This is a genomic window from Gammaproteobacteria bacterium, from assembly GCA_040183005.1.
Lineage (GTDB): Bacteria > Pseudomonadota > Gammaproteobacteria.
The window spans coordinates 230,685-346,027 of sequence record JAMPIW010000007.1 but is presented as its reverse complement, the minus strand read 5'-3'; the positions used below and the strand labels follow the sequence as shown (position 1 = coordinate 346,027).

Annotated in this window: 97 protein-coding genes, 1 tRNA gene and 4 pseudogenes (2 of these 102 cut by a window edge); 44 read left to right on the top strand and 58 right to left on the bottom strand. The window is 55.8% G+C overall.

Features of this window, described 5'->3' with window-relative positions:
• Positions 1-9, top strand: a protein-coding gene (locus M3A44_07505) for an IS3 family transposase (protein MEQ6341492.1) (it extends 1,553 nt beyond the left edge of the window). Within the gene, positions 1-9 belong to an annotated coding region that runs on past the window's edge; the region does not span the whole gene.
• Positions 10-262: 253 nt separating this feature from the next.
• Here M3A44_07505 and M3A44_07500 read toward each other — a convergent pair.
• Complete coding sequence (locus M3A44_07500; GenBank protein MEQ6341491.1) at positions 263-697, bottom strand: Hsp20/alpha crystallin family protein; 435 nt, start codon at positions 695-697, stop codon at positions 263-265.
• Positions 698-853: 156 nt separating this feature from the next.
• On the opposite strand from M3A44_07500, the gene M3A44_07495 reads away from it, so the two are divergent.
• On the top strand, positions 854-1,906 hold the full coding sequence (locus M3A44_07495) for a hydroxyacid dehydrogenase (GenBank protein MEQ6341490.1): 1,053 nt from the start codon (positions 854-856) through the stop codon (positions 1,904-1,906).
• Here the strand turns inward: M3A44_07495 and rlmD are convergent.
• From rlmD to cysM, 3 genes are all read right to left on the bottom strand, one after another.
• Positions 1,892-3,214 (bottom strand): 23S rRNA (uracil(1939)-C(5))-methyltransferase RlmD, encoded by a 1,323-nt coding sequence (gene rlmD, locus M3A44_07490; protein MEQ6341489.1) that lies wholly within the window; start codon positions 3,212-3,214, stop codon positions 1,892-1,894. The genes M3A44_07495 and rlmD overlap by 15 nt on opposite strands.
• 225 nt (positions 3,215-3,439) lie before the next feature.
• Positions 3,440-4,213, bottom strand: a complete 774-nt coding sequence (locus tag M3A44_07485) for a 3'-5' exonuclease (GenBank protein MEQ6341488.1) — start codon at positions 4,211-4,213, stop codon at positions 3,440-3,442.
• The gene (cysM, locus tag M3A44_07480; protein ID MEQ6341487.1) at positions 4,210-5,100 is read right to left on the bottom strand and encodes a cysteine synthase CysM; all 891 of its coding nucleotides are present in this window, start codon (positions 5,098-5,100) and stop codon (positions 4,210-4,212) included. Before cysM ends, M3A44_07485 begins: the two co-directional genes overlap by 4 nt.
• A gap of 382 nt (positions 5,101-5,482) precedes the next feature.
• Between cysM and M3A44_07475 the strand changes: the two genes are divergently transcribed.
• Genes M3A44_07475 through M3A44_07465 form a run of 3 tightly spaced genes read left to right on the top strand, consistent with a single transcriptional unit; the run spans position 5,483 to position 11,314 of the window.
• On the top strand, positions 5,483-7,477 hold the full coding sequence (locus tag M3A44_07475) for a TonB-dependent receptor (GenBank protein MEQ6341486.1): 1,995 nt from the start codon (positions 5,483-5,485) through the stop codon (positions 7,475-7,477).
• A 40-nt stretch (positions 7,478-7,517) separates the two neighbouring features.
• Positions 7,518-8,513, top strand: coding sequence for a hypothetical protein (locus M3A44_07470; protein ID MEQ6341485.1), 996 nt, complete (start codon positions 7,518-7,520; stop codon positions 8,511-8,513).
• On the top strand, positions 8,510-11,314 hold the full coding sequence (locus M3A44_07465) for an ATP-binding protein (GenBank protein MEQ6341484.1): 2,805 nt from the start codon (positions 8,510-8,512) through the stop codon (positions 11,312-11,314). The genes M3A44_07470 and M3A44_07465 overlap by 4 nt, the downstream gene beginning before the upstream one ends.
• Here the strand turns inward: M3A44_07465 and M3A44_07460 are convergent.
• From M3A44_07460 to M3A44_07385, 16 genes and pseudogenes are all read right to left on the bottom strand, one after another.
• A complete protein-coding gene (locus M3A44_07460; protein ID MEQ6341483.1) occupies positions 11,295-13,175 on the bottom strand; it encodes a polysaccharide biosynthesis protein in 1,881 nt (626 codons plus the stop codon). The genes M3A44_07465 and M3A44_07460 overlap by 20 nt on opposite strands.
• Positions 13,176-13,299: 124 nt before the next feature.
• Positions 13,300-14,253 carry a 2-hydroxyacid dehydrogenase gene (locus M3A44_07455; GenBank protein ID MEQ6341482.1) on the bottom strand — a complete coding sequence of 318 codons (954 nt, stop codon included), beginning with the start codon at positions 14,251-14,253 and terminating at the stop codon, positions 13,300-13,302.
• Positions 14,247-15,305 carry a tRNA epoxyqueuosine(34) reductase QueG gene (gene queG, locus M3A44_07450; protein MEQ6341481.1) on the bottom strand — a complete coding sequence of 353 codons (1,059 nt, stop codon included), beginning with the start codon at positions 15,303-15,305 and terminating at the stop codon, positions 14,247-14,249. Before queG ends, M3A44_07455 begins: the two co-directional genes overlap by 7 nt.
• An 18-nt stretch (positions 15,306-15,323) precedes the next feature.
• Entirely contained in the window at positions 15,324-16,367 is a 1,044-nt protein-coding gene (nagZ, locus tag M3A44_07445) for a beta-N-acetylhexosaminidase (GenBank protein ID MEQ6341480.1), read from the bottom strand.
• Between the two features lie 25 nt (positions 16,368-16,392).
• The gene (locus M3A44_07440; GenBank protein MEQ6341479.1) at positions 16,393-18,279 is read right to left on the bottom strand and encodes an Ig-like domain-containing protein; all 1,887 of its coding nucleotides are present in this window, start codon (positions 18,277-18,279) and stop codon (positions 16,393-16,395) included.
• Positions 18,280-18,487: 208 nt separating this feature from the next.
• On the bottom strand, positions 18,488-19,492 hold the full coding sequence (mltG, locus tag M3A44_07435) for an endolytic transglycosylase MltG (protein ID MEQ6341478.1): 1,005 nt from the start codon (positions 19,490-19,492) through the stop codon (positions 18,488-18,490).
• A 64-nt stretch (positions 19,493-19,556) separates the two neighbouring features.
• Positions 19,557-20,441, bottom strand: a complete 885-nt coding sequence (gene pabC / locus M3A44_07430; GenBank protein ID MEQ6341477.1) for an aminodeoxychorismate lyase — start codon at positions 20,439-20,441, stop codon at positions 19,557-19,559.
• Positions 20,441-21,904 (bottom strand): aminodeoxychorismate synthase component I, encoded by a 1,464-nt coding sequence (locus M3A44_07425; GenBank protein ID MEQ6341476.1) that lies wholly within the window; start codon positions 21,902-21,904, stop codon positions 20,441-20,443. The genes pabC and M3A44_07425 overlap by 1 nt, the downstream gene beginning before the upstream one ends.
• A gap of 74 nt (positions 21,905-21,978) precedes the next feature.
• Positions 21,979-23,185: pseudogene (fabF, locus tag M3A44_07420) on the bottom strand (beta-ketoacyl-ACP synthase II).
• Between the two features lie 158 nt (positions 23,186-23,343).
• Positions 23,344-23,583 carry an acyl carrier protein gene (gene acpP, locus M3A44_07415; protein ID MEQ6341475.1) on the bottom strand — a complete coding sequence of 80 codons (240 nt, stop codon included), beginning with the start codon at positions 23,581-23,583 and terminating at the stop codon, positions 23,344-23,346.
• 111 nt (positions 23,584-23,694) lie between these two features.
• Positions 23,695-24,438 carry a 3-oxoacyl-ACP reductase FabG gene (gene fabG, locus M3A44_07410; GenBank protein ID MEQ6341474.1) on the bottom strand — a complete coding sequence of 248 codons (744 nt, stop codon included), beginning with the start codon at positions 24,436-24,438 and terminating at the stop codon, positions 23,695-23,697.
• A gap of 97 nt (positions 24,439-24,535) precedes the next feature.
• The gene (gene fabD, locus M3A44_07405; protein MEQ6341473.1) at positions 24,536-25,495 is read right to left on the bottom strand and encodes an ACP S-malonyltransferase; all 960 of its coding nucleotides are present in this window, start codon (positions 25,493-25,495) and stop codon (positions 24,536-24,538) included.
• 70 nt (positions 25,496-25,565) lie between these two features.
• Positions 25,566-26,534, bottom strand: coding sequence for a ketoacyl-ACP synthase III (locus M3A44_07400; GenBank protein MEQ6341472.1), 969 nt, complete (start codon positions 26,532-26,534; stop codon positions 25,566-25,568).
• Positions 26,531-27,526, bottom strand: coding sequence for a phosphate acyltransferase PlsX (gene plsX, locus M3A44_07395; protein MEQ6341471.1), 996 nt, complete (start codon positions 27,524-27,526; stop codon positions 26,531-26,533). The genes M3A44_07400 and plsX overlap by 4 nt, the downstream gene beginning before the upstream one ends.
• A gap of 30 nt (positions 27,527-27,556) precedes the next feature.
• Entirely contained in the window at positions 27,557-27,736 is a 180-nt protein-coding gene (gene rpmF, locus M3A44_07390; GenBank protein MEQ6341470.1) for a 50S ribosomal protein L32, read from the bottom strand.
• A 64-nt stretch (positions 27,737-27,800) separates the two neighbouring features.
• Positions 27,801-28,319 carry a YceD family protein gene (locus M3A44_07385; GenBank protein ID MEQ6341469.1) on the bottom strand — a complete coding sequence of 173 codons (519 nt, stop codon included), beginning with the start codon at positions 28,317-28,319 and terminating at the stop codon, positions 27,801-27,803.
• 186 nt (positions 28,320-28,505) lie between these two features.
• On the opposite strand from M3A44_07385, the gene M3A44_07380 reads away from it, so the two are divergent.
• The 4 genes and pseudogenes from M3A44_07380 to mtgA all read left to right on the top strand — a co-directional run bounded on the left by M3A44_07380 (position 28,506) and on the right by mtgA (position 33,212).
• On the top strand, positions 28,506-29,939 hold the full coding sequence (locus tag M3A44_07380; protein MEQ6341468.1) for an acetyl-CoA carboxylase biotin carboxylase subunit: 1,434 nt from the start codon (positions 28,506-28,508) through the stop codon (positions 29,937-29,939).
• A gap of 20 nt (positions 29,940-29,959) precedes the next feature.
• Positions 29,960-31,777 carry a sodium-extruding oxaloacetate decarboxylase subunit alpha gene (gene oadA / locus M3A44_07375; protein MEQ6341467.1) on the top strand — a complete coding sequence of 606 codons (1,818 nt, stop codon included), beginning with the start codon at positions 29,960-29,962 and terminating at the stop codon, positions 31,775-31,777.
• Positions 31,764-32,375, top strand: a complete 612-nt coding sequence (locus M3A44_07370; GenBank protein ID MEQ6341466.1) for a Maf family nucleotide pyrophosphatase — start codon at positions 31,764-31,766, stop codon at positions 32,373-32,375. The genes oadA and M3A44_07370 overlap by 14 nt, the downstream gene beginning before the upstream one ends.
• Positions 32,376-32,537: 162 nt before the next feature.
• Positions 32,538-33,212: pseudogene (mtgA, locus tag M3A44_07365) on the top strand (monofunctional biosynthetic peptidoglycan transglycosylase).
• A 284-nt stretch (positions 33,213-33,496) separates the two neighbouring features.
• Here the strand turns inward: mtgA and M3A44_07360 are convergent.
• The 9 genes and pseudogenes from M3A44_07360 to M3A44_07320 all read right to left on the bottom strand — a co-directional run bounded on the left by M3A44_07360 (position 33,497) and on the right by M3A44_07320 (position 43,203).
• Complete coding sequence (locus tag M3A44_07360; protein MEQ6341465.1) at positions 33,497-36,727, bottom strand: hypothetical protein; 3,231 nt, start codon at positions 36,725-36,727, stop codon at positions 33,497-33,499.
• A 93-nt stretch (positions 36,728-36,820) separates the two neighbouring features.
• A pseudogene (locus M3A44_07355) lies at positions 36,821-36,955 on the bottom strand (IS1595 family transposase).
• A 104-nt stretch (positions 36,956-37,059) separates the two neighbouring features.
• A complete protein-coding gene (locus M3A44_07350; protein MEQ6341464.1) occupies positions 37,060-38,832 on the bottom strand; it encodes a hypothetical protein in 1,773 nt (590 codons plus the stop codon).
• Positions 38,833-38,882: 50 nt separating this feature from the next.
• Positions 38,883-40,049 carry a class I SAM-dependent methyltransferase gene (locus tag M3A44_07345; protein ID MEQ6341463.1) on the bottom strand — a complete coding sequence of 389 codons (1,167 nt, stop codon included), beginning with the start codon at positions 40,047-40,049 and terminating at the stop codon, positions 38,883-38,885.
• A 116-nt stretch (positions 40,050-40,165) separates the two neighbouring features.
• Positions 40,166-40,453: a hypothetical protein gene (locus tag M3A44_07340; protein MEQ6341462.1), complete on the bottom strand. Its 288-nt coding sequence runs from the start codon at positions 40,451-40,453 to the stop codon at positions 40,166-40,168.
• A gap of 35 nt (positions 40,454-40,488) precedes the next feature.
• Positions 40,489-40,899: a BON domain-containing protein gene (locus M3A44_07335; GenBank protein ID MEQ6341461.1), complete on the bottom strand. Its 411-nt coding sequence runs from the start codon at positions 40,897-40,899 to the stop codon at positions 40,489-40,491.
• 179 nt (positions 40,900-41,078) lie between these two features.
• Positions 41,079-41,228 carry a lmo0937 family membrane protein gene (locus M3A44_07330; protein MEQ6341460.1) on the bottom strand — a complete coding sequence of 50 codons (150 nt, stop codon included), beginning with the start codon at positions 41,226-41,228 and terminating at the stop codon, positions 41,079-41,081.
• Positions 41,229-41,471: 243 nt separating this feature from the next.
• Positions 41,472-41,783 carry a BON domain-containing protein gene (locus M3A44_07325; protein MEQ6341459.1) on the bottom strand — a complete coding sequence of 104 codons (312 nt, stop codon included), beginning with the start codon at positions 41,781-41,783 and terminating at the stop codon, positions 41,472-41,474.
• A gap of 358 nt (positions 41,784-42,141) precedes the next feature.
• The gene (locus tag M3A44_07320) at positions 42,142-43,203 is read right to left on the bottom strand and encodes a PA0069 family radical SAM protein (protein MEQ6341458.1); all 1,062 of its coding nucleotides are present in this window, start codon (positions 43,201-43,203) and stop codon (positions 42,142-42,144) included.
• Between the two features lie 138 nt (positions 43,204-43,341).
• On the opposite strand from M3A44_07320, the gene M3A44_07315 reads away from it, so the two are divergent.
• Complete coding sequence (locus tag M3A44_07315) at positions 43,342-44,082, top strand: class I SAM-dependent methyltransferase (protein MEQ6341457.1); 741 nt, start codon at positions 43,342-43,344, stop codon at positions 44,080-44,082.
• A gap of 59 nt (positions 44,083-44,141) precedes the next feature.
• Here M3A44_07315 and M3A44_07310 read toward each other — a convergent pair whose 3' ends face one another.
• Positions 44,142-44,993: a MipA/OmpV family protein gene (locus M3A44_07310; protein ID MEQ6341456.1), complete on the bottom strand. Its 852-nt coding sequence runs from the start codon at positions 44,991-44,993 to the stop codon at positions 44,142-44,144.
• A gap of 126 nt (positions 44,994-45,119) precedes the next feature.
• On the opposite strand from M3A44_07310, the gene M3A44_07305 reads away from it, so the two are divergent.
• Positions 45,120-45,464: a histidine triad nucleotide-binding protein gene (locus M3A44_07305; GenBank protein MEQ6341455.1), complete on the top strand. Its 345-nt coding sequence runs from the start codon at positions 45,120-45,122 to the stop codon at positions 45,462-45,464.
• Positions 45,465-45,508: 44 nt separating this feature from the next.
• Here the strand turns inward: M3A44_07305 and M3A44_07300 are convergent, their stop codons facing one another.
• A complete protein-coding gene (locus tag M3A44_07300) occupies positions 45,509-45,871 on the bottom strand; it encodes a hypothetical protein (GenBank protein ID MEQ6341454.1) in 363 nt (120 codons plus the stop codon).
• Positions 45,872-46,018: 147 nt separating this feature from the next.
• Here M3A44_07300 and M3A44_07295 point away from each other — a divergent pair, with 147 nt between their 5' ends.
• The 3 genes from M3A44_07295 (at position 46,019) to M3A44_07285 (ending at position 48,113) form a co-directional block, all read left to right on the top strand.
• Positions 46,019-46,183 carry a hypothetical protein gene (locus M3A44_07295; protein MEQ6341453.1) on the top strand — a complete coding sequence of 55 codons (165 nt, stop codon included), beginning with the start codon at positions 46,019-46,021 and terminating at the stop codon, positions 46,181-46,183.
• A 625-nt stretch (positions 46,184-46,808) separates the two neighbouring features.
• Positions 46,809-47,429, top strand: a complete 621-nt coding sequence (locus M3A44_07290) for a calcium-binding protein (GenBank protein ID MEQ6341452.1) — start codon at positions 46,809-46,811, stop codon at positions 47,427-47,429.
• A gap of 18 nt (positions 47,430-47,447) precedes the next feature.
• Positions 47,448-48,113, top strand: coding sequence for a hypothetical protein (locus M3A44_07285; protein ID MEQ6341451.1), 666 nt, complete (start codon positions 47,448-47,450; stop codon positions 48,111-48,113).
• An 84-nt stretch (positions 48,114-48,197) separates the two neighbouring features.
• Here the strand turns inward: M3A44_07285 and argC are convergent, their stop codons facing one another.
• The 8 genes from argC to glgC form a co-directional block, all read right to left on the bottom strand.
• On the bottom strand, positions 48,198-49,226 hold the full coding sequence (argC, locus tag M3A44_07280; protein MEQ6341450.1) for an N-acetyl-gamma-glutamyl-phosphate reductase: 1,029 nt from the start codon (positions 49,224-49,226) through the stop codon (positions 48,198-48,200).
• A 299-nt stretch (positions 49,227-49,525) separates the two neighbouring features.
• Positions 49,526-49,616: transfer RNA gene (locus M3A44_07275), tRNA-Ser, on the bottom strand.
• Positions 49,617-49,764: 148 nt separating this feature from the next.
• On the bottom strand, positions 49,765-50,112 hold the full coding sequence (locus M3A44_07270; GenBank protein MEQ6341449.1) for a hypothetical protein: 348 nt from the start codon (positions 50,110-50,112) through the stop codon (positions 49,765-49,767).
• A 1-nt stretch (position 50,113) separates the two neighbouring features.
• Positions 50,114-50,530: a hypothetical protein gene (locus M3A44_07265; protein MEQ6341448.1), complete on the bottom strand. Its 417-nt coding sequence runs from the start codon at positions 50,528-50,530 to the stop codon at positions 50,114-50,116.
• Between the two features lie 15 nt (positions 50,531-50,545).
• Positions 50,546-50,827: a hypothetical protein gene (locus M3A44_07260; GenBank protein ID MEQ6341447.1), complete on the bottom strand. Its 282-nt coding sequence runs from the start codon at positions 50,825-50,827 to the stop codon at positions 50,546-50,548.
• Between the two features lie 157 nt (positions 50,828-50,984).
• Positions 50,985-52,454 (bottom strand): 4-alpha-glucanotransferase, encoded by a 1,470-nt coding sequence (malQ, locus tag M3A44_07255; GenBank protein MEQ6341446.1) that lies wholly within the window; start codon positions 52,452-52,454, stop codon positions 50,985-50,987.
• The gene (locus tag M3A44_07250; protein MEQ6341445.1) at positions 52,454-54,178 is read right to left on the bottom strand and encodes a glycoside hydrolase family 57 protein; all 1,725 of its coding nucleotides are present in this window, start codon (positions 54,176-54,178) and stop codon (positions 52,454-52,456) included. Before M3A44_07250 ends, malQ begins: the two co-directional genes overlap by 1 nt.
• Positions 54,168-55,451, bottom strand: coding sequence for a glucose-1-phosphate adenylyltransferase (gene glgC / locus M3A44_07245; protein ID MEQ6341444.1), 1,284 nt, complete (start codon positions 55,449-55,451; stop codon positions 54,168-54,170). Before glgC ends, M3A44_07250 begins: the two co-directional genes overlap by 11 nt.
• A gap of 251 nt (positions 55,452-55,702) precedes the next feature.
• On the opposite strand from glgC, the gene glgB reads away from it, so the two are divergent.
• Together glgB and tsaB are read left to right on the top strand one after the other, a co-directional pair.
• The gene (gene glgB, locus M3A44_07240) at positions 55,703-57,901 is read left to right on the top strand and encodes a 1,4-alpha-glucan branching protein GlgB (GenBank protein MEQ6341443.1); all 2,199 of its coding nucleotides are present in this window, start codon (positions 55,703-55,705) and stop codon (positions 57,899-57,901) included.
• Between the two features lie 525 nt (positions 57,902-58,426).
• Positions 58,427-59,182, top strand: coding sequence for a tRNA (adenosine(37)-N6)-threonylcarbamoyltransferase complex dimerization subunit type 1 TsaB (gene tsaB / locus M3A44_07235; protein ID MEQ6341442.1), 756 nt, complete (start codon positions 58,427-58,429; stop codon positions 59,180-59,182).
• Between the two features lie 65 nt (positions 59,183-59,247).
• On the opposite strand, the gene rimI is transcribed toward tsaB, so the two are convergent.
• The 10 genes from rimI to M3A44_07185 form a co-directional block, all read right to left on the bottom strand.
• Positions 59,248-59,670 carry a ribosomal protein S18-alanine N-acetyltransferase gene (gene rimI / locus M3A44_07230; GenBank protein ID MEQ6341441.1) on the bottom strand — a complete coding sequence of 141 codons (423 nt, stop codon included), beginning with the start codon at positions 59,668-59,670 and terminating at the stop codon, positions 59,248-59,250.
• A gap of 50 nt (positions 59,671-59,720) precedes the next feature.
• The gene (locus M3A44_07225; GenBank protein ID MEQ6341440.1) at positions 59,721-60,440 is read right to left on the bottom strand and encodes a uracil-DNA glycosylase; all 720 of its coding nucleotides are present in this window, start codon (positions 60,438-60,440) and stop codon (positions 59,721-59,723) included.
• A gap of 37 nt (positions 60,441-60,477) precedes the next feature.
• On the bottom strand, positions 60,478-62,013 hold the full coding sequence (locus M3A44_07220; protein MEQ6341439.1) for a 2-isopropylmalate synthase: 1,536 nt from the start codon (positions 62,011-62,013) through the stop codon (positions 60,478-60,480).
• A 313-nt stretch (positions 62,014-62,326) separates the two neighbouring features.
• Positions 62,327-63,100: a CDP-diacylglycerol--serine O-phosphatidyltransferase gene (gene pssA, locus M3A44_07215; protein ID MEQ6341438.1), complete on the bottom strand. Its 774-nt coding sequence runs from the start codon at positions 63,098-63,100 to the stop codon at positions 62,327-62,329.
• A gap of 64 nt (positions 63,101-63,164) precedes the next feature.
• Positions 63,165-64,181, bottom strand: coding sequence for a ketol-acid reductoisomerase (ilvC, locus tag M3A44_07210; protein MEQ6341437.1), 1,017 nt, complete (start codon positions 64,179-64,181; stop codon positions 63,165-63,167).
• A 67-nt stretch (positions 64,182-64,248) separates the two neighbouring features.
• The gene (gene ilvN, locus M3A44_07205) at positions 64,249-64,740 is read right to left on the bottom strand and encodes an acetolactate synthase small subunit (GenBank protein MEQ6341436.1); all 492 of its coding nucleotides are present in this window, start codon (positions 64,738-64,740) and stop codon (positions 64,249-64,251) included.
• 2 nt (positions 64,741-64,742) lie between these two features.
• Positions 64,743-66,455, bottom strand: coding sequence for an acetolactate synthase 3 large subunit (locus tag M3A44_07200; protein ID MEQ6341435.1), 1,713 nt, complete (start codon positions 66,453-66,455; stop codon positions 64,743-64,745).
• 161 nt (positions 66,456-66,616) lie between these two features.
• Positions 66,617-67,390 (bottom strand): dienelactone hydrolase family protein, encoded by a 774-nt coding sequence (locus tag M3A44_07195; protein MEQ6341434.1) that lies wholly within the window; start codon positions 67,388-67,390, stop codon positions 66,617-66,619.
• Positions 67,391-67,569: 179 nt separating this feature from the next.
• A complete protein-coding gene (locus M3A44_07190) occupies positions 67,570-69,717 on the bottom strand; it encodes an FAD-dependent oxidoreductase (protein ID MEQ6341433.1) in 2,148 nt (715 codons plus the stop codon).
• Positions 69,718-69,975: 258 nt separating this feature from the next.
• A complete protein-coding gene (locus M3A44_07185) occupies positions 69,976-70,446 on the bottom strand; it encodes a YbaK/EbsC family protein (protein ID MEQ6341432.1) in 471 nt (156 codons plus the stop codon).
• A 331-nt stretch (positions 70,447-70,777) separates the two neighbouring features.
• Here M3A44_07185 and arsS point away from each other — a divergent pair, with 331 nt between their 5' ends.
• From arsS to M3A44_07170, 3 genes are read left to right on the top strand one after another with little or no spacing between them, the layout of a single operon-like run.
• Positions 70,778-71,743, top strand: coding sequence for an arsenosugar biosynthesis radical SAM protein ArsS (gene arsS / locus M3A44_07180; protein MEQ6341431.1), 966 nt, complete (start codon positions 70,778-70,780; stop codon positions 71,741-71,743).
• 2 nt (positions 71,744-71,745) lie between these two features.
• A complete protein-coding gene (locus M3A44_07175) occupies positions 71,746-72,426 on the top strand; it encodes a TIGR04283 family arsenosugar biosynthesis glycosyltransferase (protein MEQ6341430.1) in 681 nt (226 codons plus the stop codon).
• Positions 72,427-73,047 (top strand): TIGR04282 family arsenosugar biosynthesis glycosyltransferase, encoded by a 621-nt coding sequence (locus M3A44_07170; GenBank protein MEQ6341429.1) that lies wholly within the window; start codon positions 72,427-72,429, stop codon positions 73,045-73,047.
• 36 nt (positions 73,048-73,083) lie between these two features.
• Here M3A44_07170 and zipA read toward each other — a convergent pair whose 3' ends face one another.
• Positions 73,084-73,884 (bottom strand): cell division protein ZipA, encoded by an 801-nt coding sequence (zipA, locus tag M3A44_07165; protein ID MEQ6341428.1) that lies wholly within the window; start codon positions 73,882-73,884, stop codon positions 73,084-73,086.
• Positions 73,885-73,916: 32 nt separating this feature from the next.
• A complete protein-coding gene (gene smc / locus M3A44_07160; GenBank protein MEQ6341427.1) occupies positions 73,917-77,429 on the bottom strand; it encodes a chromosome segregation protein SMC in 3,513 nt (1,170 codons plus the stop codon).
• A gap of 97 nt (positions 77,430-77,526) precedes the next feature.
• Here smc and M3A44_07155 point away from each other — a divergent pair, with 97 nt between their 5' ends.
• Positions 77,527-78,108, top strand: a complete 582-nt coding sequence (locus M3A44_07155; protein ID MEQ6341426.1) for a mechanosensitive ion channel family protein — start codon at positions 77,527-77,529, stop codon at positions 78,106-78,108.
• Between the two features lie 19 nt (positions 78,109-78,127).
• On the opposite strand, the gene M3A44_07150 is transcribed toward M3A44_07155, so the two are convergent.
• The gene (locus M3A44_07150) at positions 78,128-80,833 is read right to left on the bottom strand and encodes a PD-(D/E)XK nuclease family protein (protein MEQ6341425.1); all 2,706 of its coding nucleotides are present in this window, start codon (positions 80,831-80,833) and stop codon (positions 78,128-78,130) included.
• Between the two features lie 157 nt (positions 80,834-80,990).
• Between M3A44_07150 and nhaD the strand changes: the two genes are divergently transcribed.
• The 3 genes and pseudogenes from nhaD to M3A44_07135 all read left to right on the top strand — a co-directional run bounded on the left by nhaD (position 80,991) and on the right by M3A44_07135 (position 85,056).
• Positions 80,991-82,454 carry a sodium:proton antiporter NhaD gene (gene nhaD / locus M3A44_07145; protein MEQ6341424.1) on the top strand — a complete coding sequence of 488 codons (1,464 nt, stop codon included), beginning with the start codon at positions 80,991-80,993 and terminating at the stop codon, positions 82,452-82,454.
• A 374-nt stretch (positions 82,455-82,828) separates the two neighbouring features.
• A pseudogene (locus M3A44_07140) lies at positions 82,829-84,850 on the top strand (EAL domain-containing protein).
• Between the two features lie 89 nt (positions 84,851-84,939).
• On the top strand, positions 84,940-85,056 hold the full coding sequence (locus M3A44_07135) for a hypothetical protein (GenBank protein MEQ6341423.1): 117 nt from the start codon (positions 84,940-84,942) through the stop codon (positions 85,054-85,056).
• A 137-nt stretch (positions 85,057-85,193) separates the two neighbouring features.
• Here M3A44_07135 and parC read toward each other — a convergent pair whose 3' ends face one another.
• The 3 genes from parC to M3A44_07120 all read right to left on the bottom strand — a co-directional run bounded on the left by parC (position 85,194) and on the right by M3A44_07120 (position 90,561).
• Complete coding sequence (parC, locus tag M3A44_07130; protein MEQ6341422.1) at positions 85,194-87,443, bottom strand: DNA topoisomerase IV subunit A; 2,250 nt, start codon at positions 87,441-87,443, stop codon at positions 85,194-85,196.
• 230 nt (positions 87,444-87,673) lie between these two features.
• Positions 87,674-89,563, bottom strand: coding sequence for a DNA topoisomerase IV subunit B (gene parE, locus M3A44_07125; protein MEQ6341421.1), 1,890 nt, complete (start codon positions 89,561-89,563; stop codon positions 87,674-87,676).
• Between the two features lie 107 nt (positions 89,564-89,670).
• Positions 89,671-90,561 (bottom strand): pentapeptide repeat-containing protein, encoded by an 891-nt coding sequence (locus M3A44_07120; GenBank protein MEQ6341420.1) that lies wholly within the window; start codon positions 90,559-90,561, stop codon positions 89,671-89,673.
• A 130-nt stretch (positions 90,562-90,691) separates the two neighbouring features.
• Here M3A44_07120 and M3A44_07115 point away from each other — a divergent pair, with 130 nt between their 5' ends.
• The 3 genes from M3A44_07115 to M3A44_07105 all read left to right on the top strand — a co-directional run bounded on the left by M3A44_07115 (position 90,692) and on the right by M3A44_07105 (position 94,212).
• On the top strand, positions 90,692-91,885 hold the full coding sequence (locus M3A44_07115; protein MEQ6341419.1) for a flagellar hook-length control protein FliK: 1,194 nt from the start codon (positions 90,692-90,694) through the stop codon (positions 91,883-91,885).
• Positions 91,882-92,187 (top strand): EscU/YscU/HrcU family type III secretion system export apparatus switch protein, encoded by a 306-nt coding sequence (locus M3A44_07110; protein MEQ6341418.1) that lies wholly within the window; start codon positions 91,882-91,884, stop codon positions 92,185-92,187. Before M3A44_07115 ends, M3A44_07110 begins: the two co-directional genes overlap by 4 nt.
• Positions 92,188-92,352: 165 nt before the next feature.
• Positions 92,353-94,212: an EAL domain-containing protein gene (locus M3A44_07105; GenBank protein MEQ6341417.1), complete on the top strand. Its 1,860-nt coding sequence runs from the start codon at positions 92,353-92,355 to the stop codon at positions 94,210-94,212.
• A 23-nt stretch (positions 94,213-94,235) separates the two neighbouring features.
• On the opposite strand, the gene M3A44_07100 is transcribed toward M3A44_07105, so the two are convergent.
• A complete protein-coding gene (locus tag M3A44_07100) occupies positions 94,236-94,973 on the bottom strand; it encodes a hypothetical protein (GenBank protein MEQ6341416.1) in 738 nt (245 codons plus the stop codon).
• Between the two features lie 46 nt (positions 94,974-95,019).
• Entirely contained in the window at positions 95,020-95,943 is a 924-nt protein-coding gene (locus M3A44_07095; protein ID MEQ6341415.1) for a hypothetical protein, read from the bottom strand.
• 284 nt (positions 95,944-96,227) lie between these two features.
• On the opposite strand from M3A44_07095, the gene M3A44_07090 reads away from it, so the two are divergent.
• The 6 genes from M3A44_07090 to M3A44_07065 all read left to right on the top strand — a co-directional run bounded on the left by M3A44_07090 (position 96,228) and on the right by M3A44_07065 (position 102,614).
• Complete coding sequence (locus M3A44_07090) at positions 96,228-96,386, top strand: hypothetical protein (GenBank protein MEQ6341414.1); 159 nt, start codon at positions 96,228-96,230, stop codon at positions 96,384-96,386.
• Positions 96,387-96,476: 90 nt separating this feature from the next.
• On the top strand, positions 96,477-97,475 hold the full coding sequence (locus M3A44_07085) for a hypothetical protein (GenBank protein MEQ6341413.1): 999 nt from the start codon (positions 96,477-96,479) through the stop codon (positions 97,473-97,475).
• 318 nt (positions 97,476-97,793) lie between these two features.
• Positions 97,794-100,268, top strand: coding sequence for an FG-GAP-like repeat-containing protein (locus M3A44_07080; protein MEQ6341412.1), 2,475 nt, complete (start codon positions 97,794-97,796; stop codon positions 100,266-100,268).
• 271 nt (positions 100,269-100,539) lie between these two features.
• Entirely contained in the window at positions 100,540-101,229 is a 690-nt protein-coding gene (locus tag M3A44_07075) for a cytochrome c3 family protein (GenBank protein ID MEQ6341411.1), read from the top strand.
• Positions 101,210-102,085 (top strand): DUF3365 domain-containing protein, encoded by an 876-nt coding sequence (locus tag M3A44_07070; protein ID MEQ6341410.1) that lies wholly within the window; start codon positions 101,210-101,212, stop codon positions 102,083-102,085. Before M3A44_07075 ends, M3A44_07070 begins: the two co-directional genes overlap by 20 nt.
• Positions 102,078-102,614 carry a hypothetical protein gene (locus M3A44_07065; protein MEQ6341409.1) on the top strand — a complete coding sequence of 179 codons (537 nt, stop codon included), beginning with the start codon at positions 102,078-102,080 and terminating at the stop codon, positions 102,612-102,614. The genes M3A44_07070 and M3A44_07065 overlap by 8 nt, the downstream gene beginning before the upstream one ends.
• 54 nt (positions 102,615-102,668) lie before the next feature.
• Here M3A44_07065 and M3A44_07060 read toward each other — a convergent pair whose 3' ends face one another.
• Positions 102,669-104,060, bottom strand: a complete 1,392-nt coding sequence (locus M3A44_07060; protein ID MEQ6341408.1) for an amino acid permease — start codon at positions 104,058-104,060, stop codon at positions 102,669-102,671.
• 244 nt (positions 104,061-104,304) lie between these two features.
• Between M3A44_07060 and ubiG the strand changes: the two genes are divergently transcribed.
• The 12 genes from ubiG to hpnE all read left to right on the top strand — a co-directional run.
• On the top strand, positions 104,305-105,018 hold the full coding sequence (ubiG, locus tag M3A44_07055; GenBank protein MEQ6341407.1) for a bifunctional 2-polyprenyl-6-hydroxyphenol methylase/3-demethylubiquinol 3-O-methyltransferase UbiG: 714 nt from the start codon (positions 104,305-104,307) through the stop codon (positions 105,016-105,018).
• A 69-nt stretch (positions 105,019-105,087) separates the two neighbouring features.
• Positions 105,088-105,693, top strand: a complete 606-nt coding sequence (locus M3A44_07050; protein ID MEQ6341406.1) for an HAD-IA family hydrolase — start codon at positions 105,088-105,090, stop codon at positions 105,691-105,693.
• 189 nt (positions 105,694-105,882) lie between these two features.
• A complete protein-coding gene (locus M3A44_07045) occupies positions 105,883-107,172 on the top strand; it encodes a DNA recombination protein RmuC (protein MEQ6341405.1) in 1,290 nt (429 codons plus the stop codon).
• A 97-nt stretch (positions 107,173-107,269) separates the two neighbouring features.
• Entirely contained in the window at positions 107,270-107,731 is a 462-nt protein-coding gene (locus M3A44_07040) for a transcriptional repressor (protein ID MEQ6341404.1), read from the top strand.
• Positions 107,732-107,816: 85 nt separating this feature from the next.
• Positions 107,817-108,551, top strand: a complete 735-nt coding sequence (locus tag M3A44_07035; protein MEQ6341403.1) for a ZIP family metal transporter — start codon at positions 107,817-107,819, stop codon at positions 108,549-108,551.
• Positions 108,552-108,993: 442 nt separating this feature from the next.
• Complete coding sequence (locus M3A44_07030) at positions 108,994-109,965, top strand: GTP-binding protein (protein MEQ6341402.1); 972 nt, start codon at positions 108,994-108,996, stop codon at positions 109,963-109,965.
• Positions 109,966-110,023: 58 nt separating this feature from the next.
• Positions 110,024-111,271, top strand: coding sequence for a zinc metallochaperone GTPase ZigA (zigA, locus tag M3A44_07025; GenBank protein ID MEQ6341401.1), 1,248 nt, complete (start codon positions 110,024-110,026; stop codon positions 111,269-111,271).
• A gap of 262 nt (positions 111,272-111,533) precedes the next feature.
• Positions 111,534-112,601 (top strand): GTP-binding protein, encoded by a 1,068-nt coding sequence (locus M3A44_07020; protein MEQ6341400.1) that lies wholly within the window; start codon positions 111,534-111,536, stop codon positions 112,599-112,601.
• Between the two features lie 108 nt (positions 112,602-112,709).
• Positions 112,710-112,829 (top strand): membrane protein insertion efficiency factor YidD, encoded by a 120-nt coding sequence (locus M3A44_07015; protein MEQ6341399.1) that lies wholly within the window; start codon positions 112,710-112,712, stop codon positions 112,827-112,829.
• A gap of 105 nt (positions 112,830-112,934) precedes the next feature.
• Positions 112,935-113,792: a squalene synthase HpnC gene (gene hpnC, locus M3A44_07010; GenBank protein ID MEQ6341398.1), complete on the top strand. Its 858-nt coding sequence runs from the start codon at positions 112,935-112,937 to the stop codon at positions 113,790-113,792.
• Positions 113,793-113,859: 67 nt separating this feature from the next.
• Entirely contained in the window at positions 113,860-114,738 is an 879-nt protein-coding gene (hpnD, locus tag M3A44_07005) for a presqualene diphosphate synthase HpnD (protein MEQ6341397.1), read from the top strand.
• Positions 114,738-115,343, top strand: partial view of a hydroxysqualene dehydroxylase HpnE gene (gene hpnE, locus M3A44_07000; GenBank protein ID MEQ6341396.1) — the 5' end (the start) only. Its footprint extends 714 nt past the window's final position; only the first 606 of its 1,320 coding nucleotides appear in the window; the start codon lies at positions 114,738-114,740; the stop codon falls past the right edge of the window. Before hpnD ends, hpnE begins: the two co-directional genes overlap by 1 nt.

The following is a 115,343-nucleotide window of genomic DNA, read 5'->3' as shown; positions in this document are numbered from 1 at the left end:
GCAGCATAAATTCAAGCATTCAGGCGACAACTAGCTTGACAACTACCGCTTCGCGCTGGCTTAAGCGCTTCTCTGTCCAGCCTTTATACGCCTCTTCAAATCGCATCTTACGTAGTTCCTGCATGAATTCTGCCCGGTTCATAGTCTGCCCCCCCGTGGAAGGCCACTATAAAACCGAACAGATCATGTGCTACAACTCAGGACAGTTTACTTACTCGCTACATATTGCAACTAAACCAGTTGCAATACCGCCACAGCACCCTTACTTTATCGCAAGCTTCTTGGCTGCGGTCACCGCCTTTTTCGGCAGCGTCAGCGTCAACACGCCGTCAGCATATTTTGCCTGGCTTTCGGTCTCATCCACTTCCTGCGCCAGCGTAAAGCTGCGGTACATGCTGCCATAATAGCGTTCGCTACGCAGCACCTTCTCGCCTTCCTTTTCTTCCTTCTCTTTTTTCACTTCGGCGCTGATGGCAACCTGGTTGCCATTGATCGTTACATTAATATCCTCTTTGTTCACGCCTGGCATCTCGGCACGCACGGTGTAGGCCTTGTCATTCTCGGAAATGTCAAGTGTGACCGTCGGCTTGCCCAGCATTTCATGGCGCAACGGCCTGACAAAATCCCGCATCAACTCCTCAAGCCTGTTGTCAAAGGCACTGATATCAAAGGGATTAAATCTCACAAGATTGGTCATGACATATCTCCTTTTCCTTAAGTGGGAACTACGAAACCAATATATATCCAGTCAACTCAAAAAACATTGATCTAGATCAAGGAAAATGTGGTTATTTCCACTCATACTGCGCAGTGTAGACGGTTAGTAAAATGCTTTTAACGGATGCGAATCTATATGGTTGCCGATATCACCTTTTATGATGTCTCGGAAGATCAGCACCCGCTGCTGCGCAAGGCGCTTCATAATTATCCGTTTTGGGACGCCCGGCTGGTGGAGGAACCGCTGAGTCTGAAAAATACTGCGCTTGCGGAAAAGAGCGCAGCGATCTCAATCTTCACTGACAGCCCGATTACCATGGATATATGCGAACGGCTTCCAGCGTTGCGCCTCGTGGCAACACGTTCTTCTGGTTTCGATCATATCGATCTGGCAGCGGCAGCGCAGCACCGGGTAACCGTGTGCAATGTGCCGCACTACGGTGAAATCGCAAAAGCGGAATATGCCTTCGGCCTGCTCATCGCCTTGATGCGGCGCCTGACGCCCACGTTGAAGCGATGTTCCAATGGCAACTTTTCTCGCATCGGCCTCACGGGGCAGAATTTGCACGGCAAGACATTGGGGATAATCGGCACTGGCCCGGTCGGGGCGCGGGTGGTGCGCTTCGCCCACGCCTTCGGCATGCGCATCCTGGCCTGGGATCCCCAGCCCAATGAACAATTCAGCCAGGATTATGGTGTGGTTTATCTGGACCTTGACACCTTGTTGCCACAGGTGGATGCCCTCAGTCTGCACCTGCCTTATACCGGCACCCTGCATCACCTGCTCGATGAAACGCGGCTGCGATCACTGAAGGCGGGGGCGGTGCTGGTCAACACCGCGCGCGGCGGACTGATCGACAGCCGGGCATTGGCGCGACTGCAGGCGGAGGGACACTTTGGCGGTCTGGCACTGGATCGCTTCGAGGGAGAAATGGTGTGGCTCCATGCCCAGGCCCCCCTGCCGCGTGACCTGGCATCAACGCAACTTGAGCAGGCACTGCACAGTTTTCAGTTACAGTTGGGTGAAAATATTATCCTGACGCCCCACAATGCCTTCAACACCGTCGAGACGTTAGACCGCAGCCTATCAACAACGATTGAAAATATAGGCGGATTCTTTGCCGGACAACCACAGAATGTCGTGGAGCTTGCGGATCAAGAGCCTATTCGTGAATCACCGCTCGAATAATGCGATTGATTCTACATGCGTGGTATGCGGGAACATGTCCATGACGCCTGCGCTGACCATGCGGTAGCCGTGATTATGCACCAGCTCGGCGGCATCACGCGCCAGGGTGGCGGGATTGCATGAGACATACACCAGGCGCGAGGCGCCAAACGCAGGCAGGTGTTTTACGGCCTCAAAGGCACCTGTGCGGGGCGGATCGAGCAGTATCTTGTCAAAACCGGGGCCGACCCACGAATAGTCCACGGTAAGATTCAAATCAGCGGCATGGAATTCAACATTGGCGATGCCGTTGCGTTGCGCATTGTCGCGCGCACGCTGCACCAACGCCTCGCTCCCCTCCACACCCACCACGCTACCCGCGCGCCGCGCCAGTGGCAGTGTAAAATTGCCCAAGCCACAAAACAGATCGAGTATCCGCTCGCCGGGCTGTGGGTCCAACAGCTCCAGCGCACGATTAATCATCGGGCGGTTGAGCTCGGCATTCACCTGTGTAAAATCGGTGGGCAGGAAGAACAACTCGAGATCGTAATCCGGCAGGCGATAGCTAAGCGTGGCAGACTCCGGCCATAGCAGTTTCGCTGTCTCCGGTCCGCCCGGTTGCAGATAGATCTGAAAACCGTGACGCTCGCCAAACCCACGCAGCCTGTTTTGATCATCGCCATCAAGATCGGCAAGCGTGCGAAACACCAAGGCGGCTTGGTGGTCGCCTACTGCAATCTCAATCTGTGGTATGCGGTCACGTGCGTCCATGCCATTGAGCAAAGCCCGCAGTTCCACAATGCGCTCACCCACGGAGGGATCAAGCACATCGCAGCGCGTCAGGTCTGCGAGCAGGTTGCTGCGTTTTTCGCAGAAGCCCACCAGCATCGCCGGTTTTTTCATCACATATTTCGCGCTCAGACGCGCCTTGCGCCGATATCCCCAGTGCAGCCCGGTGAGCGGGGGCAGCAGGGATTCAGGGGCCACCTTGCCGATGTGCGCGAGGCTGTCGAGCAGCACCTGCTGCTTAGCCAAAATCTGCGCCTCGACCGCCATGTGCTGCAGGCTGCAGCCGCCGCATACATTGAAATGCGGGCAGCGTGGTTCGACACGGTGCGGGGAGGCTTTGAGTATCTGCACCGCTTGGCCTTCGTCATAACGCCTGTGGCGGGCGACATAGGTAAACATCACCTCCTCGCCCGGCAACGCCCCTTCGATAAACACCGCCTTGCCGCCGATATGAGCCACGCCACGGGCGTCCTGAGTAAGAGATTCAACATCGGCCCGCACCGGTTCGACCGGCATTTTTTTGAGATTACGTCTTGTCATGCTTGAGAGTTTATCCTGAAAACGGCTATTCACCGCTGAGTGCGCAGAGAACGCAGGGTAAAAACAAGGCCTTGGCAAGGTGTTCCGAGTCACCCGCCGGGTGGGTGTGCTAGTTATGCTAACTCTCTGAGTTTCGCGGTTCCTGTGCATCCCTGCACCCACCGCATTTGGGCGTCCTGCCTGGCATTTGCGTCCTCTGCGTTCTCTGCGGTTCAATCGTTTTTTTTATTGCTGCCACGCCTGTAGAAATTCACCAAGGTGGATCTTGTTCTCTTTGATCAACGCATCGCGCAGGCGCTGGCATTCGCTGGCATAGGCCTCAGCAGTAAGGCGCCCCCTGATCAACTCAAATCGCAAATAGACGAGATAGGTATTGAGCACATCCGTCTCGCAATAGTTGCGGATGCCAATAATATCGCCGCGCTGGTAGCTATCCCACACCTGCGCACCGTGCATGCCCATCTTACCGGGAAAGCCCAACAGGGTGGCGATGTCGTCCAGTGGTGCGGTGGCGCGCGCCTGAAAACCCGACAGCACATCCATCAGGTCGGTATGCCGGTCATGATAGCGGTTCAGGTAATTGTTCCAGCGAAACTCGCGATTATCATCGCCGGTATCCCAGTAACGCGGCGCGGCGATGCCGTGCAGCAAGGCGCGATAGTGCAACACGGGGAGATCAAATCCTCCGCCATTCCATGTCACCAGGGTAGGGGTGAATCTGTCGATGCCGTCGTAGAAGCGCTGGATCAACTCCTGCTCCGGGGCCTCCGGCTCACCCAGCGACCACACCTTGACTGTATCGCGGGTGCGCAACACTGCGGAGATTGCAACGATCTTTTGCAGGTGCAGGCGGAGAAAATCCGAACCGCCGGTCTCCTGGCGGCGCAGGTGATACATCACTTCGGCAACATCTTTGTCGCTCAAGCCCTCCAGCGCATGCAGCCGCCGGCCTGCCTCGACATCGGGCACCGTTTCAATATCGAAGACAAATACGTTCATTCAGGAAATACCCCAGTAGACAGATAGCGGTCACCCCGGTCGCAGGCAATGCTGACGATAACGGCGTTCTCCACTTCTTGTGACAGACGCAGCGCCGCATACAGCGCGCCGCCGGAGGAAATGCCGGCAAAAATCCCCTCGCGTGCCGCGAGCAGCCGCGTAGTTTCCTCCGCCTCCATCTGCCCCACTTCCATGACGCGATCCACCCGTGAGGCGTCATAAATCTTCGGCAGGTATTCCTTGGGCCAGCGGCGGATGCCCGGGATATTGGCACCTTCTTCTGGGTGTACGCCAACAATCTGGATAGCGGGGTTTTGTTCCTTGAGATAGCGCGATACGCCCATGATGGTACCGGTGGTGCCCATGGCGCTGACAAAATGGGTGATCTTGCCGCCGGTGTCGCGCCAGATCTCCGGGCCGGTCCCCTCGTAGTGGGCGCAGGGATTGTCAGGATTGGAAAACTGATCGAGCCGCTTACCCTGCCCTGCCTGCTCCATATGCACAGCCAGATCACGGGCCGCCTCCATGCCCCCTTCTCGCGGAACAAGCACCAGCTCCGCACCGAAGGCCTTCATCACCGCGCGACGCTCCACGCTCATGTGTTCGGGCATGATCAGCACCATACGATAACCCTTGATGGCGGCGGCCATCGCCAGGGCGATCCCGGTATTGCCGCTGGTGGCCTCGATCAAGGTATCGCCAGGCGCAATCTCACCGCGCGCCTCGGCATGACGTATCATGCTCAGGGCTGCCCGGTCTTTCACCGAACCGGCGGGATTGTTACCCTCCAGCTTCACCAGAACGGTGTTGCTGGTCGCGCCGGGCAGACGCTTTAACCTGACCAGCGGGGTGTTGCCGACAAATGTTTCAAGTGTTGAGAAGTTCATAATCCTAGAAACGGCAGTTGGACGGGGTGGAGTGTGCGGTTTTCGGGGTGCAGGGCAAGGCGCAACGACGCGAAATGGTTGTTCCATTCCAAGGAGTTGCAACGCTGCTATGCGCACTGAAAACCGTGCAATCCGCCCCGTAGCGGGCTCACCAAACAGGTGCATTCGCAGGGCATGATAAAGCCTAATTCAAAACATATTGCTAAGCGTCCAAAGAAGCGGTCAACTGCCGTTTCTAGGATACGGCTAATTTTATCTCAATTTTTGCAGACAAACGCCCTTTTCTTTAGAATAAAGCCGATAGTTATTCTCTTACAGCGTACCTGGCTATCCCCCGACTGACACCCCCCGAAAAATACATTCTAATCTCGGAATCCCTTCTATGTATAAAAACAGCCACGCCCTGAAAGTGGCAGTACTGACGTGTTTGGAAATCATGCTATTAATGGCAGACAAGACACATGCGGAAAATACCAAGGACGCCGGCACAAAATGGCTCGCGGACGAGGATTTTCTTGGGAAAATGCCTGTCATACTCTCTGCCTCACGCCTCTCTCAACCCCCGGTTGAAGCGCCCGCCGCAACCACGGTCATTGATCGGGACATGATCAGCGCCTCGGGAGCGCGCGAGCTGGCCGACCTCTTCAGGCTGGTGCCGGGCTTTCAGGTAGGGTATGCGAGCGGCCACTGGCAAACCGTGACCTACCATGGCCTGGCGGATACCTATGCAAAACGCCTGCAAGTCCTGGTTGACGGACGTTCGGTGTACACCCCGGCCTTCGGCGGCGTGCAATGGAGTGACCTGCCGCTCGCACTGGACGACATCGAGCGCATCGAGGTGATACGCGGCCCGAACATGGCGAGTTATGGCGCCAACGCCTTTCAGGGTGTTATCAATATCATCACACGCCACGCATCACAGGATGCAGGCACACGCATCAAGGCGATAGGTGGCTCCAAAGGCGTGGCGGAGGGCTTTTTGCGCCATGGCGGCACAAGCGGCAACCTCGACTACCGGCTTACCCTGGGCCATCGCCAGGATGAGGGCTTTGATAACCGCAATGACAGTAAACGTGTTTCTCTGGCCACACTGCGCGCCGATTACCGTCCCAATACGAATGACACTGTCATGTTTCAATTCGGACTCAACACCGGCCCGCGCGGTATGGGCGAGCCGCCGACACAGGACAACCCCACGCCCACCAATAACGAACACACAAGAACCGTAAACAGCCGCTATGAACAGCTCCGCTGGCAACGCAGCATGAATGCCAACCAGGAAATCAGCATTCAATTCTTTCACAATTACCACAAGGCCAGTGAGGCATGGCTCACCCCACCACTGAAAGTCATCGGCGGCGCGCAACTCCCCATGAACGAGGACGTGACAGCGGAGCGTTATGACCTGGAACTGCAACACAACCTGAGTCCCTTTGAAAACTGGCGTTTCGTATGGGGCGCGAGCACCCGCGTCGACCAGGTCACTTCACCCACGTTTCTGGGCACGACACAAACACTTAACCATAGGCTGCATCGCTTGTTTGCCTCCAGTGAGTGGCGTATCACCCCGGCATGGCTTTTGAACATGGGTGCAATGCTGGAAAATAACGATATCACCAACACGGATATTGCACCACGTGTAGCGGTGAACTACCTGATCAACGAACACCATTCGTTACGCGCCAGTGTTTCAAAAGCGCTACGCACGCCAGTGATATACGAAGACCGCGCCGACTATAAGGCAACCTTCGGGCCGTTACGAAACCACCTTTATCTTGGCAGTAAAAATCTGATGCCGGAAACCATCGTCTCGCGCGAACTGGGCTATATCGGCAATTTCCCAGCGGCGAACCTCTCATTGGATATCAAGATTTTTCAGGACGAAATAAAGAGCCTTATCAGTGCGGGCCAAACCTCTTATGCCGCCGACAATGTTGACGGAAAGACCCGGCAATTCCTGAATGGCGACAACGCCACCATCCGTGGCGCGGAAACCCAGATAAAATACGCTCCCCACAAAAGCACACAAGTGATATTGAGTTATGCCTATACCGACATCAACAGCAGCAACTACTGGATTCGCTATTCGACGACAGCCCCCACCAATTCGCTCAGCCTGCTGGCTATGCAAAACTTGCCGAGCAATTTACGGGGCAGCCTTGGGTATTATCAAACCGACAAGGTCTATTACATAGGCATGGTTACAGCGGAGAGTGCCGGCGCAATGAAACGACTCGACCTGCGTCTTGCCCGCCCGTTCCATCGTGGTGAAATTGCAGTGGTCGCTCAAAATGTCCTGGATGGCTATCAGGAATACCGATACCAGAATATCTTCGACTCGCGCTGGTATGCAACACTGACACTGGACCTGCAATGATCACCGCGCTTGAGTGTGATCGTGAAATGAAGCAAGAGAAATGTCTCGTTTCGTGATCAATTGTGTTTTTGGAAAAATGCACTTGCTGCTTGGCCTTCTCCTGCTCATCATGTCGCCGGCCATTATTGCCAGCGCGGCGAATATTACAATAATCGCCAATCCGCAAGATGATTCCCACGCAGAATTGATAGAGAGCATGAAAGCCGCGCTTGCGCGATACTCTGACAACGGATTCAATATCAATATCGTTCCTCTGGCATCGCTGGATAACAACAACGTTCGAGAGCGGGACTTTTTGGATACTGATCTTGTCGTCACACTGGGCACGACAGCCGCACAGCAAGTTGGACAACTGAATATCCCGGCGATCTCCAAAACACCGTTGCTTCACGCCCTCATCCCAAAAATAAATTTTGATGGCGTCACTCAGCAGCGGCGGTCGGAAGCTAATCCTGTGCGCGATTTGTCCGCTATCTATCTTGATCAGCCGCTACCGCGACAGATCAATCTGTTACGCCTGGCACTTCCGCAATGCAAACGGCTTGGGGTAGTGCTGGGTACGGCTTCACAAACACTTCTTCCAGACATGGAAAACGCCGCAGAAAAGGAAGGTTTACGCATCTACAGCCGCATTGCAAAAAATGACAGTTCGCTGATAGCAACACTCAACGATGTACTAGCAGAAAGCGACATGATACTGGCTATCCCTGACCCATTGATATTCAATCGTTACACGGTGCAGAATCTGTTATTGACAACCTATCGCCAGAAAATTCCCGTCATCGGGTTTTCGCAGGCCTATGTCCGGGCAGGAGCGCTTATGGCGGTCTATTCCACACCCGCACAGATCGGACAACAAGTCGCGGAAGTGCTGCGCCTGGCCGCCACCAGAAACTGGAAACTACCGGCGCCACAGTATCCGCGTTATTACACCATCACGATCAACCGTCAGGTGGCACGCTCTCTTGAATTGCGCCTACCCAACGAGAACGAACTCCAGCTTCGGTTACAACAAACAGATAAACCATCCTTATGAAGCACTGGAGCATCAAAAGGAAAATCCTGCTTCTGGCGCTGCTGCCCGCCACGGTTATCGCCCTGCTGATCACCGCCTACTTTACCAGCATGCGCATCGCAGACCTTGAGCAGACATTGCTGAATCGCGGCAATGCCATAACAACACATATAACCCAGTCTAGCGAATACGCAGTTTTCTCCGGCAACCATGGCATTCTGCATGGCCTGGTGGATGCTGCGCTCAAGGAGCCCGATGTCGTCTCGGCCGTTATCACCGACACCCAGGGTGTGTCACTTGTCAAATCAGGCGCGTCCCCGGCACTTGCGGGTTTGCCAATAAAGACGGGATCAAACATCTTCACAACACTCTCAGCGGATAAACAATTCCTGGTGTTCCGTTCGCCGATCCTTCTCACCGGCATCGCCATCGATGACTACGCAGACACAACAAGAAGCGCGCAACACCGGCTACTTGGGCATGTCACCATCGCGCTGTCACGGGCAAGCACCGTGGTAAGACAAAAACAGGCACTTGTCACCGCGCTGCTTATGATTCTTGCAGGATTGATAGTGAGCGCATTAATCGCGCTACGCATGGCGCGAGGTGTTACCCAACCGATCTTGAATGTAATCCAGGCGATGAAACGACTGGAACAGGGTGATCTTGAAATTCATGTCGCACCCACATCCGGTGATGAATTGCGCGCCCTTGAAATAGGCATTAATTCAACGACCTCCGCACTTAAAGCCGCTCAAGAGGGCCTGCAAGGGAAAATAGCCCAAGCCACAATGGATTTGCGCAAAACACTGGACATGATGGAGCTGCAAAACGCAGAACTGGATAGCGCACGTCACAATGCACTTGAAGCAAGTAAGGTGAAATCAGAATTCCTTGCCAATATGAGTCACGAGATTCACACCCCGATGAACGCAATTGCCGGATTCACGAGCCTTATCCTAAAAACAAAACTGGATGATGAACAGCGTGACTACATCGAAACTATCCGCAAATCCTCTGAAAATCTCCTTGCCATCATCAATGACATTCTTGATTTGTCGAAAATCGAGTCAGGTAAACTGGTACTGAAAAATGTCGCGTGTGATCTGCGCGAATGCCTCGATGAAGTGCTGGCCTTGCTCGCGCCCATCGCCCATGAGAAAAACTTGGAATTGGTGCCGCTTGTCTATTCCGATGTGCCATCTCATCTTGGTGGTGACCCTCTAAGAGTAAAACAGCTCATCACCAACCTGGTGGACAATGCCATCAAGTTCACCCATACGGGCAGCATAGTGGTCCGCGTTATGCTAGATGATGAAGAAGATGCCGAGCAGACCGCGCTGCGCATCAGCGTCACCGATACCGGTATCGGCATTGCTTCAAAGGATCAGCGACGGCTGTTCTCGACCTTCACCCAGATAGACACCTCGGACACACGCAAATATGGTGGGACAGGGCTTGGGCTTACCATCTGTAAAAAACTGGTCGAACAGATGGGTGGCAAAATCGGACTGGAAAGCGAGCCCGGCAAGGGATCAACCTTCTGGTTCACCTTGCACGGAAAAAACCTCGCCACCCCACACCATGCCCAGCCCGCCGCCACTCCGCTAGCAGGTTATACGGTCTTGCTGTATGAGCCACATCCTCTGGCACGGCTGGCGGCCTATCACACCCTCACAGGATGGGGTATGTCAGTTATGGAGGCCGAGGACCCATCAGCCCTAAATCCGATGTTGCACGATGCCGTCGTCCAGCGTATCCACTGCCCGATGGTGATGATTGGCACCTCGCAACATGATCTCGAATCAGACACGCTTTATGCAACAGTCAAGGCGATCAAGGCCGATTATGACTGCAAGGTCGCCGTACTTATGAGCGACAACAGACAAGAGACTGTGAGCCGCATCTCTGCCAGCGGCGCGGATGCCTGCCTGGTCAAGCCGTGCCGGCAAAAGGATCTCTATCGGGTGCTATGCCGGTTCGCTGCCACCAGTAACGCACCTGCCGAAGAAGATGCTTTCTCCTTGCCAACATCGCCAACTTCTGCGGCTGCCATGCAGCGGTTTGCGGGCCTGCGGATATTGGTGGCGGATGACAACCCAATCAACCGCAAATTCATGACCACATTGTTACGGCAACAAGGCGCCAAAACAACCGAGGCCGAAGACGGCCAGCACGCCATCAATGCTGCAGCCACACAGTGCTTCGACGTCATTCTAATGGATATTCATATGCCTGTGATGAACGGCATGGAGGCATCCTCCCGTATCCGGGCGCGGGAATCGGGGGGGCAACGCGTACCCATCATCGCCCTCACCGCCGATGCCCTCATCGCAGAACGCAACGACATTGGCGCCGCAGGGATGGACGATTTGCTGATCAAGCCGGTTCAGGAAGAACAGTTGTGGCGCATGATTGAAAAGTGGGTACACCGCACGGCACCGGAAACGGCACCCGCCACGAACATGAGTCAGGCGAGCAATGCTACGGTGTTCGATGAGACATTAGGGTTACATGTGGCGGGAGGCAATGCCGCGCTTGCCGCAGACCTGCTGGCCATGCTGCTGGATGATTTGCCCGGACAACGAAGCAGGCTAGATGACGCCTATGCCAGCGGGAATATGGGGGAGCTCCTGGAACATACTCATAGACTACATGGATCGGCATGCCAGTGCGGGGTGCCCGCATTGCGGGCCGCCGTAGCGCGGCTTGAAAGAGCGATAAAAACAGAAGCGGGGCTAGTGTCCGCTTCTGCTGTCCGGGCACATGTGGAATCGGTCAAGAAGGAAATCGAGCGTTTGCTTACCTTTTGCCGCGCTTGAGCTCAACCACATTGGATGGCTGCACCACAGGGAGTGCGGGCGACTCGCCCATTTCAGGCACAAGTTGCTTTAGCAAAGGCATGAATTGCGCCTCGTCATAGTCCTTGCTAGCCCGCTCCATCGCGTCGACGGTCTCATTTAAATAGCGCCAATCGACTTCGCGGCTTTGCGCGAGCATGATTTTGTCATGCCCGGTTTCGGTGAGCCCCTCCTGCGCATAAAACAATTCCTCGTACAGCTTTTCGCCCGGCCGCAACCCGGTATACACAACCTGCACATCCTCGCCGGGGATCTTGCCAGACAGGCGGATCATCTGCTCGGCAAGATAGCCGATCTTGACCGGCTCACCCATGTCCAGCACAAAAATCTCCCCGCCCTGCCCTATCACGCCCGCCTGCATAATGAGCTGACAGGCCTCGGGGATAGTCATGAAATAACGGGTGATCTCAGGATGGGTGACGGTGACCGGACCACCTGCCGCGATCTGCTTTTGGAACAGCGGCACAACACTGCCCGCCGAACCCAACACATTGCCAAATCGCACAGTGATAAAACGTGTGCTCGAACGCCGGTCCAGCATCTGGCAGAAAATCTCGGCGACCCGCTTGCTGGCGCCCATCACATTGGTGGGATTGACCGCCTTGTCAGTGGAAATCATCACGAAATTGGCACAACCGTATTTATCCGCCGCCAGCGCCAGTGTCTTGGTGCCGAGCACATTGTTGCGCACACCCTCGCGTGCCTGGCTCTGCAACATGGGGACATGCTTATAGGCGGCGGCGTGGAAGATCATTTCGGGGTGGTGCTTGCTCAGTACATATTCGACGGCGACCTTATCGCAGACATCGCCCAGGCAGGCATGCAGCACCAGATTCGGATACTCGCGGCGCAATTCCATTTCGATGCTGTAAAGATTGAACTCGCCACGCTCAAACAGCACCAACGAGGCCGGCCCCAGGCGTGCGATCTGCCGGCACAGTTCGGAACCGATAGAACCTCCCGCGCCGCTTATCAGGACGGTCTTGCCCGCCAGTCCGTCACTGATCGACTGCCAATCCAGCGATACCGGCTCACGGCCCAGCAGATCATCGATAGCCACCTCGCGCAAATCACGCACGCTTACCATGCCGGACACCAGATCCTGCATACGCGGCAGGATTCTGAATACCACGCCGGCCTGCTCGCACAGCTCGACCACGCGCCGCACCTGGGCACTGTTCGCCGAGGGGATGGCGATCACCACCACATCCACGCCCATATCATCGACGACCCGCGCCACCTGATCGAGAGTACCAAACACCGGCATGCCATGCACCTTGGCGCCCTTGAGCTGCGGATTATCATCCAGAAAGCCGACGGGCACGCATTCATTGTCCCGCCGCATATCGCGTGCCAGCATCTCGCCCGCCCGGCCTGCCCCCAGAATCAACACCCGCTTGCACTCGCGGGTGGAACTCAGGTTAAGGCCGCGGTCTTTCCAAACACGATAGATCAGGCGCGGCGCACCCAGCAGGAACACAAGAAACAGGGGATAGAGGGCCAGCGTGGTGCGCGGCACGCCATCAAGGCGGTTAAACAGAAACAGCGCAAGGCTGACCGCCAAGCCGCCTATCACAGCAGCGCGCAGGATATTCCAAAGATCCGGGACACTGGCGAAACGCCATAGCCCACGGTACAGCCCGGTCCACCACAACACCAGGCCCTGGGCGGCAACAACCACCGCCAGCATCTCCATGAAGGCGGTGCCCTCCATGGCCTGAAAAGAAAAGCTGTGCCTGACAAGATAGGCTGAACTCCATGCCAGCAAGACCATACACAGGTCATGCACAACAATGGCGATGCGACGATTCACAACTTTCATCTGGCACTTCCTTTAGCGTCTTTCCACTTCTCCAACCAGTGGCGGAACAACCATCAAAAACCTACGTTCACCATAATACCAACCCGTTTACAGGAAGCAAGGATTTCCTATAAACAGCAATGTGTTATACAACCCTGTTGCGCTCAATACCCGAGAAAAATGCTCTGATATTTTCAGCTGTTTCGTTAACCAGGCGCTGACGCGATTCACGGCTCGCCCAGGCGATATGCGGTGTAACAATCAGGTTCGGCACGTCGTCCGTCAACAACGGATTGCCATGCACCGGCGGTTCCTCGCGCAGCACATCCACCCCTGCCCCGCCGAGTCTACCGTTATGCAGGGCCTCTGCCAGCGCTTCCTCGTCCACGATGCCGCCACGCGCGGTGTTTATGAGCAGGGCATCGGGTTTCATCAGAGCCAATTCCTGCACGCCGATCAGACCGCGCGTTTCGGGCGCGAGCGGACAGTGCAGACTAAGCACATCGAGTTGAGGCAGCATCTCATGCAGGGGCATCCGTCCTGGCGCTGCGGGGGAGCCTGCGCGTTGCGCTACCAGCACCGTCATCCCAAATGCCTCGGCAACCCGCGCCACCGCCTGCCCCAGCTCGCCGTAACCGATAATGCCCAGCGTCTTTCCGGCGATCTCGCGGATCGGATAATCCAGCAGACAAAACTGCGCGCTCGCCTGCCAGCGGCCTTCACGCAGTGCCCTTTGATAATCCGGCAGACGAATGGAAAGCGCCAGAATCAAAGCGAAGACATGCTGCACCACGGAGGGCGTGGCATAGCCACGCACGTTACACACGGCAATGCCGCGACGCTTGGCCGCCTCCAGATCCACGTGGTTGGTGCCTGTGGCGGCGATACAGATCAGGCGCAACTGTTGCGCGTTTCGCAATGCTGCTTCATCAAGCCGGACCTTGTTGCTGATCACCGCCGTAGCATCCACGATTCGCCCAGCCACCTCTGCGTCATGAGTAGACTCATATGAGCGCCAATCAGGCAGAGCACGCTCAAGCGCGCCAAGATCCAGATCTCCGCAATCCATCGCACCACGATCAAGTAGGAGGGTCAACATAAAATCACATGCTGCGCCAGCGCCCATTGCACATGCTCGCGCACCAATGCAGAAGCGTGATTGGCCTGCGCCTGAAGGGCGGCGATTATGGAGGGGGTGGCAGGCGCGTTGCCGAGCGCCACGGCGATGTTGCGCAACCAGCATTCGTATCCGATGCGGCGTATCGCCGAGCCTTCTGTGCGCTGCAAAAATTCCTCTTCGCTCCAGGCGAACAATTCTACTAGCTGCGGCGTATCCAGACCGGCTCGGGGCGAGAAATCATTCTCGCCAGTGGGCCGGGCAAAGCGGTTCCACGGACAAAAAAGCTGACAATCGTCACATCCATATATCCTGTTCCCGATCAATGGCCGGAACTCAACAGGAATCGGGCCACGCAGCTCAATGGTGAGATAAGAAATACAGCGGCGCGCGTCGAGTTGATAGGGGCCAATGATGGCCTGCGTCGGGCACACGTCGATACAGGCCCGGCATGTGCCGCAGTGATTATGCGCTGGAGTATCCACCGGCAGTGGCAGGTCGGTATATAGCTCACCGAGAAAAAACCACGAGCCCGCATTTTGATTAATCAGGTTAGTGTGTTTACCAATCCATCCCAACCCGGCCTTTTGTGCGAGGGCCTTTTCAAGAACCGGCGCGCTGTCCGCGAAGGCGCGGTAGTTGAATGGCCCCGCTATCTCGCTAATACGCTGCGCAAGTTTTTGCAGGCGGCTGCGCAACACGTTGTGATAATCGCGGCCCAAGGCATAACGCGAAATGTAGCCAAGGCTTGCATCTGCCAAGACAGATTCAGGATCGGCACCCAAGGGCGGCAGATAATCCATGCGTGCCGAGATAATGCGCAATGTGCCCGGCTGCAACGCCTCGGGCCGGCTACGCTTGCTGCCATGGCGTGCCATATATTCCATCTCACCGTGATGGCCCGCATCCAGCCAATTCATAAGATGGACTTCGGCCTCATCCAGCTGGGTGTCGGCAATGCCGACCTGCTGAAAACCCAGATCCCGACCCCATCGTTTGATGTCGGCGGCAAGTTCGGTGAGATCGGTTGACACGCTATAGCCGTTGCAGGATCACAGCAAATCCAGCGTCTTCGGCTGTATGCCCTCTTCCATCGCCATCACCGCCTGCTTCCAGGCAGGATCGCTACGCAGTTGCGTGCGGCTAACGGGGTTACGTCCGTGCATGCGCACGAGGCGAAAGTGGGACGCCGGATCATCATGGCTACGCATTCCATCCAGCAGTTTCGCCATGGCGGTGAAATCATTACACGCCAGCACCATGTCACACCCGGCATCCAGTGCCGCATGGGCACGATCCACGATATCTCCGGCGACACTTGCGCCCTCCATCTCCAGGTCGTCACTGAAGATCACACCCTGAAAACCCAGGCGTTTGCGCAACACGTCCTGCATCCAGAAACGTGAAAAACCCGCGGGCTCGGGGGCAACGTTCGGGTAAATGATATGCGCGGGCATGATCGCCGCCAGGCCATAATGAATCATGCGCTCGAAGGGCACGATATCGTCGAGATAGATGTCGTTGTAACTACGCTCATCCACCGCGATATCGACATGCGAATCCGGCGCCACTGCGCCATGGCCGGGAAAGTGCTTGCCCGTCGCCGCCATGCCAGCGCGGTTCATGCCGGACATATAGGCATGGGCGAGATCGGCGACAATTTCAGGGCTGCGGTGAAAGGCGCGATCACCGATCACCCCGCTCACCCCATGATCCAGATCCAACACCGGCGCAAAACTGAAATCCACCCCCACCGCACGCAACTCCACCGCCATCAGCCAGCCTATGGTCTCTGTCAACCCTTTGGCACGCCTGGGATCATGTTCATAAATCATACCCACATCGCGCATTGGCGGCAGTCGCGTAAAACCATTACGAAAGCGCTGCACCCGTCCCCCTTCGTGATCCACCGCCACCAACAGGTGCGGCGCGCGCAACGCATGAATCTCCGCAACCAGCGCCTCAACCTGCACAGGATCTGCGTAATTACGGGTGAATAAAATAACGCCGCCAACCAGCGGATGCTGGAGCATCTCGCGTTCTTCGGGGGTCAGCGCAAGCCCGGACACGCCGAGCATTAAAGGGCCTAACGACATGATCAAAAGAACTCCAGTTAATATTTTAATATGCCAAATTTATTTCGTAAGCGGAAAACAGCACATCGTCGCCAGTGAACCAAACCCCATCGCCACCCGCGCCCTTATAGCGCGTCGTTTTAACGGGATTACCTTGCGCATCGTAAATGGTCTCAATGTAACCAAGCACTTCGTCATCAACAGTATGTTTAATCCCATCCGCACCGGCATTTTTGTATCCGACAGACCGGGTAATGTTTCCTTTGCTATCCGTAATATCCGATGAGTGAGTACATAGAACAGTCCGGTCTTCATTGCAAATCGAATCTATTTCATAATTGAAACCAGAAGGATACGCTGGCACATCATCACGGGTAAACCAGATGCCATCAGGACCAGGGTTAAAGTACATTTTGGGGATACGAATGTCTGCGCCCCCGGCATCTTTCAGGTATGAGGTATAACCAAACACCTTGTCATCCTGAGTCAACCACAAACCATCAGCACCAGCATCATAATAGCCAACCGTACGGAGTATATTGCCGTGCGCATCGAAGGTTTTTGCTGTGTACTCGTATGCAGTATCGTCAGCAGTTACCCAAACACCATCCTTCCCAGCGCCATTGAAATCAATTTTAAGAATCCTGTTACCATAACTGTCATAAGCATTGAAAGTGTACCATCCCACCCCGTCATCTGCGGTAAACCATACACTATCAGCCCCCGGATTCAGATAATTTGTGGTTCTCGTCGGCTTGCCAGCACTGTCATAGACAGTGAAAGTGTACCCCCTCACCCCATCATCTGCGGTAAACCATACACTATCAGTCCCCGGACCCCCATAACTTGTGACTCTCGTCAACTTGCCACCACTATCATAGATATAGGAAATATATCCCGTGATTGTGTCGTCACTGATCTGAGCTACACCATCAATCCCCGCGCGATAATAGATCTGTTTTATCTGGTTATTTTTGGCATCAAAAATAAAGGAAGTATGGTCATAAACCTCATCATCCGGGGTAAACAATTTGCCATCAAGGCCACGAGAGCCCTTGTAATTTATTTCTCGAATGATGTTACCGTTCGCGTCGTAGACATACGCCTTATAGGGTGATACTTCGTCATCATCAGTAAACCATGCACTATCCGCCCCGGCCTGCGTATGGAAGGTCTCTCTGGTGCGATTGCCCCATGCATCGTAGCCATACGATGCATGCCACATATCAGCATAGACGCCGTCACTGCCGACACTTCCATCAACCGCACGAATTAACTTGCCATTGGCATCGTAAAAAACCTTATAGTCCGATCCTTTTTTGTCATCAGGAGTAAACCACAGATTATCTGGACCTGGATCAAAATATGACAGCCTTTCAGAGAGGTTATTATTTTCGTCAAAATGACGGACTTGATAACCATCCACCCCATCATCGGCGGTCCACGAAATACCATCAGGTCCATTGTTAGCATAGTCAACCTGACGGGTGAGATTTCCCTGCCCGTCCCATGTGTTCGAATAATGACTTCCTGCCACATCATCGGCGGTAAACCAGGCACCATCCGGCCCAGGACCTCTATAATCAGCCCACCGAATCAATCGACCATCAATGTCATAAGTAGCCATCCCGTAGCTACTCACCAAACCGTCCCTATAGAAAACAGACTTGGCCCCGCTCATTTTGTATGTACTAAACGTTAGCGCGGTCTTCTGCATTTCATTCCCCGCCTTATCCTTCACGCCCGCGCATGTAAGTTGATAGGTGGCATCAAACGAAAGGGGTTTGCTCGGCCTGATAGTGACGGTGTGAGTACGGTCATCAATGCTCACCCTGGCACCCACTATGCCGTCGATATTGAACGTCGATGTTGTCACTGTTGCTGGATCAAGTGGCTCGGAAAAAACAATCTTTATATCCGTGGTAACGCTCACTTTAACCGCCTTGTCCGCTGGGTTCGCGGATACGATCCTAGGCGGGGTGGTGTCAGGCTCATTCCCGCCACCACATGCGCCAAGCCAAAACACCACAAAAAACACCACCCACGACCGGCAAAAACGAATGTGATCCCGCACAGCAATACCCCATTTTATTAGTTATTCAACGAAACCAGGCGGTCCGGCTTCGTTGCCATTGAAATGTTCAGTGCAACTGATACTTCCTCACCGCATTATTATGCTCTTGCAGTGTTTCCGAAAAATAGTGCCGGCCATCGCCTCGCGCCACAAAATACAAGGCCTTGCCTGGCGCCGGATGCACTGCCGCTTGCAGGGCATCACCACCGGGCATGGCTATCGGCGTGGGCGGCAGGCCACGGCGCAGATAGGTATTGTACGGGGTATCCGCCGTAAGGTCATGCTTGCGCAGGTTACCGTCAAACGCATCACCCAGACCGTAAATAATGGTGGGATCGGTGGCCAGCGGCATGCCGATCTTCAGGCGGCGGATGAATACGCCCGCGATCATAGGGCGCTCGGCAGGTGCGGCGGTTTCTTTCTCGACGATGGAGGCCATGATCAGCGCCTCATAAGGCGTCTTATAGGGCAGGTCCGGGCTACGCTTTTGCCAGGCTTCCTCCAGGCGTTGGCCCATCAAACGGTAGGCGCGCTGTAAAAATGCCACATCAGTGAAATTGCCGGAAAACTGGTAAGTATCCGGGTAAAAACGCCCTTCCGGGTGTTGGTCCGGCCAGCCCAGCTTGGCCATGATCTGCTGATCCGTCAGGCCAGACAGGGTGTGTATCAACTTCGGATGGCTGTTGACGGCGGCCATCACCTGACGGAAGTTCCAGCCTTCAACGACAGTAAGCGCATATCCCACCACCTTACCCGTCACGAGATTGTCCAGCAACTCCACGGGCGTCATCACGGAGGTCAACCGGTATTCGCCCGCTTTGATGCTGTGCTCCTTGCCCTGCCAGCGCGCCAGCCATACGAGGTAGGTTGGGTGATCAATCATGCCGCGCCGCGCAAGATCTCTTGCAACCTCCTTCAAACCGGCGCCAGGCATGACGGTATAAGAGACGTTCTTTTCCGGAATGTGCAACGGAGTTTCGACGAATTGCGTCATATCCATGTACAGCCAGCCGAAGGCAAAGCTGCCGAACAGTATGAGGAAGCCGGTAAGTTTGAACAGAGTGTTTCGCATGGTGGTCAGGTTTAGGCAAAAAAATCAGCGCCAAAGCACCAATAGTATTCGATGACAAGTATCTTTATTTCTGCAACTCCCGCTCTCTGATCATCGCAGCAATATAGCCTGTTATCGGACGATGCGCCGGAAAATCAATCCCCGCGCAGTGCCTCACTGGCCACACGCCAATCAGGCTGTTGCATAGAAACGCCTCATCGGAGGACTTTACATCATCAAGTGTGATTTGTGTGATGTCGACCGGAATACCTGCGTCTCGCGCGCCATCAAGGATACATCCGCGCATCACGCCCGCCACGCCGCATCGCTTCAGGTCCGGGGTCAGCAGACGTCCATTGCGCACAATAAAGAAATTGCTCATCGTGCCTTCGATGACATGACCTTCGCCATCCAGCATCAGCCCTTCCGGGATCGCCGAATCATCCCATTCACTGCGCGCCAGTACCTGCTCCAGGCGATTGAGATGCTTAATGCCTGCTAGCGCGGTATTGCTGCCCATGCGGATTGAGCATAGCCGCACGGGCACCCCCTCAATCCAAAACGCCGAGGGATATTCCGGCCACGCATAAAGCGCAACCAGCCGGGTAGGTTGTACCGCGCCGGGTCGCTCCCGACCTCCTGTCTCTTGCGACACTAGCACATCCCTGTGCGTCGAAGGTGGCGCACGATACCCTCGGCCACCGCTGCCACGGGTGATGATGATTTTGAGCACACCTTCGGCGACACCATCGCACAACTGCAATGACTCGCGCAGGAGCTGTGCGGCATCTATCGGGGCAATGCCAAGTCGCTCACAGCCAAGCAAAAGGCGCTGCATGTGCCTGTCCCATAGCGCAGGCGCACCATCACGTACGGCAATGGTCTCAAACAGACCATCACCGTAATGCAGGCCACGGTCATTGGCGTCGATGCTCGTGCCCGGCACACCATTCACCAGCATCCCCATCATTAACCTTCCTCCTTTGCAGCAGGAGGGCCAAGCGGAAACTCCACGCCCAGCGCCAATAACAACCCACGTGCCTTGGCGCGAGTTTCCTCCAGTTCGGCCTCCGGCATGGAGTCGGCCACGATACCTGCACCGACGCGGAGCTGCACGTGGTTGTCTTCCACCCACATGGTACGAATCAGGATATTCAGATCCAAACTCCCATCATGATTGAGATAGCCCATCGAGCCGGTATAGGGTCCGCGCGCCGCTTGCTCAAGCTCGGCAATGATTTCCATGCAGCGCACCTTGGGGCAACCGGTGATGGTGCCGCCGGGGAATACTGCGCGGATCACCTGCCCCGGCGTTACATCGGTGCGCTTGGTGCCGCGCACATTGGAAACGATGTGGTGCACATGGGCATAGGACTCCAAACCCATCAACTCATCCACTTCCACGCTGCCGGGCACACACACACGCCCCAGATCGTTGCGCTCCAAGTCGATCAGCATCACATGTTCGGCACGCTCCTTGGGGTGGGCAAGCAAGGTCTGCGACAACGCACGATCTTCATCGCCGATACCGCGTGGCCGGGTGCCTGCGATGGGGCGGGTCTCGACAACATCGTCGCGCACCCGCACCAAACGCTCCGGCGAGGAGCTTAGTATCGCGCTGCCATTGTATGTCACCAGTCCAGCGAATGGCGCCGGGTTATGCCACCGGAGATTCCGGTAAAGTTGCGCACAGGTAATACCTTCCGTCAGCACACCGGAATAGGCACGCGACAAATTAACCTGGAACACATCACCATCGACAATGTAGTCTTTAATGCGCCGCACCGCGTTCAGATACCGCTCCGGCTCGTCCTCCCGCACGTCCGTTTGTATATGGGACAGATCGTCATCCGCACCTATCGTTACAGCGTCCAGATCGCGCATCATCTCATCCAGTAATAACGCATGAGAATCCTCAGCCACGAGAAAGGTCTGTTTCAGCGAGTGGTCCCTGATAACAGCCGCAGGAATACGTGTAGCGAACGCGATGGGCAGGGATGAGGTAAGCCTGGACAAATCAAGGGACAGATCAAGACAGGGCTCAACCTGTCCGGCAAGTTCATAACCAAGATAGACAAACCACCCGCCTGAAAACGGCAGGTTCGATTCAGCATCCGTGGTGGGTATACGTTCTCTTGCCCACCAGGCATCGAGGTTATCCAGAAAATCCAGCCCATTGACAAGCAGGCCGTCACCGTTGAGAGTGTGAAAAGCGGTCAGCGGCCGCTCCCGGCATCGTACCTCCCGCGACACTTGTGCATCCATGCACAGCGCGAGTGACTGCCCCGGAAAGGCAAACAGGATGTCATAACGGGCATGCGGGGTACCGTGAGCAACGCTCTCCAGCAGGAAGGGATAACGTTGCGGATGGGCCAGGTGTAACCCTAGCAGATCTTGATAGATGTCGAGCTGGCGTATCAGTTTTGCAGTCAACCCAGGGCAAAGAAGTAATATTTAACTACAACGATAGCCAGGAGAGCGAAACACTCTCCTGGCAATCAACACACTCAGCGCAGCTTGCTCACTACCAACGTCGCGTTGGTTCCGCCAAACCCAAACGAGTTGGACAGCACATTGTCAATCTTCATCTGTCGCGCCGTATTGGGCACATAATCCAGATCGCATTCGGGATCCGGCGTAATAATATTGATCGTGGGCGGGGCAACCTGATCGCGTATCGCAAGCACACTGAAAATCGCCTCGATGCCACCCGCTGCGCCCAGCAAATGGCCAGTCATAGACTTGGTGGAACTCACAGCCAGACGGTAGGCATGTTCACCGAAGGCTGCCTTGAGCGCCTGGGTTTCAATCTTGTCACCCGCAGGGGTGGACGTGCCGTGGGCATTGATATAGCTGATATCATCAAAATTGAGGCGCGCATCGCGCAGTGCGTTGACCATGCAGCGCCGCGCCCCGTCACCACCCTCGGAAGGGAGGGTCATGTGATAGGCATCGCCGCTCATGCCGAAGCCAGTCAGTTCCGCATAAATTGTGGCGCCGCGTTTCTTGGCGAATTCGTATTCTTCCAGCACCACCACGCCCGCACCATCGCTGAGCACAAAGCCATCGCGGTCTTTATCCCAGGGACGGCTGGCGGTCTGGGGGTCATCGTTGCGGGTGGACAATGCCCGCGCCGCAGAAAACCCGCCCAGCCCGCTGGGGGACGTCGCCATCTCCGCGCCGCCCGCCACCATCACGTCGGCATCACCATACATGATGATACGCGCCGCCTCGCCGATATTGTGCGCCCCCGTAGAACAGGCGGACACCAGCGCAATATTCGGCCCCTTCATGCCATACATTATCGATACATTACCAGAGATCATGTTGATGATATTGCTGGGGACGAAGAACGGCGAAATCTTGCGTGGACCGCCATCCAGGAAGTTTTGGTATCCCTTCTCAATGCCCGGCAGACCACCGATGCCAGAGCCTATCGCAACCCCGATGCGCTCAGCATTCTCTTCAGTAACCTCCAGGCCGGCATCCGCAATCGCCTCTTTTGCCGCCGCGACGCCGTAGTGGATGAAAGGGTCCATTTTTTTTTACATCTTTCGGAAGGACATAATTCGTAGGATCAAAATTCCATACGGAGCCGCCAAAACGCGTCGGGAAATCCGAGACATTAAAATGGGTAATCGGGCCAATACCGCTCTTGCCCGCCAGGATATTGTCCCAGGATTCCTTGACCGTCAGGCCTACAGGTCCAACCATGCCAAGCCCGGTTATGACGACACGTCTTTTTGCACTCACGTTTGCTCTATCCCTTCAAGTTACATCAGAAATACGGCGGGGCATAAACAAAAGGCCGCCACCACAACTGTGGTATGCGGCCCCCATCCGGTAGTCTTCTTATTTAATTTGGCGAGTATTCAGTGGCTCAGATGGGTATTGACGTAATCAATAGCCTGCTGAACAGTAGTGATCTTTTCTGCTTCTTCATCGGGTATTTCGCACTCGAATTCTTCCTCAAGCGCCATGACCAGCTCCACAGTGTCAAGCGAATCAGCGCCAAGATCATCCACGAATGAAGACGTATTGCTCACCTCTTCATCCTTCACCCCTAATTGTTCTACAACGATCTTCTTGACGCGTTCTTCGACAGTGCTCATGACAGGTAAATCCTCCAGGTATGTAAATAGCAGATTAACTGCAAACGGTATTTTATTGAAAAAGTACTACAGATGCTAGTTGTTTAGCTGTAAACCGTGCGCTACTGCGCATCAATTCATGTACATCCCGCCATTGACATGCAAAGTCTCACCGGTAATGTAGGAAGCCGAGGGCGATGCCAGAAAAGCCACCGCCGCCGCGATATCCTCGACACGGCCCAGACGAGTCAGCGGAATTTGCTGCAATAGTGCCATTTTCTGCTCCTCGGGCAAGGCGCGCGTCATATCGGTATCGATAAAGCCGGGGGCTACGACGTTGACGGTGATATTGCGTGCCGCCGCCTCGCGCGCCAAGGCCTTGCTAAAGCCAATGATCCCCGCCTTGGCAGCGGCATAGTTGGTCTGGCCAGCATTGCCGGTGCATCCCACCACTGAGGCAATACTGATGATGCGCCCCTTACGTGCCTTCATCATGGCCCGCAAACAGGCCTTGGAAAGACGGAAAACAGACGTGAGATTTGTGTTAATGATGCTATCCCATTCATCGTCCTTCATACGAATCAGCAAGTTATCGCGCGTGACGCCAGCATTATTGACCAATATCCCCGGCGCACCGAAATCTTTCTCGATCTTTTCCAGCGCGGCGTCAATAGATACCTGATTAGTGACGTCCAACACCAATCCGACACCCTTTAACTCGTTATCGACTAGATACTTAGAAATCTTTTCTGCGGCTTCCGGTGAGGTTGCTGTACCGATCACCACAGCACCCTGGCGCCCGAGCTCCAGTGCTATCGCGCGCCCAATCCCGCGGCTCGCGCCGGTCACGAGAGCAATCTCGTTATTCAAAGACATTTGACCCCCACCTACCAAAACAGTTTACAACGTTACCCGGCAAGGTTTATGCCAGTATCGGCTGCTGGCGACACTCGTGCATCCATGCACTTCGGCGCTATGCCGGGAGCGGCCAAGCCTGAAGCGCCTCATCCAGGGTGACCGGATCGAACACCGGCAGCGCCGTCATGTCACGTTCAATACGCTTGTTAAGCCCGGCAAGCACTTTGCCGGGGCCACATTCTACCAAACTTTTCACCCCCGCGTTTGCCATGGCGCGAATAGTTTCCACCCAGCGCACCGGGTTGTACAACTGCCTGACCAGCGCATCGCGGATTTTATCCGCCTCGACACAAACAGCCACATCGGCATTGTTAATGACGGGTATTTCGGGTGTTTTCAATGCAACCGTTTGCAACAGTACGGCGAGGCGATCGGCGGCGGGCTTCATCAACAGGCAGTGCGATGGCACACTCACCGGCAGCATAAGAGCGCGCTTGGCACCGGCCTGCTTGGCCAGCTCGACGGCACGCGCCACCGCCGCCGCCGTCCCTGCCACCACCACCTGACCGGGGGAATTGAAATTCACCGCCGCCACCACCTCAGCCAATGACGCGCCGGGGGCGACCGCCGCCTCCGCACATACCTGGATCACCTGCGCATCCTCAAGGCCGAGAATCGCCGCCATCGCACCCTCGCCTGCGGGCACGGCCTCCTGCATGTAGCGCCCACGCTCCGCAACGAGACGCACAGCGTCGTTAAAATCCAGCGCGCCAGCGCATACCAGCGCCGTGTACTCACCCAGGCTATGCCCGGCCATCATCATAGGCCTGGCGCCCTGCCGGGTCTGCCAGACGCGCCATACTGCAACCCCCGCAGCAAGCATGACGGGCTGGGTCTTATGGGTCTGATTCAGCTCCGTTTCCGGGCCGGACTGAACCAGATCCCACAGATCATAACCCAGGACCTCCGAGACCTGACCAAAGGTCTGGCGCACCTCTGGATAGGCAGCGGCCAGTTCCGCGAGCATCCCCACGGATTGCGAACCTTGACCGGGAAAGACAAAAGCAAGCGACATCGGCGTATCCTGGAAAAAACTTGATATTATTGACGTTACTTTTTGGCTTTCAATAGAATATTAGGAGGCATTAATACTTAATTAATGCCGATCCCCAAGTAAACCCCGCACCAAAGGCCTCCAGCAATAGCGTATCGCCACGCTGGATGCGGCCATCCCGTACTGCGACATCCAGCGCCAGCGGCACCGAGGCCGCCGAGGTGTTGCCGTGTTCGCCTACGGTGACAACCACCCGCTCCATGGGCATTTTCAGCTTTTTGGCGGTGGCCTCGATGATGCGAATATTCGCCTGGTGCGGCACCAGCCAATCGACATCGGACTTTTCGAGCTGATTAGCCGCCAGCGTCTCATCAACAATACGCCCCAGGGTATTCACGGCGACTTTGAAAACCTCATTACCCTGCATCTTAACGTAAGTACTGCCCTGTTGAATGTTTTCAAAGCCTTGCGAGATGCCGTAGGGGATGGTCAGCAGGTTTTCATAGATGCCATCGGAATGTAAATGCGTTGACAGGATGCCCGGCGTATCGCTGGCGCCAAGCACTACCGCGCCAGCGCCATCACCGAACAGCACGCAGGTGCCGCGGTCGGTCCAGTCAACGACGCGCGACATGGTTTCCGCGCCCACCACCAGGACATTGCGCGCACTACCGGAACGGATAAACTTGTCCGCAATATCCAAGGCATAGATGAAGCCGGTGCAGGCGGCCTGAAGATCAAAGGCCGCCGGGCCGTGAATATTCAAACGCCGCTGGAGCAGACAGGCAGTGCTGGGAAACACTCGGTCCGGGGTGGTGGTTGCCACCACAATGAGATCGATATCGGAGGCCTGGATGCCCGCCGCTTCGATGGCGCGCCGCGCAGCGACTTCGCTCATGTCGCAAGTGGTCTCACCGGGGGCTGCGATGTGACGCTTGCGGATGCCGGTACGCTCCACGATCCACTGATCCGTGGTGTCGACCATCTTTTCAATATCGGCGTTGGTCAACACCTTCTCAGGCAGGTAACCACCGGTGCCGATGATGCGCGAATATTTCAACTTGCATGCCTCTCTGTCAGGAAGGTTTCCAGTTGTTTTCTGATGCGTTGCGGCACGTCCTTTTTGACCTCGGTCACCGCCTCCTTGATGGCGTTGGCGAACGAAAATGCATCTGCACTGCCGTGACTTTTGATGACGATCCCCTGCAATCCCACCAGGCTTGCGCCGTTATACTGGCGGGGATCGATCTTGGCGCGAAACGCCTTCAATACCGGCATCGCCACCAATGCCACCGATCGGGTAAAAATCGAGCGCTTGAATTCCTGCTTCATGTAGTGGCTGATCATTTTCGCCACGCCTTCGCTGGTTTTCAGCGCGACATTCCCAATAAAACCATCACACACCACGACGTCGACGCTGCCTTTATAGATGTCATCGCCCTCGACGAAACCCACATAATGGATGTCGCTGGCGGCGAGCATGCGCGCGGCCTCCTTGACCGTCTCGTTGCCCTTGATCTCTTCCTCGCCGATATTGAGCAGGCCGACCCGCGGTCGCTCGATGTTATCAACCGCGCTGGTCAACACTGACCCCATTACGGCGAACTGGAATAAATGCTCGGCGGTCGAATCCACGTTCGCGCCCAGATCGAGCATATGGGTGTGCCCCGTCATTGTTGGCAAGGCGGAGATGATGGCGGGCCGGTCGATGCCAGGCAAGGTTTTCAACACATAACGGGCGGTGGCCATCAATGCGCCCGTGTTGCCAGCGCTGACACAGGCCTGGGCGCGGCCAGCCTTGACCAGATCAATGGCGACACGCATTGATGAATCCTTCTTCCCACGCAATGCCTGGGAAGGCGACTCATGCATTTCTACACATTGAGAGGCGTGTTGGAGCTGCAACCTGTCACTGATCTGCGCATGATGCACCAGCAGTTCCTTGGCAAGGATATCCTGATCGCCCACGAGAATCAGCGTGAGATCAGGCTGCTCGGCAAGCACACTCAGGGCGGCGGGTACAACCACATGGGGGCCATGATCGCCCCCCATGGCATCCAGCGCGAGAGTAAGACCCAAGTCTTACTCGCCCTTGGTGTTGAGAATCTTGCGGCCGCGGTAATAACCGTCCGGGCTGATGTGATGGCGCAGATGGGTTTCACCCGTGGTGGGCTCAACCGACAGAGTGGCCGAGGTCAGCGCGTCATGGGATCTGCGCATGCCACGCTTGGAGGGGGTTTTACGATTCTGCTGTACGGCCATTTTTCATACTCCTGCTATATTTAAAGCGTTTATAAATTATCCAAGCAACCAGCTATGGTCGCTGTTACGTCTTCTTCAGCTGAGCCAGCACTGCAAACGGGTTTTTCTTGCCTTCCTGGGCTGGCTCCTCTTGTACTTCAACAACACGCTCTTGCCACGCCGGGCACTGCTGCTCGGGGTGCATCGGTGCCACCGGCAAGACCAGCAGCAATTCGTCCTCGACCATCTCCTTTAGAGAAACAGGCACCACGCCCACAACCAACGGTTCATAGGCGCTTGGCAAAGTCTCGGCTTCCTGCATCGAAACCACCACACCCAATGCCACATTCGCCTCCAGTGGTAGCTTCATTGGCTGTAGGCATCGCTGGCAAATAACATCCAACTGTGTGCGCAGGGATCCGTGAACGCAACGAATCCCCTCCAGATCCACATCGAACACCAGCTCGAAATCCACCGCACCTTGCGTCGAACACAATGAAGGCGCAAGCCGCACCATGCCTGACACAGCTACTTGCCCCTGCAACACCGCTCGGGCATCAGCAAGGCGTATAGGATCTATATATTCGGGCGGCTGACTGGGCATAAGCCGGGCATTTTACAATCTGCAGGCACCTCCTGTCAAAAATGCCTGACAAATCCAACTCTTCCATTTTAGATTGCTCGTTGCGGCCTTGACTGCAACGATTGATTCCCGTAGAACTCGACAATTAAAGAAAGACAGGCGCAGGCCGATTCTCTGATAACACAACCAACCCGCGAGGGCAGCCGCTTGATCAAGAAAGTTTTGATCGCCAACCGTGGCGAAATCGCCGTGCGCATTGTGCGTGCATGCGCGGAGATGGGCATCAAATCGGCAGCGATCTATACCGATGCCGACCGCCATGCCCTGCACGTCAAGAAGGCCGACGAAGCCTATAACATCGGCCCCGAGTCGGTCGCTGGCTACTTGAATGCCCACCGCATCACCAATCTGGCAGTGGCCACCGGCTGCGATGCACTGCATCCTGGCTATGGTTTTTTGTCGGAAAACCCCGAACTGGCCGAGATTTGCGCACGCCGCAACATCCGCTTCATCGGCCCCTCCGCCGACGTAATTCGCCACATGGGCGATAAAATCGCCGCACGCCAGGCAATGATTGCCGCAGGCATTCCGGTCATACCGGGCAGCGAAGGCAATCTTAGCGGTATTGACGAGGCGTTGGCACGTGCCGCTGAGTTCGGCTACCCGGTAATGCTCAAGGCCACCTCGGGGGGCGGGGGGCGCGGCATCCGGCGCTGCGAAAACGCCGAGGATCTGAGGAAAAATTATGATCGCGTGATCTCCGAGGCCACCAAGGCGTTCGGCAGCGCGGAGATCTTTCTGGAAAAGTGTATCGTCAATCCGCGCCACATTGAAATGCAGGTGCTGGGCGACCACCACGGCAATGTAATTCACCTGTTCGAGCGCGACTGCTCGATCCAGCGCCGCCACCAGAAATTGATTGAGATTGCACCGTCGCCACAACTTACCGATCAGCAACGCGCATTTTTGGGTGACCTTGCCGTGCGCGCCGCGCAAGCCGTCGGCTACCAGAATGCCGGAACCGTGGAATTTCTGCTGGATGCCGAGGGAAATTTCTATTTCATGGAAATGAATACCCGCTTGCAGGTGGAGCACACGGTCACGGAACAGATCACCGGCATCGATATTGTGCGCGAACAGATCCGCATCGCGGCGGGACTTCGCCTGCGCTACCGGCAGGATGAGGTGCAGCGCCGCGGTTACGCCATGGAATTCCGCATCAATGCGGAAGACCCAAAAAACGGCTTCCTGCCCAGTTTCGGGCGTATTACCCGCTATTTTGCGCCCGGCGGCCCTGGTGTGCGCACCGATGGCGCGATATACACCGGCTATGACATACCGCCCTACTATGATTCACTGTGTGTGAAGCTGACCGTGTGGGCGCTAACCTGGGATGAGGTGCTGGACCGCGCCAATCGCGCCCTGCAGGACATCGGCGTGTACGGCATCAAGACCACCATCCCTTATCATCTGGAAATCATTCGCTCGCCAGAGTTCCAGAATGCTACATTTGATACCAGTTTCGTGGAAAACCATCCCGAACTGATAAACTATTCCGTGCGTCGCCCGCCGCGCGAATTGGCCGCCGTGATTGCCGCTGCCATATACGCGCACATGGCTACGGCCAACGCCCACTCTTAACCCAGCAACGAGTGCCTGACATGTCCCGCGTCTACATCACCGACACCATATTGCGCGATGCACACCAATCGCTGATTGCCACTCGGATGCGCACCGAGGATATGCTGCCGATCTGCGCCAAGCTGGATCAGGTGGGTTTCTGGTCTCTGGAGGTCTGGGGAGGTGCAACGTTTGATGCCTGCCTGCGATTTCTCAAGGAAGATCCATGGGAGCGCCTGAAAAAGCTCAGGACGGCGCTGCCCAACACGCGACTGCAAATGCTGTTGCGCGGACAAAATCTACTCGGTTACCGCCATTATTCCGATGATGTGGTGCGCGCCTTCGTGCAGCGTGCCGCCGCCGATGGCATCGACGTATTCCGTATTTTCGATGCGCTCAACGACACCCGTAATCTGCGCGTATCCATCGAGTCCGTTAAGGCTGCGGGCAAGCACGCTCAAGGTACGATGTGCTATACCACCAGCCCCATGCACAGCATCCCCAAATTCGTTGAGATGGCGCGCGAGCTGCAAGCAATGGGCTGCGACAGCATTGCCATCAAGGATATGGCCGGGTTGCTCACACCGATGGTCACCGCGGAATTGGTGCGTCACCTGGTCAACGCGGTTAAAATCCCGGTTCATTTACATTCCCATGCCACCTCTGGCCTGGCAAGCATGTGTCAGTTAAAGGCTGTTGAAAACGGCTGCCGCCACATCGACACTGCAATTTCCAGCTTCTCCGGTGGCACCAGCCATCCGCCCACCGAGAGCATGGTCGCTGCGCTCCGCGGCACACAATACGACACTGGCCTCAATCTCGAACTGCTGCAAGAAATCGGTTTTTATTTCTACGATGTGCGCAAAAAATACCAACGCTTCGAGAGCGAGTACACGGGCATCGATACGCGTGTTCAAGTCAACCAGATTCCCGGCGGCATGATCTCCAATCTCGCCAACCAGTTGCGCGAACAGGGGGCATTGGACCGCATGAATGAGGTGCTGGCGGAAATCCCGCAGGTACGCGAAGACCTGGGATTCCCTCCCCTGGTCACACCCACGTCGCAAATCGTAGGCACGCAAGCACTGCTCAATGTATTGGCGGGCGCACGTTACAAGACCATCACCAATGAGGTAAAATTTTATTTGCAAGGGCGATACGGCAAGACGCCGGGGACAGTAAACACCATCGTGCGCCAACAGGCTATCGGCAATGAAGAAGCCATTGATTGCCGTCCTGCGGACCTGCTCAAGGATGAGATGGAAACACTGCGTAACGACATCGGCGTTCTTGCAACGTCCGAAGAAGACGTATTGAGCTACGCCATGTTCCCTGAAATCGCCCGCACATTTCTCGAACAGCGCGCCACGGGCACGCTCGTGCCCGAACCGCTTGAGATAGCACACGAAGGCGCCGCCATACGTGGCGCAACACCTGTGGAATTCAACGTCACCCTGCATGGCGAGAGCTATCACATCCACGTAACAGGCAGCGGCCACCAGGAGAGCAACCGGCGGCCCTTCTATGTCTCTGTGGACGGTTTGCCCGAAGAGATTATTGTTGAAACGTTGCAGGAACTCACCCCTGCATCCGAGCCTACGAAACAAGCCACAGGCAAAGGCAGCAGGCGGCCGCGAGCCCAGGCACCAGGCCATGTCACCACCTCCATGCCGGGTACGATTGTCGAAGTCCTGGTGAAACTGGGAGACACCGTGAAGGCGGGCGACCCGGTACTGGTGACCGAAGCCATGAAGATGGAAACTGAAGTGCAGGCACCGATTGCCGGAAAGGTAATCTCCGTGAATGTGCGCAAAGGCGATAACGTTAACCCCGACGAGGCACTGATTGAAATCGGCTGATCATAACAATGGGCACAAGCGGCAGCAGTTAATTCTGGCCTCATCCTCCCCTTTTAGAAAAGAGTTGCTGCATCGGCTGGGCTTGCCATTCAACGCCATCCCACCGCAAGCCGATGAAACACCGCTGCCCGGCGAATCACCGGAAAGTCTTGTGGCACGGCTCGCCGGCGCGAAGGCACACGCGATCGCGCAACAACACACCGATGCGCTGATCATCGGCTCCGATCAGGTGGCGGTGCTGGATGGCGAAACTCTGGGGAAACCGGGCAATCATGACAATGCGGTAAAGCAACTCGCCAACGCCTCCGGTAAACGCGTGGAATTTCTAACCGGATTGTGCCTGCTCAATAGCGCCACCCGACGCATGCAGGTGGATGTCATCCCCTTCGCCGTTGTGTTTCGTGTGCTGAGCGCGGCGCAGATCGAAAATTATCTGCGGCACGAGCAGCCGTATAATTGCGCGGGCTCATTCAAATCGGAAGGCCTGGGAATCGCGCTTTTCGACAAGCTGGAAGGCGAAGACCCTACCGCACTCATCGGCCTACCATTGATCAGCCTGGTGCGGATGCTGGAGCACGAGGGTGTAAGAGTTATTTAAGCCCAGGTTGTCCCACGGCGAAATAGAGCTACACCGCCGTTCGTGGTGAGCTTGTCGAACCATGAACGGCCCTTCGACAGGCCCAGGGCGAACGGTTTTGGAGCGTGGGACAATCGGGTTAAGATTTTACGTTTAGACGCAAACGCGCAAAGATAATATTCAATGAAGTTTCTTACAAAATGGCTCTGGCGCGGCTTTATCCTCGCCCTGCTCGCAGCACTGCTTTACCAAGGCTGGATCTACTGGCAAGTAACACGCCTCGACACCCACACCCCTGAAGATACCGCGCTAATGCGCGGGCGTCTGGCGGAAATGGAAGCGGAATCAAAGCCGGCCCACATCGACTATCGCTGGGTGCCGATGCCGCGCATCTCACGCTATCTGCAACGTGCCATCATCGCCTCGGAAGACGCCACCTTTTACAGTCACGAAGGCTTCGACTGGGAAGGCATCAAGGTCGCCGCGGAAAAGAACATAAAACAGGGCAAGGTCGTCGCGGGCGGCAGCACCATCACCCAGCAGCTCGCCAAAAACCTGTTCCTCTCCACCCAGCGCACCCCGTGGCGCAAAGGGGAAGAGGCCATCATCACAGTGATGCTGGAAAAAAGCCTGAGCAAACAGCGCATCTTCGAGATCTACCTGAACGTGATCGAATGGGGTAACGGCATATTCGGCGCAGAGGCCGCAGCCCACCACTACTTCGGCAAATCAGCGGCGAAACTGACACCCCGCGAAGCCGCGTGGCTGGCCGCCATCGTACCCAATCCGCGCTATTACGATACCCACCGCAACGCGCGCCGAGCAACACGCAAGACCAAGATCATCCTGGCGCGCATGGCAATACGTTACGGCCGTGACTTCAACGCCGCACCACGCCTCATCGCGCCACCTGCGAAACCCGCGCCGGAACTCGACATGCCGAAAGAAACTGAGCCCTCGGTGGAGCCGGAAACGGCCCCCACACCTCCGACCAACATGGAATCAAGCCAGCCACAAGCCGCACCGCCCTCAGACGATAGCGCGCCACCTTCTATGGAGCCGCAATAAGCCTATAAAAAGCAGTTAGCCACAAAGTTCACATAGAAAAAACGAATTGTGTGGCTAACTGCCTTTTATCAGGGCTATTCGCCATCAGGCTGTAGGCTCTGTCGAATCGCTTCCGTTTCGGCAGAGGGGGATAACCCCAGAACGGTACTGAAGGTTTTCCGGCAGCGCTGATAAACAGCAAGAGCTTCGGCGCGACGCCCTTGGCGCTGGTGGCAGCGCATCAGCCTTTGATAGATCGCCTCCGATAGCGGGTCGACTTCGAGAGCTTTGTTGTAGCAATCCACTGCTCGATCCCATAGCTTGGACTGCTCCAGGCGGTAACACAAATCGCCCAACTGACGCAGGAATTTGCTCTTCAGGCGTTCTCGCGGGGCCATGGCCCAGGAATATTCCTCCTGATGCAGAAACGGGCCTTGGTAAAGCCTGAACACTCTGTCAAACAACTCCGGGGGATTGTTTTTATTAACCTGTGAATCTTGTAGTTGACCCATGGCGCGAGCCAGAGACCAGGCATCCACCCAACAATGGCGCGCATCCAGCGATAGTTTTCCATTTTGCAGTACCAGCGCTCTGTCATAATCGAGAAATTTCCGTAGGCGATGCAATGTGGTATCGAAGGCCTGCCGTGCTATGTCACCCTCGGCCTCTGGCCATAGCGCTTCGGCAAGCTGCTCGACGCTGACATCCCGCCCACCAAAGGCCAGCAACGCCTTCAGCAACTCTACCGGCTTGCGCTGCCCCTTGGCGCTGAAGAGAATCGGCTCACCCTGCCTGAGTACCTGAAAACGACCCAGCGAGTAAATTTTCAAAGGCCAGGGCCATTGATCGGAAAATAGCTCAACATCATCCGCCACGCCTAAACAACGCTGCCTGATGTAGGCCTTGACGTGATCTACTTCAATCTCTGCATCCAGGGCGTAAGCACACAGCCTGGAGATATCGGAGGGCTTCCAGTAAGGCAGGCTGACGTTACCCATTTTCTTGTTCAGGGCACATACCCGGCGCAGCAAGGAAACACCTGCTGTCCGCTTTCCTTGATCCAGCGCGTATAGCGACAGACGCGCCAAGGCGTGGTATTCGATAAGATCGCTACGCATGCTGCGGCCAATGCGTCGACCATGAGCAAGATGTACTAGCGCCTGACGGTTTTGCCCGCGCTCGAAAAGGATTTGCGCCAGGCCTATCAAGCACAGCGCCAAAGGAAAAGGCGTACCCGCCGTCGTCGCCAGGCGCACAGATGTTTCGGCGTGCTCTACCGCATGAGGCAGATTGCCCTTCAACAAGGCCAGCCAGGCCGCCTGATAATGATAGTAGCCAACATCCAGCATACGGGTAGCGTTCAATACCGGCGCCATGCGTTGTAGATACTCCTCGGCCAATGGTAAATTACCCGCCACTAGTGCGCCCGCCGCTCCTTGGGCAAGTACCAGATAATCCCTGACATGAACGCCAGTTTGTATGGCGACCCTCCATCCTTCCTCGACTGCATTGCAGCAGGCCTCCGTGGAGCCCGCCAGCCAATTGTAAAAGCCTTCCTGGAGCAGCCAGGTAATTTGTATTAGCGGGGGTACATCGGGCGCGCGAACCTCTTTTTCCAATGAGCGGAAGATCATCCACGCTTTGGCAAAATTGCCTATCCAGAAATAATAGGGCAGAAGGTTGATACCCATGATAAGCCGCTGATTTCTGTCAGCGCAACTTTCCATGAGCGTCTTGAGCCGCTCTTCCCACACGGGCAGCAGGTGATGTTGAGGGCAGTTATAGATCAAGGTTCCGAACATGCTCGACAGCACGCGAATCTCGATATCAAGCGATGGGAAGCCAGGGTTCCTTTCAAGCAGGATGTTCAGTTCAGCAATCCATTTGTTCAGTGGCGTGAAATTTCCCCATTCATAGCGATACGTGTCCACCACGCCAGCCCACGCCAGATATTGACCCACGGCGTTATTTTCTGCCTTGAAAAGTGCATAGGCCTTTTCATGATGCCCTCGCGCCTCTTCTGTGGAAAAAGGTAGTCGGCACACACCCAACCAGTACAACAGCCACGCCGTATGTTCGATAACACTGCTAGGCAATGCGCGAATCCAGCCTTCAAGGGTTTGACAGCGCCCTTGGGCAGTCAGGGTAGCCGCGTGCTTCAACATCACTGTCGCGGCTGCTTCCCAATCCGCCCGTGTGATGTACAGCATGATAGCCTCGTCTATCTGACCCGCGCGCTCCAGAATCTGCGCTGCGCTGCGCTGAATCTCAAACAAACGCTCGGCGGAGAAGAACGCTCTGGCCTGCGACAACAGGAATCCACGAAACAAACCGTGATATTGATATAAGGTTTCGGTGCCGCTGAATTTCTCGGTGAAGTAATGTTTGCGGCTAAACTCGGAAAGAATGTCACCGGCATCGGGCCTTCCAGTGAGCTGCACCACCATGTCTTCCGTCATATCCTGAAAGCACGCACTCATCAATAGAAACTCTTGCATCTCTGCGTCTGCTTTCAGAAAAATTTCATCCGCGAAGTAATCGGAAATAATCTGAAGCGTATCCTTGTCTACCGCAAGGGGCAACACGGTGCGTGCTTTGGCATGTTCCAACATCAACACCAGGCCTGCCGTCCATCCCCGTGTCTTGTCATGAAGACGCCGCAACGCGGCCTCATCGACCTCATCAGCACCATACATCGCGGCAATATCGCGGACTTCATCGAAAGTTAAATTGAGCTCATCGGCATCAATAACTTTCATTCTTCGATTAAGGCGCAAACGGGCGAAAGCCGGGGGCGGAGCGCCACGGCTCGTCAAAATCACCGATGCACCTACCGGCAACTCCGAGAGGCTGTGCTGTACGATTTGGTAAAGATCGGATCTCTCGTCTATTTCATGACAGTCATCCAGCACCAGAACAAATGGCGCATCGAGGCAGCGGTACAGTTCGCTGAAATATCTTTTGGTAAACGCGGGAAGGTCAGCCAGGTATTCCGCTGTGAACAGCGGCAGACTGGTTTTGTGCGGAAGAGCAATATTTTTATATTGTGCGGCCAGGCCCAGATAGTAAAAGAAATTGGCAGGATCTTTATCCCGGCTATCAACCTGGTACCACAGAACACGCAGACCACGCGCTTGCTGATAGCTGGATAACAGGGCGGTCTTGCCCGAGCCTGGCGGGCCGGAAACCCAGATAATAGGGTGCTGTCGACTGTCATCGAGCAATTGAAAGAGCCGCTCGCGAGGACATATGTTCACCCCTTGAGGCAAGGCGGTTTTAGCAGGCGAAAATGGCTGCGCGGAGGCCGAATGAGCAAGTATGGGCATGATGTAGTCCGTCCCTTTTGACTAATCCAAGCAATCATTATAAGCAGTAAAACTTACAGATAGCTTACATATTCGATAAAATGGGTATCTCCTTCAGCCAAGTAACAGGGGTTTTCCGTGAATAATGGAACTGTAGGGTGCCGGCCCAACGAAAACGGCCTGCTGGACGAGGCGGTGAAAGGGTAATCCGCGGGAACTTGAGCGGCGGCGGTTAAAGCGAAACGTGAACACCGATAGTGTCACTATTTTTTGCAAAGCCTTTTGGGGGAGTGAAGCACCCATGAAGGGCGTAATACCTGCCCTTGGGGTATATCCAAGCCCCCCGAACAGAATTAATTTTTAGATTCATTCCCATATTTCAGAACGATTTTTTGCACTATCTGAGAATCATCCGCTGGAAAAACATAGCTGTTTGTCTCGCTCTGTAGATTGGGCGCTGCCTTTTCTATATTTGTTTTCAAATATGCTTCCAGATCCCGAAAATCAGCTATCCCGCTCGTTATACCTTCCAGTAAATAATAGGTAATCCAATTAGTCGCATCTCCGGTCGCCGTTGAGTTTGCGCCAATTATATACGCCCCCGGATAACTCTCATTATATCTCGGTATATCTGTGGCGCTCCTGCAAGAGGAGATAAGGAAGATCATTTTTTTGTTGATCGGGGCAGATTGCCCCCTGAACACCCTGCTTTCTTGACCGCTATGACTTCGCGACACCACAATATCTATGCCACTCAAATGTTCATTAATATCATATCCTTTTCTTCTTTCCGGATCGCCCTTTATTAAGGAAAGCAATATCTTGCCTTTTTTAAGCATGACCTTGTCTTCGTCATTTAAAAAGAACGTGTAACCATGCGATTTAAAAAAACCTAGCGCTGCTTGATAATGGTCTCGCTCGGCATCTCTATCGGCAAAAACAATATGCACTATCAACGGCCGATCAAGCATCTCTTCCAGCGATATATTCTCTTCAACATCAGACCCAATCTCCTTCTTGAACTTCGAAATATTTTCGAATTGCAGGGCATTCAGGTATGTCAGTTGATCTTCGTAGACAACTACAAGTGCAGCAAGAAGCCTCTTGTTACTCCCCGTAGCTTCGTCGTGCAATTTCATCAGATACTCCTGAAATTCCTTCTGATACTGGAATTCCTTTCTGCGAAGAATATCTTCGACAAACAAAGCTAATCTCAGAGCAAAGGTGTTGACTTCTTTAGGAGACAAGTCCTTAAACAAAAGATCCATGACCTCATACAACGAACGAGATGTTGTCACAACATATTCCAACATACTAAAGTGGGCTGATTGAAGGATGAAATCTTTATAAAAGAGCCCCCTGGGGTCTAAGTCATGCAATAAGGTATTCAAATCTTTATTTTGACCGCTGGCCTGTTTTTCCAGCTCCACAAAAATTATCTTTGCTAAAGCCGTGAAGTTCTCTCTGGAGAGGAAAGAAACATATAAAAAATACGGGTTATTCTTAAAGCTGTTATCCCTAAATCTTGCCTGCAATTCCTTCTCGTTGTGATTAGCCAAATAACCCTGCCGAAGTAGCAAGACTTTATCTTCCCCCACCCTCCTTAACACGGCTATCGCGCGATCATTTCCATCATCATTGGCCAATCCGATCAACGCGCTCAATGCAGTGTTATTGTTGTAAGAAGCAAGAAAAGCAAGCTGCCAGACTGCCTTTTTCTTTTTATATTCATCAGGACGAAGATAAGAAATTTTCTCTTTCACTCGAGGGTTATAAGAAATTTTCGCCATCAATATGTTATAGGCAGCGTGATCGCTCGCTGCTCGGTCGATCAACTCAACAATCTCTTGCTCATCTGCGGACCCTTCTTGGCCGCTCACCCCATCCGCCGCCTGGGCTTCTTTACCCACAATTGCAAATAGACCATTCACAACCGAGGACAACATCTGCTCCACTATCAAATTATTATTAGCAAGGGGCCGTAACTGCATGTGCTGCATGTATGGAATGTCAGACTGCAAAGCGTCTGCAGCAGGGAATGGTAAGACGGCTAGCCATATAGCAGTTACAACCAGGATTAACGCTTGAACCTGAATTTTCAGCAATGATTGCAGAAATGCCGCCATAGCGCCTCCTAGGACGCTCCATGTTGAGCTAATAATCCAAGGCTGATCGCTCAAGCATCCTGGGGCCGTTCCAGAACCACACGGTACGCATCCATCCCGCGGCTGAGAAAGGCGTAAGCTGAGCCCCAAAGATAGAGCCGAAAGCGGCGGTAGAGCATCTCGCCCCAGCGGCTGACAATCTCGTCCCGGGCTAATTCCAGATTCTCGGCCCAAGCCTTGCAGGTGAGGAAGTAGCTGTGGCGATCGTTGTGAACCGTCAACACCTCCAGCGGTGTTTTAGCCACTGCGTTCAGGAACTCGTGCAGACAGAAGTAGGAATGGTCCCCCGGAAAGATATAGCGGGAGACGAAGGTGGGTTTGGAATATTTTTCCCGGAAGGCGCTGGCGTCGAGGTACACACGTCCACCCGGTTTCAGCAAGCGTTGAAACTGCCGCAGCACGGCCGGATAATCGGGAAGGTGTTCCATCACCCCCAGAATCACAATCGCATCAAAAGGCTCAGGCGAGGTGTACTCCAAAAAGTCCTGGTTCAGCACGTGACAGGGGAGTTGGAGCCGCTTTACCAGGTCTATCAAAAACTCCTCTGAGTGGCGGGAAATAGTCAGTGAGGTGACCTGTATGCCGCGCCGTCCGGCATGCTCCATAAAGCTACCCCAGCCGCCACCGACATCCAGGACGCGATCGCCCGGCTGCAGCCGGCACGAGTCGATGGCAAAATCCAGCTTGCGGCGCTGCGCCGTTTCCAGCGTTTCGTCATCGCGCTCAAATACTGCTTGCGAATAGCAGCGCGTCGCGTCCATGAATGTCAGATAAAACTCGTTGCTGAAATCATAATGACTGGCGATAGCCTGCCGGTCGGTCTCCACCCGCCCGACGAACAACGGCGTAATCCGACGCCACAGTGTGTGCAGTGGATGGCGGTCGCTCAACACTCCTCGGAGGCTGACGAACCCTAGCATATCCCCTGCTACGTCCAGGCTACCGGCCATGTATGCCTCACAAATCCTCAGCTCATCCAATCCGCCAAGTGCAACCAATCCGTCGCGATCCTTGACGAGCACCTTAACAGCGGGCTCCCCCTTCCCAAAGCGATAGATACGATCTCCCCACAACCGAATCTCAAATGGGGTTTTGACCTGATCGGCTAACCGCTTCTGAATCAGACGAAATATTCTGTCATATCGCGTCACCAATGCAGCTTCAGCAGATTGACCCATCAATTGTCCCTCCCCATGAAACCATCAAAACTCCAACCCATCCCCTTGTAAGGCATAAATCAGTCTAGAGGCCAGTGAAATAATCAACAATTCAAACCTGCCCCTCTACATCCGCTTCACTTGAATTTGGAAATGGCTTGAGCTATGCCGGCCCTTAGGTCATCCCAGACCTTATCCGCGGTCACTTTGACCTTTTCCCAGGCATCGCCACTTGCATCCTCCAACTCTTTGATCTTTTTGGCGGCCTCACGCTGTTTGGCGTGTAATACATCGAGTTCCTGAGCATACTTGAGCTTCACGTCCGCCCCTGCATTTTCCACCTTTGCAGCGAACAGGTTAATTTGAGCGCTCCATTCTTTCAGTTGCGCCTCCAGCTTTTGCTTATATGCATCTTTCGTTTCCATGAGTTACTCCTTAAGGGGCGCGTTACAATTCGTCCTTACTTGGTTGAGTTCACCACCAGCTGGTTTTCTACTCCTTTTACTCCAGCCACAGCGCCAGCTATTTCTTTGGCCCTATCACTGCTTTGCTGCGAGTCAATCGATCCGCTCAGTGTCGTCACGCCTTTCGTGGTGTCAATATTGATCTGCAGAACCCTGAGACCAGGCTCCGCAAGAATGGCTGCTTTGACTTTAGCGGTGATCGCGGCATCATCGAGGGCCTCACCGGCCTTATCGCTTTGCTCGCCAAGCTTCTTTGATGCCTCGTCCATCTTATCGCCGACCTTCTCGGCCGCTTGGTCTATTGACTTGCCCGCCGTTTCTGCCGGATGTTGTTTGTCGCATGCGGCAAGCCCAACAGCGAGAATCATCGAGGCCTCTGCTAATAGAAATCTTTTTGAAACATCCATTCGCAGCAATCCTTCCGTTCTATATATGGTTTAAGGACCCGATGACGAGGAACATCACAAAACGCACCCGTCACAAGGCCCAATTGATCAACCGATTAAATGCAGAGCTGCACGCAGCCCTGAGATCGAGTAATCCGCCGCACCACTCCGGCCACTGCCCAAGCGTATCTCAGCGGGCACTACAAGACCCTTCGCCCTTGAATGACGCGAATCACAATCACCACGATCGCGATGACCAAAAGAATGTGAATGAGTCCGCCCATTGTGTATGAGGAGACCAACCCAAGTATCCAGAGGATAATTAAAATGACTGCAATAGTTTCGAGCATTTTTGTTACTCCTTCTGATTCTGACTTATCTGACCATCACTCCAAGACGACCATAAACGACATCTTCGGCGTAAGCCCATCGGAGTGAAAGTATCTTCCGCATTTCTGGTGTTAGCGGCTTCTGCCAGTACCGAATGTCAGTGAGCATCGCCTTAAGGCGCGGTCACATACGCCGGTAGCCGACCCACGGTTCCCGGATGTCGGCACCGGGAACCGTGGGGGTGACAAGCCGATTTATTACGTTCACTTAACCCGCATGTCATTCTTTACGGATTTCACACCGTTGACACTGCGTGCAACTTCGATCGCCTTCTCAATGGCGCCCTGAGAAGTGACGAAACCACTCAACTGAACAATGCCTTTAAAGGTTTCGACGTTAATCTCGGCCGACTTCAAGGATGGTTCATTGAAAATAGCAGCCTTCACTTTTGTGGTAATGACAGTGTCGTCAACAAACTCCCCGGTTCCCTCATGCTTTGGCGTGGATGCACAACCCAGCATAGACGCCAGCATAACAGCCAAAAATAATGCGGAAAAATATTTGAGTTGTTTCATGATTAAATTCTCCATATTGTGCTGATCTGCGACCCAAAAGTCATATGATCAAAAAGCCCGCTAAGACACTGGCAGATAGACATGATCAAGATTGGTAATGACATGTCTCCTTTTCCTTAACTACGGCATCAATATAACTCCGGCCAACTCCAGAAACTTTGATCTAGATCAAAGAAAATAGAGATTCATTCGTCATATTGATTGGCATCACAATCAACATTGTCACCCACCAGCTCTAGCAGGATGTGAAAAAACCGCTCTTTTTCCATGGTATTTTTGATACGAAATGCAAAAAGTGTCGGGCACAGATTGGCGGTGATGCAGGAGCAGCATGCCCAGCAACGCCCTCACAAGCCTGTCAAAACAATGTTAACTGATCACCGCCACGAACTGGCACGCAAAATTGACGGGTATCCAGCCGCAGGCGTTCCTGATTCAGCCCCAGCCGCTTGCAAGCCAGGTGGAAACGGTTATCAATCATATCCGCATAGATACCCGTGCCCCTCATGCGCGTGCCGAAATTAGCATCATACTCTTTCCCATCGCGGGCTTGCCGGATCAGGCTCATGACATGCTCGGCCCTGAGCGGGGCATGAACCGTCAGCCACTCCTTGAACAAGTCCTTGATCTCCAGCGGCAGACGTAAAAACACATAACCCGCCCAGCGCGCACCCGCCTCGTTTGCCGCCTTCAGAATGGCCTCCATCTCATGGTCATTCAGCGCGGGGATAACGGGCGCGGTGAGCACACCGGTAGGGATGCCCGCCGCATGCAGCGCGCGGATGGTCTCGATGCGGCGTTGCGGAGCGGCGGCGCGCGGCTCCATGCGACGTGCCAACGACCTGTCCAGCGTGGTTACCGACACATACACTGTCACCAGGTTTTTCTTTGCCATCGACGCGAGGATGTCGATGTCCCGCTCCACCAGCGCAGATTTGGTAACTATCGCCACCGGATGCTGATGCGCCGCCAGCACCTCAAGCACAGAGCGCGTGATGCGCCGCTCGCGCTCGATGGGTTGATAGCAATCGGTATTCGCGCCCAAGGCGATAACTTGGCAATCATAATTTGGCTTACGCAGCTCTTCCGCCAACAGGCGTGCGGCGTCGGGCTTGGCGAACAGACGGCTTTCAAAATCCCGTCCTGGCGACAACCCCTGATAGGCATGGGTAGGGCGTGCAAAGCAATAAATGCAGCCGTGCTCGCAGCCGCGATAGGGATTGATCGAGCGATCAAACGGCACATCCGGTGAAGCGTTGCGCGAGATGATCGTGCGCGCGGCCTCATTGGTGACGGTGGTCTTGAGCGCGCGCGGCTCCTCATCAAGGCTGCCCCAGCCATCATCAATGGCGACATGAGTATGCGCCTCATAACGCCCGTCATCGTTGCTGACCGCGCCGCGTCCTTTAAACGGGATCATTGACACCCTGCCTCCAACATTACGAAAATCCAATCATCCCCCTTGCGGAGGATAGAACATTATAATGCGCCATAACTATCAGAGCTTAAAGACATCAAATATCCCACTGACATCGCCGTAGCCCCAGAAACCCCGGAACTGCTTCAGGAAGCGGCGCGTATCGCTGCCGAGTTTGGTCTGGCTCAAATAGATGCGCCATCACCCGACTATCCATTCATCCTGGCCGTCACCCCCGCACGGCTGGAGCTGCGCGATATGGGACCCAACGCCGCAGGGTCTATCTATGTGGACTTTGCAGGAGGCACGGCGAAGCATCGCCGCCGTTTTGGCGGTGGGCGCGGACAACCCCTGGCGCGCGCGATCGGCCTCAAGGGCGGCACCACACCCAATGTGCTTGATGCGACGGCAGGATTGGGTCGAGACGCCTTCGTGCTGGCATGTCTGGGCTGCAAGGTACATTTGCTGGAACGTTCGCCCGTTGCATGCGCGCTGTTGCAAGACGGCCTGAAGCGAGCCAGCAGCGACCCTGAAATCGGCGCAATGGTGCGCGAGCGAATGACGCTGAGCTTTGGCGATGCCCTCGCCTTCATGCTTCAAATCAGCGAGCTTGCGCGTCCGGAAGTGGTCTACCTCGACCCCATGTATCCGCCGCGCACAAAGAGTGCCATGGTGAAAAAGGAAATGCGCGTATTTCACACACTGATCGGCAAAGACGAAGATGCACCCGCCCTACTCGAAGCGGCCCTGAAATGTGCCCGCAAGCGCGTCGTTGTGAAACGCCCACGACTCGCTGACGCTATCGCCGGCCCCAAGCCAAGCATGACGATTGAAGGCAAGAATACGCGGTTCGACGTGTATTTGATCCCGACAACCTTATAAGAAACTCAATCAAGCAGATAAAACCACAGGGGTTTCAGAAAATTTTTCGCTGAGAGTACTCATTCACGCTCAACCCCCGCCTCCAATATGCGGTGGTCTTTATCGACTGTGCGGCTGGATTTGGCGAAAATCCAGGCTACGCCAAACCCCACCGCATGATATTCACCGGCACTGACCAGCGGTGAGTTTTCGAAAACCGCTCCGGAAAGCACATCGTAACGCGCAAACACCCCGGCCCAGACATCACCGAAACGCTTGCGCAACGCCACTGTGATACGGCTACCGCTATAACCGGCTCCGGCACGATATTCTGGCCGCATGTTTGTTGCGTAAGCCGACGGAACATCGTAAAAATAGGCATGGTAGTTTTTGTCGGCATACAGCGGGCCGACCGATGCACTTGCCTTCCACGGGCTGCTTTGAGCGCCATCGGTAAATACATATTCCAGAAAGGGTGCAAACGCCCAGCCCTGATGCTCAACACCGGATCGGCCAACCGATAACGCCGCCCGCAACGGAAAGCGCAGCCAAAAGGCATGATGCGCGCTTTCATCATCCCACAGCTTGAGCTCAAGCGATGGCCCCAGCTCTACGGTAGGGGCAAGGCTCGGCATACCGGCGCGGATGCCATTCGTATCCTTGGGTACGGGAACACCGGCGGCCAGACTGATATCGAGCTTCATGCGGTCTGACCTGAAAATATTGCCACGCATACCGGCATCATCAACCTTGAAACGCTCACCCCGATAAATGAGATAGGGCAGTGGAATAAAGTAACTTTTATCCTGATCGGAGCCACGATAATAAGGTACGCTCAACCCGGCAACACCCATGCCGAACTCCCACAGAGGGACTTCTTTCGCATTACCAGCGACAGGCAAGGCGAAGCCTAGTATGAACGGTGCGAGCAATCTCAATCTCATGAGGTACCTGTGACATTTCTAAAAAAATACATGCTACCAGATCGGGGTGGATTTTTTCGCGCGTGTCTGGGATATTAGGGTGTGTTGGCAAATGCTTTAAAAATGGAGGGGGTTATGCAAGATTGTCTGTTTTGCAAAATGGTGTCAGGACACATCAAGCCGGATATTGTTTATGAAAATTCGCATGTACTGGCCTTCCGCGACATTAATCCGCAAGCCCCGGTGCATGTGTTAGTTGTGCCCAAACAACATATCACCACACTTAATGACCTGGACGGTAGCCACGCCGCGCTTGTGGGAGAGATGCTCCTGGCCGCTCAGGAGGTGGCGCAGCTAACAGGCATCGCGGATTCGGGTTATCGCGCAGTGGTGAATTGCAATGCAGACGCAGGACAGTCTGTATGGCACATCCATCTGCATGTATTGGGTGGCCGGCGCATGGGTTGGCCGCCGGGGTGAGGGGTAAACGGCAATTATTCAAGCCAAATGTATTGTTATCCCTGTCAACCTCTATGCAAGGCCGGGACGGAATTTTTTACTGTCATCAGGACGCCGAAGGCGACATGAGTGAGCTTGCGCGTCATGGCTTTTATGATGAGTTTTGGCGCCTTGCCGGGAGCGGGAAATCGTTCGCGAAAACGCCTGCCCCATGCTGCTTTGTAAAGGGTGACCATGGCGAGCAGGTAGGGGACTTTACGCAGTAAGGCATGCCCGATCTTGGACAAACGTGGCTCTCCATCGATGTGGGCATGAATCATTTTGGCCACGGTACTGATCTGCTTGTCCAGCCACACAATATGCTCAGTGATCCCAGGCTTCACCGCATCAAGGTCCACCTCCAGCCGATTGCTCTCTTGGGTGCGCATTGTCTATAGCACCTCCAAACCGTCCGCAGACTGCCACTTCGTAAAATCCTCGAACGTGTTAGGCTCTGTTGACGTTTACTGCACTGTGGCGTTGCCGCCCCAAAAGGCGCCAGGCAAGGCGCGAGGAGAGAAGTTTAGTGATTCTAAATGAACGACGAGCAACGCCGCCTGGCGCCTTTTGGGGCGCAACCCGGAGGGACAGGGCGCTTTTGCCGCGAGACGGCGTTACACCTCGCTTATGTACGTCAAGTACGCTGCGCTTGGTGCGCCTTGTCTCGCGGCAAAAGCGCCTCCGTCGCCGCAGTGCAGTAAACGTCAACAGAGCCTAATGCAGATACTTTCAGTCTATCGCCGGGGCAAGGCTAATTTGCGCTAACGGAAATCCAAGATTGGCTGACGGGCAGCTGAATAAAGCCCGTCTACCAACCCGTGTTTCATCATGTCGAGATTCTTGACATTGTGTCGAAAAGTATTACACCTTTCCTGACCACTCCTATCCCTTCAGTTAATCAATTGTTATTTATGGGTATTTTGAATATTTTCTAGTTTTACCAGTGATTTCTCCCCTTTGATATCTTGGTTCGGCTGTCGGTGGGTTTTACAGCTGCATATACGGCCAGCTACCTACCAGATGGATGAATTTCTTCACAACTGTTTGATTATATTTAAGATGAGCGTTATTCGGGAGCCTTTGGGTATGGTATTTGCCTGAGAATTGCTGCCCGCCTTTGTAAAAAAACGAAAAGTACGCTTTTCGTTTTTCGTCTTACGGAAAATGCCAGAGGCGAATTTTTCAGAATTTCCTCATCAAGGATGTCCGGTTTTGGCAAACACAAGGAGGTATCCATGCCCCTACCCTCTCACGCACTCTGAACTTGGCAGCCGATTTAAAGAAGCTGTCCGTCGGTTGGAATCGATAATTATGGAGGATGCAACAATGAAAAAGTTGGCTATTGCTATATCAACAACGGCCCTGACCGCCAGTCTTCTGATGGGCCTATCCCCCACGGCGAGCGCCGCAGAGTCAGAAGACTCGACGCTGTTTTGCCAGGGCAAACGGGTCACCCTTGTCGGGACGCCATGGGATGATGTTCTTAACGGAACGCCGGGGGACGACGTGATCGCCGGCCTGGGAGGCAAGGACGAGATCTATGGGTTGGACGGCAATGACATCATTTGTGGCGGTAGTGGTGACGATCATATTTACGGCGGCGATGGTAATGATGCCATTGAAGGCGGCAGTGGCAAAGACGAGCTATACGGTGGCCCGGGCTCTGACACCATTCATGGCGGTAGTGATAATGATGTGGCATATGGTGATGATGATAATGTGATAGCCGAGATGGCTATAAACGTCTTTCCTCCGCCGGATGGGGTAGCTGGTAACGACACGCTTATTGGCGGCAGTGGGGCGGATGCGCTGTATGGCAGGATGGGTGACGATTTACTGCTCGGTGATTCCGGCGATGACTATTTGGATGGCGGTGATGGCAACGACACCTGCAAAGGCGGCAGCGGCACTAATACACTCGTCAATTGCGGACCAATCCACGATTGATCTTACAGGAGATATCCAATGAAAAAGCTGACTGGATTGATGACGGGGACAGCGCTGGCGCTTGGTCTGCTGACGACCTTACCCGTGGTGGCAAATGCCCAGGAGTGGAAGTGTAATGGTGAGCTGGCCACCATAATCGGGACGCCCGGGGATGATGTTCTTGGCGGAACCGCAGGAAATGATGTGATCGTCGGCTTGGGAGGCAACGACACGATTGATGGAAAAGGCGGTAATGATACTATCTGCGGCGGCGCGGACGGTCTCATTAACGATGGAGACGACAAGATATCCGGTGGTGACGGAGATGATAAAATTTACGGAGGTGATGGTATTGATACCCTCACCGGTGGGGATGGCAACGACACGATCCATGGCGGCGTAAACAACGACACAATCGAAGGCAACTCCGGGAATGATAATCTTTATGGTGACAGTGCCAATGACACAATCTCGGGTGGCATAGGCAACGACAAAATCTGGGGTGGCAGTGGCTCTGACAAGTTGTCTGGCGGTGAGGGTGCCGACGAAATGTATGGTGGCAGCGGTGGCGATCAGATGGCGGGCGACGGCGGAGACGACAAGCTGTGGGGCGAGTCTGGTGGTGACCACCTGGACGGTGGTTCGGACACCGATGTCTGTGACCTTGGTAGCGGCGGCATCAGCAAGGTCGCTTGCGAGATGTAGACCTTGGGCGACCCTGCCGTAACTCTAACCTGCCCCCCCCCTAATAGCAAGGCTGTCTGCTGTGAGGGGGGGGGGCAGCTCTACCTATGGCAACAGCGCGATACCTCCCAGTCCCTCGGCTTCAGCCAGGCCAAACATGATATTCATGTTCTGCACCGCCTGCCCGGCCGCGCCCTTTACCAGATTGTCGATCACCGACAACACGACGATCATGTCGCCACCCTGCGGACGATGCACGGCAATGCGGCAGAAGTTCGCGCCGCGTACCGAACGCGTCTCGGGATGGCTGCCCGCAGACAATACATCCACAAAATATTCATTGGCATAGCGGCTTTCAAACAAGGCCTGTACATCCGCTTCCTGGGTGATGCGGGCGTAAAGCGTCGCCTGAATGCCGCGGATCATCGGCGTCAGGTGCGGCACAAAGGTAAGCCCGACCGGCTTGCCTGCGCATGAGGCGAGTCCCTGCCTGATTTCCGGCAGGTGACGGTGGCCGGGCACAGCGTAGGCTCTGAAATTGTCCGTGGCTTCCGCATACAGGGTATGCACCTCGGCCTTGCGCCCGGCGCCGGAGACACCGGATTTTGCATCGGCGATCAGATGTGCCAGATCCACAATGCCAGCCTCGACCAGCGGTAGAAAACCCAGTTGCACCGCAGTGGGGTAACAGCCGGGATTGGCTACCAGCCGCGCGCTCTTGATCTTGTCACGATTGACTTCGGGCAGTCCATAAATCGCCTCGGCCACCAGATCCGGGCAGGCGTGGGGCATGCCATACCATTTTTCCCACTCGGCGATATCCTTGATGCGGAAATCGGCGGCCAGATCAATCAGGCGTACTCCCGCCTCCAGCAGCACCCGCGCCATGCCCATGGCGGTGCCGTTGGGGGTAGCGAAAAACACCACGTCGCAGGCCTTCAGTGCTGCCATATCGGGCGCTGTGAACGCCAGGTCGATATGACCGCGCAGATTAGGAAACACGTCGGCCACGGCGGTGCCCGCCTCGGCGCGCGAGGTGATGGCGAACAACTCCACCGCTGGGTGCGCCGCCAGCAGGCGCAGCAGTTCAACTCCGGTGTATCCAGTGCCGCCTACAATGCCGACCCTGATCATTTCGTTACCTCAAACCAATTTCATTCGTGTGGGTATGCAGGCACTTGCAATTGGTGAAACCAAAAAGCACGCAGCAATGGCGCGTTTTGCAAGAGCCATATGTGTTTCTAAGTATATGAAAACCAACGGCCTTTGTCCAGGCAATACTGGGAACCTGGGGGGCGTGGTGAAAAAGCGAGGGACGGCTAAATCAATAATCGCGACGCACCGCTCAACTTGCCGTGCGTGCCTGTGGTTAGAGCATGCGGGGTCAACCTACAGACTGCGCTAACAAAACGGTATTGGATTCAAACATAAAATGGCGGAGAGGGAGGGATTCGAACCCTCGATACGCTATTAACGTATACACACTTTCCAGGCGTGCTCCTTAAACCGCTCGGACACCTCTCCAAGGAAATGGCCGCACCATTGCGGGCAGCCATACACAAGACGCGGAAGATTAAACCAGAATCGTCCGCCATGCAAGGCGAAAGGCAAAAATTAAACCTGTTCGCCTCTGTTGGGCATTCTCAAATCAGGGTCAAGTGAGATCAAGCCACTAACAAGGCGCATCACTTGTGCATTTGACCTTACCCGAACCGCAGCATGCTTGCACGGTGGATATCATCAGTGGTATCAAGGGGAAAAACGCATCCAACTTACCTGACCAGCCCGCAGCATGACATTCCGCAGCACTGGATTTATCAACCACTTTACCACGCCGGCCGCGCCTTGCTGCAAACAAGCCCAGAACCAACCCGCCTGCGAGGCTTGCGATCAAGACTTTAGGCGTGGTGATTTTGCGGTTAACAGCCTGCTTCAGGGAACAGACTTGTCCACACGCCAATGCCTTGTTTTGATCTATTTGCGCTTCAAGTTCATTAATTGCTTTTTTGAGATGCCGCATTTCATTCCCCTCCCCTTGCGCGTGGCGCGATCTGGCGACGGGTGGCTTTAAACAACAAGTTCCGGCTGAAAACGAATATAAGCCCAACCAGGATCACCCCCAAGGCAATATTGAGCAGCGCAGTGATTAACAGCGCCAACCCCCATCCCAGCCCCAGATCCACCAATGAGAACGCGATGCCTGCCACAAACAGCAGCCATGCCGTAATGAATAATAGCGCCGCAGCCACGCCCAAACCCAGCATAGCCGCGATGCTTAAGCCCGCGAGACGGGCTTCGAGCGCAAGCAACCCCAAGATATCGCTAACGATGGAGCGAAAGGTGCGCAGCAAAGAAACCCCGGCGCTCGCCAAGGATTCCTCCGCCGCCGCACCTTTCGACCCATCCGATGGCGGGGTCGGCGGAGCGGTTGGAGACATCAGGTTATGTGCCCGTTAGCGTCTGAGCAACGCACCAAGCACCAGCCCCGCCGCAGCAGCGATGCCAACAGAAGTCATCGGATTTTGTTTGATGTATTCAGTCATGGAATGCCCCAGCTCCTTGGTGCTCTCCTGGACTTTCAGCGTAGTTTCCTTAAGGGTTTCCTGAGCCTTCTGGGCAGTTTCCCTGATGCGCTCTTCAGCATGTCCGGCGGGGCCAGACGCCTTGTCAACGGCCTCATGTGCCGTCTTGGCGACTTTATCAGTCGTGGGATGAGTTTCTACGCGCGCTTCCATAACAACCTCCCTTGCAATGTTGGTACAAAAAACCTTCCACATACAATACATACAATGGAGCGAAAGGGCACATTTTTCAAGTGATCAACTGACGCATAGATACGAAAACGGCCAACCGATAACAAACCCTTCCCTGCTTGACCCGGCTACTGCAGGCTTATCGCCTGCCATATATCTCCGCCAACCGGTGCAGACGCCCAGACAGTTCTTCCGGGACTTGTTCCCAGTCAAATCGCCAGCTCCAGTTACTTTTGGTGGTGCCGGGAAGGTTCATACGGTGTTCACCGTCGAGCGCGAGGACATCCTGCATGGGTACGATGGCGAGTTGAGCGACAGAGGCAAAGGCGCAGCGGATTAATGGCCAAGGCATGACTTCCTGCGGTAGTCCCAGATATTCAAGAATGTGCTGCTGCAAAGGGGATGATAGTTCTTCGAACCAGCCCACGGTGGTATTGTTGTCATGCGTACCGGTATAGACAACGCTGTTGTGCTGGTGGTTATAGCTGAGATACGGGTTGCTGGCGCCGCCCTCGAAGGCAAACTGTAAAATCTTCATGCCCGGCAGGCCATATTTTTCGCGCAGGGCATCCACTTCCGGCGTAATGATGCCAAGATCTTCCGCCACCAGCGGCAGCGGATTGAATGTCTCTTGCAATGCCTGAAACAGTTCATCGCCGGGCGCCTTGACCCAGCGGCCGTCGATTGCCGTTTCAGCATGCGCTGGGATCTCCCAATATGCCTCGAAGCCACGAAAATGGTCGATGCGGATCAGATCAAACTGCGCAAGCTGCGTGGTCATGCGCTCCACCCACCAGTGGAAGCCGTCCGCCTGCATACAGCCCCAGTTATAATGCGGGTTACCCCAGCGCTGGCCGGTGGCGGAGAAATAGTCTGGCGGCACGCCAGCTACGACCTGCGCCCGCCCCTCTTCGTCTAGCATGAAATACTCGCGGTGCGCCCACACCTCGGCACTATCGTGCGCGACGAAGATAGGCATATCGCCAAACAGAAGGACGCCACGCTCATTGGCATAGCGCTTGAGGTTCTGCCACTGGCGGAAAAAAACGTATTCTTCGAAGCAGGCCTGTTCAATGGCATCGACAAGGCGCACGCGCGCCCTGTCCAAGGCGTCAGTCTCACGGTCACGCAACGAAACAGGCCAGTCCAACCATGCTCGCCCATCATTTTCCTGGCGTAGTGCCTGGTAGAGGGCAAAATCATCCAGCCAGAACCCCTGCTTTACAACAAAGGCATCGAGCGCGGCGCGCTCTTCATCGGATGCGCGCTGCATAAAACCACGGCGCGACTCTATGAAGCAGGCACAACGATGCGCTTCCGGATCAGCATCGACTGGAATCGCTGCATCATTATTCAGCCACCCCAGTTCAGCGAGCAACTCAAGGCTGATTAACCGTGGGTTACCTGCGTGCACGGAAAGACATTGATAAGGCGAACCGTCATTATGCGTTGGACCCAGGGGCAATGTCTGCCACACCGACATACCACTCGCAGCCAGGAAGTCGACAAAGCGAAACGCCTCCGGGCCGAGTACGCCGCCGGGCAGTGAAGTAGGATGTAATAAAATGCCTGCTCTGCGCTGGCTAAGTGGCCCTACGGCGCCCACCATTACCACGACGCCTGACCGGGGCGCATCACGCCTCCGAGTTGCGGTGCGCCACCACCGTGCGTAAAGGTTTGAGACAAGTATTCGGGCGGCTCAACGTTCATCATCTGGTAGAGGTTGCCAAGATGGAGGCGGAACAGGCGCTCGAAGTCAGTTACAGTTGCGGCGGGATTGTAGTCACCAAACCACCAGAACCAGTCAGATCCCTCGCACAAGGCTAACTGTCGCTCGGCGGCAGCAAGTTGACCACCGGCAAGATGCCCTGAAACAACGGCTTTATCAAACGCTTTTTTGGCATCACCCAGCATATCCCAACCACGATTTTTGTCGGTGCTGCCGATCCACGTGGAAAATGTGCCGTAGACCCAACTACCCGCCACCAGGTGGGGCAACATACGTACCGGCACCTTGGCATCCAGACATGCGGAAAATGTGGTTAATTCAATGCGTGGATGCTCCGCCAGGCCGCGATAGAGGGCGTTGAGAAAGTAATAACCATTTTCGGGATAGTATTCCCAGGCATTTTCGCCATCCAGAATAATAGACACCACGCCGTCTTGCCCGGCACAGGTGACAGCGATGTTTTCCAGATGATGGATGAGGTTAGCCACCGCATCATCGGCATGCCATTCGGTGTAGGTAAATCCAATCAAATCCGAAAGGCCGTCATCGCGGAAGAAACAGGCGATGTTGTCTTTGCCTTTTCCCACATGGTAGGGATGATGCAGGCATTCGCTAAGCTGGCTTTGTTTACTTGCCGATACACTTTTGGCCTGCGCCAGACTGTTGCCCAACACGCTTCCGCCGCTGGCTGCCCAACGAAATCCATACTCGCCCAGCAATTTCAACGTGGCCGTGCTTACGCTTCCTTCGGAAGGCCAACAGCCATTCGGTTTCTCGCCGAAATAACGTTCAAAAACCTCTATTCCCTCGCGGATATGCCAGCGCGCGCGATCTTCACCGCCGGGATATCGGGCGAGCCTTGGCAAAGGCGCATCGGGCATGGCCTCATGCGCAGAGTTGATATCCAGCAGCAATGGCACGATGGGATGGGCATAAGGCGTGACTGATAGCTCGACCTGACCGCTCCGGGATAACGCCTTATAGCGCTCGATCACGCCAGCCAGCAATTCACCGATAATCTCCAGCAACTGGCGGCGATCATGTAAGGTGTATCCGCTGCCTTTCTCGATCAGCGCCTTGATGCGCGCATCCTGCCGCCGCACTATTTCACCCATCCAGGCCAAGTGATACCACACCAGGATATCGGCCAGATATTGATCGTTCAGGTAAGCAAGGGCTTCCGGCCGTGCCGTAAACCACGCTGCCATGTCAGCGAGCTGGCGATAGGGTTTGAATCGGTCAATGAGCCGCTTCTCGTTAACGCGCAGGCAAGCCTTGACCAGCACTATGCGCTGGCCTGCATCAACAGGCAGCGCGGGCTGAACCAGTGCCGCCAGCAGCGGGTCGTGGATCGCGCTGCCATCCTGAAAAAAGCCTTGCACCTGCCGGGTATAGTCGTCGATTTGTTCCAGCAAAATCGGCGCGAAATTAACCACTGCACTTGCAGCGGGTACAGCCTCGATGTGCGCCGCCATGTCGACATAGTCTTTGATGGCATGGAGGTACGTCCAGGGCAATTGATATTCGCCGCTGATAAGATCCTGATAATGAGGCTGGTGCATGTGCCAGCACAACACTACCTTGAGGCGTGGCTCAACGGACATAGTGAATTTCGTCTCCGAGCATTTCCGGCGTGACCAGTACGACGCCAGCGGGGGTAACATGAAAACGTTTGGCATCTTCTTCAAGATTTTCGCCGATTACCATGCCGTCCGGTACACGACAATTTTTGTCCAGCACAACCTTGCGCAAACGGCAATTCCGGCCAATATCGACGTTGGGCAGTACCACGCAGTCCTCAACAGTCGCATACGAGCGAACATACACATTGGAAAACAACAGTGAATGGCGCACTTTTGAGCCTGATATGATGCATCCTCCGGATACCATCGAATCCACCGCCATGCCACGACGATCTTCGTCATCGAACACAAACTTGGCGGGTGGAAGTTGCTCCTGATACGTCCAGATCGGCCATTCCTGATCATACAGATTCAATTCGGGAGACACGCCAATCAATTCCATATTGGCCTGCCAGAAGGCGTCAATCGTGCCCACATCACGCCAATAGGCTTTTTGACTACCTTCCTGCATATTGCTTTGCACGTCGCGGAATGGATAGGCCATGACGCGGTATTTTTCGATCACCGAGGGAATGATGTCCTTGCCGAAGTCGTGGCTGGAGCTTTTTTTGTCGGCGTCCTTGATTAATTGTTCGTAAAGGAATTTGGTATTGAAGACATAGATTCCCATGGAGGCAAGGGCCATATCGTCATGGCCCGGCATCGGTTCCGGCTGTTCAGGTTTCTCCGTAAATCGAACGACACGCCCCTCTTGGTCGATGGACATGACACCAAAGGCCTTGGCCTCATCGAGCGGCACCTCCATGCAACCCACCGTCATATCCGCACCATGATCAACGTGGTAGGCAATCATGGTGCCGTAATCCATTTTGTAAATGTGATCACCGGCCAAAATCATCACATATTCCGGGTCATGGAGACGGATGATGTCCAGGTTCTGGTACACGGCGTCAGCGGTGCCTGCGTACCATTGTTCATGCAAGCGCTGCTGGGCCGGCAACACTTCGACGAATTCACCAAACTCGCCGCGCAGAAAACCCCAACCCTGCTGGATATGGCGGATCAGCGAGTGGGCCTTGTATTGAGTCAGCACGCCAATGCGGCGGATACCTGAATTGATGCAGTTGGACAAGGGAAAGTCGATGATGCGGAATTTTCCACCAAAGGGCACGGAGGGCTTGGCGCGCCAATCGGTCAGTTCTCCCAACCGTGAACCGCGCCCCCCAGCAAGGATCAATGCAAGGGTATTTCTCGTGATGCGGCTAATGAAACGTGTTTTATGACTAAACAGCACAGAACCTCCGATCTCTTTTACGATCCCTATCCAACTTTTTGCAATGCCGCATCCGTGATACAACACTTATGCAACTGTTTTACTCAACAATTCTTGCTGGCAAAACCGCGAACCTGCCTCTTTAGTTATGATAACATCTGACCATTACAATACAATGCCGCAATAAACTGGCACCTGGTAACAAAACTGTGGGGCGGGGTTGGACTCGCCGACACCATAATCTAATTTCCAATATATATTCAAGAAATCCCATGAACCCAACCTTAGCCACAAGCGACGCTGACCTGCAAAAAATTCTCGAAGCTCGTCATCATGATCCTTTTTCTGTGCTAGGCAAGCACACACAGGGAGATCGTGAAGTCATTCGCGCCAATATCCCCGGCGCGACGGCGGTTTTTCTTGCCGACACCCTAAAGGGCACGAGTGATAGCCAGCCATTACAACGCATCCCGAACACCGACATCTTCGAGTGGCACGGCAAACATAGCGAAGCACCAGAGCATTATCGGCTGAAGTGGCGAGATGCTTCAGGCCAGGAGCATATCGCCCACGATCCATACACATTCCCGCCCCAACTCTCCCATTACGACCTGGGATTGTTCGCGGAAGGCAAGCATTGGCACGCCTACCGCCTCCTTGGCGCGCACCCCCGCACCGTTGATGGCATTGAGGGCGTATTGTTCGCCACTTGGGCTCCTAATGCAGAACGGGTCAGCGTGGTGGGCGACTTTAATCGATGGGATGGCCGGCGCTACCCGATGCGCGTGCATCACGGCGGGGTGTGGGAACTGTTCATCCCCGGCATCAACGAGGGAGCGCTATACCGCTTTGAGATTCGTAACCGCGACACGGGGGAGCTGCTCGTAAAGATCGACCCTTATGCGCGGCGCTTTGAAATGCGCCCTAGCACAGCATCCATTGTCGTCACGGAAAGGGATTATGCCTGGGGTGACGCCGACTGGCTGCACGCCCGTGCACAGGCCGATTGGCTGCATCAACCCCTGTCGGTCTACGAAGTGCACCTGAGCTCCTGGCAGCACGACGAACACGGCAATTTTCTCAATTACCGGGAACTGGCCAAGCGCCTGGTTGACCATGTCACGAAATTGGGCTTTACCCACATTGAGCTGCTGCCCATTACCGAACATCCGCTGGACGCCTCCTGGGGCTACCAGACCACGGGTTACTACGCGCCTACCAGCCGCTTCGGTAGCCCCGATGACTTCCGCTATTTCGTTGACTACTGCCATCGCCACGGCATCGGTGTGTTACTGGACTGGGTGCCGGGACACTTCCCGAAGGACGCACATGGCCTGGCGCGCTTCGATGGCACCGCCCTGTATGAGCACGAAGATCCGCGCCGCGGCGAACACCGCGACTGGGGCACGCTGATTTTCAACTATGGCCGCAATGAGGTGAAAAATTTCCTCATGTCCAACGCGCTATTCTGGCTGGAGGAATTCCACCTGGACGGGCTGCGCGTCGACGCCGTGGCCTCGATGATATACCTGGACTATTCGCGCGAGGCTGGCGACTGGATACCGAACATTTATGGCGGCAATGAAAATCTGGAGGCCATCGAGTTCCTGCGCGCGGTCAATCAACTCACTCACGATCAGCACCCCGGCACGCTGACAATTGCCGAGGAATCCACCTCCTGGCCAATGGTATCGCGCCCCACCTACCTGGGTGGCCTGGGCTTTAGCATGAAATGGAACATGGGGTGGATGCACGACACCCTGCAATACATGAGCAAGGAGCCAATTTACCGCCACTATCAACATGACCAACTGACCTTCGGTCTGCTCTACGCCTTTACAGAAAATTTCGTGCTGCCGTTTTCCCACGATGAGGTGGTGCATGGCAAACAATCCATGCTCAACAAGATGCCGGGCGATGAATGGCAACGCTTCGCCAACCTGCGCCTGCTCTACACCTACATGTTCACCTATCCCGGCAAGAAGCTGCTGTTCATGGGCTGCGAATTCGGACAAGGCCGGGAATGGGATCACGCCAATCCTCTAGACTGGTGGGTGCTGGATTATCCGGTACATCAGGGCATGCAGACGTTAATCAAAGACCTTAACCATTTGTACCGGGACATCATTCCCTTGCACCGTCACGACTTCGACCACCACGGCTTCGAGTGGATCGACTGTCACGACTCCACACAATCCGTGCTGAGCTATCTTCGGAAAGATGGTGATGATTTTGTTCTGGTGGCGCTTAACTTTACACCGGTACCACGCAAAAATTACCGTATTGGCGTACCCATAGACGGCTGGTATCAGGAAATCATGAACTCTGACTCCACCTATTATGGCGGCAGCAACACGGGCAACGCCGATGCGGTGCGTGCGGAACCAGTGCCATGGATGGGAAGACCTCATTCAATCGAGATCACCCTGCCACCGTTGGCGGGTGTGATATTCAGGGTTTGGAAGACCTAGCAGCCTGTCGGACTTAGGGGATCGTAGCGAAAAAGTGGGAGAGCGAGGACAGTTTTTTGCTATTTTGAGGAGAATAGCTGGCACTATTTAACGAAAAATAGCGGAAAAATGGACCGCTCTCCCGCTTTTGCAGTAGATTCGACCTAAGTCCGACAGGCTGCTAGGAACCTAACCTACATCTGCGAGTGGACGTGCTGGTGGGTGCCCCGCCCACCGGCATCTCTATTTTCAATGCATTTTTTGATGAATAAATCACAGTGATGTCGTGCATCATCAAGCGTAAGATACGGCCCGTAATTATCACCTTCGCGGGTATGGAAATACCAACCGGCGAGACTTTCATCATCTGACATCACATGGAAAAATCGGCCTGACCTTTGGAATGGCCTTGCGCGTTGTGTATAGGCACCCTGGAACATGTGTATCCTCCGTTATGATTGCGCGCATACAATATGACAATCGCCACAAATATGGCACACGCTGCAACCATGCAGAAATAATGCCACCCAAAACCAAGGGCTCACATTGAAACTCCTTGCCATCGACACCTCCACCGAAGCCTGTTCCGCAGCCTTGCTGATTGCAGGAGAAGTGCGTGAACGTCACGAAATCGCGCCGCGTGAGCATGCGCGGATGATCCTGCCAATGCTGGAATCACTGCTTGCCGAAGCGGGCCTGAAACTCGCCCAACTCGATGCACTCGCCTTCGGACGCGGACCGGGAGGATTCACCGGCGTGCGTATCGCCACCGGCGTTATCCAGGGGTTGGCCTTTGGCGCCGATCTGCCGGTGGCGCCTGTGTCATCGCTCGCGGCACTGGCGCAAGGTGCTTATCGTGAAACCGGCGCACAGCAAATACTGGCAGCCATCGACGCGCGCATCAGCGAAGTGTACTGGGGAGCCTACCGATTGGGGAATGCGGGATTGGTCACTATGGAGAATGACGAGGCCGTCTGCGCACCGCAGCATGTGCCCTTGCCAGTGGGCGCTGGCTGGTTCGGTGCAGGCAGTGGCTGGGCGACATACGAGGCAGAGTTACAAACCCGAATGGGCGGCGCGGTATCCACATGCGATGGCCAACGCTACCCGCGCGCATATGATGTCGCGCTGCTGGGCGCCGACATTTTCCGGCGCGGTTTAGCAGTCAGCGCTGAACAGGTGCTGCCAGTGTATTTACGGGATGAGGTGGCCTGGAAAAAAGTGGCTGAGCCAGATTCAGAGCGGGCATCGCCCACCGGAAAAGTTTTTCGCTACGATCCCCGAAGTCCGGCAGGTTCCTAGCCCTACTGTGTCACAAAGCGATCAAGGAAGGCGTAGAGTCGCTGCAAATAACTTTTACAAAAGCCTCACACATGCCGCGCCAAGATCAGCGCGTCTTCCCTGCCGCCCACTGCCGGGTAATAGCCCTTGCGCACCCCCAGCTCGTTAAACCCCATCGAATGATAGAGATGAATCGCGGCCTGATTCGAGGGGCGAACCTCTAGCAGCAGGCTATCGGCCTTGAGGCGGCTTGCCTGGGTCAATATGTGTTCCATCATCAGGCGTCCCAGCCCCTGTCCGCGCGACTCGGGTTTGACGCAGAGGTTCAGTACATGCGCCTCCCCGCCGCCCGCCATCATGACGCTGTAGCCATGGATTTCGCCATTGAGCTCGATCACCCACCCGCCATACCCCACCCGCAGGCAGTCGCGGAAGATGCCTTCCGTCCACGGAAACGGATAGGCGCGCAGTTCAATCTCCATGACGGCGGTCAGATCCTCCACGGTCATGGGCCTAATGTGGCAGGCGGTTACCTTTTTTTTTCGAGGCGCAGCGCCCTTCATGGGTGCCCTGAAAAAACCCTGCGCGCAAATTGCAGGTCTTCCCAGGCCTTGCGTTTTTCCCTGGGGGAGCGCAACAAATAGGCTGGATGATAGGTCACCACCACCGGAATGCCGGTATCCGCATAACTGTATCGCTTGCCGCGTAAGGAGCCTAGGGTGTCGCCTGTCTTGAGCAGATTGTGCGCCGCTATCCTGCCTACCACGAGAATGACCTTGGGCTGAAGCAGTGCAATCTGGCGATTAAGGTAAGTCTCGCACGCTGCGGCCTCTTCAGGCAGCGGGTCACGATTATTGGGGGGGCGGCACTTGACGACATTGGCGATGTATACTTCCTCGCGCTTCAGCCCTATGGCAAACAGCATGGCATTGAGCAACTTGCCGGCGCGCCCCACGAAGGGTTCGCCTTGACGGTCTTCGTCGGCGCCGGGGGCCTCGCCGACAATCATCCATTGCGCCTGGTGGCTACCTACGCCGAATACGGCTTGGGTACGCCCATTGTGCAGCGCGCAGGCGGTGCAGGCCATTGCTTGCGCTTGCAACTCATTCCATGAATCCCCTCTGCCCAAATCCCCCCTGCCCCCCTTTTTCAAAGGGGGGGTGGAAGGGTGGGCTTCAAGCTCGCCCCTGCCGTCGATTTCAGGCGCAGCCACAGGCGCCCGGCGCTCCCACGCCTGTATACCCATGGCATCAAGGTATTCCAACCGCTTGTCATTCATCGGCTTTTACCTATCCACCCACACAGCGGAAAGTGCTTCACAGTTGCGGATGGGCGCGCTCCGCCGGCGCGATGATCTTGTTCAGGGCATTGATATACGCCTTGGCAGAGGCAATCACGATATCGGTGTCCGCCCCTTGGCCGTTGACGATGCGGCCGCCCTTTTCCATACGCACCGTCACCTCACCCTGGGAGTCGGTGCCGCTGGTGATATTGTTTACGGAGTACAGCATCAACTGCGTGCCACTGTTGACGATAGACTCGATGGCCTTGAAAGCCGCATCCACCGGGCCATCGCCTTGGGCTGCACCTTGTTGTTCAGCGCCATTCATCCATAACGTCACCACTGCGTTGGGCATTTCGCCGGTCTCCGAGCACACTTTCGAATAAACCAGTTTGATGTGCTCGTTCTCCGCAGCAAGATTGGCCTCGGTCACCAAGGCCTGCAGATCCTCGTCATAAATCTCGTGTTTCTTGTCCGCCAAATCCTTGAAGCGGGAAAACGCGGCGTTCAACTCTTCTTCTGAATCGAAGCTGATGTCAAGTTCCTGCAAGCGCGTACGGAAAGCGTTGCGCCCAGAATGTTTGCCAAGCACCATGCGGTTGGCGGACCAGCCGACATCCTGAGCGCGCATGATTTCGTAGGTCTCGCGGCTCTTCAATACGCCATCTTGGTGTATGCCGGATTCGTGGGCGAAGGCATTGGCGCCGACGATCGCCTTGTTCGGCTGCACCGCAAAACCGGTGATACCCGACACCAGCCGCGAACACGGCACGATCTGGGTAGCATCAAGATCCACGTGACAGGAGAAAATATCGGGCCGCGTGCGCACCGCCATGACAATCTCCTCCAGTGCCGCGTTGCCGGCGCGCTCGCCCAAACCGTTGATGGTACACTCCACCTGACGCGCGCCGTTCAATACGGCGGAAAGCGAGTTAGCTACCGCCAAGCCGAGGTCGTTATGGCAATGCACGGAAAACACCGCTTTGTCGGCGTTCGGCACGCGTTCGAGCAAGGTACGAATCAACGCGCCGAACTGGTGCGGCAAATTGTAACCCACGGTATCGGGGATGTTGACGGTACGTGCACCAGCATCAATCACCGCCTCGATCACCCGACAGAGAAAATCGATTTCCGAGCGCCCAGCATCTTCCGGGGAAAACTCCACATCATCGGTGTATTGCCGGGCACGTTTCACCGCCTTCACGGCCTGCTCCACCACCTGATCCGGCTCCATGCGCAACTTCATTTTCATGTGGATGGGCGACGTGGCGATAAAGGTGTGAATGCGCGCCGCATTGGCACCACGCAAGGCCTCACCGGCACGGTCGATGTCTTTGTCCAGCGCCCGCGCCAAAGCGCATACGCGGCTGTCCTTGACGGCGTTCGCCACCGCCTGCACCGCCTCGAAATCGCCGGGGCTGGCGACTGGGAAGCCGGCCTCGATAACATCCACCCGCATGCGCTCCAGTGACTTGGCGATGCGCACCTTTTCATCGCGTGTCATAGACGCGCCAGGGCTTTGCTCGCCGTCACGCAAAGTGGTGTCAAAAATAATCAATTTATCGCTCATGATGTGCTCCGCTATTTGGCTATCATGTTACTTGAATGGTCCAGACATGAGCAATCGCTTGCATGCGCTTTATTTAGGGCCTAAAGCGCCGAGCAGGTCTGAATCGTTATGTTTTAAATGTGGGCTCCCAAGGGAGCCGAAAGGGATAGTTGTCTGCCTTACGGCAGCAGGCGTGACAGCGGAAGGAAGGCAAACTCGATGCGCAAGGGCGCGCTACCGGAAACGGCAGGCTGAGGGTAACTCTTCGCATGGATCATCAACATGGCTATTACGCTAATATAACCCGATCCAAAATGCAAGCGAAAAAAACCGCCTATTCGGGAGGCGGAAGCTGCGCTTTACGTTGCCCACGTTTTTTGTACATGCGGAACACGGCGGACACCGGCCCTGACAGCCCGTACAGCAAAAACACGCCAAGCAGCACCTCCGGCGGGCTAAGCGAGATAAATACAAAGATCAGCATCACCGCCACGACCGCGATGAAAGGCACCTTGTTTTTGAGGTCAAGGTCTTTGAAGCTGAGGTAGTATATGTTGCTGACCATCAGCACGCCCGCTGCAAGGGTGAGGAAGAACGCCATCACCGCCAAGTCCTTGCCGTTCAGGCCATAGTCGTTGCATACCCAGACCATGCCCGCGATCAATCCGGCGGCGGCAGGACTCGCCAATCCCTGGAAGTAGCGTTTATCTACTACGCCTATGCGGGTATTAAAGCGCGCCAGTCGCAAGGCAGCGGCGGCGGCATAGATGAAAGCGGCCAGCCAGCCGATTTTGCCGAGCGCGGACAAGGACCAGATGTATACCACCAGCGCTGGGGCAAGCCCGAACGAAACCATATCGGCAAGGCTGTCATATTCCTTGCCGAAGTCACTTTGGGTATTGGTGAGACGGGCGATGCGGCCGTCAATGCCGTCCATGATCATGGCGATAAAAATCGCCACCGCCGCCGGTTCGAAACGCCCGCTCATCGCCGCCACAATGGCGTAAAACCCAGCAAACAGGCCCGCCGTGGTAAACAGATTGGGTAGCAGGTAAATGCCCCTGCTGCGTGGGGCGCTATCGGTATCGGGTGTTTCTTCGTCCGTCACAGGCCATCACCCCTATCCCTATCACCCTCTCCCGCATGGAGAGAGGGTATTCCAGGCCGCGTGATCAATTCTTGCTCTGATCCACGATTTTGTTGGCCTTGATCCACGGCATCATGTCGCGCAGCTTGGCACCGACAACTTCGATCTGATGCTCGCGGCCAATACGGCGCTTGGCCTTCAGGGTGGCGGCGCCGGCCTGATTTTCCAGGATGAACTCGCGCGCGAACTCACCGTTCTGGATTTCCGTGAGAATACGCTTCATTTCCGCCTTGGTCTGCTCGGTGACAATGCGCGGGCCACGGGTAAGATCGCCATATTCGGCGGTATTGGAGATCGAGTAGCGCATATTGGCTATGCCGCCCTCGTACATCAGGTCGACGATCAGCTTGAGCTCATGCAGGCACTCGAAATAAGCCATCTCGGGAGCGTAACCGGCCTCCACCAAGGTTTCAAAACCGGCCTGCACCAGTGCGGTCGCACCACCGCACAGCACGGCCTGCTCGCCGAACAGGTCGGTCTCGGTCTCTTCACGGAAGTTGGTTTCGATGATGCCCGCGCGACCGCCGCCGTTGGCGCTGGCGTAGGAAAGCGCAATTTCCTTGGCCTTGCCGGAAACGTTTTTATTGACCGCAATCAGGCTCGGCACACCGCCGCCCTGGGTATAGGTGGAGCGCACCAGGTGGCCGGGTCCCTTGGGGGCGATCATGATCACGTCGAGATCGGCGCGCGGCTCGATCTGGCCAAAGTGGATATTGAACCCGTGGGCAAAGGCCAACGCCGCGCCCTGCTTGATGTTTGGCTCAATCGAATCACGGTACAAGCTGGCCTGGTGCTCATCGGGTGCCAGGATCATCACCACATCGGCGCCCTGCACTGCCTCTTCGATGCTTTTTACGGTAAGACCGGCTTTTATGGCTTTAGACTCGGAAGAAGAACCGGAGCGCAGCCCCACCACCACATCAATGCCGGAGTCTTTCAGGTTGTTGGCATGCGCGTGGCCCTGTGAACCATAGCCAATAATTGCCACTTTCTTTTTACGGATGATGGAAAGGTCGGCGTCTTTGTCGTAATAAATGTTCATGGTTTTTCCTTATTGCAATGTAAAATAAAAATTCGTTGTTTAGTCGTGCAGGCCATGCCGGCGAAGGCTACAGATGCAAACTTTTCTCCCCACGGGCGATCCCGGACACCCCTGACCGCACCGTTTCCAGTATCGAGGCAGAACCCACCGCCTGAATAAAGGCATCCAGCTTGTTACCCGTGCCTGTCAACTCGACAGTGTAAGTGCCCGTTGTCACGTCGATGATATGGCCGCGAAAGATATCGACGAGGCGCTTTAGCTCCTCGCGCGCATCGCCTGTCGCCCGGAGCTTGATCAGCATCATCTCACGCTCGATGTGCGGGCCTTCGGTCAAATCTATTAGTTTAACTACATCAACCAACTTGTTCAATTGCTTGGTAATTTGCTCGACGATTTCATCCGAGCCGCGCGTTACCAGGGTCATGCGCGACAGGGAAGGATCCTCGGTGGGCGCGACGGTGAGGGACTCGATGTTGTAGCCGCGCGCCGAGAACAACCCGGCAACACGCGACAACGCGCCAGACTCGTTTTCAATCAGTATGGAAATAATATGACGCATGATCAAGCCAACTCTCTTTCCGGCGACAAATGCATTTCATGATGGCCCTTGCCTTGGGCGATCATGGGGTAAACGTTTTCCGTCTGGTCGGTGATGAAGTCCATAAAGACCAGGCGGTCCTTGAGCTTCATGGCTTCGCGCAACGCCGGCTCGACATCGGAAGGTTTTTCTATTTTCATGCCCACGTGGCCATAGCTTTCCGCCAGCTTCACGAAGTCGGGCAATGCCTCCATGTACGACATGGCATAGCGGCCTTCATAGAAGAACTCCTGCCACTGGCGCACCATGCCCATGTAGCGGTTATTGAGATTGATGACCTTGATCGGCAAACCGTACTGACGGCAGGTGGACAGCTCCTGGATGCACATCTGAATGCTGGCCTCGCCAGTCACGCATGCTACGGTCGCATCAGGGTGCGCGAGCTGCACGCCCATCGCGGCGGGCAGGCCAAAACCCATCGTGCCAAGACCACCCGAGTTGATCCAGCGATTCGGCTTGTCGAATTTGTAAAACTGCGCCGCCCACATCTGATGCTGGCCCACGTCGGAGGTGACGAAGGCGTCGCCCTGCGTGACGTTATAGAGAGTTTCCAGCACGAATTGCGGCTTGATAAGCGCGCTGTTGCGATCGTATTTCAGGCAGTTGACCGCGCGCCATTCGTTGATCTGGCTCCACCACTGCGCGAGTGCCGCTTGATCCGGTGTGCGCTTGTCCTCTTTGAGCAGGCGGATCATTTCCTTCACGACATGATCCACGTCGCCGACGATAGGCACATGCACCTTGACGCTTTTGGAGATTGAGGACGGATCGATATCCACGTGAACAATCTGCGCCTCAGGACAGAAATACTCAACCTTGCCCACTACGCGATCATCAAAGCGCGCGCCGATGGCGATCAATACATCACAATGGTGCATGGCCATATTGGCCTCGTAGGTGCCGTGCATACCCAGCATGCCCAGAGACTGCTTGTCGGTGGCGGGATACGCGCCCAATCCCATCAGGGTGTTGGTGATGGGATAGCCGAGCATGCGCGTCATCTCAGTCAACGACGAGGATGCACCGCTCCAGATCACGCCGCCGCCGGTATAGATCATGGGGCGCTTGGCTGACAGCATTAAATCCACGGCTTTTTTGATCTGCCCCGGATGGCCTTTCATCACGGGGTGATAGGAACGGATCTCCACCTCTTCGGGGTAGGAATATTCTGCCCGGTGCATGGTGACGTCCTTGGGGACATCCACCACAACAGGGCCGGGGCGGCCGGTAGTCGCAAGGTAGAATGCCTTTTTGATAGTCGTCGCCAGGTCTTTAATGTCCTTCACCAGGAAGTTGTGCTTTACGCAGGGGCGGGTAATGCCGACGGAATCCACTTCCTGGAAGGCATCCGAGCCTATCGCCCAGGTGTGTACCTGGCCGGTGATGATGACCATGGGGATAGAATCCATATAGGCGGTAGCAATGCCGGTGATGGCATTGGTGGCGCCTGGCCCGGAGGTGACCAGCACCACACCGGGCTTGCCGGTGGAACGCGCGTAGCCATCGGCGGCATGCGTCGCCCCTTGCTCATGGCGCACCAGGATATGCTTTACATCTTCCTGCTGATACAGCGCATCATAAATGAACAACACAGCCCCGCCAGGGTATCCAAACACATATTCGACGCCTTCATCCTTAAGGCAATGGACGAGTATCTCGGCACCGGTCAATTCCACGTCATCATCTCCACTGGTAGAAAAACGCCCGTAACAACGGGCGGTTTACGCTTTCGTTATCGCGATCTTAGACGCTGATTATAATGCGGCACGCGGCCAAGGGATAGTGAAAAAAAAGGGCTATAACCTGACTTTTTGGGGGTGCTTTCGGCCAGACAGTTTCAATCAGTAAGATGCCGCGCCAGAAATTCCTCGGTCTTGCGCCAGGCTTCGTCGGCCAACTTGCTGTCATAGGCACTGGTTATGGGGTTGGCAAAACCGTGATCGGCATCGTATTGCGTGACGCTCAACGGCGCGGTACCCGCTTCACGCAGCGCATCCTCGAAAGCGGTGACCTTGACCGGGGTAATCCAGGCATCGCGCTTGGCGAAAATCCCCAGCACCGCACCGCCCTGTAACGTCCGCAAGCGCGCGAGATCCGTTATTAAAGGGCCATAGTAAATCACTGTGGCGGATACCGCGCCGGGATCTTGCAGTGTCGCCCACAAGGCCTGCCCACCACCGTAATCCCAGCCTAGCGTGGCAAGTTTGCGTCCTGGCGCTTTCAGATAATCCAGGCCGGCACGAAGGTCGGCATTGACGGATTCCTGGTCAACCGAGGTCATGATCTGCGTTGCCAGCACGGGATTATTGGAATAACGGCCATCATAGAGATCAACCGCCAGCGCTCGATAACCCAGACCAGCGAAACGATCCACCCAACCCTTGACGTAATCGCCCAGACCGCGACGATCATGAAGTATTAATATTCCGCGCTTGGCGTCTTCCGGTCCGGCGACATAGGCATCAAGCGTTGTGCCATAAGCAGTGGTCAGCACCACCCTCTTGCCGCTCACCGCGGCACTGACAGCCTGCGGTGCATCAGCAGCATAAAGGCCAACGGAAAAGCCGCCCAGAAAACAAAATAAAAATAACCGCATAACGTACCGGAACATCGCATATCCCCAAAAACCATGACCGCACCGGCTTTCACGATACCACGGTATTTTGCAACGAAACAACCCGTGGTTAAAGTCCGGTGCGCGCCCCTCCCCGGCTTAGTACCACGCCTGGATAGGTTCTTTGGTGTGCTTTGCCATTTCATGCTGATTCACCAACAGATCAAACAAATACCCTACCCGCCGCACCGCCACGCATGAAACCGTGCAAGAGCGCGCAACAACCCCTGCGGGGCATGGGCCCGGCGCCAAGCGCCGGCAGCGTATTTGTTGGCTTCCGCCAGCGTCGGATAGGGATGCACAGCGCCCAGGATCTTGTTGAGTCCCAGACCGTGCTTCATGGCCAGCACGAATTCCGCCAGCGACTCACCGGCATGGGCACCAACGATGGTGACGCCCAGAATCGTGTCCTTACCGGGCGGGGTAAGCACCTTCACGAAGCCGTGAGCCTCCTCCTCGGTGATGGCGCGGTCCAGATCTGCGATACCGTAATGAGTGACTTCGTAGGGAATGCCGCGCGCCTGCGCCTCCTGCTCATTGAGTCCGACGCGCGCCACCTCCGGGTCAGTATAGGTGACCCACGGGATGACGCGATAGTCCGCCTTGTATTGCTTGAACGGGCTGAACAGGGCGTTCACCGCCACGTACCAGGCCTGATGGGCGGCAGTATGGGTAAACTGGTATGGCCCGGTAACGTCACCGCACACATAGATATTGGGGTAGTTGGTGCGCAGATAGGGATCAGCGGCGATGGTGCCGTTATCAGCAAGACATACGCCCAACTCTTCCAGGCCGAAGCCCTGCACATTGGCTCGGCGACCCAAGGCGACGAGCAGCTTGTCGAACGGAATTTGCACCTCGTTGCCATGATGTTTGCAGATCAGGTATCTGGCTTCTCCCTCGGTGCGTACAGCGAGCGGATTGTGGTCGAGCAGGACTACGACGCCCTCGGCGCGCAGGCGTTCGGTGATGAAGAGCGAAACTTCATCGTCCTCCTTGTTCATGATCCGATTCGAGCGTTCCACCAGCGTGACCTGCACTCCGAGGCGCTGAAAGGCCTGGGCCAGCTCACAACCTATTGGCCCACCGCCCAGCACCAGCAACTGCCGTGGTCGTTCGCGCAAATCCCATATTGTGTCCGAGGTGAGATAACCTACATCTTCCAAGCCAGGGATAACAGGTACAGCGGGCCGTGCGCCGGTGGCGATGACGATATTGCGGGTGGTGAGCACGCGCCCATGCACCTCCACCTCGTAGGGCGAGCGGACACGCGCCTCACCCTGTATACAATCAACGCCCAGGGCGGTGTAGCGCTCCACCGAGTCATGGGGCGCGATCGTCTTGATCACCCGCTGCACGCGCTCCATCACATCCGCAAAGTCATAGTCCACCGTCGCCTTCTTAAATCCGAACTGCTGGGCACGGTGCGCATAGGACAGTATCTTGGCGGAACGGATCAACGCCTTGCTGGGTACGCAACCGGAATTTAAACAATCACCGCCCATCTTGTGACGCTCGATCAGAGCCACCTTTGCCTTCACCGCAGCGGCAATATAAGCCGTCACCAGACCGCCCGAGCCGGCGCCGATCACGACCAGGTTGTAATCGAAGCGCCGCGGCCGGGGATAGCGGCTCAACACCTGCCTGCCCTTTACGTAACCCACAGTCTTCTTCGCAACCAAGGGGAAAATGCCCAGCAGGGCGAAGGACAACAACAGACTCGGCGACAAGATACCTTGCAGGGAATCGAGACGCGCCAACTGGGTGCCCGCGTTCACATAGACCAGGGTAGCCGGCAACATGCCCAGTTGGCTCACCCAGAAGAAGGTAGTGGTGCGAATGGCGGTGAGCCCCATCACCAAATTGATCACGAAGAAAGGAAAGATGGGGATGAGACGCAAGGTAAAGAGATAAAAGGCCCCTTCGCGCGCCATACCCACGTCTATGGCACGCAGACGCTCACCAAAACGTGCACGCACCACATCCCGGAATAAAAAACGTGCGGAGAGCAGTGCCAATGTCGCACCGACAGTGCTGGCAAAAGAGACGACAATGGTGCCGGTCGCGAATCCGAACAAAGCCCCACCCGCGAGGGTCATGATCGTCGCCCCAGGCAACGAGAAAGCGGCCATGGCGACATAGGCCCCCATGTAGATGAGCAGAGTGCGAAGCGTGTGCTGCTGATAGTAACCGGCAAATGCCGTTTGTTGGGACTTGAGGTAATCCAGGGTGAAATAGCGGCCTACATCCTGCGTGAAGAACACATAGACTACGGCAATAGCTACCGCCACCAGAAACATCTTCGCCAGCATCCGCATCTTCATCAACCCTTACCCCACTGCTGTTTCGTGCCAAGAATACCGCATCGGACACAGCAATGCCTGCCTCTTGGGGCCTGCCAAAGTTAAGGGGATCGTAGCGAGCGCGAAGCACCCATCAAGGGCGTAATACCTGCCCTTGGGGCAAAAATCAGAAGAGTGGGAAAACGAAGGCGTTTTTTCGCTACATGATGCAGGGTGAGTTAATGCCTGCGTAACCCACCATGCGTCGCATAGCGACACAACGCATGTTTAATGAGCTAATCACATGTGCCGGCTGAATCGCCCATGCTTAGCATAGGACAGCAACCCCCGGAATTGTTCGCCGCTCATGTGAATCAAGTCCTCGTGGCTGCCCGCTTCGAAATAGATATCCGGCTGTTCCGCGAGACTGTCATCCCAGATCATTTCAACCCCATAGGCTGCGCCTAAGGGCGGTATCGCGCCGGCTTCACAATCTTTAAACAATGCAGATATTTCGCTTTCAGTCGCCAGGCCCAGCCTGCGTTGCAGTGCGCGATGCAACTCCCCCATTTCTAGTTTATGGGTGGAGGGCAGAGCGGCCATGAGATAGCCGCCCTCATCTTCCAGCAAAACCGCTTTCGCCAAACAGTCTCCTGAAATATGGGCTATTTGCGCGGTTTGCATGCTATTTTGTGTGCGGGGATGCGAGATCAAGTCATATTTGATCCCTTTGCGCATCATGTAACTTTCGAGCGTATGAGAGATGGTCATGGCGGCTTCCTCCATGTATGGATTGCCAGAAACATTGAGGGGGGAGCGTAGGACTATTCTCCACCCGAGGTGAGGCGGTATTTATCAGGTACCTTTAGAGGTTTATGATACTTTTTTTTTGAAAAGTCAAGGGCTCTGAAGCCCCGCACGACTGTTTTTAGAGCGTCGTGGCGAGCGCGGAGCACCCATGAAGGGCGTAATACCTGCCCTTGGGGCAAAAAAATGGATCCTCTTTCATTTTTACGGTAGATTCGTCCTGAATCCTCTACGCCTGAGTGACCACTGCCGGCACCAATGCCGTGGCTTTAATTGTGAAAAAAGGAATGGCTGTATGCATGCAACCTTACCACTCCTGAAACAGACCAACTTTCCGCCGCTGCGCCGCGCACGGCTCGAAACACTACAGGTCAACCTGGGCTACCGCTGCAACCAACAGTGCGTGCATTGTCATGTCAACGCCGGGCCGCAGCGCAAGGAGACGATGGCGCGGGAAACCATCGACGATGTAATCTCCTTCATGCAGACAGCGGGCTTGCCCACACTGGACCTGACGGGCGGCGCACCGGAACTCAACCCTCACTTCCGTTACCTGGTGCAACGCGCCCGCGATCTGGGTATGCGCGTGATCGACCGCTGCAACCTCACCATCATCGAGGAACCGGGGCAAGAAGATCTCGCCGGGTTTCTCGCTGCGCAACAGGTGGAGATAACAGCCTCGCTGCCATGTTATCTCGAAGAGAACGTCGATCAGCAGCGCGGCAAGGGCGTGTTCGAGGCGAGCATTCGCGCCCTGCGCAAACTCAACACACTGGGATATGGCCAAGAGAACACCGGTCACGTTTTGAACCTGGTCTATAACCCGCAAGGCCCCACGCTACCGCCGCCGCAAGCGCAACTGGAGGCAGACTACAAGGAACACCTCAGCGAGCACTACGGTATTGTTTTCAACCGCCTCTACACACTGGCCAACATGCCCATCCAGCGTTTCGGCAGCATGTTGGTGTCGAAGGGCCAGTTTCACAGCTATATGGCTCTGCTGCGCGCGGCCCACCAGGATGCCAATCTGGAAGGGGTTATGTGCCGCACGCTGCTCAGCGTGGACTGGCAAGGCTATGTCTACGACTGCGACTTCAACCAGATGCTTGGCCTGCCGCTGCGGCGCAATGGCAGGCCGCGCGCGCACATCAACGATCTGGTTGGGAACGATTTGCAAGATGATCCCATCGTGGTTGGCGATCATTGCTACGGCTGCACTGCCGGCCAGGGTTCAAGTTGTGGCGGCGCGTTAAAGAGTTAATCATGGGGAAACGCCACATCTCCATCATTGTGCCAACACTGAATGAGGCGCACGGCATCACCGCCACCCTGACTCCCTTGCAAGCGCTGCGTCAGGCCGAACACGAGGTCATCGTGGTGGATGGCGGCAGCACAGACGACACTGTGGTGCATGCCGCGCCGCTGGCGGATCGCCTGGTGACAGCACCACGCGGGCGCGCCCGCCAGATGAATGCTGGAGCTGCCGCAGCAACGGGAGACGTACTGCTGTTTCTGCACGCCGACACCATGCTGCCCCTCGATGCCGCGGCACACATCACCGCCGGCCAGAGTCACCACTGGGGCCGTTTTGACGTGCGATTAACGGGTGCCCACCCCCTGCTGCGCATCGTGGAGAGCATGATGAACCTGCGCTCGCGCCTCACGGGCATCACCACCGGGGACCAGGCGTTGTTCGTGGAGCGGGCCTTATTCCTGGCGGTGGGTGGATTTCCCGAGCAGCCTTTGATGGAAGACATCGCGCTGTCCCGGACATTAAAACGTTATGGTCGCCCCCTGTGCCTGCGTGCCAAGGTCACCACGTCGAGCCGGCGCTGGGAACAAAACGGCGTGTGTTCCACCATCCTGCTCATGTGGCGCCTGCGCCTCGCCTACTTTCTGGGCGCCGACCCGGCGCGCCTGGCCCGCCTGTACCATCGCCCTTAAATGGACTCTGTGCATATTCTCGTCTTCGCCAAGGCCCCTGTCGCAGGGCAAGTAAAGACACGCCTGACCCCCGTACTCAATGCCGAAGCGGCGGCGCGCTTGCACGGTGAATTGATGCTGCACACGCTGCATACGGTATGCGCTGCCAACGCCGGCAATGTCGAATTGTGGTGCGCACCTGATACGCAGCACCCGTGGTTCGCGGCATGCCAGGCACACTATCCTGTCACCTTGCATGCACAGCAAGGTGACGGCCTGGGAGAGCGCATGCGGTATGCCGCCACCATGGCGCTGTGCCGAGCCACAGCGGTGATTCTCGTCGGCACCGACTGCCCGACATTGTGCGCCGAAGATTTGCACGCGGCCCAGAAGGCGCTGCTCACGACGGATGCTGTGCTGGGGCCAGCCACAGATGGCGGCTACTGGTTATTGGGGTTGCGACACCACGATGCGGCGTTGTTCCGCGATATCGAATGGGGTAGCGAACAGGTGCTGGCTGTTACGCGCCAGCGTCTGCGCGCCCTCGGCTGGACATGGCACGAACTGGCGACACGCTGGGACGTAGACCGACCGCCTGATCTTGAGCGACTCCAGGATGAGCACAAGCTCTGGACCCAATGAATCAAGCCTGGGGTGGCCCGCTCCGCTTGATCCTGCTTACATCTGATTGACTGACTGGCAGCCACGCTGATATTCCGCAATTTCTTCTCGTTGCTTTTCCAATGCCTGCGCTGTCAAGATCGTGCGGCGGCCATCACAGACTTCGCCACCAAGTGTTGTGGCCAGCCGTGTTGCAATGCTGTACATCCGATCAAATGCAGCCAGACCATCAATAGGGCCGGGCAGACGAAGAAACAGGGTCAAGCCGGGCGTGGCGGCATTTTCTATGACGTTGATGTCAAAGCTGCCCGGGTTAAGCGCATTGGCAAGACTGAAAAGTGGCGCGCCGTTATACATATAGTGAAAAATCTGCATCTCGCCGAATAGCAGGCCCGCGTCGTGCATGGCGTTGAGAATAGCCGCACCGTGGAACACGTGACCCTGATGCGCCATGATGTTCAACACCACGATCAAATCTTCGGGCACCTTGTGCGAATTCGTTGCCGGTGGCGAGTCCATGGATGGACGCCGCGCCTGCGCTTCCTGCACATCCTTGTCCATCGGAGGTTGAGCAACGCTGGGAGCAGTTGCCGATGCGATATCGTCAGAAGTCGATATGGAGAGGTCTTCAGCTACATCCACACTCAGCCCATGCCTGCCAGAACGAGAGGTGATGATGGGTGTTATCTCCCAATCTTCTTCTGCATTGAGTGAATCGTGCGCAACCTTATCGGCGCTGGACTGGTGCGGCGAAGCAGAAACATCTGCCCCAATAACGCCCTTGTTCTTTTTCTGGCCTGGACGCCACAGCAGCAATACTACCGCAACCGCACCGGCACCGCCGAGAATCGTTAACATGCTTTCCGGATCCACTTACAAAACCCTCCTGCTTAACCTGTTGCAACCATTTTAACTGCTTCTTCCACATCAACCGCGACCAGACGTGATACGCCGGGTTCGTGCATGGTGACGCCAATCAACTGATTGGCCATTTCCATGGTGGCCTTGTTATGGCTGATATAAATAAATTGCACGCGCTCGGACATTTCTTTCACCAGCTTGCAGAAGCGCCCGACATTGGCCTCATCGAGCGGCGCGTCCACCTCGTCCAGCATGCAAAACGGCGCGGGATTCAGCTCAAAGATGGCGAACACTAATGCCACCGCAACGAGCGCTTTTTCACCGCCAGACAGAAGATGAATAGTGCTGTTGCGCTTGCCGGGAGGACGCGCCATCACCGTGACCCCGGTATCCAGCAAATCTTCCCCGGTCAATTCAAGATAGGCTTCTCCACCACCGAACAGACGCGGGAACATGGCTTGCAGGCCGGAGTTGACTTTATCAAAGGTCTCTTTGAAGCGGTCGCGGGTTTCTCGGTCGATCTTGCGTATCGCGTTTTCAAGCGTGGTGAGCGCCTCGCTCAGATCGGCATGCTGGGCGTCGAGGTAGTTCTTGCGTTCCGACTCCTGGGCAAATTCTTCTATCGCCGCCAGATTAATCGCCCCGAGACGGCTGATCTGTTGCGCTATACGCTCCACTTGCCCTTGCCAGTCAGTGTCCGCCGCGCCCTCCGGCATCCCGGCAAGCAACACCTCCATGGCGAAATCGGATTCGCTGATCTGCTCCTGGAGGGTTTCGCGCCGCACCTTGACCTCCTGCCAGGCCATACGCAGCTTATCGAGATCACCTTGTCCCTGGCGAATCTTTTGTTCTGTCACATTGCGCTGCTCGTTCAACTGACGCAACGCGTGATCACACTCTTCCACACGGCGGCGCGCCTGCGCCAGTTCCGACTCCACGGCAAGGCGCCGGGCCAGCATCTGTTCAAGTTCCGCAGCCAGGTCTTCCAGGGGCTGGCCACCCTCCTCCACAGCCATGCTCAATTCCTCGCGGCGGTGGGTCAGTTGATTAAGCTGATCCTGCATGCGGCGCAGCCTTTCCTGGGTGGATGTGATCTGTGCGCGCACTGTTTGAATGCGCAATGCAATTCCGTGCGCCGCATCGCGATCAGTGCGGGCCTGCGTGCGAATCTGTTCCAGTTGGCGACGATGCTCGTCACGGCTGCGTACCAGCGTGTCGCGATGCTGGGCATGAGCTTCGGCTGCGGCCAAGGCATCATGCAATCGCATGCGCACCTCTTCCATTTCCTCTGCGCCACCCTGCTTTTGCGCGAGTATATCCTCCAGCTCGATACGCAGGCGGTTGTTGCGCGCATTCATTTGCTCCAGCCGGGCCTGCTTGCCGCTAAGTTGCGCCTGCGCCTCGGCGCGGCGCTGGCTGGCGGCGCTCAACGCTGCCTGACTCTGATCGCGCGCCGTCTCAAACGATTTTAGATGTGTGGCGCTGCCATGCTGCATCTGCTCGATCTCGTCGATACGCGCGGCCAGTTCCTCCATTTGCAGCGACAGGTTTTTGATCTCCTGTTCACGGGCCAGCACCCCGGCCTTCTCATCCACATCGCGCACCACGCGCAGCCAGTTGGCGCCCAGCCAGATCCCCTCGCGGGTAATCACTGATTCATGCGGCGCAAGATGTGAACGCAGCGCCAGTGCCTGGACCATGTTATCCGCAGCATAGACACCCGCCAACAACGCATCCAGCCGCCAGGGCGATTGCACCTTGCCAAGTAAGGGCGCAGCCAGCGCGCCATGATTCACCGGAACCAGCGCCGTCACATCGAACGCCCCCATACTGCCGCGTTGAAGAGTATCCAGCATGGCGGCAACGCTATCCATGCCTTCTACGCAAACAGATTCCAAATGGAGGCCCAGCACATGCTCTACTGCGCGCTGCCATTCCGGTTCAACGGTCAATCCCTGGGCCAGGCGTTGCTTATCTCCCAAGCCGTGCTGTTTGAGCCAGGAGGTTACCGCGCCCGCGCCCTTGCCCAAGGCCTGCTGCTGAAGGGCTTCCAGCGAGCTGTGGCGCCCTTTCATGCCTTGCAAGCGGCCACGCTCGGTGTTCAGCTCGCTGGCAAGACGGTTGTGATTGTCACGCTCCGTGGCAATACGCGCCTGATGGCTTTGCACCTCCTGCTGCAACCGCTCCACGCGCTCATCGAGCTCCTCACGCTGCTCGCTGAGCGCGGCAATCTCCTCTTCCAGCGTTGTGGTTGACAGCCCGCCCCGCTCTTCCTCAAGGCGCACCAAACGCTGTTCAAGCTGCCGCTGCTGCTGTTCCAGATGCTGAATACGCGCGCGCTCCACTTCGGCGGAACGCACCTGGGCGCTGGCTTGGACGTTGAACTCATCCCATTCATGTTGCCAGGCGTGTTGCGCGGCTTCCGCCTCGGTCAAAGCAGCAGCAGAGATGCCTTCGGACTCCTTGGCTTGCGCGAGAGACAGCTCGTCATCCTGGAGCGAGTATGTATGTTCTTCAATGAGTTGGCGATCATTGTTAAGGTGATTTTGCGCTTCACTCCAGGACTGTTCGATACGAGCCAGTTCACGTTGTTCTTGCTGACGCGTCTCTTTGGCATGGTGCAAGGCCTGCTCCAGGCGCGCAATGTCCGCACCAACGCTGTAAAACTGTGCTTGTATCTGACTAAAGGCCTCGCTTTGATCAACGTGTTGCTCACGTTGCTGTTCAAGTGTGGCCTCGATCCGGCGCAATTCGGCAAGCTGCGCCTCCAGGGCTGTTTCCTGGGACTGAATGCGCCGTTCCTGCTCGTGCAGATCAACATCGAGCACCCGCCAGCGCAACGCCAGTAATTGGGCCTTGAGCAAGCGCTCCTGCTGTTTCAACTCCTTGTACTTTTCAGCGACATTCGCCTGCCGTTGCAGGGTTTGAAGCCGTTTCTCAAGTTCATCCCTTATGTCATTTATTCTGCTCAAGTTTTCTTGTGAATGGCGCATCCGCGTTTCAGTCTCGCGGCGGCGTTCCTTGTACTTGGAGATGCCGGCGGCTTCTTCAAGAAAAATGCGCAGTTCATCCGGCTTGGCCTCGATCAGGCGCGAGATCATCCCCTGCTCGATAATCGCATAGCTGCGTGGACCCAGCCCTGTGCCGAGGAAAATGTCGGTAATGTCACGGCGACGGCAGCGTGTGCCGTTGAGAAAGTAAACGGATTGCCCATCACGCGACACCTGACGTTTCACGGCTATTTCGGCATACGCCGCATACTGGCCGCCCAGGCTACCGTCGCTATTATCAAAAATCAGCTCGATAGAGGCCTGCCCCACCGGCTTGCGGGAGGTGGAGCCATTGAAAATAACATCTGCCATGGAATCGCCACGCAGATGTTTGGCCGAGCTTTCGCCCATCACCCAGCGCACCGCGTCGATGGTGTTCGATTTGCCACAGCCGTTCGGCCCTACGATACCAATAAGGTTTCCAGGAAGATGAATCGTGGTGGGATCGACGAATGACTTGAAACCGGCGAGTTTGATCTTCTTCAGGCGCATTGAACGTCAGGCATCACAATATAAAGCGGGTAGTATACAAGACAACCCAATGCGGGTGAGAATGCCGTGACACAAACAACAACGGCAAAATAACCGCATGATTGAGAAGTTATTCACAGAAGCAGCCCGCCTCACACCGACATTTTTCGCCGCCATAGGCATCTTTCTCGCCTTCTGGTTCGCCGCCAATGTCGCCCGCACGCTGTTGCGCGGCATCGGCGCGAAGGCCGACCAAGGTAAAAACGATGTCTTCAACCTGTTGGGCCAGATAGCCAAAGCCGTGCTGCTGATCACCGGCGGTATCACGGCGCTGGGCACACTCGGGGTCAACGTCACTGCAATGGTGGCCGGATTGGGCTTGACCGGTTTCGCATTGGGCTTCGCCCTCAAGGACGCCTTATCCAATCTGCTGGCGGGCATATTCCTGCTCATCTACCGCCCTTTCAAACGCGGCGATCAGATCACGGTTGCGGATTTCAGCGGGACCGTAATCAGCATCGACCTGCGCTACACCACCTTGCAGGGAAACGAGCAAAAAATCCTGATCCCCAACTCCGTACTCTTCACCAACGCCATCGTACTTGATGAGGCAGGCAAACAAAGAATACAGCCAGTGTCCGCAGCGAAAATCATAAGGGATGAGCCTGCCGATGAAGACCAAACGTCATCCGACATCTGACGCCATAGCACAGGGATCGTTAAACTTCATTCCCCACCACTTGCGCGTCATCCGCAAGCCCTAATCCATCATGTTCATGAATACGACACAGCGGTGTAAGCGCGCAGAATTTGCATGTCTGTGGCGGATTTTTCGGGCCAACCGGGGCATGGCCGGTGCGAAACGCTGCACCCAGGTTGTGCAGCGTAACCTTCCACCCCTCGACGAGGCCATTCCATGAAGATATATTCTCAATCTCGCCGATAGCCGTTATGCCGGGGGCTATTCCGTCATATTGCGCCAGCCCTTTGAATTTCATGTCACTGTTTCTGACTTGCGCAAACATCAGCGCCGCCACCTCTTGCTCATTAAAGGCGCAATACAGAGGCAACTGGGGTTCGTCCGGGCGCTCACCAAACCAGCCGTTTATATTTGAAATGCCTGTCTTATAATCGATGATGACCTGCCTACCGTCCGGCAGTTGGTCAATGCGGTCGATACGGGTGGTCACGTTAATCCCGCCAACTTGCACAATACGTTCCTGTTCCGGCTCAAACACCGTAAAAGGCGCACGCTGTTTTTCCAGCGCCAACCAGGCTGTGACGAGCCTCTCCAATCTATTCTTTTCCAGCTCCGTGAATTTTTCAGTGAAGGTAAGCCGCCGTTTTCCTGCCATAGCGCCAACAGCTGCTGCAACGGCCTGCTTGACGATATCGTTTATCGTTTCATCGGAAGCACTGCACAGCTTTTCGTGCGAGTGAAGTTTTTGCCACACCTGCTCCAATGACGAGTGCAAAAGCTGCCCTCGTTCCATGGGATTCAAGCCGATCTGGGTGGTTGCCAATGGCCGCGCGCCCAGGCGATATTCGGCAAAGGCGCGAAATGGGCATGCTGCTTGTTGCTTGAAAATTCCGGTGCCACCGGAGGCCAGCGAGCCCTCCGGCAACGAAGGGGCCTGATAATCTTCCATACTCTCGATGTCCGCAGACTGGTGCGTGACAGCTACATAGGAAGTTATTTGCGCCACGCTCATATAGCCCGGCACCACCCCCGGCGCGGCTTCTTCCAGACCGGCAATGAGCGGTGAGGGGCGCAGATGGCGATCGCCGTCGCGCTGCGGGTAGCTCATCACCACTTCCGGAGCACTGGCGAGCAACCTTTCTGTCATGCGCCGGGCGAATGCCAGTTCGCGCGCCGCAGAGGCATGTGGCAGGCTTTGAGTGCGTTGCAACGAGAGCGGCAGAAATGGATTGGGGCGTGGCGGCGTCGGCCATACCTCGTCGTGCAACCCCATCACCCAAAGGTGGTCAAAGTGCATCCCCGCCGCCTCCATCACACCCAGGATCTGTATCGGGACATCCATCCCCTGCGGCTGAAACAGCGTGTCGGCGGCCATCTTCCGCAGACCGGCCAGCACCTCATCGAGGCTTTGCCTAGCCACCACCTCATCCAGCCGCGCATAATCCGCCAGCAACTCGCGCCAGGCCATTGCCGTTTGATGTTCATGGCTGCTCAGCGAACGTTCACCTGGCCAGCCCATGGCCACCAGCAAGCGAGGGAATGTTGCCGCCCATGCACTGGGAGGCTGATGGCGCGGCAAGGTATGCATTACCTCGATACACTGCTGCAGGCGCGCGCCGAGCAGCGGGCAGGCATCCGCTGTAATGGCGTGGCGCTTTATCTCCTCCACGCTGACCGTCAACTCGCCAAAGCGGCGTAACCGAGCATCCAGCAGTCCCCTGCGCGTCATTTCCTGCTCGCTCCCCGCCAAAAACGGCGAGCACAACAAGGCGCCCACCTTTTCCAGCGGCAGCTTTCCCTGCGCCATTTCGATAATCAGCAGGGCGGCATTGATGAGGGGCTGATCGGACAAGGGTGTACCCAGGGAGATATTGTAGAGCGATACATCCTCTGTCTCACCGGGCAAGATGGAGTCAGGCAACAGCACGTCATTAAAAATTCGCGCCACCTTTTCCCGTAGTGTAGCCAGGTCGTGGATGACCACACCTATCGCCCCGCCATTCCCCTGTTCCTCCAGCAGATGGCGCGACCAGCGCGCCGCAGCAATAATCTCAGCATCGGAATCGGCAAATCCAACGCGCCGCGCCCGGCTCTGAGGGAAGGTCGGCAGTTGCACTTCGCTCACTTCACTGCCTGCCGCCCGCAACGCCTCGAAAAGGGCTTGTTGCTGTGGCGTCAACTCATCGAACCCCGCCAACAGGAGATGGCGTGGCGCCTTCAATGCGCCGGCGTGAATCTGCCACGCGATAAAATCCGGCAACCGGGCATTCTCTATCCATCCAGACACACGGCGGAGCTCTTCAAAAGACCGCGCCCATCGCTGGAATGTCAGGACATCCTCATTGAAGACATTATTCCTGCCATCAAGCGTGACCTTCCATTGCATGAGCAATGCCCACGCCTCCAGCGCGTCCTGTGCCGTAGCGGAGACGCGCAATAGCCCCCGCCCTTCCGGCGACTCGGCGATGATCCGTTCCCACAACGTCAGTTCCTGGTGGGAATTTAGCAGCGTGGGACTTTCTCCCATAGCGGCGCTCTCCGCTATATCATCCCAACACCGTCCCAGCCAGGCGGGCAATGGCAGAATGTCGGCGCTTCGCCATGCCGTGCGCCCTTTTGCCTCTTGACGGGCATCAAACATACAACACAAATGACGCGTCAGACGCCTGTTGGCGGTCAATAATGTTGCACCCTGCTCAAGCGCGAAGAAAATGTCGTGCATCATAACGAATGAGTAAACCAGACTCCTGGATTGGGCGACACAGCCACGGCAGACAGGGTAACATATACAACCATCTCAACATCTTTCGCATAGATACGCGCAACCACCATCAGACAAGCAAAAAACAACCCCGCGCCCAACTCTAAAGCCAATGTATTTAATGAAAAATAAAGTCTATCTCATTATTTTAAAATCATTTTTATTTTTAACGGGGCTTGCCTGCGCTGGTGTTGCATTTGCCGCAAATACTGGCGGAGAAGGCGCCTCCCCACTCGACCTCACCGGCACGGGCTTTGGTCTGCTGGCGTTGTTGCTCTTCGTGATCGCCTACGCGCTGGTCATTAATGAAGAATTCCTCCATCTGCGCAAGTCCAAGCCAGTCATCGTCGCCGCCGGGGCGATCTGGATGCTGGTGGGGATAGCGTATGCCGTACACGGGGACAAAATCACCGCTGGCGAGGCCCTACGCCACAACATTCTTGAATACGCCGAGATCATGCTGTTTTTGCTCGCTGCGATGACTTATATCAACACCATGGAAGAGCGTGATGTATTCAATGCCTTGCGCGCCAGAATGGTGTCCGCTGGTTATTCCCTGCGTAAAATCTATTGGATATCCGGTGTAATGGCTTTCTTCATCTCATCCGTCGCTGACAACTTGACCACCGCCCTGCTGATGGCGGCGATCACGCTCGCGGTGGGCACCGGTTATCCCGGCTTCATCGTGGTGTCGTGCATCAGTATTGTAGTGGCCGCCAATGCCGGGGGCGTATTCAGCCCATTCGGCGACATTACCACGTTGATGGTGTGGCAAAAAGGCATCGTCAAGTTTCATGAATTCTTCGACTTGTTTCTTCCGGCGCTAGTGAACTGGCTGGTGCCGGCCGTACTCATGTCGTTTGCCATCCCGAAAGCACAGCCCATAGCCATCAGTGAACGCATCGAGGTTAAACAGGGAGGTTTCGTCATCATTGGCCTCTTTGTGTTTACCCTGGTCATGACTGTATCCTGCCATCAATTCCTGCACCTGCCACCTGCACTGGGCATGATGACTGGCCTGGGTTTGCTGCAAATCCATGGTTATTTTCTGAAACGGAATGACCAAAACAGGCAACGCACCCTACCATACCAGCCCGAACTGGAACCCCTTGGACTTGATATCTACACCAACCCGCATGACCGCCCCTTCGACATTTTTAACAGCCTGCGGCGTGTCGAATGGGATACCTTGTTGTTTTTCTATGGGGTGATTCTGTGCGTAGGCGGGTTGGGCGCACTGGGTTATCTCACGTTGCTGTCACAAACGATGTACACCGATCTTGGCTCTACCACCGCCAATATTCTGGTGGGCCTACTGTCCTCCGTGGTGGATAACATCCCCGTCATGTTTGCCGTACTCACCATGAACCCGGACATGTCTCATGGCCAGTGGTTGCTGGTGACCCTGACTGCCGGGGTAGGCGGTTCACTGCTGTCGATAGGCTCCGCAGCAGGCGTGGCGGTGATGGGCCAGGCGCGCGGCACTTACACCTTCTTTGCCCACCTGAAATGGTCCTGGGCGATTGCGCTGGGCTATGCGGCCAGCATTTGGGTGCATTTTTTATTGAATGCGGATTTGATGTAAAGATGCAAATATTCTACATGATATATTGCGCCGTATTTTTGTAAGCAAATGCCTATTTTTTTGTAATCACCTAATTTAATATCCATAATATTTTTGTGTATATATTTTGAAGAAATCATTTAATTGCATAATTATTAAAACAAAAACATCAGGCAACATTAAAATCACAGTCTCTACCCCATTCTTTTTGTCTCACATTGGAGACGCGCATTATTAATGCGCAACGCTTAAAAAAAGCCATCATAGCGAGTACAGTAACTTACTTATCAAAGAACTTTCTTGGGATCTGAATATGAGACCTTCTAAAGACTCTAATTTGGATGCCTTAAAAAATGCCGGCTTTTCCAACACACCTGGTATCGAGAAAACAGGCCATGAATAAAATCAGGTTTGAAGACGACATTGCCAATACAATTTTCTCAGCGAATCTTGCCGACCATATTAACAAAGAATTTAACGCCTTTCTGCAACTCACCGATGATGATATACAGTTAACAAAGCGTTACCATCACCACTTTCTGGAAGGTGCCGCCTGTTTCTCGAAGATCTTTTACGATTACCTTCTGTCTTCCCCGGCAACCGCCACCATATTAAAAGACTATCAGAGCGGCGGCAACTCGATTTCGACGCTAGTAGCAAGCCAATTACAGCACCTCTCAACCTTTCTTGATGCGAATATAAATGATGAGTCCGCCGCGCAATTGATGCATATCGGCAAGATTCATTACCAGGCCAACATTGCACCAGAATGGGTGATGGGAGCCTACCGGCTCTATCTGGACCACCTGCTATCCATCATCAGTGCTGAAAGTGAAATTCTTGAGGAGTATCGCAACCCACTCACCGCAGCACTCATCAAACTGTTATTCCGTGACATGGGGCTGATGCTGAAAGGCTACTGGGATAACGCATTCCAGGCATTGCAGGAAGAGCAGCGCAAAGTCGGGGAATTGCAAGTTCAGGTCTCCAGCCTGCTGGCGAATATTCCGCAAATATTATGGTCTGTCGATGTGGCTCAAAACCGGCTTTTGTATATCAGCCCCAACACGCGGCAAATTTGCGATATCGACATGGAGACCCCCATTCCATGCCTTGACAACACCATTATGGAGGACAAGGAAAACATTCAGCTGGCTTGGCAACAGGCACTGAAAGGCGAGCGCATCGAAGTGGAAAGCAGGATGCACACGGCAACGGGGGACCCGCACTGGTTCCGCAGGGTATTCAATCCCTTTTTCGATACTAACGGTAATGTGGTGCGTATCGACGGGCTGATGGAAGATATCACCGAATCAAAACAAGCTATCGAGCGCCTGCAATATCTGGCCACCACCGATGTTCTAACCGGGCTTGCAAATCGCACCTTGTGGTATGACCGCCTTAATCAAGCCTTGGTTACGGCGCGCCGCAAAGAGGGGCAGGAAGTGGTGTTGATGATTCTCGACCTGAACAATTTCAAAATCGTTAACGACACGCTGGGGCATGCCACTGGGGATGAGATATTGTCCCAGACAAGCCAACGCTTACGCGCGGTGCTGCGCGAATCAGATACCCTGGCGCGTTTGGGGGGCGACGAATTCGCGGTGTTGCTACCCGATGTTGCACATGGCAAGGAGGCGGCGGAAAAGATTGCCAAAGCTATCCTTGGCTGTTTTGCGGAACCATTCCACTGCGAGGCACACGAAGCTCATGTAGGCACGTCCATAGGCATAGCGGTATTTCCTGAGCACGGCCTGGACGCCAAAATCCTGATGAATCGCGCCGATGCAGCGATGTATGAAGCTAAAAGCAAAGGCGGAGGTTTCCAGATCTATCGTTCCGAGTCAGACATCAATAATGGACAACGTCTGCGGATATCGGCCGACCTCAGACATGCGCTGGAGCATAAGCAGTTTGTGCTGCGCTATCAGCCGAAAGTGGACATCAAAACCGGAAAAATCCACAGCGTTGAGGCATTGTTACGCTGGCGCCACCCCCATTATGGCCTGATCAATCCCGCGGATTTTCTTCCCTTGGCGGAACGCACCGGCATGATCAATGAAATCACACAATGGGTACTAAGCAATGTATGTTCCCAGCAAAAAAAATGGCATGCATCAGGGCTGAGTTTGCCGGTCACGGTAAATGTCTCGGCGCGCGCCCTTCACGACCCCCGAGTGGTCGAGAATGTCGCAAAGATCTTGCATGCCAGAGGGGCGCCAACAGCCAGTTTAGGGCTTGAAATTACTGAGGCCGTACTAATGTCCGCCGCCGCACATGGCGATCACAATCTAGAAAGGTTAAACGAATTGGGACTAGCCATTTCTATCGACAATTTCGGCGTGGGTTATTCTTCCCTTTCTTACCTAAAAAAGATGCCGATACAAAGTATAAAAATCGACAAATCCTTTGTGAACGGCATGGAAAGCAATGAAAGCGACGCTACTATCGTGCCTCAACTATTGAGCTTGGCCATAACCTGGGGTTCCAGGTGGTGGCGGAAGGTGTGGAAAGCAGCAACGTATGGGAGTCACTTGCAAAAATGGGCTGTGATTACGCCCAAGGCTTCTACATCAGCCACCCGCTATCGGCGAATGAGTTGCTGCGCTGGACGCAGCATTAGAGAACCTCTGATTCCATTTCCAAATCAATCGTGGAATCGTAGGGTGCGTTCCACGCACCACAATCATTGGTGCGTGGAACGCACCCTACGATATTTCACTTTTTATTGCGAAACGGAATAACTATCTGCCCGCCCTGCTACTCCACACTGACCTTATCAACGCGCTGAAACCCCCTGGGCAACAGACTGCCGCGCCTGCCACGCTCACCCGCATAGTGCTCCAGATCAGCGGGCTTCAAGGTGAAATGGCGTTGCCCGGAGTGGATGGTCAGATTGCCGTCACGCGACACCACTGCAATCGCAACGACAAACTCCTCGCGTGCGGCAACCTTCGCCGAGGGAACACCAATGATCTTGTTGCCCTTACCCTTGGTCAGCGCAGGCAACTCGCTCACGGGATGAAGCAGCAGATGGCCGGTGTTGGTGATGGCTGCTACGCGATCGGTGTCCGCTTGCTTAATCAATATCGGCGGCAATACCCTCGCACCCTCGGGCAGGGTCAACACGGTCTTGCCGTTTTTGTTTTTGGCGTAAAGCTCGTCCATCTTCACGACAAATCCATAACCGGCATCGCTGGCTATCAGATAAAGATCTTCCGGGTTGCCGATAATCACACTGGTAAACGTGGCGCCCGGTGGCGGGCTAACGCGCCCGGTCAGCGGCTCACCCTGGCCACGCGCGGACGGCAGGCCATGGGCAGGCAACGAATAGCTGCGGCCAGTGGAATCGAAAAAAACGGCAAGCTGATTGCTGCGTCCTGAGCAAGCCGCGAGGAAGGTATCGCCCGCTTTGTAACTGAGCGTTGTGGGATCGATGTCATGACCCTTGGCGGCGCGTACCCAGCCTTTTTCCGAGAGCACCACCGTTACGGGTTCCGTGGGGATCAGTGCCGTTTCGTCCATCGCCTGAGCCGCGCGGCGTGTGACTAGCGGCGAGCGGCGTGCATCACCGTATTTTTCCGCATCTTCCATCAGCTCTTTGCGGATCAGCGTCTTGAGGCGCTGTGCCGAACCCAGTGTTTTTTCCAGGCCATCGCGTTCGGCAGCCAGCGCATCCTGCTCGCCACGTATCTTCATCTCTTCAAGCTTGGCAAGATGCCGCAGCTTCAATTCGAGAATCGACTCAGCCTGCATATCGCTGAGCGCGAAGCGTTCCATCAACACCGCCTTGGGATGATCCTCGTAGCGGATGATGGCGATAACCTCATCGAGATTCAGATAGGCGATCAGCAAGCCATCAAGGATATGCAACCGTTGCAGAACCTTGTCCAGGCGGTATTGCAGGCGGCGGCGAACCGTGGTGGCACGGAAGGATAGCCATTCGCTAAGTATGACACGCAGGTTCTTCACCTGCGGCCGTCCATCTATGCCAATCATGTTCATGTTGATGCGATAGCTGCGCTCCAGATCGGTGGTGGCAAACAGATGCGCCATCAGCGCCTCCACGTCGACGCGATTGGAACGCGGCACGATGACCAGTCGCGTGGGGTTTTCATGATCGGACTCGTCACGCAGATCTTCCACCATCGGCAGTTTCTTGGCATTCATCTGTGCGGCGATCTGCTCCAGCACCTTGGAGCCAGACACTTGATGCGGCAAGGCGACAATTACAACGCCATCACCTTCCTTCTCGTAACGGGCGCGCATACGGACACTGCCGTGGCCGGTCTGATAGATACGTAGGATATCCTCACGTGGGGTGATGATCTCGGCATCGGTGGGAAAATCCGGCGCTTGAACGTGCTCGCACAATTGTTCAACCGTTGCATTCGGTTCATCCAGCAGACGAATGCAGGCGCTCGTCACTTCGCGCACATTATGCGGTGGGATATCCGTGGCCATACCTACCGCGATGCCCGTCCCGCCATTGAGCAGCACGTGCGGCAGGCGCGCGGGCAGTAGCGCGGGCTCGTCCAGTGTGCCGTCAAAATTGGGAACCCAGTCCACGGTGCCCTGCCCCAACTCAGCCAGCAGCACCTCGGAAAACCGTCCCAAACGGGCCTCGGTGTAGCGCATAGCAGCGAATGACTTGGGATCGTCCGGCGAACCCCAGTTACCCTGTCCGTCGACCAGCGGATAACGGTAGGAAAAGGGCTGCGCCATCAGCACCATCGCCTCGTAACAGGCGGTATCGCCATGCGGATGAAATTTACCCAGCACATCACCCACGGTACGCGCCGATTTCTTGTGCTTGGCGGCAGCGGACAGACCCAGTTCGGACATGGCATAGACGATACGCCGCTGCACCGGCTTGAGCCCATCGCCGATATGCGGCAGAGCGCGATCGAGAATCACGTACATGGAATAATCCAGATACGCCTTTTCGGTGAATGCCTTGAGTGGAAGGCGTTCGATGCCTTCGTAGCTTGTTTCAGGAGTATTCGTCATGGTTTACCAAATCAGGGATAGAGTACGTTTCACACACCACATGAAGCCGTTTTTAGAATCATCCTAAAAACTCAGTTGTCCACGAAAGTCACAAAAAAACACGAAAATATTCAAATACATACATATAGCGATTTTACTTGCCACTCATCCAGTGAATTGCCGAAACAATCCATGCTTTTGTTTTATTTCGTGACAACGTGTTTTTCGTGGACAAAAAGCGGTTTTAAGGATCACACAACCTCCGCCAGATCACCCTTCAGCTCCAGCCACGCCTTGCGATCACCCGCGCGTTTTTTGGCCAGCAGCATGTCTATGAGACTGTTGGTGTCGTCATCCGCCTCGATGGTGAGTTGCACCAGACGGCGGGTGTCGGGGGCTATGGTGGTTTCACGCAGTTGCAGCGGGTTCATCTCACCCAGTCCTTTGAAGCGCTGTATGCTGACCTTGCCTTTAACCTTCTCTGCCGCGAGGCGATCAAGTACGCCCTGTTTCTCGGCGTCATCCAGCGCGTAGAAAATTTCCTTGCCGACATCGATGCGGTACAGCGGTGGCATGGCGACAAACACGTGCCCCGCCTCGACCAGCGGCCGGAAATGGCGCAGGAACAAGGCGCACAGCAACGTGGCGATGTGCGCGCCATCGGAATCGGCATCGGCAAGAATGCAGATCTTGCCATAACGCAAACCATCGATTTTATCGACACCGGGTGTCGCGCCGATGGCCACGGAAATATCGTGTACCTCCTGCGAGGCCAGCACCTCGTCGGAACCGACCTCCCAGGTGTTGAGGATTTTGCCGCGCAACGGCATGATCGCCTGAAACTCGCGGTCACGCGCTTGTTTGGCGGAACCGCCCGCAGAATCTCCCTCAACCAGAAACAGTTCGGTACGTTTAAGATCCTGAGAGGTGCAATCGGCTAGCTTGCCGGGCAACGCAGGACCGCTGGTGACCTTCTTGCGCACCACCAGCTTGCCGGCGCGCAAGCGGACCTGGGCATTGCCAATGGCATATTGCGCAATGCGCTCGCCCATTTCGGTGTGCTGGTTGAGCCACAGGCTGAAGGCATCTTTCACTACGCCAGAGACGAATGCGGCACACTCGCGCGATGACAGCCGCTCCTTGGTCTGGCCGCTAAATTGTGGATCCTGGAGCTTCGCCGAAAGGATGTAGCTGCACCGATCCCACACATCTTCCGGGGCCAGGCGCACCCCGCGTGGCAACAGGTTACGGAATTCGCAGAATTCGCGAACAGCCTCGGTGAGGCCTGTGCGCAATCCATTCACATGCGTACCGCCCTGCGCAGTCGGAATCAGGTTTACATAGCTTTCGGCGACCACCTCGCCGCCTTCCGGCAGCCACACCACCGCCCACTCGGCGGCTTCCTTGTTGCCTTCCATGCGCCCGATAAACGGCTCATCAGGCAGCAGCAGCGCATCTTTCAGTTCATCGAGCAGATAATCCTTGAGGCCGTCCTGATATTGCCACTCGGCCTTCTCACTGCTGGCTTCATCAAAAAAACTCACCCGCAGACCTGGGCACAGCACCGCTTTGGCACGCAGGATATGTTGCAGCTTCGACACCAGGAATTTCGGCGTGTCAAAATATTTGGGGTCTGGCCAGAAACGCACTGTGCTGCCGGTACTCTGCTTGCCCACCTGGCCAATGACCACAAGATCGGATGCCTTGTCGCCATTGGCAAAAGCCATGTGATATTCCTTGCCGCCGCGCCGCACCCATACATCAAGCCGCTGTGACAGAGCGTTGACCACCGACACGCCGACGCCGTGCAGACCTCCGGAGAAGGTGTAACTTTTGTTGGAAAACTTGCCACCCGCGTGCAGTCGCGTGAGGATCACCTCCACACCTGGCACGCCTTCCTCGGGATGGATGTCGACCGGCATACCGCGGCCATCGTCCTTCACCTCCAGCGAACCGTCCTTATAGAGGATCACCTCGATGGATTTGGCAAACCCGGCGAGGGCCTCATCAACACTGTTGTCGATCACCTCCTGGGCAAGATGATTGGGGCGCGTGGTGTCGGTATACATGCCGGGGCGCTTGCGCACCGGGTCGAGACCACTCAAGACCTCGATAGCGGCGGCGTTATATACAGTACTCATGTTTTTGAATATCTCGAAAAGTAAGCGGAAAACACTGCAATGGGCGGGAAAGCTACTGAAAATATGCGCTCAAGTCAAACCCTGAAGACGGCGGCATGGCGCATTAACTAGTGAATACAACGGCCTAATGATCCTTTGGCGCAGGCGCTTTTATCTATCCAAATGGCGTGATCGAGCCGCGCGCCCTCAAGATTCGCCCCCTCCAGCCTGGCGCCCGAGAGATCCGCATATGAAAGATCCGCCCCTTGCAACTTGGCATTGCGCAAATCGGCGTTGCGCAGGCTGACGCCAAGCATCACCGCCCCTTGCAGATCCGCCGCACGCAGATCAGTGATGCTCAAGGTGGCAAAGGACAGGTCGCTGCCTTTAAGCTTGCCCTCGCGCAGCGACGCCCCACTCAGATTCACATTACGCAACTTGGCGCCGGTCAGGTCGGCCTTATCCAAGTGTACGCCTTCCATCCGGCAATCGCTCCAATTAACACCCGGGTGCGCCGAGACCGTGCAATCCCATGCCGCGTTCTCCGACGCCGGCTGCGACAAAAACAGCAACCCCGAGACAAACAAGACTATGCCGCCGATCACGATGGCGGCCCATTTACCGTTAAACCGGGCCGCCTGTCCCGCATCCCTGCCGGCTTTGGCGGTACGATGCCGGACCACCTCGAGCGGTTCCTGCTGCCTGCGATCACCGCTACGCCGGCTCACCCCCTCAGGCACTACATCATTCGGGCCACGCCGCTCACGCAGCCGCTCATCAGCCCAACGCCGTGCCGCGTGAAGGCGTTCCTGCGCGAGCGGATCATTAGGGTCGGCCCGCATCGCTTCGGGGATCAATTCGGGCATGGCGCTTACTGGCGCCCACATCTCCCGATCTTGGCTCAACTCATCATCCAGACAGATGCGCCCCAGCAAGATATAGCGCGAAACCAGGCCCGCGGAAAAGGGACCCCTGATTTCGCCGCCACGGCGGATATACCACAAATGCTGATTCTGCATGTCACGTTTCATCCTGTTGAAACAAGTGTATGGAATTATTCCAGGTTTAGTCTATACTGACTTTGTAGCCGCTGCCCGACAATTGGAGGTGTATTTGCGATGGCAAACAGATTCGTAACATGTTCGTAACATGCGAATAAACGCCCCGGAACAGGCGTCTCCAGCCATCACCCCAGGCAGCCCCAAGGCGTTGGACGCGTGGCGTGTGGGGCAGGTTCTCAATGCAACGGTCATTGAAACGGCAGCCCAGGGCGCCATAACGTTGCGCATCAATAATACCTTGATCCAGGCACAAAGCCAGTTACCCGTTTCCCCCGGCCAGCAGCTCAGTTTACAGGTTGCCAACGCCGGGAAACAAACCGTTTTGAAGGTGATCGAACCCACTGCGTCTACCGACCCAGTGACTCAGGCATTGCGTGTGGCCTTGCCGCGCCAAACAGCGTTGCCACCGCTACTGGCCAATCTCGCGTGGCTCTCTGCACCGTCCGAAAAGGCGCAAGCCTCCCCGTTATCCCCGGCGGTGACGCAGCTCGCCAGCCAGCTATTCAACAACCTTGCCAGCGCCGCCAGCACCGCCACGGCCCAAGGCTTCAAGGACGCCCTTTACAATTCGGGCCTGTTCCTGGAAAACAAGCTGGCACATGCGGCTCCTGGACAAGAACAACAAGGCTTGAAAAATGACTTTAAGGGGGGCCTGTTGCGGCTCCTGGAAGGACTGCATGCAGAGGGTGCCCGGAGCCAAAACTCACTGGGCCAGCCCTCCGCAACGCAGCCGCCACCCTTGCCGGGCTCCCCCTTGCAGGCCCAACCGGCAGTGTCCGCATCGCTTCCTGCACAATCTTCCTCTGGCGCGATTGCGGAATTGACGCATCAAACAGAAGGCACACTGGCGCGATTGCAACTCAACCAGTTGGCTTCGCTACCCACTGCCGAGCATCCCGCGCCACTCTGGACACTTGAATTGCCGCTACGCCACAATGGCCGCGCCGATCTGCTCCATATGCGCATTGAACAGGATCAAACCGCAAAAAAGCCGGGCGCACAGAACGCATCGTGGACGGTTTCACTGGGACTCGACCTTGATGGCCTGGGTCCCATGCACGCCCGCATCACACTGGCCGGTGAACGTATTTCCACCACGCTATGGGCAGAACGCGGCGAGACGGTGGCATTACTGGACAAGCATATCAATGAACTTCACAATGGCCTCACGCGCGCGGGACTCAAAACAGACACTATCCGCTGCCAACTGGGAGCGCCGCCTCGTGCAACAACTGAGTCGGCGCTCACCAATGAAATGGCCTTGGTGGACCTCACGGCATGACCGCCAAAAAACCTTCACCCTCAAAGAGTGCCGTTGCGCTACGCTATGACGGCACGGGCGCGCCCCGTGTCACCGCGCAGGGTGAGGGCTATATTGCCGAACAGATTCTGGCACTGGCGGATGAACATAACGTTCCGTTACACAAGGACGCCAACCTTGTACAGTTACTTTCCCAACTGGAACTGGGAGAGGAAATCCCAGCCTCGCTGTATGCTGCGGTTGCGGAAGTGCTTTCGTTCGTTTATCTGTTATCGGGCAAACTTCCCCCGCATATGACACGAGAGGAGCAAGAAAAAACATGAACCATGTACATGCAAGGGAAGCGCGGTGGTCCCTGGCGGCAAAAAATTTACTTTAGTTACAATTCGTCCTATGCTGTTAAACCAAGACTAAAGATAACTGTGTATTGTGCCGATCATCCATACTCCATAACAAACATAATCGGCAAGAACCAAAGAAATTGAAGAATGACGCCTTTTCGCGAAAAGCCTGAGACTTTTGTGGTTAACAACACCCCAACAAACAAACCGCCCTCCGGGCGAAGCCAGCAAACGCTACCGCAAACACTGCGCGACGCGAGCCAAATGCGTCTTCTCATCGTCAGCGACCAGTCTGACGATGTGGCCCTCATGAGATCCACGCTCGAACAAAACGGATTCACCAAGCTGATAGTGGCTGAAAACAGTGAAGCAACTTTCGAGCACCTGAGAAACAGCCTTGCAAGTGGCGTCAGCGACATTGATGCAATATTGATGGATATCAGTGTTCCCAGCATGAATGGCTATGAAATATGCCGCATGCTGCACGCCCACAACGACTGGCATGCGATTCCCGTCATCATAATCGCCCTCAATCCTTCCCTCCACGATGAATCCGGTCAAATGCCTTTTGACACAGGCGCAACGGATATCCTCTTCAAACCCATTCGCGGCATGGAGCTGATACCGCGTGTTATCGCGGCGCTGTCCCTCAAAGAGGAGCGCGATTTGCGTAAATCCCGCGAACATGAACTGGAAACCGAACTCGCCGAACGCAAAGTGATGGAAGCGCGGCTGCAATATCTGGTAGGCCATGATGACCTGACAGGATTAAGCAACCGCCGTCGGCTGGAACAGGAGCTGGAGCTGGCCGTACTGAATGCTCATTACAACAACACCACCAGCGCCCTGCTCTACCTTGATCTCGATCAATTCAAAGTAGTCAACGATACCGAAGGCCATACCGCAGGCGACCGCCTGCTGGTCAACGTCGCCAACAAACTCAGGCGCCAGGTAGGCGCGACCGGCACACTGGCACGCATCAGCTCTGATGAATATGCCGTGCTGATCGAAAACATCACCCTGGATGACGCCGTGCGGACTGCCGAGTCACTGCGCTGCCTGATGGATGAATTCTATTTCAAGACAGACAGCCGGACTTACCACATCGGCGTCAGCATCGGCATAGCTTTAATCCATCCCGACGAAAACATAACGGCGGGTGATGCGCTGACCCGCGCCGATCAGGCATGCTACGTCGCCAAGACGCGCGGCCGCAACATGGTTCATGTGTTTAACCATGAAGACACGGAAATGCTGCCCTTGCGCCACGCCGCGCAATGGGTACCGCGGATCAGGGATGCACTGCTTAACAACAAATTTTGCCTGGTCTTCCAGCCCGTGATCAGCCTGCCTAGCCATGAGACCACTCATTACGAAGCATTGATACGCATGATCGGGAATAATCAGGAACTGATCAGCCCGGACAATTTCATCCCGGTGGCGGAACGCATGGGACTGATTCACGATATCGACCTGTGGGTAGTGGAGCACGCCATTGATGTTTTGCGCACCTTACCCGCGCATTTGTCGCTTAACATCAACCTGTCCAGTCACGCCTTCCAGGATCCCGCCTTGCCGCCCCTGATCAGGGAAAAGCTCGCCACAACCGGGGTAGACGGCAAACGCATCACCTTCGAGATTACCGAAACCGCCGCCATCGCCAATTTTTCGCAGACACGCAACATGATCACCCAGTTGCGCACGCTGGGTTGCCGGTTCGCACTTGACGACTTCGGCGCGGGATTCAATTCATTCAGCTATCTCAAGCAGTTTCCCGTCGACTATCTGAAAATAGACGGCGCATTCATCACCAACCTTGTCAACGACCCTATAGACCAGACACTGGTCAAATCCATGACCGAAGTTGCCCGCACCCTCGGAAAACGTACCGTCGCAGAGTTTGTGGAAAACAACGAAACCTTGATACTGCTCAAGGAGTATGGGGTTGATTATGCGCAAGGATACTATGTGGGCAAGCCGCAACCGCTCAAGATGATCGGTTATTAGGGCTGTTGCCGATTTGCAGGTTATTATCCTGCCCGCAAGCCATCACGCAGCAACCGGGTTTCCCGCGAGGGCGGAACACCGAGGGAGGTAGTTAGCGCCCGTTCGCAACGCTGATAGATCATCAGCGCGTCAGCATGGCGATCAAGATGACGGTACGCCGTCATGAGACGGCGATACAGATCCTCCGCCAGAGGGTCGATTTCCAGCGCGCGGTCGTAGAGACATACGGCATCGCGCCAGCGCTGTGCGTGCTCATAGTGATCGCCGACGTGCAGTATGTGCTGCAGAAAGCGGCTGCGCAGGCGTTCACGCAGGGGGACTACCCAAGGCATGTCGATATCCCCAAGGAAAGGCGCGCGGTACAAGGCAAAAACTTTATTTGTTAATTCCTCAATACGCACACCATCTCCCGCCTGTACCGCCTCATCGAATTTCCCCAGCGCACGATTGAACGCCCAGGCATCCACCCACACATGATGCGAGCTTAGCGTGAGGCGTCCGTCTCGCAACACCAGCGCGCGTCCCTCGCCTAGCAGCTTGCGCAAACGGTGCAATGTGCTATCGAACGCGCCCTGCCCCGCGTCACCGTGCGCATCTCCCCACAACGCGTCAATGAGCACCTGCACGCCCACCTCGCGTCCGCCGTGGGCGATCAGCGCCTTGAGCAGTTCCAGGGGACGTTTTTGCGTCTTGCCGGTGAACGAGAGCGGCTGGCCGTCTTGCAGCAGCATCGTGAAGCGGTCCAGGGTGTAAATTTTCACGGCCCAGGGCCAGTGCTCCACCTCGATGTCATGCCGCAGCGCGGTGCTAAACAGTTTGACGAGCGTGGGGCGGGTCCAGAACGGGAAAACACCCCTCCGCGCGCCGGCTCATGACCAAGGCACGGCGCAGATGTTCCAGTCCTTGCGCCGTGTGCCCGAGCTCGAATGGGAAGTGCGCGTCGCAATCCGATCGGCCAGGCACATATATTCGAACGCCGCCCGCGAACAGGATTTGTGCCATACAGACGTGAGCAAAGATTTGGGACAAGTTGGCGCAATTGGCAATGGCGATCTCCAAACTCCGGCGGCTGTGTTCTTGCGCCGTGCCCAGATCGACTTGATACAGGGCCACCATCGCCGCGCAATGATGGTAGACAGCAACATCAGAAAGGCGGCTGTCACCGGCTGTCGTACGATCCATTTCACGTAAAAACCCTTGGGCGGCCGGAAAATCATTTGTCATCAGCGCGCCATACACCGCGGTATGAAACACTGCATTATCGACATGATGGACCGCGCGCTCACTGGAGAGGGTCCGCGCTGCCATGATGGCCGCCATCCATTCCTCGCGGGCGCCGCGTTGATACGCCACGATGCCCAGCACGTTGTACCCGAGAACACGCTGGATGGGCGCGGCGTCGGGTGATGCCACGAGCGGACGCAGCATGTCGGCAAGTATATCGGCTTCTCCGGTTCTCGCCGCACATACAGCGTAGATGGATAAGTGGACACACAATAAAATCCGCTGCGAAAGCGGTTGGCTGCAGCTATAGATGATCCGCGCGGCGCAGTCCCGCCAATAGTCCAGATCAATATGCTCCGCCCACCACATCAGTGCTCCGAACACCGCACAGATCACGATGGTCTCAACCTGCACTGAGGGCATGACGGAATGACGGCGTTGCAACGTATTGAGTGTGACAAACCAATCATCCAGCGGTGTGAAGTCCCGGGCTTCGCTCTCGCTCAACCCAAGCTACTTGCTTACGCGTCGCTTCCATGGCTAACGCCTAGGAAGTGATGGTCGGATCGAAAGGCCTCTATATATCCGGCGTCATCGGCTCTTTTTTAAAATCCGTAAGCGATCTGTAAGCTGTCCCGAGCTAGCCTGTCCCTGCACGGCTTTCAAGGCTATGCAAAAAAGTGGCACGGCATGTAGGTGGATGCGATCGGCACATGATGAGTCACAGGAGGGTATCCTTTTTTTGCTGTTTTGACCGTAGCTCAAACGTAAACAAGAAGGAGGTTAACACCATGAACAAAGCCTATATGATTCCCTTTATCCTGACCCTGCTCATAGGAACGTTCTCAACGGCCTATGCCGAATGTATCAAAGATGGCAAGGCATATCCTACAGGCACAGCAATCGGTCCTTTCGTCTGCACCGCAGATGGTACATGGAAGAAAGTATAAACAGGGAAAACTTCAGCCTGCTTCAAAAGCAATAATACTGCGCAAGGATGATTTTACCAGCGTGCAGGATCACTATGGAGGAGAGCAACCATGGAACCCAAACAGCCGTCAAGTTCGGCTCACCCAGCGGACGGCAGCCCGGAAAAAAGCGGCTGGAAACGGAAATTAACAGAAATAATTGACGTAGTGGTCAAGCTCGTCCCTGCCGCCGCCGTTGTGGCCACAGCCCTGATCGCGAATAATTTTCAATCTGCAATGAGCACGACCAACTTGCTTAGCCAGCGAGAACAGGCCGATAGCACTCTGCGAGCCAACATGTTTCAGGGCCTTATTGATCCTATTTTGGGGTTCCAAAAAAATCACGATATCCCCCTAGATCGGGAGCAACTCATGGTAGAACTTCTCGCGCTCAATTTTCATGAGAACTTTGAGTTGAAACCGATTATGTTGCATGTTGAAAACCGTCTGGTGCAGGAGAAAATAAAAAAGATAAATTATACGGGGGAAACACCACAGGAATCGCTGAGGTCGATTGCACGCAGGGTTCTACAGAGACAACTTGCGGCGATCACCAAAGTGGAGGGTGACTCGTCACCGGGGCAGAAATCCTGCATCTATCGAATAGACTTGAAGGAAGCATCGAAAGAAGGAGGTACAGAAAAAGGTGCATCTTCTCAGCCTTGCTCCCTGTTAGTCAAAAAATTTAAGGAGCCCCTAGAGATAAAGTCCCCTAACGGAGCTTACACCCTATATTTACAGATTCAGCCCCCCAAAAGTAAAAGCTGGGAAGACGAGAGCTTTCCAGTTCAAATGCAAATCCAGAACAATAAGTCTACGACTACGACTACGACTACGAAGGCTACTGCAGACAATGACTTTCTGCTGACATGGTTTGATTTTCCATTTACCGATAATACACTTCTTGCCGATGGCACCCGCTTTTCTCTTGTTATCAATGAGGTTGATGCGAAAAATAAAAACGCTAGCTTTAAACTCGTGTGGTTTCCGCAAGATTATTTTTCCGCACGAGAACGCCCCACAAATCATCGTCAGTTTCGTGAAAAACTGGGCATGGCATTAAAGCAATAAAACTCCGATGACGGAAAAAGGGGTGAAAATGGGACGCCAACGATAGCCGTAGTAGCATTATGAAAGCCATGGTGCCCTGCGCAGTGGGGTGTCGTGGCGGACGCAGGCCGGACCGGGTGCTGAAGGTATAGGGTGTCGCCACAATTTGTACCTGTTCAACAGAGCCTAGGTTAAGCGAGAGCGAAACCCAGGATTCACAGCACGTGCGAAACGGCAGCGGGTTTCGCAAAAAACACTCGACCCAGCCTACTCGCTGCGGGGAGAACGTAGCGAGGGGGCCAAACCCGAAGAGATTAAAAGGGAAAAAGGACAACTACCATGAAATCGAAATTGTTTTGTGCATTAGCATTGGTCATGGCAACGATGCTGCTGACCGCATGCGGAGATGGAGATGGAGGTGGAGGTGGCTCGGGCACTTTCCATGATGTCACCGCAACCTGGATGCCGCGCGAGGCCTGGACCACGCAGGATCCGGCGGTGGGGGATGTGGACGGTGATGGCGATTTGGATGTGGTGCTGCCCGGTTTCTTCGGTACCCAAGACCGTTTACTGCGTAACACCGGCAGGCGCCTGGTGGACGATACCACCGCCTCCCTGCCCACCGACATAGGCAATGATGTTCACGCGGAGTTGGGTGATGTGGATGGCGATGGCGATCTGGATCTCTATATCGCCGCCGAAGGCCCGGACCGCCTGCTCATCAATGATGGCGCAGGCCACTTCAATGACCAGAGCGCTGCGCGGCTGCCGCCGGACAATGACAATAGCGAGGACGCCGATTTCGGCGACGTCGACGCCGATGGCGATCTTGACGTTGTGATCGCCAACCTGGGTGCGGGTGAACCCAACCGCCTCCTGATCAATAACAGGGGCCGATTTACGGACGAGAGCGCCACCCGCCTGCCGCGACAGGCGGAGCCTTCGTATACCGCCAAGCTCGCCGATGTGGACGGCGATAGAGATCTCGATATGGTTGTCGGCAACTACGGTACGCCGAGCCGCGTGATGCTGAATGACGGCCGGGGCCGCTATAACGAGCTGGCCGACGCCATACCCGGCCCGGTGGGTTACGTCACTGCCTTGACGCCGGGTGATGTCGACGGCGACGGCGATCTCGACCTCTACGAGGCCCGCTTCATCGGGGCCGATCGCCTGCTGCTGAACGATGGCAGGGGTCGTTACAGTGATGTGTCCACGCGTATTCCGCAGAACACGAACGCCAGCTACGACGCCCAATTCGCCGATCTGGACGGCGACGGCGACCTGGATGTGGCCGTGGCGCGTAGCGGCGCGCCCAATGCTGTGCTCATCAACGATGGCAGTGGACAGTACACGCCGCGCGCGGGCTTTCCCAGCGATGACGACCGTTCTTACGCCGTAGGGGTCGGCGATTTCAACAGGGACGGTGCGCTGGATCTGATATTCACCTCATGGGCTGGTGATCAGACCCTGCTGTATCTCAACGGCACGACCGACACTGCAACCTTCCGCGTGTTGCGCATCAGTCAGGTACAGGGCCCCACCACCGGCGGCACGCCCGTCAACGTGCGCGGCTACGGCCTGACCGCGAACCCCATCGTTACGGTAGGCGGACAACCCCTGCAAGACGTCACGCTGGTCGATGCGACCTGGATACGCGGTGTGCTGCCGCCCGGCCCCGCCGGCCCGGTGGATGTCACGGTGACACTGAGTTCCGGCGCCACCGCCACCTTGCCTGGCGCGTTCACTTATGTACTCCCACCCGTGGGTGCGTTATACGAGGATGTCACGGCCACACATCTGCCTGCGGACTTTGGTCCCTATACCGATATGCTGCTGGTAGACGTGAACCTGGACGGAAACCTGGACATGGTGCTGGCGCGCCAGGCGGGTGGGGATCGTTTGTTGCTGGGGACGGGTGACGGCCACTTCAATGATGCGAGCGGGAGCCTGCCATTCAGCGCCGAAGAAAGCAATGCAGTCGGCGCCATCGATATCGACCGGGACGGCGATCTTGATCTGGTGTTCGCCCGCACACAAGGTGTGCGTCTGCTCATCAACGACGGCAGCGGCGTATACACGCCGCAGGCCTGGGCCGGCGATACCCTCGATGAAGCACAGGGCATCGCTTTCGGCGACTTCAACTCCGACACCATCCCCGACGTACTCGTCGGACGCGACAGCCGGCCCGACACCGTGCTGCTCAGCGGCGTGGGCACTTACACCTCCCAGGCTTTACCGATTACGCCAGGCTCTACGCTCGATGTCCGCGTCGCCGATGTGAATAGCGACAACAAGCTGGATCTCTTGCTGGTACGCATCGGCATGCACGACGGGTTGTTGCTGGGTGACGGCGCAGGCGGATTCCAGGACGCCTCCTCCCGCTTGCCGGACGACCCCGCCTTCGTCTCATTCTCGGCAGACATGGGTGACATTGATGGCGACGGCGATCCCGACATCCTCGTCGCCGTGGGCGGCGCCACCGGCCTGAACCGCCTATGGCGCAATGACGGCGGACAGTTCGTCGATGTTACCGCCAGCCAGTGGCCAACCTTGCTATATGGCACAGCCGAAGTAACGTTTGTGGACTTGGACAGGGATGGCGACCTAGACGTACTGGAGGTCAATTTCTTCGGACCCGACCGGCTTTATCGTAATGACGGCGCCGGCAACTTCCAACCGTGGGCGTCCTTACCTGAGTCGTCGGACTTGCGCGGGGTGGCGAGCGCTGTCGGCGACGTGGATCACGACGGCGATCCGGACATCGCCTTGGCCGTGTTCTTCGACCGACCACGGCTGTTTCTCGCACGATGACGTCATCATCGGGGGAAACAGCGATTTTATGACGATTCTGTAACCTATCTGTACGTTCGTGGCTGCTATTTTAATATTGAACAAAATAAGGAACCCGGCATGATCATTCCAGGCTCATACGAAACGACTCCGGGTTTCGCAAAAAACACTCCACCCAGGCTAATCGCTGTGGGCGGAGCCAAATCAGGGCGGTACGGGAGCTGGTTGATTTTGGACGCTGCACGAGGGATCGACGGATGTTCACGCAAGCAATTAGTGAGGCGTCGCCGACATGATGCGCATTCTGTGGCAGCACCGCCATCGCCTCGCCTACGCTTGCGGCACACTGATCGGGGTGCTCGCGTTCATTGTGTTACTGCTCCCCGCCAACGCCGCCTGGCACTCTTCCGGCCGGATGACAAACGGCCATGAAGACATCAAGTGCGAGGCTTGCCATATCGTCACCGCCGGCAGCTTGCGCCAGAATTTGCAGGCCAACGTACAATACCTCCTGGGGAAGCGCGCTGAGCTGGTGTCCCTCGGCCACGACCCCATTAATAACGATGCCTGCTTGCGCTGCCACCGCCCTCCTCAGGACGAGCATGCGGTGTTTCGTTTCTTCGAGCCGCGTTACACCAAGGCCCGCCAAGAGATCCGGCCGCAATTCTGTGTTTCATGTCACCATGAACACACCGGCACGCGTGTGGCGACGACCATCGACTACTGTTCCTACTGTCACCAGAATCTGAAGATCCGCAAAGATCCGATCTCCATCAACCACGAGACTCTTATCAAGGAACGGCGCTGGCGAACGTGCCTGGGTTGCCACGACTATCATAGCAATCACCGGTACAAACTGAAGACGGAAGTGAGTGAGACTTGGAGTGCAGAGACCCTGCAACGCTACTTCGATGGTGGTCCATCCCCCTACGGAAATAACAAACTCAACAAGGCAAAACGCGATGTTGACTCGAACACATAAGCGTTTCGTACTCACGGCGCTCGCGTTGACCACGTTGAGCGTCTACCTGTTCGTCACGGCCCCACAACCGCTGACGGATAAGCGCCAGGAGACCGCCTCCATTCCGGTGGAGGCCGCCTTGGCCATCCTGAACGCCGAGAATGCAGCGGTGCGCCAGTTGTACACCAAGGAGATCGTCGGGGCCGGCAAACAGGCCGGACTGAAATTCGATGAACACTGGCGCGACAAGGATGTGATCGCCGGCCCCTTGCCCGCGCAATTCTTGCGCGAGACAGCCGCCGGCATTGAGAAACACCGTATCCGCCTCGGCCTGTACCTCGGCTCGGATTTCGCCATCAACAAGGCCAATCAATTCACCGGCAAGCAGCTGGAGATGTTCCGTCGCATGCGCGAAGACCGCACGCCACGTTTTTTCTACGTCGATGACGCGCAAGTATACGCCTACATGTTCCCGGACATCGCCATCGCTGAGCCATGCGTGAAATGCCACAACGACCACAAAGACACACCCAAGACCGATTGGAAACTCGATGACGTGATGGGTGCGACCACCTGGGTGTTCGATCGCAAGACCATCACCCTGGAGCAATTGGTGGGGATGATCAACATTCTGCGTGCGAGCGTGCGCGAGTCCTACGAATTGGTACTGAAAAAGCAGAGTCAGCTCCCCAATCCGCCGCATATCGGCGCACAATGGCCACGCGAGGGCCTTTTCCTGCCCTCCGCCGACGAGTTCATGGCAGAGGTGGAGCGCCGCGCCACTCACGACACCTTCGCCGCCATGGCGCGTTTTGTCAAGTCAGCCTTTCCCGATGCGACGCGCCAACCAGAGCCGGAGAAGGAACGTCATGTCTAGCAATGCCACCGAGTTAGTAGCGCCCGCCTCATTATCCCCCATCTCGATGCTCAGCTACCGGCGTCCCTATTTTGTCATCGGGTGCACGCTGCTCGCCTTCTTCTTATTGCAGTATGCGTTCGACGTACACTGGCCGATGCTCGAGCGCTTGCAAGCCGACGCAGTATACAAACAGATCTCTGGCTATGGGCTGATTGCGTACATGTTGTTTCAGTGGTATCTCGCCCGTCGACGCGCCGCAGGCGCCCAGGTCGAGGGCGTGCCTCGACAACTCATGCTGCATAAATACAGCGGTGCTGTCGCGCCGCTATTGTTTTTCTTGCACTCAACCACACTCGGCTACGCCTATCAAAGCGCTCTGGCGATCGCCTTCCTGAGCTGTTGTGCACTGGGTCTTTTCAACATCGAAATCACCCGCATCAAACGCCGCCCTCAGCAACTGACCTGGATACTGATGCACGTCCTGTGCGCGACCGTGACGCTGATCCTGTCCGCCTACCATATCTATATCGTGTACTACTACTCCTGACCAAGGTGAACATGACGGCCCCGGTCGGTCCCAGGAGCTGAGCCTCGATCGAATTTACAGGGGCGCCCTTGCAGCTAAAAGGCTCCGTTTACGCGAATAGGCAAAATAAATCGCCACGCCGATCGCCGTCCAGATCACAAAACGCCACAGCGTTACCGCACCCAGGCTGGCGATGAGGTAGCTGCAAAAAAGGATCGCCAAAATAGGCGTCCAGGGCATGAAAGGGGTTTTGAAGGGGCGGTTCAGATTGGGGTGGGTGCGGCGCAGCACCAGCACGCCCACCGACACCACGGCGAAAGCGGAAAGCGTGCCGATATTGGCCAGTTCGGCCACCTGACCTATTGGCATAAAGCCCGCCACCAGTGCGGCCACCGCACCCGTCACCATAATCACCGGCACCGGGGTGCGGAATCTGGCATGAACCTGACTGAATACCGAGGGCAGCAACCCGTCGCGTGACATGGCGAAGAAGATGCGGCTCTGCCCATAAAGAAGCACCAGTAACACGGAGGTGAGTCCGGCGATGGCGCCTACCGAAATAAGGTTCGATGCGAGGCGTTCGCCCACTTGCGCCAAGGCAAAGGCGACGGGATCTTTGACGTTGAGCAGGGTGTACGGCACTATGCCCGTCAGCAACGCCGCCACGATGATGTAGATAATCGTGCAAATCACCAGCGAGCCGATGATGCCGCGCGGCAAATCGCGCTGGGGATTGCGCGCCTCTTCACCTGCGGTGGATACCGCATCAAAACCAATATATGCGAAAAAGATCAGCGCCGCTCCGCCCATCACCCCTTCCCAGCCAAACGGCATAAAAGGTTTCCAGTTGGCAGGTTCCACATGTCCGGCAGCCACGACGATAAACAGCGCAATGACGGCCAGCTTCACCATCACAATCAGATTATTGAAGCGACTGCTCTGCTTGACGCCTACCGTCAGAATAACGCTTACAAGCACGATGATCAGCAAAGCGGGGAGATTGACCAAACCGCCCTCATGGGGGGCTTTCATGAGGGTTTCAGGCAATCCCAGCCCCAGCCCCTCCAGCGCTCTGTTGAAATACCCTGACCAGCCTATGGCCACTGCGGCGCTCGACACGCCATATTCCAGCACCAGGTTCCAACCCACAATCCATGCAACAAATTCACCCAGTGCGACATAAGAATAGGTATACGCGCTCCCTGATATGGGCACGGCGGAGGCCAGCTCCGCATATACCAGCGCAGCGAAGATACATGCCAGCCCGGAGACCACGAAAGACAGCATGAGAGCGGGACCGGCCTGGGTAGCGGCTGCCACTCCCGTCAACACAAATATTCCCGCCCCGATGACGGCACCGATCCCCAGCAGCGTTAAATCCATACTGCTCAAAACACGGTGCAGGCCCGCATTATTGTTTGCGGCTTCAAGCGCCTTTTCAATGGATTTTGTGCGCCACAGACTCATATTTCTTCCTTATTCAAACAACTCTGAAAATTATTCTTGAAATCACAGCAGGGCACCTCTATAACTTCGATCAAGTTGTAATGGCAAGGCGAAAACAGGCGAAAAAGCGGAGTTTACACCTAGTAAATGAGCATTTTGAGCCTGTTTTCAACGCCGCCAGCACGGCTTCAGCGAATTTATAGGGGGGCCCGTCACAAGGCGTGCCACATTACTTGCAAGTATCATACATGCTATCCTAAACGACATGATCCAGACTACACAAAACATCGATCCACGCGAGATTGCCAAATTCGAGGAACCGGCTTCACGCTGGTGGGATCCGCGCAGCGAATTCAAGCCGTTGCATGACATCAACCCGCTACGCCTGGACTACATCGATAGACGGGCGCATCTGGCAGGCAAGCGCGTCGTTGATGTCGGGTGTGGCGGAGGCATATTATCCGAGAGCATGGCATTACGAGGCGCATCCGTGGTGGGCATTGATGCTGGCGCCGCGCCACTCTCTGTCGCCCGGCTGCACCTCCTGGAGTCCGGCGCCGAGGTGGATTACCGGCAAATGACCGCTGAGCAACTGGCGCAGGAGCAACCAGCGAGCTTCGATGTCGTAACCTGCATGGAAATGTTGGAGCACGTGCCGGACCCGGCCTCTGTGGTTTCTGCCTGCGCCCGGCTGGTCAAGCCCGGCGGCCATGTGTTTTTCTCCACCCTCAACCGCACCCCCAAGGCCTATTTGTTCGCCATCATTGGCGCGGAATATCTGCTGAAACTGCTGCCCACAGGTACGCACGATTACAGTAAATTCATCCGTCCTTCGGAACTGGCTGAATGGATGCGACCCGCCGGCTTGCACCTGCGTGAGTTGACCGGCATGACCTACAACCCGCTCAACCGGCATTACGCCCTGGAAACCGACATCGACGTGAACTATCTTGCCTGGTGCGTAAAGGATGAGGAATAGGACGTGAGCAGTACCATACGTACCGTGCTGTTCGATCTGGACGGCACCCTGGCCGACACCGCGCCTGACATGGCCTTTGCATTAAACAAGGTGCGCGAGGAACAGGGCATGCCCGCCCTGCCTTTCTCCGCCATCCGGCCCGTGGTGTCGCACGGTGCCGCCGCCATGGTCAAACTCGGTCTTGAGATTACTCCGGAAGACTCACGTTTTGCACCACTACGTCAGCGGTTCTTGGACATCTACCGCGAACATCTGACCCTGGGGACCCGCCTGTTTCCCGGCATGGATGAGGTGTTGCGCACCATAGAGGAGCGCGGCATGAACTGGGGCGTGGTGACAAACAAACCGGCTTGGCTGACAAACCCCCTCATGGAACAACTGGGATTAACGCAGCGCGCAGCCTGCATCGTAAGCGGCGACACTACCGCCGAACGCAAGCCCCACCCCGCCCCGATGCTGCATGCCTGTCACCAGGCAGGTAGCCATGCCTGGCAATGTCTTTATGTCGGCGATGCCCAGCGCGACATCGAGGCGGGCAGACGCGCCGGCATGAAAACTCTTGCCGCGCTGTTCGGTTACATTGGAGCAGCCGATGAGCCACGGATGTGGGATGCCGATGCCATGATTCAGCATCCATTGGAAATACTCGACTGGATCATCGCTACGCCAGCCTAAACTCTTTGGGGGAAATGCCGATCTATACGGAATAGCACCTTGGCCGTCGGTTAACGACATTACTCCCTATGCCCTCCATTGCCCCCTCATTGCCACCTTTACGGTGATCACGGGGATTTACGGTGGGCACGGGGGGGGGAAACCCAATCCTCTCTGCCACCATTGAGGATCAACAACTAGCTCACGACCATGACCGAACCCCTATCCCTTATTGCACTAATAATTGTCGCCGCGCTTGCCGCCACGCTGGGCTGGTTTATCGGCCAGCACCGTTCACAACGGCAACTCATAGATAACATCAAAAAGAATGTCGAACTCAGCACCACGCTGGAGATGGAGCGGCAGTCGACGCAGGAAAAGATCGCGACTATCGAAAAGGCGCGGGAACAGCTTGTGCAAACTTTCTCTGTCGCCTCCAGCCAGGCATTAAAAAGCAACTCAGAGGAATTTCTGAAGCTGGCCAAGGAAAATCTCCAGCAATTCCATATCCTGGCGCAAAACGATTTAGAGCAGAAGGAAAAATCCATCGAAAACATGCTCAAGCCGATCAAGGACACCCTGCTAAAAACCGAACAACAGGTCCGCCAGATCGAAAATGAGCGCAAAGAGGCCTATGGCTCCATCACCAAACATCTCGAAGTCATGGCCCAAACCCAACACATACTTCACACCGAAACGCGCAATCTGGTGCAAGCATTGCGCCGTCCCGAGGTGCGTGGGCAATGGGGTGAGATGACACTAAAGCGCCTCGTTGAGCTCGCCGGCATGGTCGAGCATTGCGATTTTTATGAACAGGAGCACACCCCCACCCCGGATGGAGCAATGCGCCCCGACATGATCGTGCGCATGCCCGGCGGGCGCGAGATCATCGTGGATGTAAAAACACCGCTAGACGCCTATCTCAGCGCCATGGAGGCTCCAGACGACACTGTGCGCGGCTGGCATCTGGAACGTCACGCGCGCAAGGTGCGCGATCGTGTGCGAGAACTGGCTGCACGCAGTTATTGGAGCCAGTTTAAAAACAGCCCCGATTTTGTAGTGATGTTCATACCCGGCGACCAATTCCTGAGTGCGGCGCTCGATGTCGATCGTGATCTGCTTGAGGACGCACTACGCCAGAAAGTCATCCTCGCCACCCCCACCAGCTTCGTCGCCCTGCTGCGCGCTGTCGGCTACGGCTGGCAACAGCAGGTACTGGCCAAAAACGCCGAACAGGTGCGCGATCTCGGCGTGGACCTCTATAAACGGCTATGCGTCTTTACCGGACACCTGTCCCGTCTCGGTAAAAACCTCAGCCATAGCCTGGATCACTACAACAAGGCCGTCGGCTCCTTCGAGCGCCAGGTCATCCCCGGCGCCCGCAAATTCACCGAAATGGGCATCAACCCCCCAAAACCACTGGATACACTGGAGCAGATCGAGATTGGGGTAAGAGGCGTTGATGATGAACATGAAGAGCGGACAACGCCACTCCAGTAGGAACCCCGGGATTTATCCCGCCACGGTCGCAACGGCCTGAATTTCCCCAACCCAATCATTGACCTACTCACAAAATGCAACTCTGTTGCATTTATCCTTGTCGTCGCCTATAATTTCCTCTATGTATACTCATGACTCACTCCACGACAACGCCGTTCGCCTGATCCAGGCGCGCGGTGCCGGCGCCACTGCGGCCCGCGTACAGGTGTTACGGCTGCTGCTCGCGGTAGACGCCACAGTGTCGCACCAGCAATTGAGCCAGACCGCCTCTGACGAAAGCCACCCGCTCGACAAGGTCACGCTCTACCGCGTGCTCGACTGGCTGGTCGCGCGAGGCTTAGCGCACAGCGTGACCGGGCAGGATCGTGTACGCCGCTTTGGTGCGGCGCATGTCCACCACGGCCACGCGCATTTCGAATGCGATGCCTGCGGGCAGCTTTTTTGCCTGCCCGACCGAGCAACCCTGCCGATGCCCGATGCGCCGGATGGTTTCGAGGCGCACCACGTCGATGTCACCGTGCATGGCAACTGCGCGGACTGCACACAGGCTTCCCGCTGACCCACCAACCCGGAGCCACCCGCGTCATGTCCACACTTCATCTTTCTTTTCGCATCGAAATGCAACTTGGTTGCAGGAAGGCATCGTGACGCTCGCCTATATTTTTCTTGCCACCCTGGCGGGTGGTGTGCTGAGTGTCGCTGCAGCCGCCTTGTTATCATTGACAGTGCTGGCACGCTGGGCGCCGCGTCTGGTGAGTTTCTCGGTGGGAGTGCTGCTCGCGGCCGCCTTCCTGAGCATCCTACCCGAAGCCGCGCAGCAACTGCCTTTTCATGAGGTGGGAGCGACGGTACTGGCGGGCATCTTCCTGTTCTTCGCCCTCGAAAAAACCGCCCTGTGGCGGCACGACCACTCGCACCAAGGCACAACGGACGCACCCCATCCTGGCACCGGCCTCATGATCGTGCTGGGCGACGGGCTGCACAACTTCGTGGATGGCGCCTTAATCGCCGCTGCTTTTCTCCAGGATCCCGCCTTGGGAGTCGCCACCGCCACGGCGGTGATCGCCCACGAAATCCCGCAGGAGGTAGGCGACTTTATGGTGCTACTCGCCTCTGGCTATAGCCGCCAACGTGTATTGCTGCTCAATGCCGTGTCAAGTTCGATGGCGGTGGTGGGTGGCTTGCTGGGCTATTTCGTCCTGCAAAACGTGCAGGGAGCGATTCCCTATCTGCTCGCGCTGGCAGCAGCGAGCTTCATTTACATCGCTGTGGCCGACCTGGTGCCGACACTGCAAAAACACCGCAAACCTTGGGACTTCGCCGTGCAGTTCACCCTGATCGGTGGTGGCGTGGGCCTAGTGGCATGGGGACACAGATAATGAAAACTGTGGAACTGACCGGTGGAACCCTCCCGTCATGTGGGCTACCGTTCGTGTTTTATCCATACGCTGGAATGGAAGCCGGGCGAAACGAACTTTTCTCGATAGTGTCGCCATTTTTTGCAAAACCTTTTGGGACATCCAAGTCCCCAAAAGGAGCAAAAAATTGGCGACAAGTATGCCTTCGGCGGCCTGTGTTCGTCCTGCGTACGCTACGACACCCCACTGCGCGGGGCGCCATAGCTTCCACAATGACTTGACGCCGTGTCGTTGCTCTCCCATTTTCTCTACGCCCGTGCTTCCGCACAGACTCCGACAAAACAGGAGAGCCTACGGCTACACAGGGGTCGTCGCACACGCTTCGCTTCCCTGTGCTCCTTCCTCGGTTTTCTGGAAACGAAAAAAATCTACAACCCGCAAACTGCTTATGGAGGAACCGACCATGAATGAACTTATCCCTGTGACCGTACTCACCGGCTTTCTCGGCGCTGGCAAGACCACGCTACTCAATCGTATCCTGTCGGAAAACCACGGTCGCAAGATCGCCGTCATCGAAAATGAATTCGGTGAAGTGGGCATCGACAACGATCTGCTGGTGGAATCCACTGAGCAGGTGGTGGTGATGAACAACGGCTGCATCTGCTGCACCGTGCGCGGCGACCTGGTGCGCATCCTCGGCGAGATCGGGGAGCAACGTGCGGCGGGCAAGCTCGACTTCGAGCACGTCATGATCGAAACCACCGGCCTTGCCGACCCCGCGCCCGTGGCGCAGACTTTTTTCGTGGACGACGCCGTGCGTGAGGCCTATCGCCTGGATGCCGTGGTTACGGTCGTGGACGCCAAACATGCCATGCGACAGATGGATGAAAATCATGAAGCACAGGAACAGGTGGGCTTCGCTGATCGCATTCTGGTTTCCAAGACTGACCTGATTGGTGAGGACGAGTATATCCGGCTGCTGGAGCGGCTGCGCGGCATGAACCGTCGCGCCACGATCCAGCGCGTGCATCCCGGCCAGACAGATCTGGCCGAACTCCTGGATGTGCGCGGCTTCAATCTGAACGATATCCTGGAGATCGAGCCGGGTTTCCTTGGCGAGGATCACCACACACACGACGACGAGGTGAAATCCTTCGTTATCCGCGAGACTCAGCCCTACAACTCTGATCGCCTGAACGCCGCCCTGGATGTGCTGGCCACGACACTGGGCGATGACATGCTGCGCTACAAGGGGATGCTGAACCTGGCTGGCAATCCGCACAAGATCGCCTTCCAGGGCGTGCATATGATCATGGGCGGCACCGAGCTGCGACCATGGCGGCAAGACGAGACCCGCGAGAGCGTCATGGTGTTTATCGGTCGCAATTTACCCGAAAATCAAATCCGCCGGGTGTTTGAAACCTGCGTGGCCTGAACTGCCTGTTTGACTTTACCAACCCTCACTTACCAAACCAAAAGGCCTGCAACACACTATGAGCCATCCGACCTTGTCACCCGATCAGCGCCTCCCCGTCACCGTCCTGTCCGGCTTTCTTGGCGCAGGCAAAACCACGCTCTTGAACCATATTCTGAACAACCGCGAAGGCCGCCGCGTGGCAGTGATAGTCAACGACATGAGCGAGGTCAATATCGATGCCAACCTGGTGCGCGAAGGTGGTGCAGCGCTCTCGCGTACCGAAGAAAAACTGGTTGAAATGTCCAACGGCTGCATTTGCTGCACGCTGCGCGAAGACCTGTTGAAGGAAGTCGCCGCACTCGCCAAAGAAGGCCGTTTCGACCAGTTGGTGATCGAGTCCACAGGAATTTCAGAACCGCTGCCGGTCGCTGAAACCTTCACGTTTGAAGACGAGGATGGTGCGTCTCTGGTCAAGGTTGCGCGGCTCGACACGATGGTGACGGTGGTTGATGCATATAATTTTTTGCGCGATTACGCGTCGTCTGATTTGCTCGATGAACGCGGTGAATCGCTGGGCGAGGAAGATACTCGTAGTATCGTCGATCTGCTGATCGAGCAAATCGAATTCTGCGACGTAATCGTCGTCAACAAGGCTGATCTGGTCAGCGAAGCCGATCTCACTCGCCTGACTGCCATCCTCAACGCGCTCAATCCGCGCGCAAAAATCGAGTTCACGCAATTTGGCAAAGTCGCGCTCGCCAGCGTGCTCGATACCGGCCTGTTTGACTTTGACGCCGCCAGCGAAGCACCGGGCTGGTTGAGAGAAATGCGTGGCGAACATATTCCCGAGACCGAGGAATACGGTATTTCCAGCTTTGTCTATCAAGCGCGGCGACCGTTTCATCCGCAGCGATTCTGGAACTTGATCCACAGCGAATGGGCAGGCGTGGTGCGCAGCAAAGGCTATTTCTGGCTCGCCTCGCGCCCCGAATTTGCGGGTTCGTGGTCGCAAGCCGGTGGCGCCTGCCGTCACGGTGCAGCGGGCTATTGGTGGGACGCAATCCCGCAGGAAAACTGGCCGAAAGACGCCGCCTACCGCACGCAAATCGAAGCCAAATCGCAAGGCGAATGGGGCGACCGACGGCAGGAACTGGTGTTCATCGGCATGGAAATGGACGAGACAGAAATTCGCACCAACCTCGATACCAGTCTGCTCAGCGATGCCGAAATGGCGCTCGGACACGCGGGCTGGATGAACCTTCCCGACCCGTTCCCGGCTTGGGAACAGAGTGCGCCGGAAGAAATCGAAACTGAACTGGCTTGACCCGCAACCGCCATGCGCCCTCACACCCAACTTGCAACCGTCCTGCTGACGCTTTACACGATCACCACCCCGGCACTGGTCACCGAAGCCCACGGTCAGGCCATCCTGTCCGTCACAGTTGATGGCAGCGGGCGAACCTGAAAAAATCGGCGCGCGTACCGCCTGTTGCTAGCCGACGGGTTGACGCCACACACTTTAAGAACATCATGAAATATGCCCTGGCGCCAGCCATGGAAAAACCTTGGGCGGCGATCTTCTTTTCATGAGCGACCAACCCATACCCATCACCCTCTTGACTGGCTTTCTCGGCAGCGGCAAAACCACGGTCCTCAATCACCTCATGCACACCCTGCCGCGCACTGCAATTTTGATGAATGAGTTCGGCGAAGTCGCGCTCGACCATCAACTACTGCGAAAAATGGAAGGCCCTATGGTGCTGCTGTCGGGCGGCTGCGTGTGCTGCACGATCTCGGGCAGTCTCTCGCCAACGCTGAAGAATCTGTGGATGGCACGGAAAAATGGCGACATCCCGCCGTTCGAGCGCGCCATTATTGAGACCACTGGCATTGCCGACCCGGCTCCCGTACTCGACAATCTGCTGCGCGACAATTGGATACGTGTGCGTTTCCGGCTGGATGGAGTAGTCACCACGGTCGATTCGGTGTTCAGCATGAATCAACTCGACCAGCACTTCGAAGCAGCCAAGCAGGTGACCGTTGCCGACAAGATTCTTCTGACCAAAACCGACCTCGCACCTGCCGATACCGTAGCTGTGTTGCGCGAGCGGCTCGCCACGCTGAACCCGGCGGCGGACATTGTCAGCGTAACAAACGGCGAGATCGATCTCGCGCACATTCAGAATCTCGGCCTGTGGAATGCCAACACCACATCGCCCGAGGTTGCGCGTTGGCTCAAAACCACACACTACCGCCCGGCGCAGGCCGGTGTGCTTGACCGCGCTGCTTCCATAATCAAAAACACGCGGCCTGAATCACACGACACGCGCATCCAGGCGTTTTCCGTGGTGCTCGACACACCGCTCGACCGCCACGGTCTCCACGCCGCACTCTCGATACTGACTTCATTTCGCGCTGAAAACCTGCTGCGCTTCAAGTCAATGGTCAATCTGCAAGATGAAACGCAGCCCATCGTGCTGCACGCCGTGCAGCATGTGCTGTATCCCGAGGTCAAACTCGACGCCTGGCCGGACGACGATCATCGCAGCCGTTTTGTCTTCATCGTGCGCGATCTCGAACCCGAATTCGTCGCCAAACTGCTAGCCGATTTCAGCGGCGCGGCCAACACGCGCAAGGGCGGCAAAATGCTGTAAGCCTGACTGGAGAATCCATCATGAATCTTGCTCAACGCATTCCCATCGGGGACGATCCGCGTGTACCAACTCGTGCTCTCGCCCTGACTGGATCGGCAGTGCCGCTACCTGCCCACCTGCTCGGAATACGGAAAACAGGGCGTTGTAAACGGCGTATGGCTCGCGGCGAAGCTCATCAGTAGCTACCGCCCCGGCTGCGTGCATGGTTACGATAGAGAAATTAGATGAAATTGCCCTGGAGCATGCATGCCCACGATTCATTTTCATCCAGTTATCTTCTATACTTGGAACCATTATTAATTACCATAGCGGGCACGCTCGCTCCTGCACATTGTGACATTCACCCTCCCCGACGCTTACGCACACTGCCTGCGTCTGGCGCGCTCCCACTACGAAAATTTCCCTGTCGCCTCGGTCTTCCTGCCCAAACGTCTGCGCGAGCCGATTAGCGTGATCTATGCCTTCGCGCGCACTGCGGATGACTTTGCCGATGAGGGTGACCTTGCACCTGATGAGCGCCTTGCGAAACTCGACGCCTACGTGGCGGGACTTGACACCATCAAGAACGGCAGCACGATTGATGACCCGGTGTTCATCGCGCTAAAGGATGTGATAAGCAAACACGCCCTGCCTCTGCAACTCTTTTATGACTTGCTGACGGCATTTCGCATGGACGTAACCAAAGAACGCTATGCGAACTACGACGAGGTTCTCTACTACTGTCGCCATTCAGCCAACCCGGTGGGACGATTACTGCTGCATCTTTATGACCTTGCCACACCCGTCAATCTTGCCCACTCGGATGCAATATGCAGCGCCTTGCAGCTCATCAACTTCTGGCAGGATATCGGCCAGGATTATCACGAAAGCAATCGCATTTATCTGCCGCAAGATGAAATGGCTCACTATGGCGTAACCGAAGACCATCTCCGGCAAAGCCGAACTGATGCCGCCATGCGCAGCCTGATGACCATGCAAATCGAGCGCACGCGGCACCTGATGTTATCGGGCACACCCCTGGGCAATGTACTGCCGGGTCGCATGGGCTTTGAGCTGCGCCTCACCTACCACGGCGGATTGCGCGTCTTGCAAGCGCTGGAGGCACAACGCGACGACGCCTTTACTCGGCCGCGGCTCAAGGCGCATGATTGGCTGGCGATGATGTGGGGAGCGCTGACGCGGAAACAGTAGCTTGAATCTGTTATCATCGTACTTCCCGTACATTTAGAGCCTGTCTCTTACATTTTCAAGCCAGCGTATGACCCCCGACGAATATTGCCAGGACAAGGCCGCAAAGAGCGGATCGAGTTTTTATTACAGTTTTTTATTCCTTCCGCCACAGCAGCGCCAAGCCATCACCGCCCTATACGCCTTCTGCCGTGAGGTGGATGATGTAGTCGATGAGTGCGAAGATGTCAACGTGGCGCGCATCAAGCTCCAATGGTGGCGCGAGGAGATCGGCAGGGTTTTTGACGGCACGTCGCGCCATCCGGTGGGCCAGGCATTGCGCGGGCCAGTGACCACCTATAATCTGCCGCAAGAACACTTCCTGGAAATCATCGACGGCATGGAGATGGATCTCGATCACCAGGGCTATGCCTCATTCAAGGATCTCGCCCTCTACTGCCACCGCGTGGCGAGCATCGTGGGATTGATGGCAGCGGAGATTTTTGGCTATCAAGACCGCCGCACCCTGAAATACGCCCATGAACTCGGCATGGCCTTCCAGCTCACCAATATCCTGCGCGATGTCCGTGAAGACAGCCTGCTGGGGCGAATTTATCTGCCCCTCGACGAGCTGGAACGGTTCGGCGTCACTCCGGAGGACATCATGGCACACCGCACGTCCGACAACATGCGCGAACTGTTTAAATTCCAGGCGCAACGCGCACACCAATACTACACCCAGGCCTATGCCCATCTACCTGAGGGCGACCGCTATCCGCAACGTAGCGGACTCATCATGTCAGCCATTTATCAGGCCACGCTCAAGGAAATAGAGGATGATGGTTACAACGTTCTCGAACGACGCGTTTCATTAACGCCGTTGCGCAAGCTCTGGATCGCCTGGCAAACCGCGCGCCACGAAAAAAGCATCTACAAAAAACAGCGCAAACGCGACATGCAAAAAGCATAATGCACGTTGTCATAGTCGGCGGCGGTTGGGCGGGTCTGGCAGCAGCGGTGGAGCTGTGTCGGCACGGTACCCGTGTGACTGTCCTGGAAGCGGCACCGCAACTCGGCGGGCGTGCGCGTGGACTGGACTATACCTTGAACGGTCAACGCATCGACAACGGCCAGCACCTACTGCTCGGCGCCTACCGTGAAACGCTAAGACTGCTGAATATATTGGGCATACCGGAAGCCAGTGTCTTCGAGCGCCGCCCTCTGCAACTCATCTACAAAGCTGTTGGCCGCTCTGACATTCGCATTACCTGCCCATCGTTGCCCGCACCGCTCCATCTCGTAACCGCCTTATTGAATGCCGAAGGATTAGCCCTGGCGGAACGCCTGAATGCGCTATCAATATGCCGTGGCCTGCTGCGGAGCGGATTCAAAATCAACGACGATATCAGCGTGGCGGCATGGTTGTCGCACAATAAACAATCCCCCGCCTTGATCCGCGCCCTATGGGAACCACTGTGTCTGGCGGTGTTGAATACTCCGCTGCATAACGCATCGGTGCAGGTGTTTTTACGCGTGCTTCAGGATGCGTTTACCCGCAGCCGCAGCGATTCCGAT

Bases quoted from the DNA above. Each gene is read 5' to 3' on its own strand.
- M3A44_07290 (MEQ6341452.1), top strand. From the start codon at position 46,809: ATGAAAAAGTTGGCTATTGCTATATCAACAACGGCCCTGACCGCCAGT.
- M3A44_07285 (MEQ6341451.1), top strand. From the start codon at position 47,448: ATGAAAAAGCTGACTGGATTGATGACGGGGACAGCGCTGGCGCTTGGT.
- M3A44_07190 (MEQ6341433.1), bottom strand. From the start codon at position 69,717: ATGAAGATGCGGATGCTGGCGAAGATGTTTCTGGTGGCGGTAGCTATT.
- M3A44_07475 (MEQ6341486.1), top strand. From the start codon at position 5,483: ATGTATAAAAACAGCCACGCCCTGAAAGTGGCAGTACTGACGTGTTTG.
- cysM (MEQ6341487.1), bottom strand. From the start codon at position 5,100: ATGAACTTCTCAACACTTGAAACATTTGTCGGCAACACCCCGCTGGTC.
- M3A44_07260 (MEQ6341447.1), bottom strand. From the start codon at position 50,827: ATGGAAGCGCGCGTAGAAACTCATCCCACGACTGATAAAGTCGCCAAG.
- M3A44_07335 (MEQ6341461.1), bottom strand. From the start codon at position 40,899: ATGGATGTTTCAAAAAGATTTCTATTAGCAGAGGCCTCGATGATTCTC.
- M3A44_07500 (MEQ6341491.1), bottom strand. From the start codon at position 697: ATGACCAATCTTGTGAGATTTAATCCCTTTGATATCAGTGCCTTTGAC.
- M3A44_07495 (MEQ6341490.1), top strand. From the start codon at position 854: ATGGTTGCCGATATCACCTTTTATGATGTCTCGGAAGATCAGCACCCG.
- M3A44_07320 (MEQ6341458.1), bottom strand. From the start codon at position 43,203: ATGATCCCGTTTAAAGGACGCGGCGCGGTCAGCAACGATGACGGGCGT.
- plsX (MEQ6341471.1), bottom strand. From the start codon at position 27,526: ATGGGGGGCGATCATGGCCCCCATGTGGTTGTACCCGCCGCCCTGAGT.
- smc (MEQ6341427.1), bottom strand. From the start codon at position 77,429: ATGCGCCTGAAGAAGATCAAACTCGCCGGTTTCAAGTCATTCGTCGAT.
- M3A44_07470 (MEQ6341485.1), top strand. From the start codon at position 7,518: ATGTCTCGTTTCGTGATCAATTGTGTTTTTGGAAAAATGCACTTGCTG.
- M3A44_07250 (MEQ6341445.1), bottom strand. From the start codon at position 54,178: ATGTCCGTTGAGCCACGCCTCAAGGTAGTGTTGTGCTGGCACATGCAC.
- M3A44_07350 (MEQ6341464.1), bottom strand. From the start codon at position 38,832: ATGGCGGCATTTCTGCAATCATTGCTGAAAATTCAGGTTCAAGCGTTA.
- M3A44_07345 (MEQ6341463.1), bottom strand. From the start codon at position 40,049: ATGGGTCAATCTGCTGAAGCTGCATTGGTGACGCGATATGACAGAATA.
- M3A44_07070 (MEQ6341410.1), top strand. From the start codon at position 101,210: ATGTTGACTCGAACACATAAGCGTTTCGTACTCACGGCGCTCGCGTTG.
- M3A44_07270 (MEQ6341449.1), bottom strand. From the start codon at position 50,112: ATGCGGCATCTCAAAAAAGCAATTAATGAACTTGAAGCGCAAATAGAT.
- M3A44_07175 (MEQ6341430.1), top strand. From the start codon at position 71,746: ATGGGGAAACGCCACATCTCCATCATTGTGCCAACACTGAATGAGGCG.
- M3A44_07305 (MEQ6341455.1), top strand. From the start codon at position 45,120: ATGCAAGATTGTCTGTTTTGCAAAATGGTGTCAGGACACATCAAGCCG.
- M3A44_07065 (MEQ6341409.1), top strand. From the start codon at position 102,078: ATGTCTAGCAATGCCACCGAGTTAGTAGCGCCCGCCTCATTATCCCCC.
- M3A44_07455 (MEQ6341482.1), bottom strand. From the start codon at position 14,253: ATGTTGACCCTCCTACTTGATCGTGGTGCGATGGATTGCGGAGATCTG.
- M3A44_07085 (MEQ6341413.1), top strand. From the start codon at position 96,477: ATGGAACCCAAACAGCCGTCAAGTTCGGCTCACCCAGCGGACGGCAGC.
- ilvC (MEQ6341437.1), bottom strand. From the start codon at position 64,181: ATGAACATTTATTACGACAAAGACGCCGACCTTTCCATCATCCGTAAA.
- M3A44_07330 (MEQ6341460.1), bottom strand. From the start codon at position 41,228: ATGCTCGAAACTATTGCAGTCATTTTAATTATCCTCTGGATACTTGGG.
- nagZ (MEQ6341480.1), bottom strand. From the start codon at position 16,367: ATGTCGTTAGGCCCTTTAATGCTCGGCGTGTCCGGGCTTGCGCTGACC.
- zipA (MEQ6341428.1), bottom strand. From the start codon at position 73,884: ATGTTAACGATTCTCGGCGGTGCCGGTGCGGTTGCGGTAGTATTGCTG.
- acpP (MEQ6341475.1), bottom strand. From the start codon at position 23,583: ATGAGCACTGTCGAAGAACGCGTCAAGAAGATCGTTGTAGAACAATTA.
- argC (MEQ6341450.1), bottom strand. From the start codon at position 49,226: ATGATCAGGGTCGGCATTGTAGGCGGCACTGGATACACCGGAGTTGAA.
- fabD (MEQ6341473.1), bottom strand. From the start codon at position 25,495: ATGTCGCTTGCTTTTGTCTTTCCCGGTCAAGGTTCGCAATCCGTGGGG.
- M3A44_07195 (MEQ6341434.1), bottom strand. From the start codon at position 67,390: ATGTTCCGGTACGTTATGCGGTTATTTTTATTTTGTTTTCTGGGCGGC.
- M3A44_07105 (MEQ6341417.1), top strand. From the start codon at position 92,353: ATGACGCCTTTTCGCGAAAAGCCTGAGACTTTTGTGGTTAACAACACC.
- M3A44_07340 (MEQ6341462.1), bottom strand. From the start codon at position 40,453: ATGGAAACGAAAGATGCATATAAGCAAAAGCTGGAGGCGCAACTGAAA.
- M3A44_07265 (MEQ6341448.1), bottom strand. From the start codon at position 50,530: ATGTCTCCAACCGCTCCGCCGACCCCGCCATCGGATGGGTCGAAAGGT.
- M3A44_07020 (MEQ6341400.1), top strand. From the start codon at position 111,534: ATGAGCGACCAACCCATACCCATCACCCTCTTGACTGGCTTTCTCGGC.
- M3A44_07460 (MEQ6341483.1), bottom strand. From the start codon at position 13,175: ATGAAAGTTGTGAATCGTCGCATCGCCATTGTTGTGCATGACCTGTGT.
- M3A44_07075 (MEQ6341411.1), top strand. From the start codon at position 100,540: ATGATGCGCATTCTGTGGCAGCACCGCCATCGCCTCGCCTACGCTTGC.
- M3A44_07155 (MEQ6341426.1), top strand. From the start codon at position 77,527: ATGATTGAGAAGTTATTCACAGAAGCAGCCCGCCTCACACCGACATTT.
- fabG (MEQ6341474.1), bottom strand. From the start codon at position 24,438: ATGTCTTTGAATAACGAGATTGCTCTCGTGACCGGCGCGAGCCGCGGG.
- oadA (MEQ6341467.1), top strand. From the start codon at position 29,960: ATGTCCCGCGTCTACATCACCGACACCATATTGCGCGATGCACACCAA.
- hpnD (MEQ6341397.1), top strand. From the start codon at position 113,860: ATGACCCCCGACGAATATTGCCAGGACAAGGCCGCAAAGAGCGGATCG.
- M3A44_07060 (MEQ6341408.1), bottom strand. From the start codon at position 104,060: ATGAGTCTGTGGCGCACAAAATCCATTGAAAAGGCGCTTGAAGCCGCA.
- M3A44_07360 (MEQ6341465.1), bottom strand. From the start codon at position 36,727: ATGCCCATACTTGCTCATTCGGCCTCCGCGCAGCCATTTTCGCCTGCT.
- M3A44_07325 (MEQ6341459.1), bottom strand. From the start codon at position 41,783: ATGAAACAACTCAAATATTTTTCCGCATTATTTTTGGCTGTTATGCTG.
- M3A44_07150 (MEQ6341425.1), bottom strand. From the start codon at position 80,833: ATGATGCACGACATTTTCTTCGCGCTTGAGCAGGGTGCAACATTATTG.
- glgB (MEQ6341443.1), top strand. From the start codon at position 55,703: ATGAACCCAACCTTAGCCACAAGCGACGCTGACCTGCAAAAAATTCTC.
- zigA (MEQ6341401.1), top strand. From the start codon at position 110,024: ATGAGCCATCCGACCTTGTCACCCGATCAGCGCCTCCCCGTCACCGTC.
- malQ (MEQ6341446.1), bottom strand. From the start codon at position 52,454: ATGGTGGGCGCCGTAGGGCCACTTAGCCAGCGCAGAGCAGGCATTTTA.
- arsS (MEQ6341431.1), top strand. From the start codon at position 70,778: ATGCATGCAACCTTACCACTCCTGAAACAGACCAACTTTCCGCCGCTG.
- rimI (MEQ6341441.1), bottom strand. From the start codon at position 59,670: ATGACCGTGGAGGATCTGACCGCCGTCATGGAGATTGAACTGCGCGCC.
- M3A44_07225 (MEQ6341440.1), bottom strand. From the start codon at position 60,440: ATGAATGACAAGCGGTTGGAATACCTTGATGCCATGGGTATACAGGCG.
- M3A44_07110 (MEQ6341418.1), top strand. From the start codon at position 91,882: ATGACCGCCAAAAAACCTTCACCCTCAAAGAGTGCCGTTGCGCTACGC.
- M3A44_07220 (MEQ6341439.1), bottom strand. From the start codon at position 62,013: ATGAGCGATAAATTGATTATTTTTGACACCACTTTGCGTGACGGCGAG.
- M3A44_07300 (MEQ6341454.1), bottom strand. From the start codon at position 45,871: ATGCGCACCCAAGAGAGCAATCGGCTGGAGGTGGACCTTGATGCGGTG.
- parC (MEQ6341422.1), bottom strand. From the start codon at position 87,443: ATGACGAATACTCCTGAAACAAGCTACGAAGGCATCGAACGCCTTCCA.
- ubiG (MEQ6341407.1), top strand. From the start codon at position 104,305: ATGATCCAGACTACACAAAACATCGATCCACGCGAGATTGCCAAATTC.
- nhaD (MEQ6341424.1), top strand. From the start codon at position 80,991: ATGAAAAATAAAGTCTATCTCATTATTTTAAAATCATTTTTATTTTTA.
- M3A44_07090 (MEQ6341414.1), top strand. From the start codon at position 96,228: ATGAACAAAGCCTATATGATTCCCTTTATCCTGACCCTGCTCATAGGA.
- M3A44_07080 (MEQ6341412.1), top strand. From the start codon at position 97,794: ATGAAATCGAAATTGTTTTGTGCATTAGCATTGGTCATGGCAACGATG.
- parE (MEQ6341421.1), bottom strand. From the start codon at position 89,563: ATGAGTACTGTATATAACGCCGCCGCTATCGAGGTCTTGAGTGGTCTC.
- M3A44_07050 (MEQ6341406.1), top strand. From the start codon at position 105,088: ATGGCCTTTGCATTAAACAAGGTGCGCGAGGAACAGGGCATGCCCGCC.
- pabC (MEQ6341477.1), bottom strand. From the start codon at position 20,441: ATGATGGGGATGCTGGTGAATGGTGTGCCGGGCACGAGCATCGACGCC.
- ilvN (MEQ6341436.1), bottom strand. From the start codon at position 64,740: ATGCGTCATATTATTTCCATACTGATTGAAAACGAGTCTGGCGCGTTG.
- M3A44_07385 (MEQ6341469.1), bottom strand. From the start codon at position 28,319: ATGCCCAGTCAGCCGCCCGAATATATAGATCCTATACGCCTTGCTGAT.
- M3A44_07170 (MEQ6341429.1), top strand. From the start codon at position 72,427: ATGGACTCTGTGCATATTCTCGTCTTCGCCAAGGCCCCTGTCGCAGGG.
- rlmD (MEQ6341489.1), bottom strand. From the start codon at position 3,214: ATGACAAGACGTAATCTCAAAAAAATGCCGGTCGAACCGGTGCGGGCC.
- mltG (MEQ6341478.1), bottom strand. From the start codon at position 19,492: ATGCGAAACACTCTGTTCAAACTTACCGGCTTCCTCATACTGTTCGGC.
- rpmF (MEQ6341470.1), bottom strand. From the start codon at position 27,736: ATGGCCGTACAGCAGAATCGTAAAACCCCCTCCAAGCGTGGCATGCGC.
- M3A44_07030 (MEQ6341402.1), top strand. From the start codon at position 108,994: ATGAATGAACTTATCCCTGTGACCGTACTCACCGGCTTTCTCGGCGCT.
- M3A44_07295 (MEQ6341453.1), top strand. From the start codon at position 46,019: ATGAACGACGAGCAACGCCGCCTGGCGCCTTTTGGGGCGCAACCCGGA.
- M3A44_07115 (MEQ6341419.1), top strand. From the start codon at position 90,692: ATGCGAATAAACGCCCCGGAACAGGCGTCTCCAGCCATCACCCCAGGC.
- M3A44_07465 (MEQ6341484.1), top strand. From the start codon at position 8,510: ATGAAGCACTGGAGCATCAAAAGGAAAATCCTGCTTCTGGCGCTGCTG.
- M3A44_07485 (MEQ6341488.1), bottom strand. From the start codon at position 4,213: ATGAACGTATTTGTCTTCGATATTGAAACGGTGCCCGATGTCGAGGCA.
- M3A44_07045 (MEQ6341405.1), top strand. From the start codon at position 105,883: ATGACCGAACCCCTATCCCTTATTGCACTAATAATTGTCGCCGCGCTT.
- M3A44_07120 (MEQ6341420.1), bottom strand. From the start codon at position 90,561: ATGCAGAATCAGCATTTGTGGTATATCCGCCGTGGCGGCGAAATCAGG.
- M3A44_07185 (MEQ6341432.1), bottom strand. From the start codon at position 70,446: ATGACCATCTCTCATACGCTCGAAAGTTACATGATGCGCAAAGGGATC.